The sequence below is a fragment of the Aeromonas sp. SCS5 genome, assembly GCF_001887375.1.
Classification (GTDB): domain Bacteria; phylum Pseudomonadota; class Gammaproteobacteria; order Enterobacterales; family Aeromonadaceae; genus Aeromonas; species Aeromonas jandaei.
On the sequence record NZ_LFCS01000004.1, the window covers coordinates 1 to 115,343 of the forward strand.

General features: G+C 59.8%; 98 protein-coding genes, 3 tRNA genes, 1 pseudogene and 1 riboswitch. Of the genes and pseudogenes, 48 read left to right on the forward strand and 54 right to left on the reverse strand.

Annotation, left to right across the window (positions count from 1 at the left end; genetic code table 11):
* Positions 1–558: 558 nt before the first annotated feature.
* Positions 559–646 (reverse strand) — tRNA-Ser (locus tag BS300_RS05630).
* A 183-nt stretch (positions 647–829) separates the two neighbouring features.
* Positions 830–2,566, reverse strand: coding sequence for a C4-dicarboxylic acid transporter DauA (gene dauA, locus BS300_RS05635; protein WP_071911377.1), 1,737 nt, complete (start codon positions 2,564–2,566; stop codon positions 830–832).
* 485 nt (positions 2,567–3,051) lie between these two features.
* Between dauA and BS300_RS05640 the strand changes: the two genes are divergently transcribed.
* The 10 genes from BS300_RS05640 to BS300_RS05685 all read left to right on the forward strand — a co-directional run bounded on the left by BS300_RS05640 (position 3,052) and on the right by BS300_RS05685 (position 13,146).
* Positions 3,052–3,127 (forward strand) — tRNA-Asn (locus tag BS300_RS05640).
* Between the two features lie 2 nt (positions 3,128–3,129).
* Positions 3,130–3,205 (forward strand) — tRNA-Asn (locus tag BS300_RS05645).
* Between the two features lie 272 nt (positions 3,206–3,477).
* A complete protein-coding gene (locus tag BS300_RS05650) occupies positions 3,478–3,963 on the forward strand; it encodes a YqhA family protein (RefSeq protein WP_033115154.1) in 486 nt (161 codons plus the stop codon).
* 127 nt (positions 3,964–4,090) lie between these two features.
* Complete coding sequence (locus tag BS300_RS05655; protein ID WP_071911379.1) at positions 4,091–4,540, forward strand: hypothetical protein; 450 nt, start codon at positions 4,091–4,093, stop codon at positions 4,538–4,540.
* 4 nt (positions 4,541–4,544) lie between these two features.
* Positions 4,545–7,535, forward strand: coding sequence for a hypothetical protein (locus BS300_RS05660; protein WP_071911381.1), 2,991 nt, complete (start codon positions 4,545–4,547; stop codon positions 7,533–7,535).
* Positions 7,535–8,374: an FTR1 family protein gene (locus BS300_RS05665; RefSeq protein ID WP_071911383.1), complete on the forward strand. Its 840-nt coding sequence runs from the start codon at positions 7,535–7,537 to the stop codon at positions 8,372–8,374. The genes BS300_RS05660 and BS300_RS05665 overlap by 1 nt, the downstream gene beginning before the upstream one ends.
* 102 nt (positions 8,375–8,476) lie before the next feature.
* Positions 8,477–9,901 carry an FAD-dependent oxidoreductase gene (locus tag BS300_RS05670; RefSeq protein ID WP_071911384.1) on the forward strand — a complete coding sequence of 475 codons (1,425 nt, stop codon included), beginning with the start codon at positions 8,477–8,479 and terminating at the stop codon, positions 9,899–9,901.
* 35 nt (positions 9,902–9,936) lie between these two features.
* Positions 9,937–10,497: a hypothetical protein gene (locus BS300_RS05675; RefSeq protein WP_071911386.1), complete on the forward strand. Its 561-nt coding sequence runs from the start codon at positions 9,937–9,939 to the stop codon at positions 10,495–10,497.
* Between the two features lie 106 nt (positions 10,498–10,603).
* A complete protein-coding gene (locus BS300_RS05680; protein WP_071911388.1) occupies positions 10,604–11,884 on the forward strand; it encodes a hypothetical protein in 1,281 nt (426 codons plus the stop codon).
* A 50-nt stretch (positions 11,885–11,934) separates the two neighbouring features.
* The gene (locus BS300_RS05685) at positions 11,935–13,146 is read left to right on the forward strand and encodes a Bcr/CflA family multidrug efflux MFS transporter (protein ID WP_071911389.1); all 1,212 of its coding nucleotides are present in this window, start codon (positions 11,935–11,937) and stop codon (positions 13,144–13,146) included.
* A 106-nt stretch (positions 13,147–13,252) separates the two neighbouring features.
* Here the strand turns inward: BS300_RS05685 and BS300_RS05690 are convergent, their stop codons facing one another.
* The 5 genes and pseudogenes from BS300_RS05690 to BS300_RS05705 all read right to left on the reverse strand — a co-directional run bounded on the left by BS300_RS05690 (position 13,253) and on the right by BS300_RS05705 (position 17,012).
* A complete protein-coding gene (locus tag BS300_RS05690) occupies positions 13,253–13,720 on the reverse strand; it encodes a DUF4357 domain-containing protein (protein WP_071911395.1) in 468 nt (155 codons plus the stop codon).
* A 215-nt stretch (positions 13,721–13,935) separates the two neighbouring features.
* Positions 13,936–14,256 (reverse strand): CZB domain-containing protein, encoded by a 321-nt coding sequence (locus tag BS300_RS21490; RefSeq protein ID WP_239693805.1) that lies wholly within the window; start codon positions 14,254–14,256, stop codon positions 13,936–13,938.
* A gap of 90 nt (positions 14,257–14,346) precedes the next feature.
* A pseudogene (locus BS300_RS21585) lies at positions 14,347–15,411 on the reverse strand (methyl-accepting chemotaxis protein); the annotation flags it as partial.
* 11 nt (positions 15,412–15,422) lie between these two features.
* Entirely contained in the window at positions 15,423–15,947 is a 525-nt protein-coding gene (locus BS300_RS05700) for a PAS domain-containing protein (protein ID WP_071911397.1), read from the reverse strand.
* A gap of 273 nt (positions 15,948–16,220) precedes the next feature.
* Positions 16,221–17,012 (reverse strand): alpha/beta hydrolase, encoded by a 792-nt coding sequence (locus BS300_RS05705; protein ID WP_071911399.1) that lies wholly within the window; start codon positions 17,010–17,012, stop codon positions 16,221–16,223.
* A gap of 112 nt (positions 17,013–17,124) precedes the next feature.
* Here BS300_RS05705 and BS300_RS05710 point away from each other — a divergent pair, with 112 nt between their 5' ends.
* The 3 genes from BS300_RS05710 to BS300_RS05720 are packed head-to-tail and all read left to right on the forward strand — an operon-like array spanning position 17,125 to position 18,377.
* Complete coding sequence (locus BS300_RS05710) at positions 17,125–17,508, forward strand: MmcQ/YjbR family DNA-binding protein (protein WP_071911401.1); 384 nt, start codon at positions 17,125–17,127, stop codon at positions 17,506–17,508.
* Positions 17,505–17,981 carry a GNAT family N-acetyltransferase gene (locus tag BS300_RS05715; RefSeq protein ID WP_071911403.1) on the forward strand — a complete coding sequence of 159 codons (477 nt, stop codon included), beginning with the start codon at positions 17,505–17,507 and terminating at the stop codon, positions 17,979–17,981. The genes BS300_RS05710 and BS300_RS05715 overlap by 4 nt, the downstream gene beginning before the upstream one ends.
* Before the next feature lie 57 nt (positions 17,982–18,038).
* Positions 18,039–18,377, forward strand: coding sequence for a DUF3802 family protein (locus tag BS300_RS05720; protein ID WP_033115949.1), 339 nt, complete (start codon positions 18,039–18,041; stop codon positions 18,375–18,377).
* 245 nt (positions 18,378–18,622) lie between these two features.
* Here the strand turns inward: BS300_RS05720 and msrA are convergent, their stop codons facing one another.
* The gene (msrA, locus tag BS300_RS05725; protein ID WP_041209411.1) at positions 18,623–19,255 is read right to left on the reverse strand and encodes a peptide-methionine (S)-S-oxide reductase MsrA; all 633 of its coding nucleotides are present in this window, start codon (positions 19,253–19,255) and stop codon (positions 18,623–18,625) included.
* 268 nt (positions 19,256–19,523) lie between these two features.
* Here msrA and argA point away from each other — a divergent pair, with 268 nt between their 5' ends.
* Complete coding sequence (argA, locus tag BS300_RS05730) at positions 19,524–20,852, forward strand: amino-acid N-acetyltransferase (RefSeq protein WP_071911405.1); 1,329 nt, start codon at positions 19,524–19,526, stop codon at positions 20,850–20,852.
* Between the two features lie 107 nt (positions 20,853–20,959).
* Positions 20,960–21,184: riboswitch (Lysine riboswitch) on the forward strand.
* A gap of 90 nt (positions 21,185–21,274) precedes the next feature.
* Positions 21,275–22,627 (forward strand): lysine-sensitive aspartokinase 3, encoded by a 1,353-nt coding sequence (gene lysC, locus BS300_RS05735; RefSeq protein WP_071911407.1) that lies wholly within the window; start codon positions 21,275–21,277, stop codon positions 22,625–22,627.
* A gap of 81 nt (positions 22,628–22,708) precedes the next feature.
* Here lysC and BS300_RS05740 read toward each other — a convergent pair whose 3' ends face one another.
* Positions 22,709–23,794, reverse strand: a complete 1,086-nt coding sequence (locus BS300_RS05740; protein WP_043849783.1) for a hypothetical protein — start codon at positions 23,792–23,794, stop codon at positions 22,709–22,711.
* A gap of 255 nt (positions 23,795–24,049) precedes the next feature.
* On the opposite strand from BS300_RS05740, the gene BS300_RS05745 reads away from it, so the two are divergent.
* The gene (locus BS300_RS05745; protein WP_071911409.1) at positions 24,050–26,305 is read left to right on the forward strand and encodes an alkaline phosphatase family protein; all 2,256 of its coding nucleotides are present in this window, start codon (positions 24,050–24,052) and stop codon (positions 26,303–26,305) included.
* Positions 26,306–26,368: 63 nt separating this feature from the next.
* Here BS300_RS05745 and BS300_RS05750 read toward each other — a convergent pair whose 3' ends face one another.
* Positions 26,369–27,385, reverse strand: coding sequence for a S66 peptidase family protein (locus BS300_RS05750; protein WP_071911545.1), 1,017 nt, complete (start codon positions 27,383–27,385; stop codon positions 26,369–26,371).
* A 272-nt stretch (positions 27,386–27,657) separates the two neighbouring features.
* Between BS300_RS05750 and BS300_RS05755 the strand changes: the two genes are divergently transcribed.
* From BS300_RS05755 to cysG, 5 genes are all read left to right on the forward strand, one after another.
* Positions 27,658–28,500, forward strand: a complete 843-nt coding sequence (locus tag BS300_RS05755; RefSeq protein WP_071911411.1) for a patatin family protein — start codon at positions 27,658–27,660, stop codon at positions 28,498–28,500.
* 195 nt (positions 28,501–28,695) lie between these two features.
* Complete coding sequence (gene asrA, locus BS300_RS05760) at positions 28,696–29,754, forward strand: anaerobic sulfite reductase subunit AsrA (RefSeq protein ID WP_071911413.1); 1,059 nt, start codon at positions 28,696–28,698, stop codon at positions 29,752–29,754.
* A gap of 1 nt (position 29,755) precedes the next feature.
* Positions 29,756–30,595, forward strand: coding sequence for an anaerobic sulfite reductase subunit AsrB (gene asrB / locus BS300_RS05765; RefSeq protein ID WP_071911415.1), 840 nt, complete (start codon positions 29,756–29,758; stop codon positions 30,593–30,595).
* Positions 30,596–30,606: 11 nt separating this feature from the next.
* Complete coding sequence (asrC, locus tag BS300_RS05770) at positions 30,607–31,617, forward strand: sulfite reductase subunit C (RefSeq protein WP_043849790.1); 1,011 nt, start codon at positions 30,607–30,609, stop codon at positions 31,615–31,617.
* A gap of 172 nt (positions 31,618–31,789) precedes the next feature.
* On the forward strand, positions 31,790–33,181 hold the full coding sequence (gene cysG / locus BS300_RS05775) for a siroheme synthase CysG (RefSeq protein WP_071911417.1): 1,392 nt from the start codon (positions 31,790–31,792) through the stop codon (positions 33,179–33,181).
* 87 nt (positions 33,182–33,268) lie between these two features.
* Here cysG and BS300_RS05780 read toward each other — a convergent pair whose 3' ends face one another.
* From BS300_RS05780 to BS300_RS05820, 9 genes are all read right to left on the reverse strand, one after another.
* A complete protein-coding gene (locus tag BS300_RS05780; RefSeq protein WP_071911419.1) occupies positions 33,269–33,871 on the reverse strand; it encodes a hypothetical protein in 603 nt (200 codons plus the stop codon).
* Positions 33,872–34,165: 294 nt separating this feature from the next.
* A complete protein-coding gene (locus BS300_RS05785) occupies positions 34,166–34,483 on the reverse strand; it encodes a heavy metal-binding domain-containing protein (protein ID WP_041209401.1) in 318 nt (105 codons plus the stop codon).
* Positions 34,484–34,640: 157 nt separating this feature from the next.
* Positions 34,641–35,441 (reverse strand): cell division protein DedD, encoded by an 801-nt coding sequence (gene dedD / locus BS300_RS05790; RefSeq protein WP_041209400.1) that lies wholly within the window; start codon positions 35,439–35,441, stop codon positions 34,641–34,643.
* A 62-nt stretch (positions 35,442–35,503) separates the two neighbouring features.
* A complete protein-coding gene (folC, locus tag BS300_RS05795) occupies positions 35,504–36,763 on the reverse strand; it encodes a bifunctional tetrahydrofolate synthase/dihydrofolate synthase (RefSeq protein ID WP_071911421.1) in 1,260 nt (419 codons plus the stop codon).
* A 2-nt stretch (positions 36,764–36,765) separates the two neighbouring features.
* The gene (gene accD, locus BS300_RS05800; protein ID WP_041209398.1) at positions 36,766–37,629 is read right to left on the reverse strand and encodes an acetyl-CoA carboxylase, carboxyltransferase subunit beta; all 864 of its coding nucleotides are present in this window, start codon (positions 37,627–37,629) and stop codon (positions 36,766–36,768) included.
* Positions 37,630–37,748: 119 nt separating this feature from the next.
* The gene (gene truA / locus BS300_RS05805) at positions 37,749–38,558 is read right to left on the reverse strand and encodes a tRNA pseudouridine(38-40) synthase TruA (RefSeq protein ID WP_033115966.1); all 810 of its coding nucleotides are present in this window, start codon (positions 38,556–38,558) and stop codon (positions 37,749–37,751) included.
* Between the two features lie 160 nt (positions 38,559–38,718).
* Complete coding sequence (locus BS300_RS05810; protein WP_071911423.1) at positions 38,719–40,914, reverse strand: FimV/HubP family polar landmark protein; 2,196 nt, start codon at positions 40,912–40,914, stop codon at positions 38,719–38,721.
* Between the two features lie 269 nt (positions 40,915–41,183).
* A complete protein-coding gene (locus BS300_RS05815) occupies positions 41,184–42,200 on the reverse strand; it encodes an aspartate-semialdehyde dehydrogenase (RefSeq protein ID WP_071911425.1) in 1,017 nt (338 codons plus the stop codon).
* 170 nt (positions 42,201–42,370) lie between these two features.
* A complete protein-coding gene (locus BS300_RS05820; protein WP_071911426.1) occupies positions 42,371–43,492 on the reverse strand; it encodes a 4-phosphoerythronate dehydrogenase in 1,122 nt (373 codons plus the stop codon).
* A gap of 221 nt (positions 43,493–43,713) precedes the next feature.
* On the opposite strand from BS300_RS05820, the gene BS300_RS05825 reads away from it, so the two are divergent.
* From BS300_RS05825 to BS300_RS05835, 3 genes are all read left to right on the forward strand, one after another.
* A complete protein-coding gene (locus BS300_RS05825) occupies positions 43,714–44,436 on the forward strand; it encodes a phosphatase PAP2 family protein (protein ID WP_071911428.1) in 723 nt (240 codons plus the stop codon).
* Between the two features lie 97 nt (positions 44,437–44,533).
* Positions 44,534–45,202, forward strand: a complete 669-nt coding sequence (gene rnt, locus BS300_RS05830; RefSeq protein WP_041209394.1) for a ribonuclease T — start codon at positions 44,534–44,536, stop codon at positions 45,200–45,202.
* A gap of 282 nt (positions 45,203–45,484) precedes the next feature.
* The gene (locus BS300_RS05835; protein WP_071911429.1) at positions 45,485–46,807 is read left to right on the forward strand and encodes a Na+/H+ antiporter family protein; all 1,323 of its coding nucleotides are present in this window, start codon (positions 45,485–45,487) and stop codon (positions 46,805–46,807) included.
* Positions 46,808–46,886: 79 nt separating this feature from the next.
* On the opposite strand, the gene BS300_RS05840 is transcribed toward BS300_RS05835, so the two are convergent.
* The 6 genes from BS300_RS05840 to BS300_RS05865 all read right to left on the reverse strand — a co-directional run bounded on the left by BS300_RS05840 (position 46,887) and on the right by BS300_RS05865 (position 55,806).
* Positions 46,887–48,803 (reverse strand): bifunctional diguanylate cyclase/phosphodiesterase, encoded by a 1,917-nt coding sequence (locus tag BS300_RS05840; RefSeq protein ID WP_071911431.1) that lies wholly within the window; start codon positions 48,801–48,803, stop codon positions 46,887–46,889.
* Between the two features lies 1 nt (position 48,804).
* On the reverse strand, positions 48,805–49,287 hold the full coding sequence (locus BS300_RS05845) for a molybdopterin-dependent oxidoreductase (RefSeq protein WP_071911433.1): 483 nt from the start codon (positions 49,285–49,287) through the stop codon (positions 48,805–48,807).
* Between the two features lie 327 nt (positions 49,288–49,614).
* Positions 49,615–51,510 carry a DEAD/DEAH box helicase gene (locus tag BS300_RS05850; protein WP_041209390.1) on the reverse strand — a complete coding sequence of 632 codons (1,896 nt, stop codon included), beginning with the start codon at positions 51,508–51,510 and terminating at the stop codon, positions 49,615–49,617.
* A gap of 156 nt (positions 51,511–51,666) precedes the next feature.
* Positions 51,667–52,152 (reverse strand): hotdog fold thioesterase, encoded by a 486-nt coding sequence (locus BS300_RS05855; protein ID WP_071911435.1) that lies wholly within the window; start codon positions 52,150–52,152, stop codon positions 51,667–51,669.
* 109 nt (positions 52,153–52,261) lie between these two features.
* A complete protein-coding gene (locus BS300_RS05860) occupies positions 52,262–52,750 on the reverse strand; it encodes a hypothetical protein (RefSeq protein ID WP_071911437.1) in 489 nt (162 codons plus the stop codon).
* Positions 52,750–55,806 (reverse strand): FAD-binding and (Fe-S)-binding domain-containing protein, encoded by a 3,057-nt coding sequence (locus BS300_RS05865; protein ID WP_071911439.1) that lies wholly within the window; start codon positions 55,804–55,806, stop codon positions 52,750–52,752. Before BS300_RS05865 ends, BS300_RS05860 begins: the two co-directional genes overlap by 1 nt.
* A gap of 166 nt (positions 55,807–55,972) precedes the next feature.
* Here BS300_RS05865 and BS300_RS05870 point away from each other — a divergent pair, with 166 nt between their 5' ends.
* The 4 genes from BS300_RS05870 (at position 55,973) to BS300_RS05885 (ending at position 61,216) form a co-directional block, all read left to right on the forward strand.
* Positions 55,973–56,899 carry a cation diffusion facilitator family transporter gene (locus BS300_RS05870; RefSeq protein ID WP_041209386.1) on the forward strand — a complete coding sequence of 309 codons (927 nt, stop codon included), beginning with the start codon at positions 55,973–55,975 and terminating at the stop codon, positions 56,897–56,899.
* Between the two features lie 284 nt (positions 56,900–57,183).
* Entirely contained in the window at positions 57,184–58,719 is a 1,536-nt protein-coding gene (locus BS300_RS05875) for a TerC family protein (protein WP_071911441.1), read from the forward strand.
* A 241-nt stretch (positions 58,720–58,960) separates the two neighbouring features.
* On the forward strand, positions 58,961–60,070 hold the full coding sequence (locus BS300_RS05880) for an alkene reductase (protein WP_071911443.1): 1,110 nt from the start codon (positions 58,961–58,963) through the stop codon (positions 60,068–60,070).
* A 159-nt stretch (positions 60,071–60,229) separates the two neighbouring features.
* A complete protein-coding gene (locus BS300_RS05885; RefSeq protein WP_071911445.1) occupies positions 60,230–61,216 on the forward strand; it encodes a zinc-binding dehydrogenase in 987 nt (328 codons plus the stop codon).
* A 113-nt stretch (positions 61,217–61,329) separates the two neighbouring features.
* Here BS300_RS05885 and BS300_RS05890 read toward each other — a convergent pair whose 3' ends face one another.
* On the reverse strand, positions 61,330–62,364 hold the full coding sequence (locus tag BS300_RS05890; RefSeq protein WP_071911447.1) for an adenosine deaminase: 1,035 nt from the start codon (positions 62,362–62,364) through the stop codon (positions 61,330–61,332).
* Positions 62,365–62,562: 198 nt separating this feature from the next.
* On the opposite strand from BS300_RS05890, the gene BS300_RS05895 reads away from it, so the two are divergent.
* From BS300_RS05895 to BS300_RS05915, 5 genes are all read left to right on the forward strand, one after another.
* The gene (locus tag BS300_RS05895) at positions 62,563–63,309 is read left to right on the forward strand and encodes an HAD-IIA family hydrolase (protein WP_033115984.1); all 747 of its coding nucleotides are present in this window, start codon (positions 62,563–62,565) and stop codon (positions 63,307–63,309) included.
* Positions 63,310–63,360: 51 nt separating this feature from the next.
* Entirely contained in the window at positions 63,361–64,935 is a 1,575-nt protein-coding gene (locus BS300_RS05900; protein ID WP_041209381.1) for a cation:proton antiporter family protein, read from the forward strand.
* A gap of 129 nt (positions 64,936–65,064) precedes the next feature.
* Positions 65,065–65,433: a cupin domain-containing protein gene (locus tag BS300_RS05905; RefSeq protein ID WP_071911449.1), complete on the forward strand. Its 369-nt coding sequence runs from the start codon at positions 65,065–65,067 to the stop codon at positions 65,431–65,433.
* 192 nt (positions 65,434–65,625) lie between these two features.
* Positions 65,626–67,290 (forward strand): asparagine synthase B, encoded by a 1,665-nt coding sequence (gene asnB / locus BS300_RS05910; RefSeq protein WP_005361356.1) that lies wholly within the window; start codon positions 65,626–65,628, stop codon positions 67,288–67,290.
* Positions 67,291–67,651: 361 nt separating this feature from the next.
* On the forward strand, positions 67,652–68,320 hold the full coding sequence (locus BS300_RS05915) for an ATP-dependent Clp protease proteolytic subunit (protein ID WP_071911451.1): 669 nt from the start codon (positions 67,652–67,654) through the stop codon (positions 68,318–68,320).
* A gap of 175 nt (positions 68,321–68,495) precedes the next feature.
* Here BS300_RS05915 and maiA read toward each other — a convergent pair whose 3' ends face one another.
* From maiA to BS300_RS05965, 10 genes are all read right to left on the reverse strand, one after another.
* On the reverse strand, positions 68,496–69,134 hold the full coding sequence (gene maiA / locus BS300_RS05920; RefSeq protein WP_071911453.1) for a maleylacetoacetate isomerase: 639 nt from the start codon (positions 69,132–69,134) through the stop codon (positions 68,496–68,498).
* Between the two features lie 69 nt (positions 69,135–69,203).
* Positions 69,204–70,199 carry a fumarylacetoacetate hydrolase family protein gene (locus tag BS300_RS05925; protein ID WP_071911454.1) on the reverse strand — a complete coding sequence of 332 codons (996 nt, stop codon included), beginning with the start codon at positions 70,197–70,199 and terminating at the stop codon, positions 69,204–69,206.
* 10 nt (positions 70,200–70,209) lie between these two features.
* Positions 70,210–71,361, reverse strand: coding sequence for a homogentisate 1,2-dioxygenase (locus BS300_RS05930; RefSeq protein WP_071911456.1), 1,152 nt, complete (start codon positions 71,359–71,361; stop codon positions 70,210–70,212).
* Entirely contained in the window at positions 71,354–72,490 is a 1,137-nt protein-coding gene (gene hppD / locus BS300_RS05935) for a 4-hydroxyphenylpyruvate dioxygenase (RefSeq protein WP_071911458.1), read from the reverse strand. The genes BS300_RS05930 and hppD overlap by 8 nt, the downstream gene beginning before the upstream one ends.
* A 223-nt stretch (positions 72,491–72,713) precedes the next feature.
* Positions 72,714–73,412 carry an HAD family hydrolase gene (locus BS300_RS05940; RefSeq protein WP_239693802.1) on the reverse strand — a complete coding sequence of 233 codons (699 nt, stop codon included), beginning with the start codon at positions 73,410–73,412 and terminating at the stop codon, positions 72,714–72,716.
* 7 nt (positions 73,413–73,419) lie between these two features.
* Positions 73,420–74,082 carry a TIGR01621 family pseudouridine synthase gene (locus BS300_RS05945; RefSeq protein ID WP_071911460.1) on the reverse strand — a complete coding sequence of 221 codons (663 nt, stop codon included), beginning with the start codon at positions 74,080–74,082 and terminating at the stop codon, positions 73,420–73,422.
* A gap of 162 nt (positions 74,083–74,244) precedes the next feature.
* A complete protein-coding gene (locus tag BS300_RS05950) occupies positions 74,245–74,937 on the reverse strand; it encodes an ABC transporter permease (RefSeq protein WP_042029963.1) in 693 nt (230 codons plus the stop codon).
* A 3-nt stretch (positions 74,938–74,940) separates the two neighbouring features.
* Positions 74,941–75,681, reverse strand: a complete 741-nt coding sequence (locus tag BS300_RS05955) for an ABC transporter permease (protein WP_041209370.1) — start codon at positions 75,679–75,681, stop codon at positions 74,941–74,943.
* Between the two features lie 215 nt (positions 75,682–75,896).
* The gene (locus BS300_RS05960; protein ID WP_041209369.1) at positions 75,897–76,670 is read right to left on the reverse strand and encodes an ABC transporter substrate-binding protein; all 774 of its coding nucleotides are present in this window, start codon (positions 76,668–76,670) and stop codon (positions 75,897–75,899) included.
* Positions 76,671–76,720: 50 nt separating this feature from the next.
* Positions 76,721–77,491, reverse strand: coding sequence for an ABC transporter ATP-binding protein (locus BS300_RS05965; protein WP_071911462.1), 771 nt, complete (start codon positions 77,489–77,491; stop codon positions 76,721–76,723).
* A gap of 533 nt (positions 77,492–78,024) precedes the next feature.
* On the opposite strand from BS300_RS05965, the gene BS300_RS05970 reads away from it, so the two are divergent.
* Positions 78,025–78,927, forward strand: coding sequence for a lysine exporter LysO family protein (locus tag BS300_RS05970; RefSeq protein ID WP_064340141.1), 903 nt, complete (start codon positions 78,025–78,027; stop codon positions 78,925–78,927).
* Between the two features lie 83 nt (positions 78,928–79,010).
* On the opposite strand, the gene iadA is transcribed toward BS300_RS05970, so the two are convergent.
* Entirely contained in the window at positions 79,011–80,141 is a 1,131-nt protein-coding gene (iadA, locus tag BS300_RS05975) for a beta-aspartyl-peptidase (RefSeq protein WP_071911549.1), read from the reverse strand.
* A gap of 163 nt (positions 80,142–80,304) precedes the next feature.
* Between iadA and BS300_RS05980 the strand changes: the two genes are divergently transcribed.
* The gene (locus BS300_RS05980; RefSeq protein ID WP_071911551.1) at positions 80,305–80,922 is read left to right on the forward strand and encodes an ACP phosphodiesterase; all 618 of its coding nucleotides are present in this window, start codon (positions 80,305–80,307) and stop codon (positions 80,920–80,922) included.
* Positions 80,923–80,977: 55 nt separating this feature from the next.
* On the opposite strand, the gene BS300_RS05985 is transcribed toward BS300_RS05980, so the two are convergent.
* On the reverse strand, positions 80,978–81,361 hold the full coding sequence (locus BS300_RS05985) for a DUF2069 domain-containing protein (RefSeq protein ID WP_041209367.1): 384 nt from the start codon (positions 81,359–81,361) through the stop codon (positions 80,978–80,980).
* Complete coding sequence (gene arsC, locus BS300_RS05990) at positions 81,358–81,708, reverse strand: arsenate reductase (glutaredoxin) (protein WP_071911464.1); 351 nt, start codon at positions 81,706–81,708, stop codon at positions 81,358–81,360. The genes BS300_RS05985 and arsC overlap by 4 nt, the downstream gene beginning before the upstream one ends.
* Positions 81,709–81,768: 60 nt before the next feature.
* Here arsC and BS300_RS05995 point away from each other — a divergent pair, with 60 nt between their 5' ends.
* Positions 81,769–82,251, forward strand: coding sequence for a TlpA disulfide reductase family protein (locus BS300_RS05995; protein WP_071911466.1), 483 nt, complete (start codon positions 81,769–81,771; stop codon positions 82,249–82,251).
* A gap of 84 nt (positions 82,252–82,335) precedes the next feature.
* On the opposite strand, the gene BS300_RS06000 is transcribed toward BS300_RS05995, so the two are convergent.
* On the reverse strand, positions 82,336–83,769 hold the full coding sequence (locus tag BS300_RS06000; protein WP_033116002.1) for a M48 family metalloprotease: 1,434 nt from the start codon (positions 83,767–83,769) through the stop codon (positions 82,336–82,338).
* Positions 83,770–83,911: 142 nt separating this feature from the next.
* On the opposite strand from BS300_RS06000, the gene BS300_RS06005 reads away from it, so the two are divergent.
* From BS300_RS06005 to BS300_RS06015, 3 genes are read left to right on the forward strand one after another with little or no spacing between them, the layout of a single operon-like run.
* Entirely contained in the window at positions 83,912–84,145 is a 234-nt protein-coding gene (locus tag BS300_RS06005) for a sulfurtransferase TusA family protein (protein ID WP_071911468.1), read from the forward strand.
* A 25-nt stretch (positions 84,146–84,170) separates the two neighbouring features.
* A complete protein-coding gene (locus BS300_RS06010; protein WP_042029968.1) occupies positions 84,171–85,241 on the forward strand; it encodes an AI-2E family transporter in 1,071 nt (356 codons plus the stop codon).
* Positions 85,242–85,276: 35 nt separating this feature from the next.
* Positions 85,277–86,083: a MipA/OmpV family protein gene (locus tag BS300_RS06015; RefSeq protein ID WP_071911470.1), complete on the forward strand. Its 807-nt coding sequence runs from the start codon at positions 85,277–85,279 to the stop codon at positions 86,081–86,083.
* Between the two features lie 85 nt (positions 86,084–86,168).
* Here the strand turns inward: BS300_RS06015 and BS300_RS06020 are convergent, their stop codons facing one another.
* Positions 86,169–86,969: an alpha/beta fold hydrolase gene (locus tag BS300_RS06020; RefSeq protein WP_071911472.1), complete on the reverse strand. Its 801-nt coding sequence runs from the start codon at positions 86,967–86,969 to the stop codon at positions 86,169–86,171.
* A gap of 114 nt (positions 86,970–87,083) precedes the next feature.
* Between BS300_RS06020 and ppk2 the strand changes: the two genes are divergently transcribed.
* Complete coding sequence (gene ppk2 / locus BS300_RS06025) at positions 87,084–87,899, forward strand: polyphosphate kinase 2 (RefSeq protein ID WP_043849822.1); 816 nt, start codon at positions 87,084–87,086, stop codon at positions 87,897–87,899.
* A gap of 108 nt (positions 87,900–88,007) precedes the next feature.
* On the opposite strand, the gene ugpC is transcribed toward ppk2, so the two are convergent.
* From ugpC to yejK, 5 genes are all read right to left on the reverse strand, one after another.
* The gene (gene ugpC / locus BS300_RS06030; RefSeq protein WP_042029975.1) at positions 88,008–89,144 is read right to left on the reverse strand and encodes a sn-glycerol-3-phosphate ABC transporter ATP-binding protein UgpC; all 1,137 of its coding nucleotides are present in this window, start codon (positions 89,142–89,144) and stop codon (positions 88,008–88,010) included.
* 68 nt (positions 89,145–89,212) lie between these two features.
* Positions 89,213–90,103 (reverse strand): maltose ABC transporter permease MalG, encoded by an 891-nt coding sequence (gene malG, locus BS300_RS06035; RefSeq protein ID WP_041209357.1) that lies wholly within the window; start codon positions 90,101–90,103, stop codon positions 89,213–89,215.
* Between the two features lie 12 nt (positions 90,104–90,115).
* Complete coding sequence (gene malF / locus BS300_RS06040; RefSeq protein ID WP_071911474.1) at positions 90,116–91,768, reverse strand: maltose ABC transporter permease MalF; 1,653 nt, start codon at positions 91,766–91,768, stop codon at positions 90,116–90,118.
* Between the two features lie 75 nt (positions 91,769–91,843).
* Positions 91,844–93,025 (reverse strand): maltose/maltodextrin ABC transporter substrate-binding protein MalE, encoded by a 1,182-nt coding sequence (gene malE / locus BS300_RS06045; protein ID WP_033116010.1) that lies wholly within the window; start codon positions 93,023–93,025, stop codon positions 91,844–91,846.
* A 395-nt stretch (positions 93,026–93,420) separates the two neighbouring features.
* Positions 93,421–94,482, reverse strand: coding sequence for a nucleoid-associated protein YejK (gene yejK, locus BS300_RS06050; protein WP_071911476.1), 1,062 nt, complete (start codon positions 94,480–94,482; stop codon positions 93,421–93,423).
* Positions 94,483–94,555: 73 nt separating this feature from the next.
* Between yejK and BS300_RS06055 the strand changes: the two genes are divergently transcribed.
* On the forward strand, positions 94,556–94,783 hold the full coding sequence (locus BS300_RS06055) for a YejL family protein (protein WP_005344699.1): 228 nt from the start codon (positions 94,556–94,558) through the stop codon (positions 94,781–94,783).
* Positions 94,784–94,830: 47 nt separating this feature from the next.
* A complete protein-coding gene (locus BS300_RS06060) occupies positions 94,831–96,681 on the forward strand; it encodes a DUF3413 domain-containing protein (protein WP_071911478.1) in 1,851 nt (616 codons plus the stop codon).
* 79 nt (positions 96,682–96,760) lie between these two features.
* Here the strand turns inward: BS300_RS06060 and BS300_RS06065 are convergent, their stop codons facing one another.
* Positions 96,761–97,588 (reverse strand): MetQ/NlpA family ABC transporter substrate-binding protein, encoded by an 828-nt coding sequence (locus tag BS300_RS06065; RefSeq protein ID WP_071911480.1) that lies wholly within the window; start codon positions 97,586–97,588, stop codon positions 96,761–96,763.
* A gap of 461 nt (positions 97,589–98,049) precedes the next feature.
* On the opposite strand from BS300_RS06065, the gene BS300_RS06070 reads away from it, so the two are divergent.
* Together BS300_RS06070 and BS300_RS06075 are read left to right on the forward strand one after the other, a co-directional pair.
* Positions 98,050–99,924 (forward strand): S8 family serine peptidase, encoded by a 1,875-nt coding sequence (locus BS300_RS06070; protein ID WP_071911481.1) that lies wholly within the window; start codon positions 98,050–98,052, stop codon positions 99,922–99,924.
* Between the two features lie 18 nt (positions 99,925–99,942).
* Positions 99,943–100,401 (forward strand): hypothetical protein, encoded by a 459-nt coding sequence (locus BS300_RS06075; RefSeq protein ID WP_071911483.1) that lies wholly within the window; start codon positions 99,943–99,945, stop codon positions 100,399–100,401.
* Positions 100,402–100,470: 69 nt separating this feature from the next.
* On the opposite strand, the gene ppsA is transcribed toward BS300_RS06075, so the two are convergent.
* Positions 100,471–102,849, reverse strand: coding sequence for a phosphoenolpyruvate synthase (ppsA, locus tag BS300_RS06080; protein ID WP_071911485.1), 2,379 nt, complete (start codon positions 102,847–102,849; stop codon positions 100,471–100,473).
* 318 nt (positions 102,850–103,167) lie between these two features.
* On the opposite strand from ppsA, the gene BS300_RS06085 reads away from it, so the two are divergent.
* A complete protein-coding gene (locus BS300_RS06085) occupies positions 103,168–103,980 on the forward strand; it encodes a pyruvate, water dikinase regulatory protein (RefSeq protein ID WP_033116017.1) in 813 nt (270 codons plus the stop codon).
* Positions 103,981–104,100: 120 nt separating this feature from the next.
* Here the strand turns inward: BS300_RS06085 and BS300_RS06090 are convergent, their stop codons facing one another.
* Positions 104,101–104,424, reverse strand: coding sequence for a hypothetical protein (locus BS300_RS06090; protein WP_082044047.1), 324 nt, complete (start codon positions 104,422–104,424; stop codon positions 104,101–104,103).
* A 348-nt stretch (positions 104,425–104,772) separates the two neighbouring features.
* Between BS300_RS06090 and BS300_RS06095 the strand changes: the two genes are divergently transcribed.
* On the forward strand, positions 104,773–106,155 hold the full coding sequence (locus BS300_RS06095) for an amino acid permease (protein WP_041209349.1): 1,383 nt from the start codon (positions 104,773–104,775) through the stop codon (positions 106,153–106,155).
* Positions 106,156–106,222: 67 nt separating this feature from the next.
* Here the strand turns inward: BS300_RS06095 and BS300_RS06100 are convergent, their stop codons facing one another.
* Positions 106,223–106,558, reverse strand: coding sequence for a metalloregulator ArsR/SmtB family transcription factor (locus tag BS300_RS06100; RefSeq protein ID WP_043849830.1), 336 nt, complete (start codon positions 106,556–106,558; stop codon positions 106,223–106,225).
* 108 nt (positions 106,559–106,666) lie between these two features.
* Here BS300_RS06100 and BS300_RS06105 point away from each other — a divergent pair, with 108 nt between their 5' ends.
* Positions 106,667–107,743 carry a permease gene (locus BS300_RS06105; RefSeq protein ID WP_071911487.1) on the forward strand — a complete coding sequence of 359 codons (1,077 nt, stop codon included), beginning with the start codon at positions 106,667–106,669 and terminating at the stop codon, positions 107,741–107,743.
* Between the two features lie 81 nt (positions 107,744–107,824).
* Here the strand turns inward: BS300_RS06105 and BS300_RS06110 are convergent, their stop codons facing one another.
* Positions 107,825–108,535 carry an HAD family hydrolase gene (locus BS300_RS06110; protein ID WP_071911489.1) on the reverse strand — a complete coding sequence of 237 codons (711 nt, stop codon included), beginning with the start codon at positions 108,533–108,535 and terminating at the stop codon, positions 107,825–107,827.
* A gap of 197 nt (positions 108,536–108,732) precedes the next feature.
* On the opposite strand from BS300_RS06110, the gene BS300_RS06115 reads away from it, so the two are divergent.
* Entirely contained in the window at positions 108,733–110,286 is a 1,554-nt protein-coding gene (locus BS300_RS06115; RefSeq protein ID WP_071911491.1) for a PAS domain-containing methyl-accepting chemotaxis protein, read from the forward strand.
* A gap of 77 nt (positions 110,287–110,363) precedes the next feature.
* Here the strand turns inward: BS300_RS06115 and gcvP are convergent, their stop codons facing one another.
* The 3 genes from gcvP to gcvT all read right to left on the reverse strand — a co-directional run bounded on the left by gcvP (position 110,364) and on the right by gcvT (position 115,078).
* Positions 110,364–113,240, reverse strand: a complete 2,877-nt coding sequence (gene gcvP / locus BS300_RS06120; RefSeq protein ID WP_071911493.1) for an aminomethyl-transferring glycine dehydrogenase — start codon at positions 113,238–113,240, stop codon at positions 110,364–110,366.
* Positions 113,241–113,501: 261 nt separating this feature from the next.
* Positions 113,502–113,891 carry a glycine cleavage system protein GcvH gene (gene gcvH / locus BS300_RS06125; protein ID WP_033116021.1) on the reverse strand — a complete coding sequence of 130 codons (390 nt, stop codon included), beginning with the start codon at positions 113,889–113,891 and terminating at the stop codon, positions 113,502–113,504.
* 89 nt (positions 113,892–113,980) lie between these two features.
* Complete coding sequence (gene gcvT / locus BS300_RS06130; protein ID WP_071911495.1) at positions 113,981–115,078, reverse strand: glycine cleavage system aminomethyltransferase GcvT; 1,098 nt, start codon at positions 115,076–115,078, stop codon at positions 113,981–113,983.
* Positions 115,079–115,343: the final 265 nt, after the last annotated feature.

Genomic DNA, 115,343 nt, shown 5'->3' on the forward strand with positions numbered 1-115,343 from the left:
CCAGACTATTAGCAGCGACCATGCCATTTATTTTTTACATAAAAAACAATATGTTACAAGCACCCACTCGTCACACGCCTCCTCACCAACGCAACTAGTTGCTCAGACAACAGATCACACCACACAAACTTGCATGGAAGAGATTTAAAACTGCACGCAAGGCAACATTTTGCCCACAGCAGAACTTATATCTACCAGGTTGCGCTAGATATAGCGCATATCCGCCATCCCTTGATGTGATGTCCATCAGTCTGGGCCTTATGGCTATTTCAACTACGGTCTCAGGCTAACGACTCGCAGCGAGCCACTGTACTGCCCGCCCCTATCAGGGTTTAGATATATGAGATTTTGTCGGCGGGAAGAAAAATAAACAGGGAAGTGCAGAAAAAGATGACGGGAGCCTCTTATACCAGTCCATATGATCTGAGCGGATAGAAATGACCAACACGGCACACAACTGAATAGGCATGAAAAAGAAGCAAAGCAGAACTGTAAAAACCAATCACAGACGCAGTGAAAAGCAAAAAGCCCTGACGTTTCCGTCAGGGCTTTGCAATTTGGCGGTGAGGGAGGGATTCGAACCCTCGATACGTTGCCGTATACACACTTTCCAGGCGTGCTCCTTCAGCCACTCGGACACCTCACCAAATTTTGGTCTGTTGTTTAACGTGTTCAGCCAACACGGTGTTCGCTGCGCCGTTGCGCTGGAACGGGGCGTAATGTACGGGATACGAGGGCATGTGGTCAATGCAATTTTTTACTTTTTGCGTTCGTTTGCTCAATATACGAACCAACTGACCAAAAACATGCCGTTTCGTATCCCTTTTATTCAATTTACCGCCGCTTCGTGCAAATGTTCTCCTTTGAGCGCCTCTTCCAGCGAGCCATAAAACTCCAGCTTGCCGGGTTGCGGGCGAACCTTGGCGCGCGCCAGCGTCTTGAGCGGCTGGAACTGCAACTCGGCGACGCGCAGTTCGATACCGGCCGCGGCCATCTGCTTGCCAAACTGCAAGAAAGCGGAGAGCCCACCGGCATCCAGAATCGAGACAGCCTCCATTTGCAGTACCAGCATGCGGTGCCCTTTCACCTCGGCGGCCAGTTCGGCAAACACCCGCTCCGCAGCAGCAAAGAAGAGCGGCCCATTGATCTTGTAAACCAGCGCATCGGCCGGCACTTCGTGAGCATAGCGTTTGTGCTCGGCCAGATTGTGCAGCCTGGTCATCTTGGCGATCTCGCGCATAAAGAGCAGGGAGGCGAGGATAACCCCGAAGGTGATGGCGATGACCATGTCGAAGATGACGGTCAGCGACAGACAGACCAGCAACACCAGCACATCAGCCTTGGGAGCACGACGGATCAGTTCAACCACCTTATGCGCCTCACTCATGTTCCAGGCGACGATGAGCAGCAGCGCAGCCATGGCCGACAGTGGCAGCCAGGAGAGCCAGGGTGCCAGCACCAGAATGGCAGCGAGTACCACCAGCGCATGGATCACGCCAGAGAGGGGTGAGGTCGCTCCGGCACGCACGTTGGCTGCCGAGCGGGCGATGGCTGCAGTCGCGGTGATGCCGCCAAAGAAGGGAGCAAAAATGTTGCCAAGCCCCTGCCCCAGCAGTTCAGCATTGGAGCTGTGCTTGCGGCCGGTCATGCCGTCCAGCACCACGGCGCAGAGCAGCGACTCGATGGCTCCCAGCATCGCCATGGAGAAAGCGGCGGGCAACAGACGTTCGATGGCAGCCAGATCCCAGGTCACCGGGGCCCCATCCGGCCCGGGCAGTGCCCATGGCATCACCAGGGTCGGCGCAATCGGAGGTATCCCCATCCCTTGCGTGCCATCTGCCAGTGTGTAGCTGAATTTGCTGCCGATGGTGGCAACATCAACCCCAAACTGATGCAGGCCAAAGCCCAGACCAACCCCCACCAACACGGCAGGCAGATGGCCCGGAACCGGCAGCCGGAGCCGAGGCCACAGCAGCAGCACGGCCAGCGTTGCAACCCCCACCAGGGTATCTCCCCACTGCCAGCTGGGCATGGCGCTGGCCAGTGCTTCGACCTTGCCCAGATAGGTTTCCGGCATATGAGGAACGCTCAGACCGAAGAAATCCTTGATCTGCAAGGTGGCGATCACAATAGCGATACCACCGGTAAAACCCAGCGTTACTGAGGGGGGGATGTATTCAATAAGGCGACCGAGGCGGGCCAGACCCATCGCCACCAGAAAGAGGCCGGAGATGAGCGTCGCCATCAACAGGCCACCTACCCCGAACTGCTGGGCAACCGGGTAGAGGATCACCACGAAGGCAGCGGTCGGGCCCGAAATGGAGTAGCGGGAACCGCCGGTCACTGCAATCACGATACCGGCGATGATGGCGGTATAGAGGCCATGCTGCGGAGGAACACCACTGGCAATGGCGAGCGCCATTGCCAGTGGAATGGCGATGATGCCCACCGTCACACCGGCGATCAGGTCACGGCCAAAACGGGCCATGCTATAGGGCTCATCAATACAGGATTGGCGCAAGGCTATGGCGAGCTTCACGCTATTTAAAGAGGCTTGCTTGTGCATGTATACGTAATACCAAGAAGAGGGAGATAAAGGCCGGAGGGATCCGGCGCCCGATCATCATCAAGGGCCGGCAGAGCTGTCGACGCGGCGATGGTATCCTGCGTAACCTTACTCCAGCAGCGCCACTATTTCGATGGGCAGGATCAATGAATACCACAATCCGGCATCATTTGACTCATTTCCAGCCAAATCCCCGAACTTTATCGATTCGACCACCCTTTTTGGCGCCACGTTTGCTACCACAATGGCTTTTCGCCCCCTTGCACGTTGCCGACATGTTCGCCACACGATTGCCACAGAGCCCAAGGCAGCATGTCGATGAATGGCATCAACGGTTATGGGCAAGGGACTGATTGTGCTGAAAATAAACCGCAAAGCGCAACTTTTGGGCAAACGGTCTGAAAATCTGTTTTTCGTCCGGTTCGCGGGTTGACACCCGTCTTTCTGGTCATTAATATTCGCCCCGTCTCAACGAGACAGGCAATTCCTCCTTAGTTCAGTCGGTAGAACGGCGGACTGTTAATCCGTATGTCACTGGTTCAAGTCCAGTAGGAGGAGCCAATTCCCTCGTAGTTCAGTCGGTAGAACGGCGGACTGTTAATCCGTATGTCACAGGTTCAAGTCCTGTCGAGGGAGCCACATTCTAAAGCCCAGCCTTTTGGCTGGGCTTTTTCGTATCTCTCTTGCAGGCTTTAGCATTAATTATCAGCAGAGACGCTTTGTTCCTGGCTGTATGCGCGGAACTCGGAAACACTCTCTACACCCCTATAAAGAGCATGACAGCTGCTCTACCCTCAACACCGCCCTGTCATTCTCGAATCAAGCATAAAAGCAGCCGTCATCAACACAGAGCGCTGTCTTCGGATGCAGTTCACGTCATAATCCCCCTGTTTCCTTACCTTGGAGTTTTTATGCGCCAGTTCAATCTCATGCTCAATGGCAGCAAGATGATGATGTACCCCTTCTACGTCTGCATCCTGCTCTGCGTCGCCCTGCTGATGGTCAAGTTCTTCATGCAGCTCTATGCGCTCTGCGTCAATATCATCGAGATCCCCTACATGGATCTCATCACCGGCGTGCTGACGCTGGTGGACTTTGTGCTGGTGGCCCAGATGCTGATCCTGGTGGCGGTGTGCGGCTACGTGCAGTTCATCCAGACCCAGGAGCAGCGCGAGGCGCTTGGCAACAACTGGCTCAGCAAGATCAACTTTGCCTCCCTCAAGCTCATCGTCATCAACTCGCTGGTCACCATTGCCGGGGTGGAAGTGCTCAAAGCCTTCCTCGAAGATGGCATCACCAACGAAGTGGAGATGAAGTGGTCTGTAGTGGTGTTTCTCGCCTTCTCGATGGCGGCACTGATTTATGCGATCACCGAGCGCATGGCCGAACACAAATAGCGGTGGATCTTCACTGGCGAAATTCAGCTTATATTCATCAACAATACAATTGATAACTCTTTTCATTACTCTTACTGCGTTATAGACTTGCTCCCCCCGGGCCGATTGCCCGGGTGTTGGAGCAGTTATGACAACCCTTTCCCTCGCCCCCCGACAATTCTGGCAGTGGCTGGCCTACCACCATCAGGCCGCCGAGGGCACCCTCTATCTGATGTTCTTCTCCGGTCTGCTGCTGTGGGAGCCGCTGACCCCGCTCTGGTCGCTGGCTCGCTGGAATCTGTTTTTCCATGTGATGCTCTCGCTCACCCTGTTCCCGCTGCTATTTGGCGCCTTCTGGCTCTCCCATCGCAGCTTGTTGAACCGCAGCAACAAACCCTTTTTACGCACCACGGGGCGGATTATTGAAGCCCTCCTGCTGATCTGTCTGGCCAGCGGCCTGCTGCTGGTGCTGCACGGCACTCCGGGCGATGCCATGGGCAACCTCGCCAGCTGGGCCCACTGGTTGAGCGCGTTGGCGTTAACTCCTCTGGTGCTGCGCCACGCCTGGCGCTGGACCATCTTGAAATGGCGCTCCTGATCCCATGTTGAAGTCATCGTTCTCTGCATATTTGTCACCCCTGCTGGCCCTCCTCCTGCTGCTGACCAGCCCCTTTGCCACTGCCCAGCAGATGGGTGCCGGGATGCTTGCCTATGAGGAGGGGCAAAGCCCGCGCCTCGTCACCGCCAACCTGAGCGCAGGTTCCGTCACCCTGCTGGAGCGCGATAGCGGCAAGCGGCTGAAAGAGGTGCAGCTGGGGGGCGATCTGCGCCAGCTGGCCCGCGCCGATGACGGTACCCTGCTGGTCACCGACTACAGCGGCGATCGCCTGCTGCTGCTGGATGATGATCTCGATCTGGAAAAGGCGATCCCCACCGGTCATCGCCCCTATGGGGTCATCTTCGATGCCAAGCGGCAGTGGTTCTGGGTCACGCTGTTCGAATCCGCTCGCCTGCAAGCCTACGACAGCGCCGGCAACCTCCAGCTGGATGCAGAAACCGCCGAGACTCCCCGTGGACTAGCCCTGACCGACGACGATCGCCTGCTGCTCACCCACGCCATGACAGGCCAGCTCGCCATCTATGATCTCGCCAAGCTTGGCCACGGCGCCAAGGGATCTTCGCTTCCCAAGCCCAAGCTCATTACCCTGACCGAGACCCATAGCGATACGCCAAGCGACTCACAGGGCTTGCCGCGCCTGCTCGACGGCATCGCCCTCTCCCCCGATGGCAACGAGGCCTGGTTGCCCCATGTACTGTGGAGCTTCAGCCACCCCTTCCAGTTCCAAAGCACCGTCTTTCCGGCCGTCTCCATCATCGATCTCGATGAGGAGAAAGAGCGGGTCGATGAAAGAAAACAGCTCTTTTTGCAGATCAACCTGCCAAGCGTCGACAACCGCAGCCAGATCGTCTCTAACCCGTTCGCGGCGCGCTTTGCCGCCGATGGCAAGCGGGTCTATCTGACCCTGGCAGGCTCGGAAGATCTGCTGGTGTTTGACCTCTCCCGCAGCGGCAAGTCCAACAACAACCGCCACCGCCGCAAGAAGTTTCAGGGGGGCGCCAAGGCGACCCAGCTATTGCGTCACCTGCCGGGCCAGAATCCGCGGGATCTGCTGATCGACGGTGACCATATTTTGGTGCACAACGCCATGGGGCAGGATCTCACCCGCCTCAATAGCGGCGGCAGCGGCCCGTTTGCCCGGGTCACGGTTGATGCGCCCCACTTCGCCAAGCTGGTGGAGATGGATCCCCGCCCCGAACCACTCAAGCGCGGCGAGCGGCTGTTCAACTTGGGCAACACTGCGGCTAATAGCCGCTTCCCCATGGCGGGGGACAACTGGATGAGCTGCAACTCCTGCCATCTGGACGGGTTCAACTTCACCAACCGCTATCTGATGGCGGCCCATCGCCAGAAGAGCAGCGACAACGCCATCAACGGCCACGCCAACCTTGCCAATATGGTGGCCGGGGACTTTATCGGCGAATACCTGCGCATGACCCAGCAGACCCAAGGCGGCATGGGCCATGACACCCGCGATGGGGCCGAGGCGGTTGACCCCGCGAGGCCCCAACCGGAAGTGAAAGCGATGATGGAGGACTTGCACGCCTTCGTCACCGCCGATGACAACCTCCCCTATCTCGCCAACTGGCTGCGACTCGATGCTCCGCGCACGGATCCCGCCAAGGCGCCAACCACTCATCCGAAGGCGTGGCTCAACTCCGCCTCCTGCCAGAACTGCCACCAACAGGCCTTCAAGGATTGGAGCGAGAGCAACCACCGGCTGATGGGCAACTCCCACCCCTACTACAAGGTGGTGCAGGCATTGGCCCGCGAAACCGAAGGGGAAGCGTTCGCTCAGTGGTGTCAGGGCTGCCACATGCCCCAGCAGGTAATGAACGGCCAGCTGGATCTGCCCAAGGGCTCCCATATGTTCGAGCAGGGTGGCGCCTCGCTGATTGCCGCCCACAAGGCGGGCGAACCTGTGGTTGAGGAAGGGACCGGCTGCGTGCTCTGTCATCGCATCACCAAGGTGGAAGATGCGGGCGGCAACAGCGCCTTTACCGTGAATTTGAAAGACCGTGAGAGCTATGTGTTCGAGGATGCCGCGGGTGGCAGCCTCCAGCACTGGCTGGCCGAGCGGCAGATCAACGCCCGTCCGGCGGCCCACAAAGCCTCCTATCAGAAGGATTTCTACCGCGATGCGGCCCTGTGCAAATCGTGCCACAACGAGTTTGCCCCGGGCACCGGCGCCAATATCGTCAACACCTGGGAGGAGTGGGAAAAATCCAGCTTCGCCAAGGCCGAGGATCCCGCCAAACGGCGCACCTGCATCGACTGCCACATGAACCCGGAGCCGGGCAATGGCGGCGCGCCGGTGGCGGGCCAGTCCACCGAAAACGGCACCATGAAAGCCCGGCTCTATCGCCACAACTTTACCGGCGCCCAGCACCAGCTGGTGGGGCTGCGCAATCCCGACCTTGAACAAGAGAGTCTGGCGCTCTTGCGCTCCAGCGCTACCCTCTCCGCCCGTATCGAACAGGCTGCCGATAGTCAGCAGCTGGTGGTGCGGGTCGCCAATACCGGCGCGGGCCATGCCCTGCCTACCGGAGTGGCCGATTTTCGTGAACTCTGGCTGGAGCTGACCGTCACCGACGCCAGTGGCAAGGTGGTGCTTGCCAGCGGCCAGCCGGTGGATGGCGCCGTCCCTGAGGATGCGCGACTGTTCAGAAAAGTGTTCGGTGATGCCGAGGGCAAGCCGGTGGGGCTCAAGTTCTGGCGCTACGCCAAATTGCTGGAAGATACCCGCATTCCGGCCGATGGCTGGCGGGATGAAGTCTGGCCGCTGCCCGCAAAAGCCCAAGGGCCCGTCAAGGCCGATATCAAACTCAATTTCCGCACCTACCCCAAGTGGGTCAATGATGCGGTGCGCGCCGCCGAGCCAAGCTTGCCGGAGCCACCCATAGTGCAGCTAAATCGGTTGCAACTTACCTTGCAGCCTCTCCCCGTCACGCCCGCTACGGAGCCTCAATCCTGATGTTTGCAAGTTTTCTGATTACCCTGCGCGAGGGGCTGGAAGCCTTCCTGCTGGTCGGCATCTGCCTCTCCTACCTCGCCAAGCTGGGGGCGAGCCGCTACAACAAGTTCATCTATCTGGGGGTGGGGCTTGGCCTTATCGCCTCCCTTGTCGTTGCCTTCCTGTTCCAGGTGGTGGTGAGCCAGTTCGAGAGCGAGCGCTACAACCACCTCTTAATGGCGGGGATCCTCATCTTCGCCACTCTGGTGCTCACCTATATGGCGATCTGGATGCAAAAACAGGCCAAATCCCAGGTGGGGGCCATGACGGCGCGCATCGATGCGGCCATCGATGGCGGCAACCTGTTTGGTCTGGTGCTGCTCGCCTTCCTGGCGGTGATGCGCGAGGGGTTTGAAACCGTGCTCTTCTTCTCCGCCCTGCTCTATTCGGGGCAAGGGGTAGATCTGCAATCCGGCCTGATGGGCGCGCTGGCTGGGCTGCTGGTCTCCATCGCGCTGGTGTGGGGGCTGCTGCGCTCCACCCGCAAGGTGGCGCTGGCCCCCTTCTTCCGCTGGACCGGCCTGCTTATCATCATCATCGCCGCAGGCTTGCTCTCGTCCGCCGTCAACATGTTGCAGGCGGCAGACATCATCACCTTCTGGACCACGCCGGTGTTCGACATCAGCCACATTCTCGACGATCAGGGGGTATTTGGTACCTTCTTGCGCGCCCTGTTTGGCTACAATGCCTCACCCGCTGGCTTGCAGCTGCTGACCTGGGCCCTCTATCTGGCGATCTTCGTTACCCTCTGGCAACGCAGCTACCGCCCGCAGGTGAGTACCGCTACTGGCAAGGGCTGAGCCCGCACGCCCTGTGGCAACAAGGCCACGGGTTAATAACACTATTCGGGGGCTGCGCTTTGGTGCGGTTCCCTTATCTATCAAGCAGTTTCGGAATAGGTCATGAGCGATAACAACAAGAAACACATTGCCGTGCTGGGCGCCGGCCCCGCCGGTTTGATGGCCGCCTGGCGCCTGCGCCGCGCCGGTTTTGCAGTCACCCTGTTCGAGCAGGAGCCGGTGGTCGGCGGCATGTGCGCCACCCAGACTTTCAAGGGGCGCGATGGGGAGTATCGCTTTGACTACGGCGGCCACCGCTTTATCACCAAAAACCCCGAGCTGCTCGCCTTTATCGACGAGCTGATGGGGGACGATCTGCTCCACGCCGAGCGCAAGAGCGTCATCCGCTTTGGCGGGCGCACCTATGACTACCCCTTGAACCTGCCCAACCTGCTAAAAACAGCGCCGCTGGCCCTGATGGCCGGTGCGGTGAAAGACTTGCTGCTGTTGCCTTTTGCCAAGAAGCCCACCGATTTTGCCAAGGCAAGCTTTGCCGAGTGGATCCAGAGCCACTTTGGTCGCACCCTCTACCGCCAGTTCTTCGAGGGCTACACCGGCAAACTGTGGGGCATCAACCCGGACAAGCTCTCCGCCGACTGGGCCGGCCAGCGCATCAGCCTGATCGATCTCAAAGACGTGGCGCGCCGCCTGTTGCCAAGGCGAAACGGCAGTATCTCGGTGCGCACCTATGCCCGCAAATACCGCTACCCCAAATATGGCTTCGGCCAGATCTTCACCACCCTGGGTGAGCGACTTGTGGCAGAGGGCGTTGAGCTGAAAACCGGTGCCACCATCACCCGCCTTGAGCAGGCCGATGGCCACATCGAACGGGTTTATTGGAAACAAGATGACGTTGAGCAGAGCGAGTGCTTTGATCAGGTGATCTCCACCCTGCCGCTGCCGCTCACCTGCCAGCATCTGGGCTTGTCGTGCGATCTGCACTACCGGTCGCTTCGCTTCGTCAATATGCCGCTCAAACAGGAGAACCTGTCGGACAACACCTGGCAGTACCTCTCCGACCCCCATATTCTGGCCACCCGCCTGCAGGAGCCGCGCCGCCGCAGTCCCTTTATGGCGCCCCAGGGCCAGACCTCGGTGATGCTGGAGATCCCCTGCAATCCGGGGGATGCCACCTGGCAGGCTCCGCTCTCTGATCTGCGCGGTCGGGTTACCGCTGATCTGGCGAGCCTCGGCGTCGATACCCAGAAACTTGGCGATGAAACCTTCGAGGCCCGCAGTGAATACGCCTATCCGCTGATGGATCTCGGCTATCAGGCGCGCCGCAACGAAGCCATCAAGGCGCTGATGCCCATTACCAACCTCATCATGACCGGCCGTCAGGGGACATTCCGCTACATCTTCACCGACACCGCCATGGAGATGGGGATGATGGCTGCCGACATGGTGATCGACGGGGTGGACAGACGTCACGCCATCTTTAACCATCGCAACGAAAATACCGTGATTGAAACCCAAAGCGTGGCCTGAGTGCCAACCTCTTGGCATTAAGTAAGGAGAACAAGATGACCATCCGCCCGGGTTTACTCGCCCTCACCCTGCTGCTGGCCCTGAGCGGGCAGGCGCAGGCTTACTCCTACGCCGCCGCCGGCAAGGAGCCACTGATCGATGCACGCGAAGCGCTGCTGGGCGCCGCCACTGACGGCAAGGATGCCAGCGCCACCTTGAGCGAAATTGCCGAGGAGCTGACCTATCTGGAACAGCACCACAAGGTGGAGCTGCAAGCGCCACTGGCCGCCGCCATCAGGGCCAAAGACGCCGCAGCAACCGCCGCCCTGCTCAATCGCGCCTACAAGGCGGAGATCGAGCGCCGCCTCGAAGGGGCCAGCCAGAATCTTGGCGACTACCAGACCGCCAAGGTGCTGGTGGTCAAGAGCAAGCGCTTCCTCGACTTGATCCTCCCCTCCCTCAGTGAAGGAGATCGCAAGGCGGCCGAGCAGGCGCTGGCCAAGGTGCTCGATGCCATCGGTAACCCGGGGGTATTCGGGGTGGGCGCCAAGCCCGCCGACGCCGCCGCCTTTAGCGATGCAGAAAAAGCGCTGATGGCCGTGCTGGCGCCGCTTTGATGGCCTCTCATCGATGACGACGGCCCCCCTCATCCCCAACCCTTCTCCCGCACGGGGAGAAGGGGGGCGTCACCACGTCCGATTACGCTTCGCTAATCGACCCTACTTGCTGATCCTGCTGCAACTGGCCTGGCTTTGCTGGCTGCTGGCCTTTCCGGTGGCCCTCGATTCCGACGATGCCCTCAATTTCGCCCATGGGGTGACGCGCTTTAGCGTGCTGGAGTTCTCACCCCACTTTCCGGGTTACCCCGCCTTTATCTGGCTGGCGCGGCTGATCAATCTGGCGGTAGACGATCCAGCCCGCGCAGTGCAGTGGGCAAGTCTGCTCGGTAGCAGTTTGCTGGCGCCGCTCGCCGCTTTGCTGGCGGTGAGATTGTGGCAACGGCCAAGCCTGCTTGCGCCAGTCTGGCTGCTGGTGCTGGCCCTGCCGCTCACCCCGACCCTGGCGCTCTCCGGCCTCTCGGACGGGCCGGCACTCGCAGCCTGGCTGGGCGCGCTCTTGGCTTTGCAGCAGCGCAAGCTAGCGCAGGCGGGTCTGTTACTGGGCCTTATGCTGGCCCTGCGCCCCTCCTACTTCGTGCTGGTGCTGCTGCCCCTGTGGCTCGTGCTGGCGCAGCAGGGCAACCGCGTCAGGTTCGTGCTTCCCATCGCGCTGGTTGGGCTTATCAGCCTGCTCTTTGTCTGGCAGGCCGATGGCTGGGCCTATTTCAGCGAGGGGCGCCGCTTTACCGACGGCCACTTTACCCTGTGGGGCAACACGGCAGCAGCCCATGGCGATCGGCTACTCAGCTGGGCTAACACCTTCAACGATCAACTCACCCCGCTCTGGCCCCTGTTGATGGGGACTTTGCTGGTGCTACCACTTTGGCAACGCTCAAAAGGCCAAGCTGCAACCCTCCCCCCGCTCTGGACGCTCTACTGGCTCGCCCTGCTGCTCTGGACCCTGTTTGGCCAGAATCCCGACAATCCCCGCCATCTGGCCCCCATCACCCTGCTCGGTATTGTGCTGCTGGCAGGCTGGCTGCCACGTCGTGGCGAGTGGGTGGTCGCGGTCGCCGGATTGCTGCTGCTCGGCGCGACCTTTACCCTGCCCCGTCCGCCCGCCATGGTGCAGGCGGCAAGGCTGGCAGAAACAGCGTGCCCGGCACTGGTGACCCAGTGGGGGGTAAGATTGCTGCGGGAGACCACGGCACTACCGGTGACCGATGGCTGGTACAAGGGGGATGCGGCGCTGGCGCTCTCTCAAGGGGCCTGCCGTTTGAGCCGCCGGGCCATTGAACCTACTGAAATGCGGGCTGGCAGCAGACAGATCTGGTTTGCCCCCCGATTTCACGCCGAACCGGGCCTCTGGCTCGCCATACCGGATCCCCCGCTGGCACAAAACTGATAGACTGCCTTTTCGCCCTTTTTTTCATCCATCCCACAACTGGATACCCTATGCCCCAAACCGCTCCGACCCGGGCCTCCGCCCTCTCCCCCCGTTTTCTCTTTATCCTGCTGGGTGCGCTGGCGGGCCTGACCCCGCTCGCGGTAGATATGTATCTGCCGGCTATTCCGGCCATTGCCCGGGATCTGGCAACCAGCATCGACGGTGCCCAGCTCACTATCAGCGCCTTTCTGGGCGGCTTTGCCATTGGCCAGCTCTTTTACGGCCCGCTCGCCGACAGCTATGGCCGCAAGCCGGTGATCCTGGCGGGGCTGGTGATGTTTGCCATCGCCTCGGTCGGTTGTGCCATGGCGGACTCCCTGCCCGAATTGCTGGCCTATCGGATGCTGCAGGCGGCGGGCGGCGCCGCGGGGTCGGTCGTGGTCAATGCCCTGCTGCGCGATCTGTTCGAGAAGGATGCCTTTTCCCGCGCCATGTCATTCGTCATTCTGGTGATGACGCTGGCTCCGCTGGTGGCACCCGTGGTGGGGGGGTACATCAGTGCCCATGCCAGCTGGCGGGTCATCTTCTGGCTGCTGGTGGGGATCAGCCTGCTGATCTGTCTGGTGATGCAGTGGAAAATCGAGGAGACCCTGAAACCCGAGCACCGTCAGCCGCTCAAGATCGGCCAGATCCTCAAGAACTACTGGGGTGTGCTCTCCCATCGCGGCGCCATGGGCTATGTGCTGTGCGGTTCCCTCTCAAGCTCCGGCATGTTCGCCTTCTTAAGCGGCTCACCCTACGTCTATATCGAGTATTTCAAGGTGCCGACCGAGCATTACGGCTGGCTGTTTGGCCTCAATATCCTGCTGATGATGGTGGTGACCTTCGTCAACAGCCGACTGGTGAAAGGGGTGGGCGCCGAGCGAATGCTGCAATACGGCCTGCTGGTGCTGCCCTGCGCGGGCGCCCTGCTGGTCTACAACGCCTGGAGCCAGACCGGCGGCCTGTGGGGCATCGTCATTCCGGTGGTGCTGTTTGTCGGCCATATCAGTCTGGTGGGTGCCAATGCCATGACCGGCCTGATGGGCCACTTCCCGCAATCTGCGGGCACCGCCTCGGCACTGGCGGGCACCCTGCGCTTTGGTATCGGCGCCCTGGTCGGCATTCTGGTCAACCTCAATCCGCCCCACTCGCCGCTGCCGATGGCCATCGCCATCGCCTGCTGCGGGGTCGGTTCAGCTCTCAGCTACTGGCTGCTCACCGGCCACAAGGCACACTGATCCCTCTGCTGGATATAAAAAAGAGCGCCCCCTCTCTTGCGACAGGGGGCGCTCTTTTTGGGGGGAGATGTCACAACAGGTGCGCCTCAATCCCCTCCGATATGCGTCACTTCTTGCCAAAACCGGACTGTTTCAGGGTATACCCCGCGCTGTTTTGCCAGGCATCCAGACCGCTTCGGTTGTTGCCGGCAACCAGGCTCGCGGCCAGACTCGGGCTGTTGAACAGCTGATCAGCAGTAAAGAGAAAACCCCCTTCGCTGCGGGGCACCAGAATGCCCTTGTTCAGCAGCTCCAGTCGCAGTTCAATCACCGCCTCGCGCAAAGAGGCTGCATCCTCGCCGTTGGCGGTGGAACCGGCCAGCACCATAAAGCCCGGATTTTGCCGCTTGCCCACCGGATAACCGTGGGCCTCGGCACCCTTGCCATTGAAGTGGTAGAGCTCGCGCTCCCCGGGACGATTGTCGGAGAGCGCCTTTTGCAGGGTCATCAGCTCGTTGTAGATCTCGATGGGGACGACGGCCGCCTGCTTGTTCCCCTTGCTATCGATGATAAAACTGACTTGCTTGTGTAACATCCTTGCTCATCCTGTGACCCATGGAAGCCCCTATTCTAACCACCTCGGGCAAGCGGGATCCAGCGAGGATCCTTATCTCTTTTGCTGCACCGATCACTAACTGGCGCTCTCGCCGCTCTGCTGAAAGCCATTGACCATCAACCGGTTACCAGAGTGTGCTTCCTCTCTGCTGGCCATTTTCCCACTGCCAGTTGCAGCTAATGGCACGACATTACTCAAGCCTGAAGCTGCTCCTCGACCATCCTGTTGAGCAACTGCATCACCTGCTTGCTAGCCTGCTCGGCACTCTCCATCTCGGCCAGAATGGTGTGCAGCAACCTGTCATCATGGAGCCAGTCACCCCGTGCGGCAGTCAATGCTCTGCTGACAGCCTCGTGCACCTGTTTGTGGGGCACCTCGATGTGTTTGAAACTCGGCAACTTGCCAAACGACTCGCCGCCTTCACCCTGATAGTACCAACGGCCCAAACGGCAATCGGTATGGCTGGCCACGCTCTCGTTATCCCTAACTTCCAGCCCGTGGTAACCACGCTGCATAAAGATGATGTGATCCAGCTTGACCAGCGAGGCAAACGCCAGCCCTCTGGCGAAGTGGAGATGACCGATGTTGGATTTTGCTCCCTCGGCCACTGCCTCGAAGCTTTGACGAAAACCGTCCACATTGTCACTGATGCGCTGGCTACGCTCCCCAAGCGAGAGCACGCTCCCCACTATCTGTTCGATGCTGGTCGTCAGCCCCTTGACCACATCGCGGATTTCGTTGGTTGACTGACGGGTGCGTTCGGCAAGAGCCCGTACTTCGTCGGCGACCACCGCAAACCCGCGCCCGACTTCACCTGCTCTGGCCGCCTCGATGGCAGCATTCAACGCCAGCAGGTTGGTCTGAGCGGTGATCTCCGTGATGAGATTGACTGTAGCGGTGATGCGGGCACTCTCCCCTGCCAGCGTGGTCGCTGCCCGTCCGGTATCCTGCATCTCACGGTTGATACCTAGCAGCTCCTGGCTGAGATCTTCGACCACCGTCATGCTGTGCAGCGATGCATCCAGCCCGCTCTGGGCATTGCCAAGTACGTCCTCAATCTTGTTGCTGAGGGTCAGCAGATCTTCCTGATTCCCAGCCAGACTGCTGCGCAGGTTCTGGTTGTTGGTCTGGTGGAGTTTGTTGAGCAGATTACCCTGCCGGGAGAGCTCGGTCGCCTCCTGAATGGCGTGCAGGGAGAGATTTATGTTATCGGCTGTCTTGGAAAACTCGCCGGGCAGACCCTGTTTGAACGCATGGCGGTAGTAGCGTCCCTGACCAGCATGTTCAAAGCAGGAGACCATATCCTTGATGTTTGCTTCGACGATGTCGAGAAAACTGTTGAGGTTCCAGGCGATCTTGCCCAGCTCGCCAAGCCCCTTGGTTCTGGTCACCCGGACATGGGTCTCACCGGCACTGGCCTGCACCAGCACTTCGTTGATCTGATCCATGATCGCCACCAGCCTGCGTTGTTCACGCAGTGCAAGCACAATAAAGAGCAACGCCAACCCGGGGATCCCCAGATTGAACCAGGTCGGCCCGACCGAACTAAGAGAAAAGATGGCCAACATCAGTACAGAGAGGCCGAACACGGTACAGATCAGCAAAAATTTCTGACTGATGAAGAGGTGTTTTTTACTGGCACTGCTGGTCTTGGTTAGCACAGTCAACATAGAGTGACTCCTTAATCCTGCTGCACCAGATTGAGAACAAAACGTTCGTAATCAGTCCCCTGAGATGCCAGGTGTTGCTCCAGCCAGGCCCAGGATTGCTTGGGAGCATCTCCGGACATTCCCCGCTCCAGCTCACACATTTTCTGATATACGGGGGCAATGGTCGCAATGGCATGGCGGGATGGACAACGGCGAACCGAGAAGTAGCCGATCGCCTTGCCGTCACGAAAATCGGGACGCACATTTGCCAACACCCAGTAGAAATCACCGTTGGCGGTCATGTTTTTGACAAAGCCAAAGAACTCGCGATTCTCCTTGAGGGTGTGCCACAACCCCCAAAAAACACCGCGGGGCATATCGGGATGGCGCACGATGTTGTGAGGCGTTCCCAGCAGATCCTCCTCCGAATAATCACAGAGTCGCATGAATACTTTGTTGGAGTAGGTGATCCTGCCTGCCAGATCGGTCTTGGAGACGATCAGCTCATCCTGATGAAAGGTGATCTCGCGTTGGGTGGGGGTGATGTTTTGGGCCATGATACAGATTCCCATCCTTGGTTATTGATAAGCACTATATCTCTCAAAAAGGTAGCAATGCACCATAAAAGGTGGGGTTAATCTTTGGTCGAAATCCCGTTGCCAATGCAGCCATAAGCTATCTCCATATGGATAGCGGCAAACAGGGCAACAACATGAGAGATAGTTGGCTGAACGCGTGCAATATCAACGCATTGTGAGCAAATCAGGAAAGATAAAAGCAGGGAGGAACAAGCATTTTGCACAGGCTGGCACGCCAGCCCGTGATCCGGCCTAAAGACGATTGCAGGTGAGGGAGTTTATAAACGCCAGCGTACGGCGATTAAACTGCTCCGGCTGCTCCACATTGCAGACATGGCCACACTGCTGGATCACCGCCAGCGAAGAGCTGGCATCGCGGGCCACCTGTTCGCGCACCGGCGCCAGAAACATATGATCCTCCTCCCCCATCACATAGAGGGTCGGAATGGGCAGGGAGCGTTCGCGAAAATAACGCATCAGCGGGTTAACCTCGGTGGCGAGGCGGAACCAGCGTTTGAACTCTTTCTGGCAGAGCTTGCGGGCCTCGCGCACAAAGAGGTTGCGCGACTCCTGATGGTGCTGGCGCGGCATGATGATGAAGGCAAACAGCCGGTAGAGCCACATATAGGGCAGGAAGTGCTGGCCGAGTCGGCCCAGTTGCACCAGCACCCGCGAGCGGATATCGAGCCGCAAAATGGCGCCGCCCAGCACCATGCTCTTGACCCGCTCCGGGCAGAGCTCGGCCAGATGGCGAATAAGGATGGTGCCAAGGGAGATGCCGACAAAGTGGGCGCAGCGGATATTAAGGTGATCGAGCAGCCGAACGATATCCTCGGTCACGGCCCGAAAGCTGTAGTGGCCCTGGATCACCTGCTGCAGCTTGTTGGACTGGCCATGGCCACGCAAGTCCAGCAGCAACACGTTGAAGTGCTCGCGATAGGCGCGCAACTGCTTGAACCAGATGGAGGAGCTGCCACCGGCGCCGTGGACAAACACCACCCAATCCCGCTCGGGACCCAGTTCGAAAGTCTTGTGATACAACATCAATAGGCTCCCTCGGTGATGGGGGGTATACTCGGCTGCGCATAGTAACAGATGCCTTCCCCTGATTGATATGCAACCGCACTGATCGGATCACCCACAGCGAGACCAGACCATGGAGTTAACCCCTTTACGCCACTTTCTGCTCTCGTTGCCGGGCAGTCAGGAAGATACCCCGTTTGGCCCGGAGATCCTGGTCTACCGCATCGCCGGCAAGATGTTCGCGCTGGTGGATTGGCAAGCTGACCCGCTCACCATCAACCTCAAGTGCGAACCCGAGCTGGCGCTGTTGCTGCGCGAACTCCACCCCGAGGTGAAACCGGGCTGGCATATGAACAAGCAACACTGGAACACAGTGACCCTGAACAGCACCTTGCCCGATGATCTCTGGCAAGGCTGGGTGCACCACTCCTATGAGCGGGTTGTCGCCGGCTTGCCTAAATCCAGACGGCCCATGGCCCCCGCACGCAATGCAGCTGATCAGGGTGCTTCGGCATGACGCCGCTCCTCTTTATCGCCCCCCTTGGCGAGCAGCATATTCCAGCCCTGGTCACCCTGTTCGAGCAGGCAATCCGCCACACCGGCCCCCAGCACTACAGCCCGGAGCAGGTGGAGCAGTGGGCCCTCGGTTCACAACATCCCGGCTTTGTCAGCCAGCTGCGCGAGCATCATGGCTGGGTTGCCATGCTGGGTGAATCGCCTGCCGGTTTTGTCACCCTGAGCGCCGATGGCCACCTCAGCCTGCTCTACGTCGGTGCGGCCCATCAGCGGCAGGGGCTGGGCAATCTGCTGCTTACCACGGCGCTGGCAGGTGCCCGCGCCCTTGGCATCAGCGCCATCACAACCGAGGCCAGCGCCTTCAGTTATGAGCTATTTTTACGGCATGGCTTTACCTTGACCGGCGTGGAAAGCGTGGAGCGCGGCGGAGTCAGTTTTACCCGCCACCGCCTGCACTGCTGCTTGCCAAGCTAGATCAAGCCACTAAAATACGCTTAATTTTCGTATTGTTACTGTATTGAGGCAGCAACCATGGTGGTAGAGAGTGAAGGCTATATCTCGCTGATCGAGTATCTGGTGGAGAGTTTGGGACTGTTTGAGGCCCAGCAGCAGAATGCGGGTGGCGAGCAGACCATCGAGGATCTCGTCAGTAGCCGGGTGGCCAGCAACCTGATGGCCATCTGCGAGCAGAACCCTCAGCTGGCACCCAAGGTGCGTTTTACCATCATGCAGGAGGCGGACGCCGTGGTCGCCGATCTGGAAGAGGTGCTCTCCGCCGTCTGGCTGCGCGAGCCGACCCCGGAGCAGAAAGCCTTCCTCATCGAGTTCATCGATCTTATCAAGAACCTCTTCGACAGCGCGATCGCCTGACCGATCGCCCCTCCCGAGCTAAAACAAGCAGATATGAAAAGGGCCGCCTTGGTGGGCAGCCCTGCTTGCTATCATTTTCAACCCGCCAGTGCGTTCATTCATCAGGCGGTTATCAAGGCAAGAAATGTGTCTGGACTTCGCATCCGATCCCTGGACGCTACCTAGTTAGTCCCGACTGGTCGCAATAAGTTCCCTCCTCCGACCATTTATTTTCACTTTTTTTACGGAATCGACTACAAACCTGTTTAGCGATTCAGGCTAGGCGGCAAACAGACTCCAATGCCACCTAATCCGCAGTAGCCATCCGGGTTCTTCTCCAGATATTGCTGGTGATAGTCCTCGGCGTAATAGAAAGGCGCCAGCGGCAGGATGCGGGTGGTGATGGCCCGGCTGTCGCCGCTCGCCGCCATGGCCTGCTGATAGGCAGCCAGACTCTGCTGGGCGATGACCTGCTGGCTCTCGTCGCCATAGAAGATGACCGAGCGGTACTGGGTACCAATGTCCCCACCCTGCCGCATGCCCTGCGCCGGATCGTGCTGCTCCCAGAACAATTTGAGCAGATCGCCATAGCTGATGACCGCCGGATCAAACACCACCTGCACCGTCTCGGCATGACCGGTCAGCCCGCTGCACACCTCCTTGTAGGTGGGATTGGGGGTGACGCCGCCCTGATAACCGGCGGCGGTAGAGTAAACCCCGGGCTGCTGCCAGAACAGGCGCTCCACACCCCAGAAGCAGCCCATGCCAAACCAGGCGATCGCCATGTTCTCGGGCCAGGGCCCCTGAGTCGGATGGCCGTTTACTGCATGCTGCTGGCCAATCACCATGGCCTCGCTGCGCCCCGGCAACGCCTCTGCCGGCGAAATAATCTGTTCCATCAAGCCACTCCTTGTAAAAACCGGTGCCAATGCACGATGACGAAAAGGAGCATCGAAGATAACAGTTTGTGGCACCGGATCAACCGGCGCCTCCCGCCCCCATCCTCCTCTTCACTCCCCTGCGCCTCTCCTGCCACTTTGGCCAGTTACGTCCGGGCAAGGCATCCGGTTGGCCAACAAACCCAACCAAATCAATATTTAGTCTTGATTTGTGAATTTATTTTCATATATTGAGCCAATCGCTGTTTTTTTATGGAAGAAATATCAAGTGCGTGAACGTGAGCCCAGTCTGGTCAATGCCTTCCGGCAATCTACTCCCTATGTCAATGTCCATCGGGGCGCCACCTTTGTGCTGATGATGGGGGGGGAAGCCGTCTGCCACCCCAACTTTGCCAATATCGTCAGCGATATCGCCCTGCTGCAGACACTGGGCATACGGCTGGTGCTGGTGTTTGGTTCACGTCCACAAAACGATGAAGCGCTGGCCCGCGCCGGCATCGAGGCCCAGTACCACAAGCGGATCCGGGTCACCGATGACGAGAGCTTCGCCATCATCAAACAGGTGTGTGGCGGCCTGCAGTACGACATCACAGCCCAGCTCTCCATGGGGCTCGCCAACACTCCGATGCAGGGTGCGCGGATCAGCGTGGTGAGCGGCAACTTCGTCACCGCCCAGCCGCTGGGGGTGGATGATGGCATCGACTTTTGCCACAGCGGCCGGGTGCGCCGTATCGATGTGGAGGGGATCACCCGCCAGCTCGATCAAAAGAGTCTGGTGCTCATCTCCCCCATCGGCTGCTCGGTCACCGGCGAGAGCTTTAACCTCAGCTCCGAAGAGGTGGCCCGCCGGGTGGCGGTCGATCTCAAGGCGGACAAACTGATCTGTTTCAGCAGCACCCAGGGGGTGATGGACAGACACGGCGAAGCCATCTCCGAGCTCTTCCCCGAGCAGGCCGAAGAGCTGCTGGTGGAGCTGGAGCAGGCGGGCGAAGAGATGTCAGGCACCGCCCGCTACCTGCGCGCGGCCATTGCCTCCTGCCGTGGCGGCGTGCCCCGCTCCCATCTGGTGAGTTATCAGGATGATGGCGCCATGCTGCAGGAGCTGTTCAGCCGCGACGGCCTCGGCACCCAGATCGTGCGGGAGAGCGCCGAGCGGGCCCGCGCCGCCACCATCGAGGACATCGGCGGCATTCTCGACCTCATTCGCCCGCTGGAGGAGGAAGGCATTCTGGTGCGCCGCTCCCGCGAGCAGCTGGAGATGGAGATCGACAAGTTCACCATCATCGAGCGCGATGGCCTGATCATCGGCTGCGCGGCCCTCTACTGCTTTATGGAAGAGGCGATGGCGGAGATGGCCTGCGTCGCCATCCACCCCGACTATCGCAACTCCAACCGGGGTGATCAGCTGGTGGCCAAGGTGGCCGAGCGGGCCAAACGGCTCGGCATCCGCCGCCTGTTCGTGCTCACCACCCGCTCCATCCACTGGTTCCGGGAGCGGGGGTTCGAGCCGCTGGAGGTGGAGGATCTGCCGGTTGAGCGCCAGCGCCTCTACAACTGGCAGCGTCGCTCCAAGGTTTTGTCAAAAACCATTGTGTAACTCATTGATTCTGCGTTGAGTTAGCTGACATTTTGAACTTTTTTACAAACTCGATTGACAGTCCAATCCAACGCAAGGTATTTCTAAATGCACTCCACCGCCATGGTGGAGCCAGAAGAGGAGCGCTGCCCAGGCAGCCCGAGAGAGGACGCCAGAGTCCGGTGAACTTGGGTCAGGGGGAGCAGCGCCGAGACATCTGAGGAGACTGGAAACCTCAGTGTCGGCTGCGGGGGCTGAATCCCCCGGGTTGTCATCGGTAGTGGTCATCCCCCACCGCGCCCTGTCAGGGGCGGGTACGGGATGGGCTCTGCGGGTGGAGTGCTTCTGGCCGGGATCGCTTCGCACATTCCTGCCATTTTCAGCCTCCTCCTCTCTTTTTTGCCCGATGGATCCGGATTTTTAAATTAAGACAGGAGTAAGCAATGAGCCCGATCAATGTCGCCAAGTTTGGCGGAACCAGTGTCGCCAACGCCGCGGCCATGAACAACTGCGCCGATATCGTGCTGGCCAATCCCGCCACCCGCATCGTGGTGCTGAGCGCCAGCGCCGGCGTCACCAATCTGCTGGTGGCACTGGCTCAGGGTGAGCTGGACGACGCGGGCCGCGAAGCCCAGCTGGCCAGGCTGGCCGACATTCAGCAGGCCATTCTGGCCGACCTTGGCCACCCCGCCGAGGTGACGGCCCTGATCCACGATCAGCTCGGCGAGATCCGCACCATGGCGCAGCAGGCCAGCCAGCAGACCGATGCCGAACTGGCTGATCGCCTCATCGCCTGCGGCGAACTGATGTCGACCCGCCTCTTTACCGAGTTGCTGCGCCAGCGCGGCGTCAATGCCCACTGGCAGGATGTACGCCAGCTGATGCGCACCGACAGCCGCTTTGGCAAGGCCACCGTCGACCTGAACGCGACTCGCGATCTCTGCCAGCAGACGCTGGGCCCGGTGCTCGGGGACACCCTCGTCATCACCCAGGGCTTTATCGGTTCCGATGGCGATGGCCGCACGACGACGCTTGGCCGTGGCGGCTCCGACTACAGCGCGGCCCTACTCGCCGAGGCGCTCGATGCCACCAGTATCGAGATCTGGACCGATGTACCCGGCATCTACACCACGGATCCGCGCCTCGTCACCCGGGCCCGCCCCATTCCCGAAATCAGCTTTGTCGAGGCGGCAGAGATGGCCACCTTCGGCGCCAAGGTGCTCCACCCGGCCACATTGCAACCGGCGGTGCGCCAGAACATTCCGGTCTTTGTCGGCTCAAGCAGGGAGCCGCAGGCAGGGGGAACCTGGATCCGCTCCACCACGGACACCAGCCCGCTGTTTCGCGCCGTGGCCCTGCGTCGCCAGCAGGTGTTGGTCACCCTGCACAGCCTCAACATGTTCCATGCCTATGGCTTTCTGGCCGAGGTGTTCGGCATTCTGGCCCGTCATCGCATCTCGGTAGACCTCATCACCACCTCGGAGGTGAGCGTGTCGCTCACCCTGGATCACACCGGCAGCCAGAGCAATGGCGAACCTGTGCTCAGCGACAAGGTGCTGGCTGAACTCAGCCAGCTCTGCAAAGTCGAGGTGGAGAACGAGCTGGCTCTGGTGGCCTTGATCGGCAACCGGATGAGCGAGGTCAACGGGGTGGGTAGCCGGGTATTCGATGCCCTGCGCGATCACAACATCCGGATGATCTGCTATGGCGCCAGCGCTCACAACCTCTGCTTCCTGGTCAAAGAGGGCGAAGCGGGCCAGATCGTCAACCGCCTCCATCAGGAGTTGCTGGACTAACCCTCACGGCTGGCAAATCCGACCATGCAAAAGGGCACCCGCAAGGTGCCCTTTTCATTTCTGTTTCGCTGAGGTGTTGGCTCAGGCACAGGTGGTCACCGGCAACTGGCACGCCATCACTTCGCGGCGCTGGCGCTGCAATCTGGCCAGCAGCTCGCTCTGGCCCAGCCCTAGCTCTTCGCTGGAGAGATTGTCGACCAGCTGCTCGTAGTGGTCGGTCACCGCCTGCTCCAGCCAGTCGAGACGACGCAGGGTGAGCGGGCTGCAGCTGCGGCCACTGAGATCGTCGGCCACATCGAGCCGGTGGCTGCGATACATATCCCGCCACCAGTTGGCAGCGAGCGCCTCGTCGCTTGCCAGCGCGGCACTCCACTCCCCTTGCAGGCTCTGCAACCGGGCCAGCACGGGTGCGCTGGCGCCTTCCCGTATCAGGTGGTGGATCTCCCGTTTCACCCATTTCAGACAGAGCTCGCGCCAGTAGCGGAACTGCGGCAAGGGATCGGCCTCATCGAGCCAGAGCCCGGAGAGGGTGCGGGTCTCCAGCCGCTCCGGCACATGAAATTGCGGGTCGACCAGCCCGTTGGAGTTGTATTCGAAGCGAGGATCGAAGGGCCACATGTAACCAAAGTCGAACACGCTGATATGTTCGCCGTCATCGAGCAGGTTGCCCGGGCTAGGGTCCCAGTCGAACCAGCCCCAGCGGGCCAGCTCCCCCTGCACCTCCAGCATCTGCGCCAGATTGCGCTCGTTGAGCTGATGCACCGGCACACCCCGCAGCCAGGGCGAGACCAGAATGCCGGCGCGGGCCGAACCAAAGCTGGTACAGACCACGTGGGAGAGCACGGTGGGATGCAACTCGCGCAGCGCTTCGATTTCGCGCCGCCGCTCCAGTTCGGTGAGGAAAGCGGTCTTGCCATCGAGGTTGGCGACCAGCGAATCGTTGCGGCGCCGCTTCAGGCACCAGTGATGGCCATCGATCTTGAGATGAAACACCTCGGCGGTAAGACCGTGACGATAGACCTTGATCACCGACGGATGGGAATCCTTGAGTTTGACCAGCTGCGCCACGGGAAGCGGACAGTCACGTTCGCGCCCGATCCGGATCTCCTCCTTGCTCTCGAGCATACGCAGCAATCTGGCTTGCCGTGCCATCACCTTGGGATTCATACATGTACCTCCTGTCGCTACTGAGAGACTAAACAGCACCTCTCTCGCAGACCAGCAGCAAACGTTCATGATGACGCTTTCATCACATATTCCGGACAACCTCTCGATCGGGATCACAATATGCAGGGCCGAAGTGCAACCAAAAATTCATCAGGTGGTCATTAAATTGACATCCATGAACCGGCCACGCACCATCGGGTCAAATAGTATGCAGATGATCTGCATCTCTCTCACTTGCTCAAAGGATGAGCTGATATGAATCGTCCCTTCTCAGGCCGTCGCCGCGCCCTGAGCCTCTCCCGCCTGCTGCTGACCCTGCTCGGTGGCCTGCTCATCGTCACCCTGCTGCTGCCCCTCATCAATCCCGGCAGCTGGCTTGGCCGTGCCCAACCGCTGGTGCTGGGGCCCGCCGACAACCCGCTGGCCACCCTCACCCGCCACGCCCTGCTCTACAAGAGCGACAGCCGTGGCCTCTATCTGGTGGTGCGCAGCCAGTGGCAACTGCGAGGGCCGCTCCAGCCGGGAGACAAGGTGCGAGTGGAGCTGCTCAACGACAAGGGGGAGCGGATCGACGAGCTGAGCCAGCCGGTGGAGAAGCTTCAAGTATGTCGCCAACGCCGCTGCACCCTGGATCTCAACAGCACCTTGCGCGCCCCCGACGATGCGCTGTCCAGCCGTTACCAGCTGCGGATCGGCCTGCTGCTGGCCGACCGCCCCGAGAGCGGCGACTTCAGCCAGATCCTGCAGACCCTGCCGGAGCAGGGCTTCAACCTCACCTATCTGATGGTGAGCCTGACGCTGGTACTGGCGCTGAGCGCCGCTGTGCTGAAGGCGGTGCTGCCAAGGCTGCGCCGCAGTCTGCGCTGGCGCATCATCGGCAGCCTGCTGCTCGGCAACCTCACCTTCGTGCTGCTGCACGGCTTCGTGGTGTTCAAACTGGGGGAATTTCTGCTCTGGTCAGGCTTTCGCCCGGAGCACTACTACCTCGCCTGGGGCAGCATGGTGCTGGGCTGGAGCCTCTGCGCGCTGGCCGGATTCAACCTCTACATGGGGCTGGTCTTTACCGCGCTCTCCGGCATAGGGCTGCTGGCCAACTTCATGAAGATCGCCATCTATGGCGTGCCGCTCGGCGGCGATGATCTCGGCAACCTGATGGCGCTGCTGCGGATCCTGCAGGATCAGCACCCCGTCGTGCCGCTGCTCGGTGGCGCTATGGTGCTCTTCCTCTGCTGGCGCTTTGCCCTCTCCCGCTGGATCCTGCGCACCGCCGCCGCCACCGTGGCCTTCTTTGCCCTTTGCGTCTTTGCCACCCAGACCAGCAACAAGCTGCTGGGGGCCAACGTGCGCTACGTGGATCGGGCGGTCAACTACCACAGGGACATCATCCGCTCCGGCCCCGGCCTCTATCTGTTCAATCTGGTGGACGAGATGCTGGAGCAGGGCAGCGTGTTTCGCTACCCGCTGCAGATCAACGAATTCACCCCCCAGCTGAGCCAATCGCCGCAGGGGGCTGCGCCGCGCTGGGATCTGGTGATCGTGCTGCAATATGAGTCGCTGATGCTCGACTGGCAGGGGCGGCTCTGCGCCCCCGCGCCCACCCTGAACCTGCCCACCACCATCCAGCAGTGGCACAAGACCATCCACTCCCCCACTACCGGCGGCATGACGGTACTGGCGGAGTTCGAGATGAACACCGGCCTGCCGGTGGGGCTGCTCAAGCAGGGTGTGGTGCCTTACTACTACCTTTCTGATCAGGTGCCGGGGCTGGCCCAGAGTGCCAACCAGAGTGGCTACCAGACCCTCTTCGTCCACCCCTATGTGGAGAAGTTCTGGGGCCGCGCCAAGGCGATCCCGGCGCTTGGCTATCAGGAGCGCTGGTTCGACAGCCGTTTTTCCACCCTCGAGCACAAGGGGCTCTATATCTCGGACGATGCCCTCGTCGATCACCTGCTCAAACGCAGCGAACAGGATGACAAACCGCTGTTTGCCTATGCGGTCACCATGCAGGGCCATGGCCCCTTCGATGGCCCCCGCTATCAGGCACAGGAGCGCAGCGGCGCCTGCCCGAACGAGAGCGAGAGTGACAGACAGCTGCTCAACACCTACTACACCGGGGTGGTGGATGCCATGGCCTCGCTGGAGCGGCTGCTCAAGAGTCTCGATCAGTCGGGCAAGCGCTATCTGGTCATCGCCTTTGGCGATCACCAGCCCTTCCTGATGTCGGCCGGCAAAGGCATTCACGGCGACAAACCGGCGCGCGATGCCACCTACCAGATCCCCATGATGGCCTTCACCCGAGCCGATGACCCCCTCAATCTGGCGACCCAGTTTGCGCCGGTGCGTCAGCTCTACCAGATGGGGCAAGCTACTCGCCAGCTGCTGGCCGGCAACCTCACCCCCATCAGCGACGGCCCCCTGCTCCATCCGGTGCTGGGCGAGGAGAAGGGATTCGACGTCTCGCCACTGGTGCCGCAGATCCGTGCCAGCTTCCGGGCCGATGCCCTGCCCTGACAATCCCATCCCCCAACAACAGACAAGGCCGCATCAGCGGCCTTGTCTGCTTCCTTCGCTACGTCAGATGCTCTGCCACCAAGGCTCCAGCAAGGTAAGCTGCTGGCGGTCGAGATCCAGCTCCGCCTCGACGCCCAGCGGCAACGTCAGCATGGGGTGGGTATGGGCGCAGTCAAACTCCGCCAGAATGGGGAAGTGCGGCTCCCCCACCACCTCCAGCAGGATATCGAGCGGGCGCTTGCCGCTGCCCTGATCGTTGAACAGCTCGTGCTTGCCGAGGATAAGGGCCCCGATCCGCTCAAACACCCCGCACAGCTTGAGATGGGCAAAAGAGCGCTCCAGCGTCTCGGCAGATTTCAGGCTGTCCTCCAGCAGCAGAATGTCGCCGCGATCGATGGCCGGCATATAGGGGGAGCCCCAGATCCTCGCCATGGTATTGAGGTTGCCGCCCATCAGCCGCCCCGCTACCCGCCCTGTCCCCACCGAGATCAGCCGGTTGGGTTGGCACTGCTTGGCCCGGGTCTGATTTTCCCAATCGAGCCGTTCATCGCTCCACTTTGCCGGAGTGGACAACGTGCAGGGGACGCTAGCCTCATCGGCCAGCACAATCTGTAAAAAACTGGCCAGCGTCTCCTCCACCAGCGGCGGCAACTCGCCGAACGAGGCCACCAGCGCCGGGCCATAAAAGGTGACCAAACCAGTCTGGGCATGGATGCCGAGCAGCAGCGCCGTCACATCGGAGTAGCCGACGATGATCTTGGGATCCCGTTTCAGCGCAGCAAAATCGAGATAAGGGAGCAGGGAGTTGGAGTTGCTGCCGCCAATCACCGACATGATGCAGCGCACCTCGGGGTCACGGATAAGGGCGTTGAGCTCCTCGGCCCGCGCGGCGATGGAGCCGGAGCGCCAGTGATCCTGCTGACCGGTGAGGCAGCCCGCCTTGAGCCGGAAGCCCTGCCCTTCGAGAAAGGCCTTTGCACGGGCAAAACGGGTGGGCGCCCAGGCGGTTGCCGCGCTGGAGGGGGAGAAAAAAGCGATGGTGTCGCCGCGCTGGATTGGCGGGGCAAGGAGTCTTGTCATCAGGCACATCTCCCGGGGCTCATCAAACCGTGAAATCAGAGGCTCTGACTATCTCTGATAGCCCCTGTTGGCACAACGGTTGGCTCGCCAGCGTTTAGAAATACAAAACGCTTAATTCATTATTAACAGATATTCTAAACAAAACCGCGCTCCTAGAATGACCTCATTGCGATAGCCAGCCCCGGCTGGCAGCCAGAATGGTCGCCCGGGCAAGCCTGAAGCTTGCCGCCGACCGACACTCTTGCGACGCCGATTTCAATGAGGACCTCGTCATGAACAGAACCGCATCCCCCACAGCTCTGGTTGTTGAAGGTGGCGCCATGCGCGGCATATTTGCCAGCGGCGTGCTGGATGCGTTTATCGAACGTGACTACCGCCCCTTCGACTTCGCCATCGGCGTCTCTGCCGGCGCGACCAACCTGTTGGCCTATCTCGCCAGCCAGCATGGCCGCAGCCACGACATCCTGACCGAGCTGGCCTGCACCCCGGAGTTTCTCGACCCGCTGCGCTTTGCCAAAGGGGGCAATCTGGTGGATATCCACTGGCTCTGGCATACCAGCTGCCGCAAATACCCCCTCGATATCCATCGCTATCGGGAGAGCGGCATCCCCTTCTATGCGGTGGTGACCAATGCCCTGACCGGCAAGGCGGAGTACATCCGGGTCAAGCCGGAGAACATGGATGAGGTGCTGCCCGCCAGCTGCGCCATTCCCCTAGCCTCTCGCGAATATCCCGAGGTGCACGGGGTGCCGATGACCGATGGCGGCGTCGCCGACTCCATCCCGGTGATCGAGGCCTACCGCCGCGGCGCCCGCCAGATGACGGTGATCCTCTCCGAGCCGCTGGGCTACCGGCTCAAGCCGATGCCCTTCCCCTGGATGATCCGCACCCTGCTCAAGACTCACCCCGCGCTGGCACAGGCGCTGGAGCAGCGAGATCGCAGCTACAACGAGGCGCTCGATTTCATCGCCAATCCGCCCGCTGATTGCCAGATCGAGGTGATCGCCCCGGCCGACTACTTCCCGGTGTCCCGTTTTACCCGCGATATCAACAAGCTGGAGATGGGATACGTGATGGGCAAGTGCGCCGGCTATCAGGCCGCCCTGCTCAATTGATAACAGCTTTACAGGCATGACCCGACCTGCCGCGACGCACGCGCCGCCAACACAATAACCATCGGGTCAGTTGAACAAGATGAGTCATAAACCGGACCGCGGCGAGAGCAGCCCAGCTCTCCCGGCTAGTCAATACCGGGACAGACAGCCCCTTGCAATGCCAAGGCATGTCACCCCAAGACAAGGTGTTTATTTATGTCGTTTCTTCTCACCCAGCCCGCGCTGGCGCAGCTGTTCGAGCGGCTGTTACCCGATTACCGGATCATGGCCCCTGCGGCCGAATATCGGGGCGGTCGCTTCTCCGACACCGACAACGTCACCTACCACAGCATCCGCCATCCGGCCGAACTGGTGTGGCAGGAGAAGTCCCACTTCTCCCCGAAAGAGGTGGTGCTCCCCATCACCCAGACCCTGTTCCACTTCGACAATCTGGAGCTGCGCGAATCGAAGGTGGAGGCCAAGCCCACCCTGCTGTTCTTGCGCAGCTGCGATATCCACGCCCTGCGCAGGCTGGATCAGGTCTATCTCAAGAACGGCCAGAACAGCGACGTCTACTACGCCCGGCTGCGCAGCAAGCTCAAGCTGGTGCTGCTGGAGTGCCGCGAGAGCTTCGAGAACTGCTTCTGCGTCTCCATGGGCAGCAATGAGACCCGGGACTACGCCGCCGCCATTCGTCTGAGCGATGAGAGTGCCCGAATCGAGGTGAAGGATCCCGATCTGCTCGGCTACTTTACCGAACTGGGTGAATCCGACGACTTCACCCCGGAATTTGTCCAGAGCAACCCGATCAAGGTGCGCACCCCGGACAGCGTCTGTGACAACCCCCAGCGGATCCGCCAGATCCTCACCGCCCATCCGGTCTGGGCCGAGTATGACAGCCGCTGCATCGGCTGCGGCCGCTGCACCACCTCCTGCCCGACCTGCAGCTGCTACAGCGTGCACGACCTCACCTATGCGGAAAACCCCAAGCAGGGTGAACGCCGTCGCCAGTGGGCCAGCTGCATGGTGGATGGCTTCAGCGACATGGCCGGTGGCCACGGTTTTCGCGCCAAGCATGGCGAACGCCTGCGTTATCGCGCCCTGCACAAGGTCAACGACTACAAGGCTCGTCAGGGGGAGGAGCACATGTGCGTCGGCTGCGGCCGCTGCGACGATCGCTGCCCTCACTACATCTCCTTTAGCAACATCATCAACAAGATGACCGATGTGGTCGAACAGACCATCGCGGCCGACCACGCGCAGGGGGCGAACTGATATGTGCCAGTGCCAGCAAACCGCAACAGCAGAACAGCAGCAGGAGGTGGTCGAAAACCGCCTGCGGCCCAGGGCCTACACCATTCTGGCCATCGAGCGTCACACCGAGCTGGAGTGGAACTTTCGGGTCTCCCGCGACTTTGATGTCCACTACGGTCAGTTTGTCGAAATCTCCCTGCCCACCGTCGGCGAGGCGCCCATCTCGGTCTCCGACTATGGCGATGGCTATGTGGATCTGCTGATCCGCAAGGTCGGCAAGGTCACCGATGCCCTGTTTGCCCTCGATGTGGGCGACAAGGTGTGGATGCGCGGCGTCCACGGCAACGGCTATCCGCTGGAGGCCTATCGCAACCAGCACCTCATCGTGGTGGCGGGCGGCACCGGCGTCGCCCCGGTCAAGGGGCTGCTGCGCCGCTTTAGCAAACACCCGGAACAGGTGAAATCCCTCGACATGATCCTCGGCTTCAAGAACGAGCAGGCGGTGCTCTATCGCCACGAGATGCCGCTCTGGGCCGAGCGCCAGAATCTCATCGTCACGCTGGATGAGGGTGAGGAGAGCGAGCAGTTTCGCATCGGCCGAGTCACCGACTACATCGACCAGCTGGACCTCTCGGATAGCGAGGATATCCAGGCCATCGTGGTCGGCCCTCCCGTCATGATCCGCTTCGTGGTGCTCGCCCTGCTTGAGCGCGGCATCCCCAAGGATCGCATCTGGGTCGATTACGAACGCCGCATGGCCTGCGCCGTGGGCAAGTGTGGCCACTGCCGGATGGGCGACACCTATATCTGCGTGGATGGACCGGTCTTTCGTTTTGACCAGGCCCAGCATCTGATCGACTAAGGGAGAACACCATGAGTCTCGATATCGACATCATCAAGGCCCGCGCCAAGAACGAATACCGCCTCTCCAAGGTACGCGGCGAAGCGATGATCAGCGTGCGCATTCCCGGCGGGATCATGCCCGCTCACCTGTTGGCGGTGGCCCAGCAGATTGCCGAACAGTATGGCAACGGCCTGATCCACCTCACCACCCGCCAGAAGCTGGCGATGCCCGGCATCAAGTATCAGGACATGGACAAGGTCAATGCCGCCCTCGAGCCCTTTATCAGGGAGATTGAGGTGGAGACCTGCGGCATCGAGGTAGAGGACACCCGCGCCGGTTACCAGAGCATCGGCGGACGCAACATCGTCGCCTGTCAGGGCAACACCATCTGCCAGAAGGGCAATATCGACTGCACCGGGCTGGCCCAGCGGATGGAGAAGCACCTCTACCCCAACCCCTATCACCTCAAAATGGTGATCGCCGGCTGCCCCAACGACTGCGCCAAGGCCAACATGGCCGACTTCGGCATCCTCGGCATCGCCAAGATCCACTTCAATGCCGAGCGCTGCATCGGCTGCGGTGCCTGCGTCAAGGCGTGCAGCCACCACGCTGTCGATTGCCTCGCCATCAAGCATGGCAAGGCGGTGAAGGAGGAGAGCAAGTGCATCGGCTGTGGCGAATGCGTGCTGGCCTGCCCGACCCTCGCCTGGCAGCGGGATCCCAAGCAGCTCTACATGGTCAAGCTGGGGGGGCGCACCAGCAAGAAGACCCCCCGTACCGGCAAGCTGTTTCTCAACTGGGTGACCGAAGAGGTGCTGCACGCGGTGATCAAGAACCTGTTCGAGTTCGAGGCCGAGATGCTGGATGGCAAGCCCATCTACCTGCACATGGGTCACCTTATCGATCGGGCCGGTTATCACAAGTTCAAGGAGCGGGTGCTGCGCGGCGTCACCCTCAATCCGGAAGCCATGGTCGCTGACCGCATCTTCTGGGCCGAAGATCAGTACGTCGCCAACATGCATGTCAAAGCGGTGCAATAGGAAAAACCTCGTTTGGGGAAGCTGATCATAGTGGCCGACAACCGGTGGGGATCTGTCGTTGGCCCGGGCGTGGATCACGCTTCCCCCTTTTTCCTTTCACTGTGTTTCTACTCCTTCTCCTCTTTTCGTCCTGCGCAGCCCGTTGCTGCCGGACCCGTATCCGGAGCCCGTTATGGACTTTCTCCCTCTCTTCTGTCAGCTGCAACACAAGCCGGTACTTATCGTCGGTGGCGGTGAGGTGGCGGTGCGCAAGGCGCGCCTGCTAATCGATGCCAAGGCGAAGATCACCATCAATGCCCCGCATCTCGAGCCCCAGCTGATGAGCTGGGCCGAGCAGGGGTTGCTCACGGTCTGCGCCGCCGACTTTCACCCCGAGCTGCTCGATGGCAAATGGCTGGTGATCGCAGCCACCAACCAGCCCGGGGTCAACCAGCAGGTTTTCAACGAAGCGAATCAGCGCCAGATCTTCTGCAACGTGGTGGACTCTCCGGCCCACTGCAGCGCCATCATGCCCGCCATCATCGACCGCTCGCCGCTGATGGTGGCCATCTCCAGCGCAGGTTCGGCGCCGGTGCTGAGCCGCCAGCTACGGGAAAAGTTCGAAGCCATGTTGCCGCAGCACATCGGCCAGCTCGCGGCGCTGGCGGGCAAACTGCGCGAGCGAGTCAAGGCCATACCGGACAAGCTGGCTCGCCGCCGCTTCTGGGAGCGGCTCTTTAGCCATGAGCGACTGGCATGCCAGCTGGCGCGCGGCCAGCAGCAGGCTGCCGAGCAGAGCGTCGCCGAGCTGCTCGATGAGCCGCTGCAGAGCAAGGGGAGCGTCATCCTGGTGGGCGCCGGCCCCGGCGATGCGGGGCTGCTTACCCTGAGCGGTCTGCAACAGCTGCAACAGGCGGATGTGGTGGTCTATGACCGGCTGGTCTCGCAGGAGGTGCTGGCACTTGTGCGCCGGGATGCCGAGCGGATCTTTGTCGGCAAGGAGGCGGGTCGCCACTGTGTGCCCCAGCAGGCGATCAACCAGCTGTTGCTGGAGCAGGCTCGCCTGGGCAAACAGGTGGTCAGGCTCAAGGGGGGCGATCCCTTTATCTTTGGCCGAGGCGGCGAGGAGCTGGAGACTCTGGCCGAGGCGGGCATCCCCTTCTCGGTGGTGCCGGGCATCACGGCCGCATCGGGCTGCGCCGCCTACAGCGGCATTCCCCTCACCCACCGAGATCACGCCCAGCGGGTGCAGTTCATCACCGGCCACGACAAGGAGGGCAATATCGCGCAGGAGTGGTCGGCGCTGGCGGCCCCCCGCCAGACCCTGGTCTTCTACATGGGGCTGGCCCATGCCGGCCGCATTCAGGACGAGCTGCAGACTCACGGCCTGCCCGGTCACACCCCGGTGGCGCTGGTGGAACAGGGCACCAGCCTGCAACAGCGGGTGGTGCGCGGCGAGCTGCAACAGCTGGCGCTGCTGGCCACTCAGGTGGAGAGCCCGAGCCTGATCATCATCGGCTCGGTGGTGACCCTGGCTGACAAACTGGACTGGTACGGCGAAGCTAATACCCTGGCCGGGGTGTAACCGCTCATAGCGCCCCCTTCCGTAGACCAGTAAAAAAGCGACGCAGGCCATGGCCTGCGTCGCTTTTATCGGAATGGGGAAACGGATTTATTCGAAAGAGATAGGACCGGTCGAACCTGCATCACTGTCCTGCCACTCGCTTTCACCGCGCACCCGCGGGTCGCCCTGCAGGGTATAGAGGATCATCCCCTGCCGGATCTGCAGCGCCCCATCGGCACGCTTGGCCTTGACCTTGACGTCGTTGACCCACACCTGCTCCTTGCCATCGACCCGGATGACGGCCACTGTCTGGCCAGTCCCGCTGTTTTTGGCGACCCACTTGCCCTGATAAGGGGAATCTCCCTTGGCCATCGGCAATGTGGCGGCCTTGCCTGCCGACCAGGATTGCACGGTGCAGATGCCGTTGGCACGGTTATCGTGCTTGATGGCGTAATCAATGCTCGGCTCGCTGGTGGCGGAGTCGGCGCTAATACCGATCATGATCTTGCCGCTCTGGGCAGAGTAGGCATTGGGTGCATTGGTCTTCAGCGAGGCCTTTTTGCCGTTGATATAGACGTTGCCATCCTGCGACTTGACCTTGATATTCATCGGGCAGTCAGCGGTAAAGTTCGGAACCGTTGCCGCCGCGCTACCAGCATAAGCAGCGATGGCCAGAGTGATAACAGTCAGCAGAGCAGATTTTTTGTGCATCTTGATACGCCTTCAAGAAAATATGGTGTTCGTCCATGAGGAGTCGTTGTCCTGATGGCAACAACTCTAGTCCAGCCGATACAGCTGGCCCAGTTAAAAAAAATAAAACCCGCACCAGCCAGTTATGAAAAATTATAAATAAACAAAATCAATATGTTAATTTCAAAACTAGCTTCATCATCCCCCGATCTGGCATCTCCGTTATCAAGCGCCGCGCACAAAAAAGCCGATAACCCGGTTATCGGCTTGTCATGTCAACACGCGGGTTCAGCGCACGGGGGAGAGCTTGCTATCTCAAACCACCACGGCGGTGCCGCTGATGCTGACCATCAGCATGCTGCCGTTCTGCCCCACCACCTCGTAGTCGATATCGATGCCGACCACCGCATTGGCCCCCAGCGCAGAGGCGCGCTCCTTGAGCTCATCAAAGGCAATCTCGCGGGCACGGGCCAGCTCTTTTTCGTAGGCGCCGGAGCGGCCGCCGATAATGTCGCGGATCCCGGCAAAGAGATCCTTGAAAATATTGGCGCCAAGGATGGCTTCGCCCACCACGATGCCGCGGTATTCACGAATGCTCTTGCCTTCCAGAGTGGGGGTTGTCGAGAGGATCATCTTGAACTCCTATGGGTGACAGAGGGCTCAGACTAACCCAACTCCCCGCAAATCCCAACCGGGTGGTGGCCTTTGCGACGCGGGACTTAAAAATAGCGACAGCCAGATAAAACAACACCGCGACGGGCGCGGTGTTGTGATGCGAGTGCAATGAAAATCAGGGATTGTAAGCGACGACCGAGCCGCTCAGCCCCGTCATCTGGGAGATCTGTCCCTGGATACCCTGCAGCTTGGCCTTGGAGACATCAGGCCCGATAAAGACCCGGTTGATCTGTCCCTGCACCGGCGTGCGCGGCGAGGTGTGGGCCGAGTAACCGGCAGCCCGCAGCTTGCTCACCAGTGCGTTGACGCTGTCGACGTTCTTGAACGCGCCGAGCTGGAGGATCCAGCTCCCCTGCGCCGGTGCCGCGGCGGGCGCTGGCGTGGTCGGCTGGCTCATCTTGCTCTCGATAAGGTCATCGAGGGACTTGATCTGGCCTGCCTGCTGTTTGGCTGGCGCAGGAGTCGGCGCCTTGGCTACCTCGACCGGCTTGGTCGGAACCGGTTTTGGTGCCGGCTTGGGTTGTTCAACCGGCGCCTTGGCGACCACTTCCGGCTTGGGTTGCGGCTTGGCAGGCGCGGCTTGCTGCACCGGCTGCTGGGCAACCTGCGCACCGGCCTGCTGGGCGGCACTCCCCTGATTGCCGAGGGTCATGGGGTCAGCGACCTCTTCCACCTGCCACTGCTGGGCGGCCGAGGCTTGCTGCTGACTGGCCAGATGCTCGGCCGGCAGCGTGCTTGCCGCCGATACCTGCAACGCGGGCTTGGCTGGCTCAAGATCGGGACGCAGCGGAATTTTGGCAAACGCCTCCTCCTTTTGCGCCAGCTTGTGACCATCCAGCAGGTCCGGCAGGAAAATAACGACCAGGGCCACCAGAATAACGGTGCCCACCAGACGGTTTTGAAACTTCGAGGCCAAGTTGACTCCTACTTCCTTTACTTGATCCAATTCATGGCACGCCCCCGACAAAGAGGGGCTGGCTAGCTGGCGAACCCCGCCAGCACATCGGCGACAGTGTAAAACGAACCAAACACAATGACCATATCGTCAGGACTCGATACGGCCAAGGCAGCCTGATAGGCAGCCTCGACGCTGTCAAAGGTCGTCGCCGCCCCCTGTCCGGAGCCAAGCGCCTGTGCCAACTGGGCCGCACTTGCCGCACGCGGGCCGGTCAGGCTTGCCAGATACCACTCGCCGATCAGACCGTCGAGCTCGGCAAGCGACCCCGCCATATCCTTGTCCTTGAGCATGCCGACCACGGCGCGACGCACACCCGCACAGGGCATCTTGTGCAGCTGGGCGGCCAGATAGGCGGCCGAATGGGGATTGTGAGCCACATCGACGATGACCAGCGGCGCACTTTGCAGCTGCTGCATCCGGCCAGCCAACTGGGCATTGGCAAGCCCGTCGCGGATGGCAGACTCTGGCAACGGCAAGCCGAGGGATTCCAGCGCCGCCAGCACGGTGACCGCATTCATCAGCGGCAGCGCCGGTTTGGGCAGGTCGCACCACTGGTGAAGACCGTGGTAATCCCAGCTGCTCTCGTGCTCATCGCCACGAAAATCGATACCAACCTGACGCAGGTTGGCGCCGATACGCGCCGCCTCGCTGGCGATAGTCGCCGGGGGATTGGGCTCGCCGCTGATGGCGGGTTTGCCGGCGCGATACACCCCGGCTTTCTCCACCGCCACCGCCTCGCGGGTATCACCCAGCCAGTCGCAGTGATCGAGGGCAATGGAGGTGATCATGGCCACATCGGACTCCACCACATTGGTGGCATCGAGCCGACCACCCAAGCCCACTTCCAGCAGCAGCACGTCCGGCGCGGCGCGGCAGAAGAGCCATAAACCTGCCAGGGTCGCAAACTCGAAGAAGGTGAGCGCTATCTCGCCGCGCGCCGCTTCCACTTCGGCAAAGGCGGCGCAGTGATCGCTATCGGCCAGCTCCTGACCGTTGACCCGCACCCGCTCGGTAAAGCGCAGCAGATGGGGCGAAGAGTAGACGCCAACCTGGTAGCCGGCGGCCATCAGAATGCTGGCCGCCATGGCGCAGCTGGAGCCCTTGCCATTGGTACCCGCCACCGTGATCACCTTGAACGGCAATCGGGTGAGCCCCATGCGGCGGGCAACCCTGCCGACCCGCTCCAGCCCCATGTCGATAGAGACCGGATGGATCTGCTCCAAATAAGAAAGCCAGTCGACAAGCGACCGGCTTTGGGATTGATGCATGTTTGAACTCATCTTCACTCTGCGATGACGTGAGTATTCATCAGTTTGGCAAGCAGGCTGGCCAGACGGTTACGCATTTCGCGGCGGTCGATGATGAGATCGATGGCGCCCTTCTCCAGCAGGAATTCGGAGCGCTGGAACCCTTCCGGCAGCTTCTCGCGCACGGTCTGCTCGATAACACGCGGGCCGGCAAAACCGATCAGCGCCTTGGGCTCGCCCACGTTGATGTCGCCCAGCATGGCCAGACTGGCGGAGACGCCACCCATGGTGGGGTCGGTCAGCACGGAGATATAGGGCAGGCCGGCTTTGGACAGACGATCCAGCGCGGCACTGGTCTTGGCCATCTGCATCAGGGAGAACAGCGCTTCCTGCATGCGGGCACCGCCGGAAGCGGAGAAGCAGACCAGACCACGACCTTCCTTGATGCTCTCCTCAACGGCGCGCACGAAACGGGCACCGACCACGGAGGACATGGAGCCACCGATAAAGGAGAACTCGAACGAACAAGCGACAACCGGTACCCCTTTGAGGGTCCCTTTCATCACCACCAGCGCATCTTTCTCCCCCGTCTCTTTCTGAGCGGCAGACAAACGATCCTTGTAGCGCTTAGAATCCTTGAATTTCAAAACATCATGAGGCTCCAGCTCGGCACCGACTTCGGTGCGGCCCTGCTCGTCGAGAAAACTCTCGAGACGGGCACGAGCGCTGATGCGCATATGATGATCACACTTGGGGCACACTTCGAGATTGCGCTCCAACTCTGCCCGGTAGAGCACCTGTTCACAAGCACTGCACTTGGTCCACACCCCTTCCGGAATGTTGTGACGACGAGGGGCAGTGATCTTGCTCTTGGGAAGAATCTTCTCAAGCCAGCTCATGGAATTCCTTAATGCTTTTGTGCCTGACAAAACGCATCGAGCCTTGTCTGTTCAATGACTTAATAGCTCGATGGCAACAAATGACGGGTCATTAAACCACAATTTTTCGGGCGCAGTTACTAAAAACTGGTCGTACCCGGTGCCGAGTCCGGCAGCCACAACGGGCCAAGCGGTACCCGGGGCAGAGCCAGTTCAGCCGGGTAATCTACATCGACCAGATAGAGGCCACCCGCTTTGGCGGTTGGCCCGGCCAGATTGCGATCCCGGGCAGCCAGCACCTCGGCTACCCACTCCACCGGTTTGAGCCCCTGCCCCACCAGCAGCAGCGAGCCGGTGATGTTGCGCACCATGTGGTGCAAAAAGGCATTGGCCCGGATATCGAGCACGATATAGGGCCCCTGACGGCTGACGCAGAGGTGCGTCACATTGCGCCACGGCGTCTTGGACTGGCAACCGACGGCCCGGAACGAGCTGAAATCCTGCTCACCCAGCAGGCACTGCCCGGCCTGATGCATCAGCTCGGCATCAATCGCCTCGTGATAATGGCTGACGCCGCTGCCGAGAATGGCTGGCCGGTAGTTGTGGTTGTAGATGACATAGCGGTAGCGACGGGCGGTAGCGCTGAAACGGGCGTGGAACTCCTCGTCCACCTCCTTGACCCAGCGCACGGCGATGTCGGGCGGCAGGTTGGAGTTGAGACCCAGAGTCCAGGCCCCTTCGGCACGCTTGGCATCGGTATCGAAGTGGATCACCTGACCGGTGGCATGGACACCGGCATCGGTGCGTCCTGCGCACTGGATGGAGACCGGATGATTGGCGATCCGGCTGAGGGCTTTCTCCAGCTCCTCCTGCACACTGATCACTTCTCGCTGACGCTGCCAGCCGAAATACCGGCTGCCGTCATATTCAATACCTAGGGCAATTCGCATGGATAAGGGTGTCTTTTGGTAAAGCAGTGAAAGAAACGGGGCGGATTATACGCATCTCGCGGCAAAAATCCCAAAATCCGCGCAAGCTCCGGCCACGGCAACAAGTAAAAAGGGCAGCCGCTGGCTGCCCTTGTCGTTCAAGTTCATCGGGATGATGTGATTATCCCAGTCGCTTGAGCAGTTTTTCCGCTTCGGCGCGCTGATGGTCACTCCCCTGCTCTGCCGCCTCTTGCAGCAGCTCGCGGGCACTGTCCTTGTCGTCGATTTCAAGGTAGGCACGTGCCAGATCCAGCTTGGCACCAACGCCGCCATCATCGGCATCCACATCAAATCCGGTAGACTCCGGCAGCACTTCGGGGAAACCGTCAAGCCCCACATCCAGCGAGAAGCCCTGATAGGGTTCCGGCTCCGATGTGGTGGCATCCGCTTCGGCCAGCAGCTTGTCGATCTCGACGTAACCGCTCTCCTGTGCCTGCTCGCGGGGTTGCAGATCGGCAGGGTGCGACTCGACCTCGGTAAAGGCATCTTCGAAATCGGAGAGCGCCATTTCGTTGGGATCCCACTCCAGATCCGCTTCAGCCTCTTTCCTGGCCTTGACCGGTTCAGGCTCCAGACCCAGCTCGGCCAGCATCTCGTCAGCACTGGCGTCCCCATCCAGGCTCAGGTCGATGGCATGTTCATCCTCAATCTCGACAGCCGGCTCCTCAAAGGCGCCTTCGAAATCGCTGAGATCGAAACTGGCGAGATCATCATCGGCAGGCTCGGCGTTAGCCGGCGCACTCAATTCCGGTTCGATATCGGCAGAAAGATCAGCGTCCAGCTCGGCGAAGAGCGCAGCCTGCAGCTCCTCTTCACTCATGATCTCGTTGGCGCCTTTGGGCTTGGGATTGAACTCGCTGGCCAGATCCATGGCTGGCTCATTGGCAAGCGCTATCGGCTCGTCATGGGCAAGATCAAGATCCGGCACCAGATCGGGGTCACGGCTGGTAGCAGCAGGCATCCGCTCGGGTTCGAAGCCCTGCAAATCCATCTCGCCTTCGTCGCTGAACACCAGCTCGACATCCGGCTTCGGCGCCGGCTCAACCGGCATGAAGCCATCCGGGGTGTTGAGGTCAGGCAGCGGACGCTCCGGCTCGTTGTCGGTGATATCGACGCTGAGCAGATCATCAAACTCGCTGTGATCCTGATCCATCATCATTGCGGTGGATTCAGAGAGGCTCTTCTCCTGCTCTTCCAGCTCACGACGGGCCCGGGCACGCAGCCAGAGGGTCACCAGCGCCAGCACCAGCAACACCGGCAGCAAAATGATCATCGCCAGATTGAGCGGTGAGGAGAGCAAGTCCATCAGCCAGTTCTGCTTGTGCTCGGGCTCTGCCACCACGGGCGGCACCGGCTTGGCCTTGAGCTCGGCAATCTCTTTCTCCAGCGCAGTCTGATCCTGCAGCTGAGCCTTGAGGGTCTCCACCTCTTCGGTCAGGGATTGCAGGCGCAGCTTGAGCCTGTGGTTCATCTCGGTCACCTGGGCGAGCTGGGCATTGGCATCTTCCAGCGCCAGGGTCATCTCGGTAGCAGGTTTGCCAACCGGTTTGTCCAGATCGGAGGGCAGCGGAGCAGGCGCGGTACCGCTTGCCGCACTCGGGGCCGGTGCAACGGCCTCTTTCGCCGGCGCCTCGTTGACCTTGGCCACTTCCTTGGCGTCAGCCACCTTGGTCTCGACAGCCGGTTTCGGCTCGGTCACAGGTGCAGGAATGGGTGCCGCCTTGACGGCAGGCAGCGGAGCAGGCGCTGCCTTGGCCACTTCAGGCTTGGCTGGCGCAGCTTTTGCTGCGACCGGTTTAGCCGTGTGAGCCTGTTTGTTAGCCAGATATTTGGGGCTCAGCCCTTTCCAGCTGGCGTTGTCGCTGCGGAACTTGGCGCGAGCCTCGGCATCGGTGATGACGCTCGCCTCGGCGGCGGTGGGCAGCAGAATGCGCGAGCCCACCAGAATATGGTTGATATTGCCATCGGCAAAACTGCGGGGGTTTTTCTCGTAGATCGCGACCATGGTCTGGTAGACGCTGACGCGGCTGGAGGGACGATACTTGCTTGCCAGACTCCAGAGGGTATCGGTAGGACGAATCGGGCCATAGCTGGCGGGATTGGCGGTTGCCACCTGACGGACGATGGGCTGGGCGGTTGCCCGAACCGGCTGCGCGACGGGCTGGGCCAGCGGCTGGCTGTTGACAGCGGGTGGTGCGGGCTCGTCAGGGCCTTTCAGTTCGACAAAAAACGGCTCCCGTGAGGAATCTGCAGCCTGAACGGTGCCCAGCAGACCCAATGCGAGTAGCGTTGCCAATGTTATGCGGGAATGTCCCATATTCGTTCCTTCGTATGACGGCCCTATCACATTGAAAAATCTGGATAGTTACCCCAAAACAGTCGGTTCAATATAAATCAGGCTCGCCTTGCAAGCCAGCAGTCCGACACATTTAGCACCCAACTTGCCTCTGAGTGTAGAAAAAAACTTAATCAGTTGATATCGCAAAAGAATCTTGCAACACCGCAGTGCGGTGCCGGTCACACACCACGCTATTTGCTCAGAGGGAGCGCCGCCGTCCTGCGGTGCTCCCTCTTGGCCATACGGCCTTACAGGTAGTCGCGAACCAGCAGTTCGGCAATCTGGACGCTGTTGGTGGCAGCGCCCTTACGAACGTTATCGGCCACGATCCACATATTTACACCATTGGGGTGAGAAATATCCTGACGAATGCGGCCAACCAGCACTTCATCCTTGCCGGTTGCATCACGCACCGGTGTCGGATAGTCCCCTTCCTCTTCAAACAGTGTCACGCCCGGTGCCGCGCGCAGCAGATCCTTTACCTGCTCGGCATCGAGCGGCTGGTGCAGCTCGACATGCACTGCTTCGGAGTGGCCGTAGAAGACCGGCACCCGCACGCAAGTCGGGTTCACGGCAATGCTGGCATCGCCCAGGATCTTCTGAGTCTCCCACACCATCTTCATCTCTTCCCGGGTGTAGCCGTTGTCGGTGAAGCTGTCGATCTGCGGGATCAGGTTGAACGCGATCTGCTGGGGGTAGAGAGTCGGCTCGACCGGGCGACCATTGAGCAGCTGGGCGGTCTGGCCTGCCAGTTCACTCACCCCCTCCTTGCCGGAGCCTGAGACGGACTGATAGGTGGCGACGTTGATACGGGCGATGCCCACCTCGTCGTGCAGCGGCTTCAGGGCCACCAGCATCTGGATAGTGGAGCAGTTGGGATTGGCGATGATGTTGCGATTGCGAAAATCGGCCAGCGCATCCGGGTTGACTTCCGGGATCACCAGCGGAATATCTTCGTCGTAACGGAAGCAGGAGGTGTTGTCGATGACTATACAGCCATGCTCGGCAGCAATCGGCGCCCACTTGGCAGAGACCTCGGCCCCGGCAGAGAACAGGGCAATCTGCACCTCGCTCCAGTCAAACTCCTCGACATCGAGGATCTCGAGATTCTTGCCATCAAAGCGCACGGTTTCACCGGCGCTGCGGCTGGAAGCCAGCGGATAGAGCGTAGCGACCGGAAACTCGCGCTCTTCCAGGATCTCGATCATGGCCTGGCCCACGGCGCCACTTGCGCCCAATACCGCGACATTAAACTGCTGGCTCATTCTGTTCTCCTCTAATAAAACGGCTATGGCGCCTGCAGGCGCCATGGTCGGCGGGGCTCCGATATGCGGGGCATCCTCGCCTGATATGGCCAATCCGAGGCAGAGCAAACCTGCCTCGGATTGGTAAAAACGGGGCCAATAAGTAGTGCGGACGTAACAGTCCACCCACCTTATGAGTGTGAAATATCAAATCCGGCAGCGCCGAGCATGTCACAGGCAAACTCACCCTGGATCTGCAGGGAGGATAGCTCGCGGCGCTCCGGATAATGTTTGCGCTGCTCATCGAAGCTACCCGGGATACCCAGCCGGGCGCGAAAACGGGCATCGTCGCGGCGCACATCGTAGATAAGGTGAACCAGCTGCTTGATCAATGCCTGATCCGGCGCCCGTCCGGGCACCACCGCCTGCACATCGGCAGCCGGCAGCAGTGTACGCAGATCCTGACGGGGCTCGCGCCCCAACTGGCGGCAGAGCGCCTCATAGAGCATCCAGGTACCACGCGCCTTCCCCTCCAGGCTGTAGCCGGCAATGTGAGGGGTGGCAATTTCGGTATGGGGCACCAGCTCTGCCAATGGCTCCGGCTCGTTCTCCCAGACATCCATCACCAGTCGCAATGGCTTGTCGCTCAACTGACGCGCCAACAGGGCCCGGTTATCCCACACCTCGCCACGGGATGCGTTGATAAGGATCTGCCCGGCGGGGCGCGCAGCAATATGCTCGGCATCCAGCAGATGGTAGGTCGCATCCGGCCCGTCACGGGTAATGGGCACATGGAAGCTGACGATATCGGCGCCAAGAGCAGTCTGATAGTCGACGAAATCCGCATCAGGGGCATTGCGCGCCTTGGGAGGATCACAACGCAGCACCCGCATGCCGAGCGCTTGGGCCTTGCCGGCCACGCACTCGCCGGTGTTGCCAGCCCCAATCACCGCCAGCGTCATGGTTGCGAGCTCAAGCTCGTAGCGCTCGGCAAGCACCAGCAGGGCGGAAAGCACATAGTCCCCCACCGAATATTTGTTGCAGCCGGGGGCGCTATAAAAGGGGATATTGCGGCTAGCCAGCAAAGTCTTGTCGACATGATCAGTGCCGATGGTCGCGGTACCGACAAAAGCCAGTTTGGGGCTGGTTGCCAGCAGGTCGGCATTCACCCTGGTCACTGAACGCACTAGCAGCACATCGGCGTCCTGCAGATCGTTGGCCTGCATCTGACGCCCGGGCAGGGCAACCACTTCACCAAACTCGGCAAACAGCTCCACGGCGTGGGGCATATTCTCATCTACGACTATTTTCATCGGGCTCTCTTTGCAGGCAACCGCCATGGACGCGCCATTCTAGCCCAAAGCCCGCCAATATTTCAGCCTGACATGCACTTGGTTACCGCAGACCAAGGGTAATTGATGAACGAACAGCCAAATGTGTAAGCAGAGGTAAACAGAAGGGCAGGTCTGCTTTGTCGTCAAACCATGCAGTGGCACAATGGCGCTCTTTTTCCAGACCCTTGCCGATAGAGATCATGCCGCCCCATAGCCCTTCCCTCTCCCGCAGTCAGGTGCTCGCGTTCACCACCCTCTTGATCCTGCCCCTGCTGCTGCTTGCCATCCTCCCCTGGCAACCCTTTCTGACCGGCTCGCTGCAATCGGGCTGGCTCTGGTGGCCTTATGCCCTCACCCGCATGGTCGATATTCCCGGAATTGGGATCAGCGCCGCGCTGCTGTTGCTGCTGACCAGGCAGAAACTGCAGCTCGATCGCTCATCCCTGCTTGCTCTGGCCGGCGCGCTGCTGGTGCTGCTCGCCGGAGACTGGCTCATCAAAAGCATCATCAAGCATCTGACCGAGGAGCCCAGACCTTATCTGCTCTGGCTGGAGAGCCAATCGCTGATCCCCGCCATAAAAATCTTCTACGCAGCTAGTACCGACGTGCGCAGCGAACAGGTACACGCAGCCAGCCAGCTGCTGGCGCTGCCCCAGTGGCTTGGCAATCACTGGCAAAAGGAGGTGAACTACGCCTTCCCCTCCGGCCACAGCATCGCCGCCATGAGCCTTGCCCAGTTCTTTGGCCTCATCTGGCTGGCTCGCGCACCGGCAGGGGTCTGGCTACTGCCGCTCTGGGCTCTCGGAATAGGGCTGTCACGCATGGTGATCGGCATGCACTGGCCAACCGATGTGCTGGCCAGCGCCATTCTCGGCAGCATCACGGCGCTGCTGGCCGCTCGCTGGTGGCTGCACAGATATTGAGCCATCGCTTGTCCCGCAAGGCTCCCTCTTGCGGGATGGGGACAAGCCTGCGCTTTTTTGCCATAATGCCGCCTCATTTTATGCTGACCGAGATCCCATGACCGACGCAGTTCATACCCTCAAGGGCCGTTTTCGTGGTTTTTACCCCGTCGTCATCGATGTTGAAACAGCCGGCTTCAACGCCAAAACCGATGCCCTGCTCGAAATCGCGGCTTATACCCTGAAAATGGATGAGCAAGGATGGCTCCTGCCCGATCAGATTTTCCATTTTCATGTGGAGCCTTTCGAAGGTGCCAATCTGGAGCGTGCCGCTCTGGAGTTCACCGGTATCGATCCCTTCAACCCGCTGCGCGGAGCTGTCTCTGAAAAAGAGGCGCTGACCGAGATCTTCAAGGGGATCCGCAAGGGGATGAAGGAGAGCGACTGCAGCCGCGCCATTATCGTGGCCCACAACGCCACCTTCGATCACGGCTTCGTGATGGCGGCAGCCGAGCGGGCTGGCCTCAAGCGCAATCCGTTCCATCCGTTCGCCACCTTCGATACCGCCGCCCTCTCCGGGCTGGCGCTCGGCCAGACCGTGCTGGCCAAGGCGTGCCAGAGCGCCCGCATTCCGTTTGACAACAAAGAGGCTCACTCTGCTCTCTATGATACCGAGCGGACCACCGACCTCTTCTGCCATATCGTCAACCGTTGGAAGAGCATGGGCGGCTGGCCGCCAGTCGGGCCGGATAGCGACTCAGCCTCCGGAGATGAGGATCTGGAATAAGTTGCAAAGGCTGCCGCAGGCAGCCTTTCTTTATGGTGCTTTGACTCTCTTTTCCTCTATTACCCCTTCCCCGCCTGCTTTCTCCCCCAGGCGATTCCCGCACGATTGCAAGATGGGGGTCATAATGCACGAAGGGCAAATACCATCCCCGATCAACTTTGTTGCAGATGACCTTGGTCAGAAGCCAGTTTTGACCGATTTTTTTCTCGACATTTGTCACATTTTTCGCAAACTAACTCCCCTTCACATGACAGACAGCAATAACAAACATAAGGAAATCAAATGAATCCAGTTGTTATCGCAGTCGGGCTGATGCTGGTACTCAGTCTGCTGCGGATCAATGTGGTGGTCTCACTTGCGCTGGGCGCCATTGCCGGCGGTCTGGTCGGCGGGCTCTCCCTGACCGATACCCTGACTACCTTCAGCGGCGGTCTGGGTGGCGGCGCCGAGATCGCGCTCTCCTACGCCATGCTCGGGGCCTTTGCGGTCGCCATCTCCCGCTCCGGGATCACCGACCTGCTGGCCAGCAAGGTGATCAGCCAGCTGGGCAAGGATGCCAGCAGCAGCCGTATTTTGTGGGTCAAGACCCTGCTGCTCTCATCCGTTCTGGCAGTATCCATCTCCTCGCAAAACATCATCCCGGTGCATATCGCCTTTATTCCGATCCTGATCCCACCTCTCCTCCACGTGATGGCGCAGATGCAGATCGACCGTCGTCAGGTGGCCTGTGTCATCACCTTCGGCCTGACAGCCACCTATATGGTGCTGCCGATCGGCTTTGGCGGCATCTTCCTGAACAATATTCTGGCCAAAAACCTCATCGATAACGGTGTGCCGATCACCTCCAGCCAGATCCCGCTGGCCATGGCCATCCCGGGCTGTGGCATGGTACTGGGCCTGTTGATTGCAGTGTTCTTCAGTTACCGCAAACCCCGCCAGTATGACCTGGCCAAGATCCTGGAAGCCGAGCCGGAAACCGTTGAGCTCAATCTCAACCATATCTGGGTTGCCCTGCTGGCTATCGGTGTCGCACTTGGTCTCCAGCTGACGACCAACAGCATAGTGCTGGGTGCGCTGGCCGGTTTCGTCATCTTCACCTGCGGTGGCGTCATCAAGTTTCGCGAGAGCCAGGATGCTTTCACCCAGGGGGTACGCATGATGTCGCTGATCGGCTTCATCATGATCTCCGCCGCCGGCTTTGCCGCCGTCATGAAGGCGACTCACGGCGTCGAAAGTCTGGTTCAGGTCGTTTCCAGCTCCATCGGTCAGCACAAAGGCATTGCCGCCTTCCTGATGCTGCTGGTGGGTCTGCTCATCACCATGGGGATCGGTTCCTCCTTCTCCACCGTGCCCATTATCGCCACCATCTATGTGCCGCTCTGCCTGCAGCTGGGTTTCTCTCCCATGGCAATCATCGCGCTGGTCGGTACCGCCGGTGCGCTGGGGGATGCAGGCTCGCCTGCTTCGGACTCAACCCTCGGCCCCACATCGGGCCTTAACGCTGATGGTCAGCACGACCATATCTGGGACAGCGTGGTGCCCACCTTCATCCACTACAATATCCCGCTGGTTATCTTCGGCTGGATTGCCGCCATGGTGCTCTGATCTGAAAATGGCACTGTCTAGATAGCAAAGGCGGCCTGTTGGCCGCCTTTTTGTTGCTGATGGCAAGCTGTTTGCTGCTCTACCCGAGCGCCACTTCCTGCATGATGGCGCGATTTACAAAGTAGCGGTGGCAGAACTGGAGAAAGTCCTGCAAGGTCAACGGCCTTGAGTAGAAGTACCCTTGGATCTCGTCTACCCCTATGCTCAGCACCGCCTTGAGTTCGTCGTTGTTTTCCACCCCTTCGGCCACGACGCGCACCCCCAGCTGATGAGAGAGCGAGGTGATAGCCTCAACAAAGAGTGCTTGCCGGGTATCGTTGTCGATGGCGGTGATAAAGGAGCGGTCAATCTTCAGCTTGTCGAAATAGAGCTCACGCAGATATGAGAATGAGGACCAGCCGGTTCCAAAATCATCGAGCGCCACCCGCACCCCGATGTGGCGCAATGAGGCGATGATCTGCTTGCTCAGCTCGATATCATCCAGCGCTATGGTCTCGGTCAGTTCCACGATCAACTGCTGTAACCCGAGCGGACCGACACTCATCCTCTCCTCTACATTGGCGGCCAGCCCCATATTGAACATGGAGCTGGAGAGGTTGACCGAGATCTCCAGCAACTCCACCAGATCTTGCGGGAAGATGGAAAGATCACGCTGCAAACGGTGGAAAATCCAGAGCCCCAGCGCCTCTCCCAGACCGTTTTCCTCTGCCAGCGCGATGATATCGAGCGGCGGAATAAAGCCATATTCCGGATGATTCCAGCGGATCAGCACCTCGGCCCCCAGCCGGACAGCACTCTGACCACGCACTATCGGCTGATAGTAGAGGCAGAGCTGCTGGCACTCGGGGCTCTGGATCAATTCACGCAACTCGGTCGAGAGGCGGCGGTTGCGCAGGTAGTGTTGATGCATGGCTCGGGAGAAGACCACTGAACGATGAAGCCGCTGGCGCTTGGCACTATCGAGGGCGATATCGGCAAACAGCAGCATCTCTTCCGGAGTATGTACCGGACGAGCGTATTGGCTCACCCCCATAAAGACCCTGACCCGGTGCGCCGGATCTGCCGCAAAGGCCAGATCGGCCAACTCGGTGCGCAACTGCTCCAGAAAGGGGAAACGCAGATAGGTCGGCATGGCGCCGGAGATAATGATGGCAAACTCGTCGCTGCCGGTGCGGGCCACAAAAATACCTGGTGCCGCCACGCTATGAATCCGTTCGGCTAGCTGTTTCAGCAGCCCATCCCCTATCTCATATCCCAGGCTGTCGTTCACTTCACGAAAGTGGCCCAGATCCACCAGGCAGACAGTGATACTGCTGCCGCCGCCACGATAGGCTGCCCGCAACTTCAGGTGCTTGATAAGCGCCGCCCGATTGGGGAGACGGGTCAGGGGATCGTTCCACGCAAGAAACTGCTGGTGACGCACTTCGCGAAACAGCATCACCAGCATCACCATAGTTGCCGACATCAGAAAGGCGAGAATGGCAAAATTCTGGGTACGCGACTCATTGAGCAGTTCGCGCTGAGCAATGGCAGAGGGGCCGGTAAAGTTCTTCACCATGACATCACGAATAGCCGCCAGATCGCGATCGAGTTCTATCGAGAAACGAGCTAACCGGGTCGAATCGCGCGTTCCGCTCACCACATCCTGTTCGTACTCTTCAAACAGCGACATCAGCTGCCCCGCGGCTTGGGCAGCACCAAAGCGAGACCTGACCGGCTTTGCCTCTTCACCATGCAGGAAAACATCAAGTCGGTTCCAGGCGATGTCAAACCGCTTGTTCATCTCCTCCTGACTCACCGAGCTGGCGCGATAAAGCTGGAGTGATTCGCCAAAACCGTGAACTTCCAACTCCAACTGTGCCAACGCCCAGGCTGACAACTGGGTATAGCGAGTCACTGCATTGAATGCGCGGTCATAGTTCCAGACCGACCAGATGGCGACCCCCAAAAAGGCAGTCACCATCAGGATCAGGCTGACAAACTTGCCGCGCAGCATGTTACTTGCTCTCTAGCCCAATCAGCTGCCACACCATGCGGCTGTGATAGAGCTCCTTGTTCAGGTCGGGGTAATCAGAGAGCGGGTAGATAATCCAGAGAGGTCCTTTGTTGCGCAGGGTCAGCGGCTTGCCATCCTGCTTCTCGGCAACCAGCACAGGATACTTGCCACCATCCTCGACAGGCACGGCAGCCCAGTAATCATTGACGGCTATCGCCTTCACTTCGCTGCTCTTTAGGCCGTATTTCTTCACCAGCTCCCGCAGCAGCACCCCGCGGTAAGTGTGACTGCCTTCGGTCCAGGGCGTTTTGGTGGTCACTTCGCTTTGCGGCAGTGCCTCAAACTCGGCCCGGGTCAGACTAATCTGCCCCTTGCCATTGCAACACCCATCACCCTTAATCGTCAGAAACGCATCGTCTGCCAGCACCACGCTTGATACGAGACACCCAGACAACAACAGCACTCTGCCAAACCATCCGGTCATGATGAACCTCCATGTCATTGTGTTCAGTTTATTAATCGTACTCTCTTCTGCCATATGCAAACGAAAGAGAGGGGATACCGACTAAAGTCGCAGCCACACAACACAAGCAGAGGCACACCTTATTGACTACGACCTCAATGTCCTGAGACAGGATGACACCACTCCCCTATCACTCACAACCGTTTAACAAAAAAATAATGCCCTTTTGGCTCTCGTTTCTATCACCGAAGTGAGTTGTGCACCCTCGATTCGCTATGGCGAAGCACCATCAGGAAAACATAAAAAAGGCCGCTCAATGAGCGGCCTTCTGGCATTACCAATCAGGGATTAGCTATCGCGGCGCTTGCCACCGAACTTGCGACCCTTGTCGAAACCGCCTTCACGGCGATCCTTGTTGAAGGGACGGTCACCCTGCGGACGGCGATCCTTGTTGAAAGGACGGTCGCCACGGAACGGACGATCACCGCGCGGCGGACGGCTGCTGGTGTTGCCACCGGCCGGCACTTCGGTGTAGCGAGTGATCTGCAGCGGACGCTGGCAAACACGGGCTTTCTTGATCACTTCCAGCACATCGGCGCTCATGCCCTTGGGCAGATCGACGGTGGAGAAGTCGTCAGCGATGTCGATGTTGCCGATGAAGCGGCTCTCGATGTTCGCTTCGTTGGCGATGGCGCCCACGATCTGGCCCGGCTTGACGCCGTGATGGGCACCCACGTCTACGCGGTAGCGCTCCATCTCCACATCCGGGTTGTCTTTGAGCGGACGCGGCTCCAGGGAAGGCATACGACGGGCCGGACGATCGCCACGGTCACCGAAGTCACGACCGCCACGGTCATTGAAGTCACGACGCTCGAAGCCACCGCGATCGTTGCTGTTGTTGAACAGCGGATCCGGGATGGAGTCATCCAGCAGCAGCGGTTGGTCGCCCTGTACCAGCTTGGCCAGTGCGGCAGCCAGCTCCAGCGGATCGGCAGAATCTTCTTCGATCAGCTCGTTTACCAGGTTGTGGTAGATCTCGAGCTCTTCGCCCATCATGGTTTCGCGGATACGCTCTTTGAACTTGGCCAGACGGTGCTGGTTGATGTCCTCGGTGCTCGGCATCTTCATCGGCTCGATGGCCTGACGGGTTGCGTGCTCGATGGCGCGCAGCATGCGGCGCTCGCGCGGAGCCACGAACAGGATGGCCTCGCCCTTGCGACCGGCACGACCAGTACGGCCGATACGGTGAACGTAGGATTCGGTGTCGTACGGAATGTCGTAGTTCACTACGTGAGTGATGCGCTCAACGTCCAGACCACGGGCAACCACATCGGTGGCGATCAGGATGTCCAGCTGGCCCTGACGCAGCTTGTCAACGGTACGCTCACGCAGCTTCTGCGGGATGTCGCCGTGCAGCGCTTCACAGGCGTGGCCACGAGCGGCCAGCTTGCCAGCCAGCTCTTCAGCGGCGTTCTTGGTACGCACAAACACCAGCAGAGCTTCGTAAGGCTCGACTTCCAGCAGACGGGTCATGGCGTCCAGCTTGTGCAGACCGGTCACCTGCCAGTAACGCTGGCGGATGGTGGTGGCGGTAGCAGTCTTGGAGGCGATCTTGATCTCTTTGGGCTGCTTCAGGTGCTTCTGGGCCACACGACGGATCTGCTCCGGCATGGTGGCGGAGAAGAGCGCAACCTGACGACCGGCCGGGCACTGATCCATGATCCAGTCCACGTCGTCGATGAAGCCCATGCGCAGCATTTCGTCCGCTTCGTCCAGCACCAGAGCTTTCAGACCGGAGAGATCCAGGTTCTTGCGACGGATCAGATCCATCACGCGGCCCGGAGTACCGACGACAACCTGAGCACCGCGACGCAGAGCGCGGGTCTGGGTTTCGTAGGAGGCGCCACCGTAGATGGGCAGCACGTGGAAATCAGGCATGTGGTGGGCATAGCGTTGGCACGCTTCAGCCACCTGCAGAGCCAGTTCGCGAGTCGGCGCCAGCACCAGGATCTGGGTGTTGCGGTTACCAGCTTCCAGACGAGACAACAGAGGCAAGGCAAAAGCAGCGGTCTTCCCTGTACCGGTTTGCGCCTGCCCCAGCAGATCGTGGCCCGCCATCAGGTGGGGAATTGCTGCGGCCTGGATGGGGGACGGGCGCTCATAGCCCACGTCCTGCAGCGCTTTCAATACAGGCGCGGCCAGTCCAAGCTCACTAAAAAGGGGCAGTTGTTCGGTATCAGACATAGATTCTTCCAGATTAAGGCAGGCGGCTAACACCGCGGAATAGCAAAAAGGCGGCGATTATAGCGCCACTTTGTTCTGCTGTCTTGAAAAATGTGATAAGCCTCTCAAGACGTTGGCAATTATAGAGGGATCTTGCGAGTTAAGCTTGCTTATTTTTCACTCATGATGCGTTATTGCAGATCGTTCCTCTCCGGAGTCCTTGCCCCGCTTGTGCTTGAGCACCGCCATGGTCAACCGGCTGGTGCACAATAAACGACCACGTTCATCGCGAATTTCTATCTGCCACACCTGAGTCGTCGCCCCCAGATGCAGTGGCGAGCAGCGCCCCGTTACCACCCCCTCCCGCTTGGCTCGCAGATGGTTGGCGTTCACCTCCAGACCCACACAATAGCTGTCAGGCCCGACCGCCATATTGGCCGCGAGCGATCCCAGCGTCTCTGCCAGCACCACAGAGGCACCACCGTGCAACATACCGAGCGGCTGGTGGGTGCGGTGATCCACCGGCATGGTGGCCTCCAGCCAGTCGGAGCCAAAGGCGGTATAGATGATATCGAGGTGGGCCATCAGGGTATTACGGGAGCTAGCGTTGAGCCCTTCAAGGCTCATGGGTCTGCGCCAGATGGGGGATGATTCCTGACTCATGAAAAGAGAACTCCTTCAATTGCATGGGGAAAATGGAGCATCACTGCATTGCACAACAAGCCTGCCCCGGCCAGCAGCCGGGGCAGGAAAAAACCTGAAACCGGCCCCCTTACCAGGGGTAGGTGACGCCGGGCCACTCGGCCCAGGGCATCTCCCGACCCGGCAAGCGGGGCTCTGACCACTGCCACACGTTGGCGAGCCAGTCGCGCAGCAGTCCTTCCAACTCTTCATCACTGATGGGAGCCTCGGCCACCTTCCAGAAAAAGAGCTCCGCCTCCACTTCCGGCAGTACCGAAGGGTAGAGATAAACCCCGCCCCAGAATTGCGGCTCCCGATCCGGACTCCAGAGGCCATAGGCGAACGAGCGCTTGGCCAGAAACTCCGACTGCTGCCACTCCAGATCCCCTTCGTGCTGACTCAGGCTGAAATTGGCGGAGGGCCAGAGATCGTTTGGCCGAAACAGCTGATGGAGTTGCTCGCGCTCGCGCAGGATGGCGACAAACTCCACCACCGCCTGAGCGGGGGTGGCGGGCAACAACAAGAAACGCGGGTGCCGATAGGCTTTCGGCACCCGAAACCGCTTGGGAAATCGCAGCATCAGAGCAGCTCCAGCAGGGCTTGCAGCGGATGTTTGATCTTCTCTCCCTCCATCCGTTTGACCTGACTGCGGCAGGAATAACCGGTAGCCAGACAGCGATCCTGTGGCAAACGGGCCAGCGGTTCGGCCCAGCTCAACCCATAAATTCCCTTGGAGTTCTCCACCTGTTTGACATCGTGGCCATAAGTGCCCGCCATGCCGCAGCAACCGACCGAGACCGGTTGCAGTTTGGCGCCAAAGCGGCCAAACAGGGTACCCCAGTCGCCGTGGGTCGAGGGCTTGGCAGTCTTCTCGGTGCAGTGGGCAAAGAGATACCAGGGCTCTGCAGTCTGATCTTCACGTTTCGGCAGCACGTCGGCCGGAAGCGAGAGCAGCCACTCCTGCGGCAACATCACCTGAAAATCACCGCGCGCCGGCCCCAGCGCCTTGGCGTACTCGTCGCGATAGCAGAGCACCATGGCCGGATCCACCCCCACCATGGGAATGCCGAGCGCCGCAATCTTGTTGAGGAACTGGGCGCTGCTCGCCGCGGTGCGGGCAAAGGCGCGCAGGAACCCCTTGATATGCTGGGGCTTGCCGTTGGGCTTGAAGGGCAGCAGGTAGGGCTGGAACCCGAGCTTGCTGGCGAGTTTCACCAGATCCCGCACCACGGGGGCATCGTAATAACTGGTGAAGGGGTCCTGCACGATCAGCACCACCTTCTGGCGCTGCTCGGGAGTCATGGCCTCCAGACCCGGCAGGTCGAAGTAACGGGCGCGGTTATCACGCAGTTCCTCTGCCAGAGTCGGCACGCTCAAGAGCGGCACATCGACCATGCCGATGCCCTTTTCAGCCGCCTTCTGGGCCCACTCTTTTTCCAGGAAGAAGTTGACCAGCTTCGGCGCTTTGGCGAGCAGCGGCGCATAGCTTTCAACGGTGCCGACGAAATAATCCTTGGGCGCGCGCAGGTAGCGACCGTGGTAGAGCTGCATAAAGCGGGCGCGAAAATCGGGCACATCCACCTTGATCGGGCACTGGCTGGTGCACGCCTTGCAGGCAAGGCAGCCAGCCATCGCCTCCATCACCTCGTGGGAGAAGTCATACTCGCCGCGCTGTTTGGCCCAGCTGTTGCGCACCTTGTCCACCAGCTGTTTGAAGCGCACGCCGCCGGAGTGAAGTGCCACCTCTTCCGCCAACGGATCGAACCCCTGCTCCGCCAACTGACGCAGCCACTCGCGCATCAGGCCGGCCCGCCCCTTGGGTGAGTGACGGCGGTCGCGGCTTATTTTAACCGAGGGACACATGGGGGAGTCGGTTTCGAAGGTGAAGCAGAGACCGTTGCCGTTGCAATCGAGGGCCCGGGTATAACTCTCGCGCACCGCCACCGGGATCTGGCGATCATACTTGCCGCGCTTGGGCCCATCCACCGACACCAGCTCGGCATCGCAGCCATAGGGGACGCAGATCTTGCCCGGGTTGATGCGGTTGGCCGGGTCGAACGCCCCCTTGACCCGCTGCAGCTCTTCCCACAGCTCGCCAAAGAAGGCGGGGCTGTATTCGGAGCGAAAGCCCTTACCGTGCTCACCCCACATCAGGCCGCCATATTTGGCGGTAAGGGCCACCACCTGATCGGAGATGCGCCGCAGCAGCACCTCCTGTTCGGGATCGCACAAATCGAGCGCCGGTCGCACATGCAGCACACCGGCATCGACGTGGCCAAACATGCCGTAGTCAAGGCCGTGGGCGTCCAGCAAAGCACGAAACTCCATGATGAAATCGGCCAGCGACTCTGGCGGCACCGCGGTATCTTCAGTGAACGCCACCGGCTTCTTGCGCCCTTCGGCGTTGCCGAGCAGCCCCACCGACTTCTTGCGCATGGCGTAGATGGTCTCTATGCTCGGCAGGTGGTCACACACCTGATAGCCGATGATCCCGGCTTCACCGTTGGCCAGCAGCGCGTCGATACGGCGGCAGAGCTCCGCCACCTTGGCCTTGTGCGCAGCCTCGTCGGTATCGGCAAATTCGACGATGTTGAGCCCCTGCAGATCCTTGCCGGGCACATCCTGAATAAGTTCTTTCACCGAATGCCAGATGATGTCGGCGCGGGCCAGCCCGAGCACCCGGGAGTCCACAGTCTCCACCGACAGCGCTTGGGCCTCAACCATAAAGGGGGCGTTGCGCAGGGCGGAGGGGAAGCTGTCGTATTTGACGTTGACCAGGGTGCGGTAGCGCGGGATGGGTGTGATGTTGAGTCTGGCTTCGGTGATAAAGCCGAGAGACCCTTCAGATCCGCACAGCACCCGGCTGACATCCAGCGTATCGGTATCAGGTTGATAGAGGTGCTTCAGATCGTAACCGGTCAAAAAGCGGTTGAGCTTGGGGAAGGTCGCCTCGATGTCGGCGCGGCGCTCCTTGCCGATACGATAGAGGGTGCGATAGATCTCCCCTTCCCGATTCTCCAGCGCCAGCTTGTCGGCAAGTCGCTCACCGGTCAGCGGCTCGGTCGCCATCAGGTCACCATTCTCCAGCACGGCTTTGAGGCCAAGCACGTGATCCGAGGTTTTGCCGTAAACCAGCGAGCCCTGCCCCGAGGCGTCGGTGTTGATCATGCCACCCAGGGTAGCGCGGTTGGAGGTGGAAAGATCCGGCGAGAAGAAGTAGCCGTGGGGTTTCAAATAGGCGTTGAGCTGGTCTTTCACCACCCCGGCCTGGGCACGCACCCACCCCTCTTCCAGATTAATTTCCATGATCTGGTTCATATGACGGGAGAGATCGACGATAATGCCGCCGCCCAATGACTGACCGTTGGTGCCGGTACCGCCACCGCGAGGGAAAAAACTCAGAGTGTGGTACGCCGGCTCCGCCGCCAGCTTGAGCATCACTGCTATGTCGTCCGCACTGCGCGGATAGAGAACCGCCTGAGGTACTACCTGATAGACGCTGTTGTCCGTCGCCATCGCCAACCGGCTTGCATAAGACTTTTCGATATCACCACGAAAGGCGCTGCGCCCTAGCAACTCTAGGAACGACAGGGTTGTGGGTGACAAACTGTCCTGGTAATCGAGTCTCGGGATCATGAATCCTTGTTCCCTTATTTGCTTGATGCCGGCACCCCGGCGACTACGACTGACCCATCGCCCGTCAATGGTAATCAGGCCAGTCCGCTCACATGTGAGCGGGCAGTATATCAGCTCGAAAACCGCTTGCGCGTAGCAATATTAACCATTTGAAAGGAGGACTCTTATGGCTCACCACAGCCATGTTATCAGTACGCTGGTCACCACAGAGAAGCAGGCGCTCACCCTGTCGCTGTTTGGCTGCATCACTTTCGCCATCTTCGGCATCGGCTACGGCCTGTTCGTTGGCTCCAACGCCATCATGCTCGATGGTATCTTTACCCTGTTCAGCATGGGCATGACGGGCCTCGGTCTGGTCACCGCCTACCTCGTCACCCGCCCCTCCGATGACCGTTTCCAGTATGGCTATGCGCACTTCGAGCCTATCGCCAACGTCATCAATGGCTCCATTATTCTGCTGCTCTGTCTGGCGGCACTCTACAACGGCCTCACCACCCTGTTTGAAGGGGGACGGGAGATCGATCTCGGTCATGCCCTCATCTATGCCGTTGTCTCCACCTTCTTCTGCGCCATCCTCTACCGGATTGAAGCCCAGGTCGCCGAGCAGGTTGACTCCGAACTGGTGCGGGTAGACTCCAAGGAGTGGCTGGTGGATACCCTGCTCAGTGCCACCCTGCTTATCGGTTTCGTGGTTGCCATCGGCCTCGATGCCATCGGCTACGGCCAATACAACCGCTATATCGACCCGGTGCTGGTTTCACTGCTGGCCCTCTGCGCCACCCTCATTCCCATCAAGGTGCTCGGTCGCAACCTGCGGGAAGTGCTGAAAATCGCCCCCAGAGGGGATGTTTCCCAGCTGGTCGAGAACGAAGTCGAGGCGCTGCGCCAGCGTCACGGCGTCGAGTGCTACAGCCATCTGGCGAAAAGTGGTCGCCGCTTCGATCTCGAACTCAACATTCTGGTCGCCCCGGGTCAGGAGTGGCCCGTCGAGCGGCAGGATGCCCTGCGTCAGGAGCTCTGGTCCCGCCTCGGCGACACCCTGGGCGATGCCTGGCTCTCGGTCTGTTTCACCCGCGAAAAGCGCTGGTTGTAACCCGATAACCGGTGGAGGCTGCCTGCCAGCCTCCACCGGCTGCGTCACATCCCGACACCGCCCACTTGCCAAATTGGCGCCAGCCGCTATCATCAGGGCTCATTTTTAACCCGAGGTTTTATTGCCCATCATGGACAATCCCCGAAGTTGCCCTTCGTTTCTTCCCGTCAAAAGCTATCTGTTTCTGCTTAACCAGCGCCTCTGAATAACGCCATTGCCTTGCTGCTGCGGCTTTCGCTAGCCCTGTTCACTGTTCGCTCTGTCTGTTTTTTTGAGGTCACATAATGGAATTGCTGCTGGATCCCCACATCTGGATCGGTCTTTTTACCCTGATCATTCTCGAGATCGTGCTCGGGATCGACAACCTGGTCTTCATCGCCATTCTGGTGAAAAAGCTGCCCCCCGCCCAGCGGGACAAGGCGCGCGTACTCGGCCTTGGCCTCGCCCTGCTGATGCGGCTGGTGCTCTTGAGCGTGATGTCGTGGCTGGTCACCCTCACCACCCCCATTTTGCATATCTGGGATCACCCCTTCTCCGGTCGCGATCTGATCCTGATGGGGGGCGGTATCTTCCTGCTGTTCAAGGCAACCTCCGAGCTGCACGAGCGGTTGGAGGCCAAACCTCACGATGATGGCCCGGTCGGCGCCTACGCCAGCTTCGGCGTGGTGATCGCCCAAATTCTGGTGCTGGACGCGGTCTTCTCGCTGGACTCCATCATCACCGCCGTCGGCATGGTGGAACACCTCGGTGTGATGATGGCCGCCGTGACCATCGCCATGGTGGTGATGGTGCTCGCCTCCAAGCCGCTGACCCGCTTCGTCAACGCCCACCCGACCGTGGTGGTGCTCTGCCTGAGCTTCCTGCTGATGATCGGTTTCAGCCTAGTGGCGGAGGGCTTCGGCTTCCATATTCCGAAGGGCTACCTCTACGCGGCCATCGGCTTCTCGGTGCTGATTGAGTTTTTCAACCAGCTGGCCCAGCACAGCGCCATGCGCCACGAAGCCAAACAGCCGCTGCGCGAGCGCACCACCGCAGCCATCTTCAAGCTGATGGGGAGCAAGGCGTATCAGGACCGACCGGATGACGATCTGGATGCCCCGGCCGCCGCACCGGTGAGCTTTGGCGAGGAGGAGCGCTACATGGTGACCGGCGTGCTGTCGCTGGCCGAGCGCTCCATCCGCACCATCATGACGCCGCGCTCCGAGATGGCCTGGATCGATATCAACGACTCCAGCGAGGATATCCGCATCCTGCTGCAACGCGAACCCCACAGCCTGTTCCCGGTCTGTGACGGGGATCTGGACGAGGTGATCGGCGTGGTCAAGGCGCGCGACCTGCTGTTTGCCCTCAACGAAGGGCAATCCTTAAGCGCGCTGGCCAAGCAGAACGACCCCATTATCGTGCCGCAGACCATCAACGTGATTAAGCTGCTGGCGGAGCTGCGCAAGGCGAAGGGGAGCCTCATTCTGGTGGCCGACGAGTTCGGCGTGATCCAGGGTCTGGTCACCACCCACGACCTGCTGGAGGCGATTGTCGGCGAACTGCCGGATGAAGATGAAACCCCAGACATGATCCGCGATGGCGAAGGGTGGCTCATCAATGGCAGCACCAACATCCACCATGTGGAGCAGGTGCTGGAGCACGAGGGGCTGGTGAGCGAGAGCGACGAGTACGTGACCCTGGCCGGCATGCTGCTCTCCCACTTCGGCACCCTGCCCACCCCGGGCCAGCAGCTGCAACTGCAGGCGCTCAACTTCGAGGTGCTGGAGGTGAGCGAGCGGCGCATCGAGCGGGTGCGGGTGATGCCGGTCGCTGGCTAATCCTGCGTAAAACCACCATGACAAGAGGGCCTGTGAGCCCTCTTTTTTTATTCGCCTTTCCTTTGCATATGATGCACCGATTGCGGCGCCCGCTTGGCCCCGCCAGCCATCCGCCGCGACGTTCATTCCCTTCCAATCGCGATTGCTGCATGCAGTGCAATTCAATGGTGCAATTACCCCTCTTTGTTGCAACGCTATTGGCGGCTAGAGTCACCCTCAATCCCACCATGAGGAACTCAAGATGAGCCACGATCACCTGTTTTGCCCGCAGCGACTGGGTCAGCTGCACCTTGCCAACCGCATCGTCATGCCCCCCATGACCCGCTCCCGTGCCAGTCAGCCCGGTGATGTGGCCAACGCCATGATGGCCACCTACTACGCCCAGCGTGCCGGTGCCGGCCTTATCATCAGCGAGGGCACCCAGATCGATCCCATGGGCAAGGGCTACGCCTGGACGCCGGGTATCTACAGCGCCGATCAGATCGCCGGCTGGAAGGGGGTGACCGACGCCGTTCACGCCAAACATGGCACCATCTTCGCCCAGCTCTGGCACGTCGGTCGGGTCACCCATCCGGACAACATCGGCGGCGCCCAGCCCATCTCGGCCTCGGCCCTGCCCGCGGTCGGCGTCAAGGTGTTTGTCGATAACGGCAGCGATGCCCCCGGTTTTGTCGAGACCGTCACCCCGCGCGCCATGACCCAGGCCGATATCGATGCGGTAGTGGGCCAGTTCCGTCAGGCGGCTCGCAACGCCATCAGCGCCGGTTTTGACGGCATCGAGCTGCACGCCGCCAACGGCTACCTCATCAACCAGTTCCTCGACTCCGAGTCCAACGCCCGCACCGACGGCTACGGCGGTTCGCTGGAGAACCGGCTGCGTTTTCTCAAAGAGGTGACCGAAGCGGTCTGCAGCGAGATCGGGGCTGACCGGGTCGGGGTGCGTCTTGCGCCGCTCACCACCCTCAACGGCACCGTGGATGCCAACCCGCAGGAGACCTATCTGGCGGCCGCCCGCCTGCTGGGCCAGCTCAACGTGGTCTACCTGCACATCGCCGAAGCGGACTGGGACGATGCCCCCCTGATGCCGGAGAACTTCAAGCAGGGTCTGCGCGATGCCTTCCCCAACACCCTGATCTATGCCGGCAAATATGACGGCGAGCGGGCGCGCGCCGCCCTCAAGGCGGGCTGGGCCGACATGATTGGCTTTGGCCGCCCCTTCGTCGCCAACCCGGACCTGCCGGAGCGGCTGCGCCACGGCTATCCGCTGGCCCCCCACGATCCGGCCACCCTGTTTGGCGGTGGCGAGAAGGGGCTGACTGACTACCCGACCTATCAGGCCGATGACGCATAAAACCGGCCGTTGCTTGCCAATGGCCAGCAAACCACGTTAAGCAGGCCCCACAGGTTGGGGCCTGCCGTATTGTTGCGCAATTGCAACAGTGGAATTTTTACTGTCTTGCTGTTGCAATAATCTCATCAAGCTCTCCCCACTGTTTCGCAAGGAGTCATCATGAATCACACCCAAGCCTGGTGCTGGCATGCCCCGGGTGAACCGGAGCAGCTCACCCTCGCCGACCTCCCGCTCTCCCCCCTTGGCCCCGATGAGGTAGTGGTGGCCAACCGGGTCATCGCCTTCAATCCGGTGGACTGGAAGCTGATCGAATATGGCCACTCCAACTGGCAGGACGGTCAGGTGCCCGGCGTCGATGGCATGGGCACGATCGTGGCGCTCGGCGCCAACGTCAGCCATCTGCGTCTCGGCGCCCGGGTCGCCTACCACACCGATCTGCGCCACCACGGCAGCTTTGCCCGCCACACCAAAGTGCCGGCACGCGCCCTGCTGCCGGTACCCGATGCCCTGAGCGACGAGGCGGCCGCCGCCCTGCCCTGTCCCGGTCTCACCGCCTGGCAGGCACTGGCCAAGCTGCCGCGCCTGCACGGGGAAGCGCTGCTCATCACCGGCGCCGGCAGCAGCGTCGGCCGCTTTGCGGTGCAGCTCGCCCTCCAGCAGGGGGCGCGGGTATTTGCCAGCGCCAGTCCACGCCACCATCAGTGGCTCAAACAGATCGGGGTGCAGGGGGTGGCCGATTATCGGGATCCCGACTGGCTGGCCACCTTGCAGGCCGCCAACGGCAGCGAGCCGTTCGAGGGGATCATCGATCTGGTCTCGAGCCAACAGGCAGAGAGCCTGCTGCCTACCCTTGGCTACTACGGCCATATGGTGACTGTGCTCGGGCGCATCCCGCACAATCCGCTACCCGCTTTTGCCCATTGCCACTCGTTGCACGAGATTGCACTGGGTGCCCAGCACGCCTTTGGCTCGGACAAACAGTGGAGCCGACTGGTCGCCGCCGGTGTCGCCATGATGGAGCAGATGGCGAGCGGCGAGCTGACCCTGCCGCCGCTGATGGTCGGCGACTTTGAGTCACTGCCGACCCTGCTCGAGCGCTTCAAGCGCGAAGGACAGGGCGAGAAGTTTCTGGTGCGGGTGGCATAGCGCTGACCTTCCTCGATAATCACACCGACCATTGAAACGAAAGAGGCCCGCCAGTGATGGCGAGCCTCTTTTTAAATCAACTGCATTTCATATCGACGGCATTGATGCCTGACTCAGTGCAGCTGCACCCCGTGGCGGGCGGCATGCGTGCGAATATCACGGGTCAGCCGCGCCTTGTCGGCCAAGCTCAGCCAGCTCGCCTCCACCGCATTGAGCGAGAGACGGCAGAGCTGATCCGCAGTGGCACCGAGATCGTCCGCCAGCGCCGCAAAGTTGGCCCCCATGTAACCACCGAAGTAGGCGGGATCGTCGGAGTTGATGGTGACGCAGATCCCCTGCTCCAGCAGCCGCAGCACATTGTGGTGGGCCATCTGGTCAAACACCTTGAGCCGGGTGTTGGAGAGGGGGCAGACGGTGAGCGGCAACCGGGTATCGGCCAGATAGCGCAGCAGCTCGGGATCGTCGGCCGAGCGCACCCCGTGATCAATGCGACACACCTGCAGCTCGTTGATCGCCTGCCAGATGTAGTCGGCAGGCCCCTCTTCGCCCGCATGGGCCACCACCGGCAGCCCCAGTTCGCGGCATTTGGCAAAAATCCGGGCAAACTTGCTGGGCGGATTGCCCTTCTCACCCGAGTCGAGGCCGATGCCGTGGATCCGTGACAGGAAGGGCATAGCCTCTACCAGCGTAGCGAACGCCTCCTCCTCACTCAGGTGGCGCAAAAAACTCATGATAAGGCGCCAGCTGATGCCAAACTCCTGCTCCCCGCGCTGCAGCGCCCGCTCGATACCGCCGAGCACGGTAGCAAAGGGGATGCCGCGGGCAGTGTGGGTCTGCGGGTCGAAGAAGATCTCCACATGCACCACCTTGTCGGCGGCGCACCGCTCAAGATAGGCCCAGGTGAGGTCGAAGAAGTCCTGCTCGGTCACCAGCACACTGGCACCGCGATAGTAGAGGTCGAGAAAGGATTGCAGGCAGTCAAAGTCATAGGCGGCGCGCACGCTGGCCACGTCGGGCCAGGGCAGCGGCACATTGTTGCGTTTGCCAAGCTCGAACATCAGCTCGGGTTCGAGGGTGCCCTCAATGTGAAGGTGCAGCTCCAGCTTGGGCAATTCGGCTATAAAGTGTTCGGCAATAGGGTTATCCATGGCGACGGCTCCATCAGCGACCAGATCCCGAGGGCAACCCCTCCACACGATTGCCCCGACTTCATGCTTATTGTGCGCTCAAGTTGCAAGACAGGGGAGACTTGTCATCAAACAGATTTATAATGGCGTCACAAAAATCATAAATGATTGAACGTCTTACCGATTGGCAGCTCGTCTGCGCCCTGACAAGGAGTTTTCATGAAGAACGTCATCTGTGACATCGACGGTGTCATCCTGCACAACAACGATCTCATTCCCGGCGCCGACCGCTTCGTCCATCGCCTGCTGGAGCAGGGCAGCAAGCTGCTGTTTCTGACCAACTACCCGGCCCAGACCCAGAAAGATCTGCAAAACCGCTTCCGCTCCGCCGGAATCGAGGTGCCGGAGGAGTGCTTCTACACCTCCGCCATGGGCACCGCCGACTTTCTCAAGCGTCAGGATGGCAAGAAGGCCTATGTGATCGGCGAAGGGGCGCTGACCCACGAGCTCTACAAGGCCGGCTTTACCATCACCGATATCGACCCCGACTTCGTGGTGGTGGGCGAGACCCGCAACTACAACTGGACCATGATCCAGCAGGGGGCCAAGTTCGTCGATCAGGGGGCCCGCTTTATCGCCACCAACCCGGATACCCACGGCCCCATGATGCACCCGGCCTGCGGCGCCCTGTGCGCCCCCATCGAGCGGATGACCGGCAAGAAGCCGTTCTACGTCGGCAAGCCGAGCGCCTGGATCATCCGCGCGGCGCTCAACCGGATGGAGGCCCACTCCGACGACACCATCATCATCGGCGACAACCTGCGCACCGACATTCTGGCGGGCTTTCAGGCAGGCCTCGAGACGGTGCTGGTGCTCTCCGGGGTGAGCAAGGTCGCCGATATCGACCGCATGCCGTTTCGGCCGAACCACATCTTCGACTCCGTGGTCGACATCGATATCGTCTGATACCCAAGGATTTAAACCGGGCAGGTCTCCCCTGCCCCAGCTGGACCTGTTATGGAACCCATTCTCATCGCCGTGGCCTTTGGCTGCGGCATGCTGGTCAATCTGATTGGCCTGCCCCCTCTGCTCGGCTTTCTGGCCGCCGGTTTTATCCTCAATGGCATGGGCTATCACAATACCCCGGCCCTCAACGAGATCGCCGATCTCGGCGTCACCCTGCTGCTGTTCACCATCGGTCTCAAGCTCAATATCAAGACCCTGATGCGGCGCGATGTGTGGGGCACCACCAGCCTGCACCTGCTGCTCTCCACCCTGCTCTTTACCGTGGTACTGCTGGTTTGCAAGGGGCTCGGGCTGGTGCTGGCCCTGTCGCTGGACTGGAAGCTGGCACTGCTGCTGGGCTTTGCCCTCTCCTTCTCCAGCACCGTCTTTGCGGTCAAGGTGCTGGAAGATCGCAGTGACATGAATGCCCTCTACGCCCGCATCGCCATCGGCGTGCTGGTGATGCAGGATGTGTTCGCGGTGGCGTTTCTGGCCTTTTCCAGCGGCAAGTGGCCCAGCATCTGGGCGCTCTGGGTGCTGGGACTGCCGCTGCTGCGCCCGCTGCTGTTCAAGCTCTTGGAGCGGGCCGGTCACGGCGAGCTGCAGGTGCTGTTCGGGGTCTTTCTGGCGCTGGTGGTGGGGGCAGCCGGGTTTGAAGTGGTCGGCCTCAAGCCGGATCTCGGAGCCCTCATCATCGGTATGATGCTCGCCTCTCATCCGGCAGCGGCGGGCCTTGCCAAGGCGCTCTTCAACCTCAAAGACCTGTTTCTTATCTGCTTCTTCCTCACCATCGGTCTCAACGGTCTGCCGACCCACGACACCATGTTGCTGGCACTGGCGCTGGTACTGGCCCTGCCGCTCAAAAGCGCCCTCTACTATCTGGTCTACAGCGGCGCTCACCTGCGGGTACGCACCGCCCTGCTCTCCACCCTGGCGCTCACCAACTTCTCGGAATTTGGCCTGATCGTCGCGGCCATCGCCGCCAAGGCGGGCTGGCTCTCCTACGAGTGGCTGGTGGCGGTTTCGCTGGCGCTGGCGGCGAGCTTTATGATCTCCGCTCCGCTCAATGCCCAGAGCGAGCGGATCTACCATCGCATCGGTCACTGGCTCAAGGGGTTGCAGGCGAGCAACCTTCATCCGGAAGACAGACCCATCGAGCTGGGCGATGCGGAGGTGATCATCCTCGGCATGGGGCGGATCGGTCAGGGGGCCTACTTCGAGCTGGAGAACAAGTACGGCAACGTCATCCTCGGGGTGGAGAACGACAGCGAGAAGCTGCCCACCCTGCGCGCCCAGGGGATGAACGTCATCGAGGGGGATGCCACCGATACCGACTTCTGGGACAAGGTACTGCTCTCCAATCAGGTCAATCTGGTGCTACTGGCGATGCCCCACCACTCGGGGAATCTCTATGCCATCGAGAAGCTGCGCAGCCACGGCTTTGCCGGCAAGATCGCCGCCATCGTTCGCTTCGAGGATGATATCGCCTCCCTCAAGGAGCAGGGGGTGGATGCGGTGTTCAACGTCTACAACGAAGCGGGCAGCGGCTTTGCCCGCCATGTGATCCGCCGTTTGCAGCCGCTCTGATCCTGCAGCCAGCGGCCCTTGGCAAGGGAATGTGCATCGTTTAAGTTATGCACAACCTCGTTTAATAAAACGAACAAACGCGGGACCGGATGGCCCCGCGTTCCTATCTGCCGAAGCCAAGGAGGCACCATGAAGACCCTCAACGACTGGATTTTGCTCGACCGCCACGAGGCGGCCCCTACCCCGCTGATGCCCGCCCCCGAGCGCATTAAAGCGGGCCACCCGAGCCAGACGGTGTGGAACCACTACTCAGATCCCAGCCAGCAGTTTCACGTGGGCTTCTGGGCTTGCGAGCCGGGCCGCTGGGCCATCCACTACACAGAGCACGAGTATTGCCAGCTGCTGGAGGGGGATGTGGTGATCCACGACAGTCAGGGCGGCCAGCTGGCCCTCAAACCCGGCGATCAATTCGTGATTCCGGCCGGCTTTGTCGGCGAGTGGGAGACCCTTACCCCCTGTCGCAAGGTCTACGTCATCTTCGAACCCGCCTCGGCTTGACGTTCACGTCACCCAGCCCCGTTGCAGCAGCCCTTATCCTGTTGATCCGCTTGACGCTTACGGCATGATTTTCTGCGGTTTTCCCGCTTGCAAAAGGTTTTTCCGCTAGGCATTGTGTCTGACGAGGAATGTAAATGGAATTTCGAGCCCAAACGTGGGGGGCTCATATAAAAATCAAGAGGATTACCGCCAATGTGTTCAATTTTCGGCATTCTGGATATCAAGTCCGATGCAGTAGCCCTGCGCAAATCGGCGCTGGAGATGTCCAAGCGACTTCGTCACCGCGGGCCTGACTGGTCCGGCGTCTACAGCTCCGACAAAGCCATTCTGGTGCACGAGCGTCTGGCTATCGTCGACCCGGGCAATGGCGCCCAGCCGCTCTACAACCCCGAGCGCACCCATGTGCTGGCGGTCAACGGCGAGATCTACAACCACAAAGAGCTGGAGAAGACCCTCAAGGTCGACTTCCAGTTCCAGACCAAATCTGACTGTGAAGTGCTGCTCGCCCTCTACAAGGAGAAGGGCCCGGCGTTTCTCGATGATCTCAACGGCATCTTTGCCTTTATCCTTTATGACGCCGAACAGGATGCCTACCTGATTGGTCGCGACCACATGGGGATCATCCCCCTCTATACCGGTCGCGACGAGCACGGCAACTTCTATGTCGCCTCCGAGATGAAGGCGCTGGTGCCGGTCTGCAAAAGCGTCGAAACCTTCCCACCGGGACACTACCTGTGGAGCAAGGATGGCGAGCTCAAACAGTGGTACAAGCGTGACTGGATGGAATACAGCGCGGTCGAGCACAACGTCAGCGACAAGGCCGAGCTGAAAGCGGCGCTGGAAGCAGCGGTCAAACGCCAGCTGATGTGCGACGTGCCCTATGGCGTGCTGCTCTCCGGTGGGCTGGACTCCTCCGTTATCTCCGCCATCACCAAGCTCTATGCGGCGCGCCGCATCGAGGACGATGGCAAGAGCGAAGCCTGGTGGCCGCAACTGCACTCCTTCGCCGTGGGGCTCGAAGGGTCGCCGGATCTCGCCGCCGCCCGTAAAGTGGCTGACCATCTGGGCACCATCCACCACCAGATCCACTTCACCGTGCAGGAGGGTCTGGATGCCCTGCGCGACGTCATCTATCACCTAGAGACCTATGACGTCACCACCATCCGCGCCTCCACGCCCATGTATCTGATGGCCCGCTACATCAAGGCGATGGGGATCAAGATGGTGCTCTCCGGCGAAGGCTCCGACGAGCTGTTCGGTGGCTACCTCTACTTCCACAAGGCGCCCAACGCCCGCGAGTTCCACGAAGAGAACGTGCGCAAGCTCGCCTCCTTGCACCTCTATGACTGCCTGCGCGCCAACAAGTCGATGGCCGCCTGGGGTGTGGAAGGTCGTGTGCCCTTCCTCGACAAGGAGTTCATGGACGTGGCGATGCGCCTGCAGCCCGCCGACAAGATGTGCGGCAAGGGCAAGATCGAGAAACATATCCTGCGCGAAGCGTTCGAGGATCTGCTGCCCCACGAAGTGGCGTGGCGCCAGAAGGAGCAGTTCTCCGACGGTGTAGGTTATTCGTGGATCGACAGCCTGAAAGCCATGGTGGAACAGGAAGTGACGGATCAGATGTTCGAGGCGGCCGCATTCCGCTTCCCCATCAACACCCCGCTCACCAAGGAGGCCTACTTCTACCGTGCCATCTTCGACGAGCACTTCCCGCTGGAAGCTGCCGCCCGTACCGTGCCCTACGGCAAGTCGGTCGCCTGCTCCACCCCCACCGCGCTGGAGTGGGATGCCAAGTTCAAGGAGATGGCCGACCCGTCTGGCCGCGCCGTAATGGACGTGCACCAGCAGGGCTACTAAGCCAGAGCGGGGCGACCCCAGCGGCTAACGCCAGATAGCAAAAAGCCCTTCACCACGGTGAAGGGCTTTTTCTTATGGCAAATAGAGTAAACCGACGATCAGAACATGGCCCATAAAACCAACGTTGAAAGTGTGAGCATAGGCTCGGACAGAGCACCACGTATCGAAGAATGGGATGGTGTATTCCCCTGCTACATAACTGGCACTATGGCATTCGTCATGTGGAGGTGAAATCAGGGTAGCTGACACTGAATTAATGTAAGTATCAATTAACAGCAATCCTTTTTTCAGATGCCGATATTTGAAATAGTGATATTGTCAGCAACCATGTGTCCCTGAATATATTATCGATGAGGTATCTATGTTGAGAAAAAAACTAATTTTGCTTGCTCTGGCATTACCGCTACATGTGCACGCCAACATTTTTTTCATCAAGGGAAATACGGTCAATGACACAGATGTAGATAAGGCAGCCATCTACTTCAATGCAGGCATAGATCCGCAGACAGTGGCCTGGCTGTTATCCTCTGTTGATGAAATTAACGGCAATTATCGCAACATTAAAAATATAGACATATACCTCAATAGCGGAGGCGGCGATATGGACTCCGGGTATATGGCCTACGAGGCGTTGCGTAAAAATCCAACGAAGCTGAATATGATTAACGCATCAAATGTCGCCTCTTCTGCAACTATAATTTACTGTGCATCGAATGAGCGTTATGCCATGCCAATGGCATCTTTCTTACTTCATCCTGCTGCCGCGGCAAATGAAATCAATGATTACCTGAAGCCGGATCAGGCACAGCGTATTTTGGACGACGCTGAAAAATACAACTCGCTCTTTCGCACCATTTACTCCTCCTGCACCAAAATTCCGGCAGAGGAGCTAAAGGCCATCACCTCGTCTGAGAGTCGACGTGCAACCTACAACATTGAAAATGCCAAAAAAGTAGGTCTCGTGAATCAGGACATGAAAAAACCGATAACATATCCCGTGACCTATTACATCACGGATATGCAGAACTAATTGATGCCAATCCCACCATGGCAGCCATTCCAACACACAGGAAGGGCTGCCATGGCAGTTCACAAAACAAGCTGAGTTTTGGCAACAGCGCGAACATATTTCGTGAGTGAGCCAGTCATCTCACTGGCTCAACGAGTATTTGCTGCTTTAACCATCAAAATGCAGCATCGCGCGCTCAGGGCTGCGCATCCGGCTGGTTGGCAGGGGCTGCCTTGATAAAGGCCTGCAACTGTTCGCAGTTGGCGACGATGCGGCGGATAGTGGGGTAATCGTCCAGCGTCATCTCGTAGCGGCGGGCGTTGTAGACCTGGGGCACCAGCATGCAATCCGCCAGAGTGACCTCGTTGCCGACGCAGTAGATACCGGCGGTGGTCATCAACAGCTGTTCAAGGGCGGTAAAGGTTTCGTCAATCCAGTGGCGATACCAAACCGCCTCCTGCTCCTTGCCCACCCTGAAGTGCTCTTCCAGATAGTTGAGCACCCGCAGGTTGTTGAGCGGGTGGATATCACAGGCGATCATGTTGACTATCTGGCGTACCTTGGCGCGTGCCTCGGGGGCCGAGGGCATCAGGGGGTGGGCGGGATAGGTCTCGTCAAGGTACTCCATGATGGCGACCGACTGACCGATCTGCACATCGCCATCCACCAGAAAGGGCACCAGCCCCTGCGGGTTGATCCGTTTGTAACTCTTCTCGCGCTGCTCCCCCTGCCGCAAATTGATCGGGTGCTGCTCATAATCCAGTCCCTTGAGCTGCAACACGATCCGCACCCGAAAACTGGCTGACGAGCGCCAGTAGCCAAACAACTGCAACATACTTCGTCCTTCTTTTGTCAACCGACAGGCAGCCTCGCCCCCTGTCGGCCCCCCATCTCTCGGGGATCATCACTCTGTCTGGCTGCCACCCTGCACCACTTGCTGGGAGAGTGTGCCAAACAGACTCTTGCCATTGCGATCCAGCATGGTGATGGCCACTCTATCACCAAATTTCATATAGGGGGTTATAGCTTGATCACAATCAAGAATTTCCAGCATGCGCCGCTCGGCGATGCAGGATGAACCGGCGCTGCGATCGTAGTTGGAGACGGTGCCGGAGCCGATGATGCAGCCCGCACCAAGGGGCCGGGTCTTGGCCGCATGGGCAATCAGCTCGAAGAAGTTGAAGGTCATGTCCACCCCGGCTTCTGGCGCACCGAACAGCGCACCGTTGAGGTGGGTCAGAAGCGGCAGATGCACTTTGCCATCACGCCAGTCATCGCCGAGCTCGTCCGGAGTGATGGCCACCGGCGAGAAGGCGCTGGACGGTTTGGACTGGAAGAAGCCAAAGCCCTTGGCCAGCTCCCCCGGGATCAGGTTGCGCAGGCTTACATCGTTGACCAGCATCAGCAGCTTGATGTGGCTGGCAGCCCCCTGCGGGCTTACCCCCATCGGCACATCATCGGTGATGATGGCCACTTCCGACTCGAAATCGATCCCCCACTCCTCGGAGCCCATGACAATCGGCCCACGGGGGGCGAGAAAACTGTCGGAGCCCCCCTGATACATCAGCGGATCGTGCCAGAAGCTCTCCGGCATCTCGGCGCCGCGGGCCTTGCGCACCAGCTCCACATGGTTGACGTAGGCGCTGCCATCGGCCCACTGGTAGGCACGCGGCAGCGGAGATAGGCAAGACGCTTCGTCAAAGGGGAATGCCTCGGTCACACGGCCCTCGTTAAGCTGCTGATAGACAGCCTCCAGCTTGGGGGCAACCTCGGCCCACTCATCGAGGGCGGCCTGCAGGGTGGAAGCAATCTCGCTCACCCGCACCGCCCGGGTCAGATCCCGGCTCACTACCACCAAAGCGCCATCGCGCTTGCCATTATTCAATGTTGCCAATTTCATAAGCGATTCCTTATTTGCCAGCAGCCGCGTCCGGGCGCTGCCAGCTGGAGACATACCGGGTGTTCTCGATCCGTTCGCACAGACTGCCGACGTTCAGCGCATCGCGGGTATCTAGCATCACCGCCACCTCGTCGGTGAACTTCTTGGCATAGGCCTGCCCTGCCGCAAACGCCTTGGGATGGGGGCCGTGGGTGAATCCGGCAGGATGGAAGGTGACCATTCCCCGCTCGATATTGTCCCGGCTGAAGAAGTCCCCGGCGTGGTAAAAGAGCACTTCGTCGTAATCGTCGTTGCTGTGATAGAAGGGCACCTTGAGGGCGCCGGGGTCGCTCTCGATGGGGCGCGGCACGAAGGTACAAATCACGAAGCGGCTCGCCACAAAGGTCGAATGAGCCGACGGCGGCAGATGGTAGCGGTGGCTCATCAGCGGGCGGATATCCCGCCAGTTGAGGCGCACCACGCACAAATCCCCGTGCCACCCTTGTGCATCCAACGGGTTGAACGGCCAGGTGATGACCGACACCTGATCGTGGCGTTTGACCTGCAGCGACCAGGGATTCTCATCCTGCTGGGCCAAAAAGCGTTCGTTGATGGCGGGCACATCCAGCGCCGCCGGGTCGAAGATGGCGTGATTGCCCACCAGCCCCTTCTCCGGTAGCTGATAGCTGTCGTTGGTCGCCTCGATCATCAGGATGAACAGGGGCGCCGTCGGCTCAATGCGCCACATGGTACCGCGGGGGATCACCACATAGTCGCCATCGCGAAGAGTCAGGTGGCCGTAGTCGCAGAAGAACTCGCCGCTCCCTTCGTGGATAAAGAGCAGCTCGTCGCCGTCGGCATTGCGCACCAGAAACGGCATCGCCTCGGATAGCCGCCAGACTCGGTAGCGGCAGTGGGGGTTGCTGAGAATGTCGGGGGCCACCCAGGGGGAGTGTGAACTCACCTCCTCCTGGAGGGCATTCAAGTCAAACAGCCGTGGCCGCAGCGGCCCCTCCCAACTGCTCCAGTCGGTAGGGGCATGCTTGTGGTGCATGTGGGTGGCGGGGCCGAAAAAGCCACTACGCCCCAGCTCGCGCTCATAGATGGCCTGTTCAGGCAGGTCGGCATGAGCCTGTCGGGAGTGGGTTCCCTCCCGGTGGGGAAAGTTAATCCAGTTACGCATTGCTCGCTCCCTCTTTGCGGGCACCCTTCTCATCCTCGCAGCCATCCAGCACGCCGCGGCGGATCTGGTCCAGCTCGATCGATTCAAAGAGCGCCTTGAAATTGCCCTCGCCAAACCCTTCGTTGCCCTTGCGCTGAATGATCTCGAAGAAGACCGGGCCTATCACGGTATCGGTAAAGATCTGCAGCAGGATGCCATCCTTGGTGGGGGAGCCGTCGATGAGGATGCGTAGCTCTTTGAGGGCAGACAGATCCTCCTGATGCCCCTCGACCCGGCTGTTCACCTTCTCGTAGTAGGTATCCGGCGTCGGCATAAAACCGGTGCCGCGGCTGCGCAGGGTGCGGATGGTGTGGTAGATGTCGGCCGAGGAGAGTGCGATATGCTGGATCCCCTCCCCCTTGTACTGGCGCAGGTACTCCTCAATCTGGGACTTGTCATCCGCCGACTCGTTGATGGGGATGCGGATCTTGCCGCAGGGAGCCGTCATAGCGCGTGAATGCAACCCGGTCAGCTTGCCCTCGATATCGAAGTAACGAATTTCACGGAAGTTGCCGATCCGCTCGTAGAAGTTGGACCAGACATCCATATTGCCGCGATGGACGTTGTGGGTCAGGTGATCGATCTCGATGAGACCGGCATCCACCTCCGCCATCCGGGCCTGCCAGTCGGGGTAGAAGACAAAATCCACGTCATAGATGGAGCCCTTGTCGCCGTAGCGGTCGACAAAGGAGAGGGTGCTCTCGCCGATACCGTAGATGGCGGGAATGTTGAGCTCCATGGGGCCAATCTTGCCGACAAAGGGCTTGGCCCCCTTGGCGATGGCGAACTGCTGTGCCTTGCCCGCATCGCTCACCCGAAATGCCATGCCGCAGACGCTAGGCCCGTGCAGGCTGGCAAACTGCTCCGCCTGGGAGTGGGGCTCGGCGTTGACCACGAAGTTGATATCCCCCTGCCGGTAGAGCCAGCACTGCTTGTGTTTGTGCTTGGCGACCTCGGCAAACCCGAGCGACACAAACAGGCTCTTGAGGGCGGCAATCCCCTTGGCATCGGGGGCCGTGTACTCGACGAACTCGAAACCGTCAGTGCCTAACGGATTGATGGTATGGGTGGCGGAAGAGGTGGCATTCATCGGGCGCTCCTTGCTCTTGATTCGGTTAAAACGGATTGCGGCACGCAGCGCGCAGCAAGTGTTAACAACTTGTTTCATTAGAGGCAGGGCGTAGCAGGAAGAGAAGAGGCAGGTTGCAGATAGTTTTTCGTAGCTGGCAGCAAAAGATGTAAATTGATTGTGACATTCAAGCCGCAGCCCTGCGGATCAAAGTGTGACGACCCGCATGGCTGTCAGCTTTGCCTTACAGTTGCCAGTTTTTGACCATCAGATGGGGCAAGCGGGCACGGGCTTTTTGCAGTCGCGTGGGCGTCGGATTGATCAACCACGCCTCTTTCCCCAACCCCAGCAGCGGCAGATCGTGCAGGCTGTCGCTCAAGGCCAGCTCGGTATCAAGGGCGCAGATCTCTGGCAGCAGCTTGTGCTGACCGTGGCAGTAGAAGCGCGGCATCAGGCCGCCAAGCCGGTAGTGCATTTGCGAGCCAATAATCCGGTGGGGCAACTGGCCGGGCAGTTGCTGATAGAGCTGGGCTCGCACCAGTGCGCAGGGGCTGGCGGAGATCACCCAGCAGCGATGCCCTTCTTCTTCAAGCAGCCGATGCGCCTCGCGAAAGAGCCCCGGACGAGTGTGGCAGTAGGCGCGCACCAGCTTGCGCCAGCCGAGGGGAGAGAGCCAAAGCGTGATGGCCCACCAGATAAGGGAGATGCCGCGCCGCCGCTGGCTGGGAACCAGATAGACCAACCCACCCAGCGCAATCACCGGCAACAGCAATAGCGGCCAGAGCCTGCGGCGCAGAATGTAGCGCAGTAAGCCGGCATGGCTGTCGCCGGGGGCCAGGGTGTCGTCAAAGTCGGCCAGGATCCAGCGCGCAGCACTCCCGCACTCTCGATTCCCCCCACCCTCTTTCGGCACCACTGGTTCAGCTGGCGAGCGGCTTGTCATGGGAGCCTCAAGGGGCAAGAGCGGCAATCGCCGCGGTCAGCTCGGGGGTGACAAACTCGGCTCCCTGTGTGGGCGGGCAGACAAAATCGAACGGCTCGCCGGCCAGGGTGAAACTCAGCCGCCAGGCATGCAGATAACCGCGATCGGCTGACGTACCGCCATAGCGCTCATCCCCGAGAATGGGGGCGCCGATGCTTTTGAGGGCAACCCGGATCTGGTGGGTCTTGCCAGTCTGCGGTTTGATGCGATAGAGCCGCAGCCCCTCGCGCACCGACACCGAATCAAACCAGCTGATGGCAGGATTATCCAGCGTGCGCGCCAGCATCCAGCTGCCGCCGCGCCCCTTTTGCATATCCCCCTTCACCCAGCCCTGCTTCTTCTTGGGTTTGCGATCGGAGAGCGCCAGATACTGTTTGCTCACCTCGCGGGCCGCAAAGGCCATGCTCAGTTCGCGGTTCGCCTCCGTGGTGCGGGCCAGCAGCACCAAGCCGGAAGTCATCTTGTCGAGCCGGTGTACCGGATAGAGGGTCAGACCCGTATCGGCCTTCACCCGATTGACCAGCCCGGGCTCAGTCTCTCCTCCCTCTTCTCCCTTCTCGTCATGCATGCCGATGCCGGCCTGCTTGTCGATAACCAGAAAATCGGCGTGTTGAAACAGGATCCGGTACATAACACCTCGGCGAACAGGAAAAAGGCCAGCAACCGGCACGCCGGCTGCTCTCGGGCAGGCATTGTCCCTGCTCGGCCACCATTTGGCAAACGGCCGATGGCAATTGCCGGGCGAAAAAAAGCCCCGTCGACGTGGCGGGGCTTTTCATCTGGCGTTAACCGGTCACACACTGCGCGGCCGCAGATGGGCGTGCCAGCGTGTCTCCCACTTCTTGAACAGCCAGACGATGACAAAGGTGAGCAGCATATAGAGCAGACCGGCTGTCAAAAACGCCTCGAACGGACTGTAGTAGCGGGAGTTGATGATCCGCGCAGCGCCGGTCAGATCGACGATGGTGATGATGCCCGCCACCGCCGAGCCTTGCAGCATGAAGATCACCTCGTTGCTGTAGGCAGGCAGCGCTCGGCGAAACGAGTTGGGCAGAATGATCCGGGTCAGGGTCTGCCAGCGGGTCATGCCAAAGGCGTTGGCCGCCTCAATCTGGCCACGCGGCATGTTGTGTACCGCCCCGCGCACGATTTCTGCGGTATAGGCGCCGGTGTTGAGGGTAAATGCAAGCAGCGCGCAGAACCAGGCCTCGGAGAAGAGCGACCAGGCTGCACTGTTCTTCAGCCACTCCCACTGGGCAGCGCCGTAGTAGATGATAAAGAGCTGCACCAGCAGCGGAGTGCCGCGAAAGAAGTAGATGTAGGCCCAGATCGGCCCCTTGATCAGCCAATTGCGGCTATTGCGCAAAATGCCCAGGGGGATGGCGATCATCAGGCCAAGCAGCAGGGAGAGTGCCACCAGCCAGACCGTGGTGTAGAGGCCCTCCCAGTAGGTGGGCCACTCTTTGAGAATGATTGAAAAATCCATGGCTTACCTCGTTTTGATGGCGTAGTGACGCTCGGCCCACTTGAGCGCCGAGGTAGAGACGGCAGTGAAGATCAGGAAGATGAGCGCCACGGCCATGTAGAAGGTAAAGGGTTGCTGGGTCGAACCCGCCGCCAGCGACGCTTTGCGCACCATGTCATCGAGCCCGATGATGGAGACCAGCGCGGTGGTTTTGAGCAGCACCAGCCAGTTGTTGCCAAAGCCAGGCAGGGCGTGGCGCATCATCTGGGGGAAGAGGATCCGCACAAAGAGTTGACTCGAACGCATGCCAAAAGCACGGGCGGCCTCCAGCTCCCCCTTGTCCACCGCCAGAATGGCGCCGCGGAAGGTCTCGGTCATATAGGCGCCGAAGATAAAGCCGATGGTCGCCACACCGGCGGCAAACGGGCTGATATCCACATAATCGGGCAGCAGGGAGACCCACTCCTGAGACGGGTTGCTCTGCAGCAACCAGTTATTGTAGGTCTCGTTGACCCAGGAACAGACAGCGTTGATGAACACCTGGCCGCCAAAGAAGAGCAGCATCATCAGCACCAGATCGGGAATGCCGCGGATCAGGGTGGTATAGCTGCTGGCAATGGCGCGGGCCCACTTGTAAGGGGAGAGCTTGGCGAGCGCCCCCAGCATGCCGAGCAGCAGCGCCAGCAGCAGGGAGGCGAGCGCCACCTCCAGGGTGACCCAGGCGCCCTCCAGCAACGAGGCTTCGTATCCTTTCAAATCAAACATATGCAGCTCCATTGCAACTTCTTGAGTGGGCTGATGCCTCTGAACAACAAGAGAACCCACATCCTTAACACGGTCAGATGCAGCTCCATTGCAATTAATAGGGCCCATCGCTCCACACGGAGAGAACGGGCCCGATGACGACTGACGAGGTGAGCCGGTCGGCCTGTTATTCGCTATCTATGTGGCGAATGACTCAGCGTGCACGGCTCCAGTTTTTACTCGCCGTATACGTCGAACTCAAAGTACTTGTCGTTGATCGCCTTGTACTTGCCATTGGCACGCAGCGCCAGAATGGCGGCGTTGAATTTCTCTTTCAGATCCTTGTCAGCCTTGCGCACTGCAATACCGGCACCCTCGCCAAACCACTTGGGATCGGTCAGTTTCGGGCCGACGAATTCAAAGGCATCGCCCCCCTCTTTCTTGAACAGACCGTCGGTGATGGCAGCGGAGTCGGCCAGCACATAGTCGACACGGCCGGATTTCAGATCGAGATAGGCTTCATCGGCAGTGCCGTAACGCTTGATGGTGGCGTTCGGGAAGTTGTCGGTAATGAAGGTATCCATGGAGGTAGCACGCTGCACCGCCACGGTTTTCCCTTCCATGAAGGCCTTGTCGAGCTTGACGTCAGTCCCTTTCTTGGCGGCAAAGCGAGCCGGAATGTGCTGGTACTTCTGGGTGAAGTCCACCTTCTTCTTGCGCTCTTCAGTGATGTCCATGGTGGCGATGATGGCGTCAAACTTGCGCGACAGCAGCGCCGGAATGATACCGTCCCAATCCTGCTTGACCAGGGTGCACTTCACTTTCATCTCTTCGCACAGGGCATTGGCGATGTCGATATCAAACCCTTTTACCTCGCCATTGGGCTCGGTCCAGGAGAAGGGGGGATAAGCACCCTCCACCCCGATACGCACCTCTTTCCACTCCTTGGCCATCAGGCTGCCGGAAGAGAGGGCAGCAATCACGGTAGTCGCCAGCATCAGCTTGTTCATGTATCTCTCCTTGATAAAACAGTCGATCGTGTAAATCCGGGCTCCGGCCATCAATAGATGGAGGAGATGAATTGTTTGAACCGCTCGGATTTGGGATGGGCAAAAATCTCTTTGGGGTTGCCCTCCTCCTCCACTCTTCCCTGATGCAGGAACATCACCTTGTTCGATACATCGCGGGCAAATGACATCTCGTGGGTCACCACCAGCATGGTACGCCCCTCTTCGGCCAGCTCGCGCATCAGGCCGAGAACTTCTCCCACCAGCTCGGGATCGAGCGCCGAAGTGGGTTCATCAAAGAGCATCACCTCGGGCTCCACCGCCAGCGCACGGGCGATGGCGGCACGCTGCTGCTGACCGCCGGAGAGGTGACCCGGGTAGTAGTCACGCCGCTCCCAGAGTCCAACCCTGTTGAGCAGCAGCTCCGCCTTGGCGATTGCCTCGGCACGGGGCACCTTGAGCACCTGGATCGGCACTTCGATGATGTTCTGCATGATGGTCATGTGCGACCAGAGATTGAAGCTTTGGAAAACCATCGCCAGCCGGCTGCGAATGCGCTCAACCTGACGCATATCCTCCGGCAACCGTTCGCCGGAACGGCTGGTTTTCATCCGGATCAATTCGCCATGGAGGGAGACGCTGCCGGATGAGGGGGTTTCCAACAGATTGATACAGCGCAGAAAAGTCGACTTCCCCGAGCCCGAGGAGCCGATAAGAGAGATGACATCCCCCTTGTGGGCAGTCATGTCGATGCCCTTGAGCACTTCGTGGGTGCCAAAATACTTGTGCAGATCACGTACTTCCAGTGCGGCAACGTCGCTCATCCATTACAACCTTGTCTGTCCCTAGACGCCGCAGGGGCGTGACTCCACCATCGCCAACTTAACAAAAATTTAACCGATGGTAACCTTCAGCGAAAATATCACCCGGATAGTGAAAAAACAATATGGAACGCGGGGATCCTGGTTAATCGCTCTATTTTTATTCGACCATCACGTATTTTTCAGCACTTTGTTTGCATAAACAGCCGTTTCATCGGCGTTTGGAATACCGCCTTTTTATACCCCAATCATGGCTGTGGCAAGAGAAAAACCACATTCAGTCCGCAACGACTCCAAAATGGCTTTATGCAGCCACTCCCCATGCAGATTCTGGCTGGAACGAATGGATCAAACTGATTTTATTGGCCCCTTGTCAGGAAGCTGCATTCCCCTTCGCACACCCCACCTCAAGCTGAAAAGTAACAACTCCCTAATAAATGGCCCCGAAACCCCATGGAAAGCGAGAGAAATGTGACACAGAGCCAATAAGTAATGATAAGGTGGGATTTTTATCAGTTTTTGTGATCGAGGCCCCGATGTTGCTCAATGTCTTGCTGATCCTGTTGCCACTGGTGATCGGCTATCTGGTTCCCCTCTCCTCCGCCCGATTGATCAAGCTGGTCAATCAGGGGCTGGGCAAGATGGTCTACCTCATTCTCTTTCTGATGGGGCTGGGGCTTGCCTATGTGGAGAACCTTGGCAGCAACCTCGCCGTCATCTTCAAAGTGGCCGGGATCATGCTCGGCGCCATTACCCTCTGCAACCTGCTAGCCCTCTGGTGGCTCGACAAGCGCTCGCCGCCGACCCATGCCGCCAGCGATGCCAAAATGCCGGGCAAGCTCCACCTCCTGTGGGAGTCGCTGCAGCTCTGCTTTGTGGTACTGGGCGGTGTGCTGCTGGGTCTGCTGGTAGATCTGCGCGCCCTGCCCATCGACAAGTGGAGCGAGTGGGCGCTGATGCTGCTGCTCTTTCTGGTCGGGGTACAGATGCGCAACTCCGGCATGCGGCTGCGCCAGATCCTGCTCAACCCCTGGGGAATGAAGATCGCCGCTACCGTCATTGTCAGCAGCTGGCTCGGCAGCCTGCTGGCGGCCCAGTTGCTGGGCATGCCCCTGGCTCATGGGCTGGCGCTGGGATCGAGTTTCGGCTGGTACTCGCTCTCCGGTATTCTGGTGGCCGACAAGCTGGGACCTGTGCTGGGCTCAGCCGCCTTTATCAACGATCTGGGACGCGAGCTTATCGCCATCCTGATCATTCCGATCCTGATGCGGCGTCACCCCTCGGCGGCTATCGGTTATGGTGGCGCCACCGCCCTCGACTTCACCCTGCCGGTTATCCAGAAGTCGGGGGGCATCACCGTCGTGCCAGTGGCTATCGTCTCCGGCTTTATCCTGAGCCTGCTCGGCCCCATCCTGATCCTCGGCTTTCTGGCTATCTAGGCTGTCTCTCGCCAGCAAAAAGCCCGACACAGTTGTCGGGCTTTTTGTTTGGAAATCGATACGCGCAATAAAACGCCAAAAGCTTAGCTACGCCACTGACCGCCACTCATCACCTTCGTGATGGCGAGCGAAGCTGATTTGATCAGCAGCAAGTCAGCATCCTGACCGACCCCGATCCGCCCCTTGCTGCCGAGCCCCAGCGCCTGCGCCGGGTTGGCGCTCACGACCGCCAGCGCTACCTCGAGCGGCACCCCGAGCTGGCAGGCACGAACGCACTCCTGCCACAGGCTGGCGATCTGGCCGCAGCGCATCTCGATAAGGCGCCCCTCGCCATCAAAGCGCGGCAGACTGGCGTTGGCATCCGAGCTGAAGCTGATGCGATCGGCTGGTACGTTGGCGGCCAACAGCTCCACCAGCGCATCGGCCGCCAGCCGCTCGCCATCCTCGACCAGATCGGGAAAGCTGGAGGTGGTGAGATCAACCCAGCCTCCCGCCTTGCCCCACTCGATCGCCTCGGCGAAGAGCCAGGGGTTGCGGTTGCAGTGGGTCGGATAGAGCTGGCGCAGCGGAATATCGGTTTTGTCACGCAGGGCCCGCAGTGGCGCCAGTGCGCCCTGACCATCCCCCAGATGAAAGAAGCTGACCCCGCTCTTGCCCGCGAGCAACCCGGCCACCCGTGCCTCGCTCACCAGACGGGCCAGCTCGTCGTGGGTTGGTGCGCTGGATCTGTGGTCGCTGATAGCCACCTCTCCCACCCCCAGCACTTCGGGGATCAGGATGATGTCGGACTCCACCGTGCCGGTGATGCTCTTGACCGGCAGATGGTAGGAGCCGGTATACATGAAGGCGCTCACGCCGGCGGCGCGAAACTCACGCACCTTGCCGAGCACCTGAGCCGGCGAGCGGGTCAGACTGTCGGTGCCAAGCGCCGCCACCAGCGTGGTCACTCCGGCCTTGAGCGCCTCGCTCGCCGCCAGTTCCGGGGTGCGAAAGGCAAAGCCCCCCTCACCGCCACCTCCCGTGATATGGGCCAGCGGATCCACCATGCCGGGTACCAGATAGTGACCCCGTCCATCGACACGCATCAGTGGCCAGTCGGCGGGCACGCTCATTCCCTTGCCCATCCAGGCGATGCGGCCATCCGCCACCAGCAGATCCTGCTGGCCAAGGTAGGCGGGGCTGAAAATTTCGGCCCCCTCGATCAGGGTCAACATCATGGTTACTCCTCGCTCAATACCGTGACATGCCATCAGGCAGATGAACTATTTACCCACTATTGGCGCGCCGGTGAAAGCACTTCCTGAACAAGACTTTCATGAGAGATGGAAGATCCGCTACTCTCAGCGGCACTATCCGTTCGCAGGCCCCGCTTTCATCATGAACTTTCTGGCTCACCTTCATCTGGCCGCCCACACCGGAAGCTCCCTCACCGGCAACCTGCTCGGTGATTTTGTCAAAGGCTCGCTGCCAACGGGCCTTGCCGCACCGTTTGACGAAGGGATCTGGCTGCACCGCAAAATTGATGCCTTCACCGATGGCCATCCCGAGCACAAGGCGGCCGTCGCCTGTTTCGAGGCCCCCTGGCGCCGTTTTGGCGGCATAGTGGTGGATATGCTCTACGACCACTGGCTGAGCCAGCACTGGCAAGCGTTCAGCGCAGCTCCCCTGCCCCGCTTTCTCGCGCAGAGCTATGGCCAGCTGCTGGCTGACCACCACGTCTTGCCAGAGGGGTTGCCGCTTCCCCTCAAGCGGATGGCCGAGCAGAACTGGATCGCCTCCTATCAGCGCAAAGAGGGGCTGGCGCAGGCCCTCAATGGTATTGGCCGCCGGCTACGCCGCCCGATGCCGCTCGGCGATGCGCTGCTCACCCTTGATGAAGCGCAATGGCAAGGGTGCGAAGCAGGATTTCTGCGCTTCTACCCGCAACTGATGGGTCACAGCGTGCAGCAGCTGGCCCTGCTCCGGGCAGATTCGGGTCTGGTATCACCGCCATAAAAAAACGCCCCTTGCGGGGCGTTCTTCATCACATTGCTGCACGTTACTTCCTGCATTACCTGGCTTCGTCTTTCTTCTTGCGAATGCTGAGGCCCAGTTCGCGGCCACGCAGACGGGCGTAGTAGATGGTGCCGACAAACGCGAGGGTGGTGAACAGCAGCTCCACCACCGCCAGCCAACGCTCCCCCTCATCCGTGGTGATCAGGGTCAGGGCGTGGAGGAAGTAGGGCATCAGCACGAAGTTGCCCCAGGCGTGGGTATAGGGGTTGCCCTGCACTATCCCCTTGAGGGGGAAGAGCAGCGGCACCGTCCAGATCACCGGCAGCAGCCAGGGGTTGAGGTCGGGATGGGGCGAGAGCCACAGATGCCAGAGGATGACCCAGCCCAGCAGACCAAAGAAGCCGACCAGGGTCAGCAGACGAGCAAAGCGGGTGCTCACTTGAGGATCTCCAGCACCTGCTCCGGCGGGCGACCAATGCGGGCCTGACCGTTCTTGATGACGATGGGGCGCTCGATCAGCTTGGGATGCTGGTGCATGGCACGAATAAGGTCGTCGCCATCCACTTCGCCGAGGCCCAGCTCCTTGTAGAGATCTTCCTTGGTGCGCATCAGCTGGCGCGGGTCGCTAAAGCCAAGCAGGGTCAGCAGCTTGCGGATCTCCTCTTCACTCGGGGCCTGCTCCAGATAGAGCACCACATCAGGGGCGATCCCGTGCTGTTCCAGCAGCGCCAGGGTTTCACGGCTCTTCGAGCAGCGCGGATTGTGGTAGATTTGGGTCTCGCTCATGGTAACTCCCTGATTAATCGCAAGATGGGACAAGAAACGGCGCTATTGTAGGGGAAAGTGATGGTCAGGGTAAGCGGCAGTGGAAAGGAATTGAAACGAATTTGTTGGCTGATTGTGGCTGGCCTGCTGGGCGCCTGCACGCCCGCCCCCGAATTTACCGACGCGATGGGGCAAAGGGTGGCCCTTGACCACTTTGCCGGCAAGCCGCTCTTGGTCAACTACTTCGCCCCCTGGTGTGCCCCCTGCCTGCGAGAGATGCCGCACCTCAACGCGCTGGCTACCGAAGGAGAGATCGCCGTGGTGGCGATCAACTACGACCCGACCACCCCGGCAGAGCTGGACAAGCTGGCCGCCCAGTACCACATCAAGGTGCCGCTCCTTATTGCCAATGAGGATGCCAGGCTCCCCTTCCCTCGCCCAAGCGGGCTGCCTACCAGCTACCTGCTCGATAGTGAGGGCAAGCTCAAACAGACGCTGGTTGGTGAACTGGGTCAATCGCAGATCGACGCCCTCAAGGCATCCATCAGGCATCCGGGCAACTGAGCGGCCCACAGCGCTCAAAGCTGTTTCTCTGACTCACCATAAACAACAAGGGCGCACTCTGGTGCGCCCTTGAATAACCTCTCGTCACCCCTTGAGGCTGTCGAGATCCTTCTTGGCTCGCTCCAGCTCGGTGATACGCGCCTCCAGTCGAGCCAGAGTCATCCGGTCACTGGTGGTGCCGCGCGCCACGATCAGCTCGTCGATAGCCGCCTGATAATCACCGCGCAGAGAGAGGATTTCAGCCCGCGCCATGTGCAGCTCGGTCATTCTACCCGCCTTGCGATAGGCGTCAGAGAGCAGGTTCCAGGCCAGATTGTTCTCCTCATGCGCACGGGCATAGGGGTCGAGGATGGCGATGGACTTCTTGTAGTTGCCGCTTTCGAGATAGGCGTTGCCAAGGTTGACCACCACCACCTCGTTGTCCGGCATCTGGCTGCGGAACTTCTCGAGGCGCGCGATGGCCTGGGCACTGCGCCCCTTGGCCAGATCGATGTCGGTCTGGGCATCGACGATAAAGAGATCTTCCGGATGACGGGTGGCCAGCTCTTTCATCAGCGTGTCCGCTTCGTCGGTGCGTTTGAGCTGGATCAGCGCCAACGCCTTGCCATAGATGGCGGCATCCTTGAGCGGATAATCCCCTTTCTGGATCCGGCTATCGAAGTAACTCAGCATCCCCTGCGGAGTATCGGTGCCATAGCGCACCTGAATGCGCACCTTGGCCAGCCAGAAGTCGAGGCTCGGCGGCAGATCGCGGCGGCCATAGCTGCTCGCCCGAGCACGAGCCTCGCTGATCCGGGTCTCCGGAAGCGGGTGAGTCAGCAGCATCTCGGGCGGCTTGCTGGCATAGCGATACTCGGCAGCCAGTTTCTGGAAGAAGTTGGCCATCCCCATGGGATCGAAACCGGCATCGTAGAGGGTCTTCATGCCGATCCGGTCCGCTTCGTATTCGTTGTCGCGGGTGTAGTTGATGGCAGACTGCATGGAGAGACCCAGCGTGGTCTGCAACGCCGCAATACCGGCGGTCGGGTTGATCACCGCCAGCGCAATGGAGCCCACCAGACCGGCCAGGGTCACCGCCGAGCTGCTTGCCTGCGCTTCCATATAGCGGGCGATGTGGCGCTGGGTCACGTGGGTGATTTCGTGGGCCAGTACCGAGGCGAGCTCGCTCTCGCTGTCGGCGTAGAGAAACAGGCCGGTGTGCACCTTGACCCGCCCGCCAAGGAAGGCAGCCGCGTTGATGCTAGGATCGTTAATCAGGAAGAAGGTAAACGGGAAACGCACCCCATCGGCGTTGGAGAGCAGGCGCTGCCCCAGATCGTCGATATATTGGCTCAACACGGGATCATCGATGATCGGCAAACCGGCACGGGCAAAGCGCATGAAGGCGTTGCCGTAGCGTACCTCCTGCTCGATGGGCAGGGCCGAGACCCCGGCGGTGCCTATGTCGGGAAGCTGATTGTTCGCCTCGGCATGAAACGTGGCGCCCATCAGGGAAGCCAGCAGGGGAAGTGATGCCATCAGGGGGGAAAAGCGTGCCACGTTATCTCTATCTCCATCAGAAAGGGCCTCGGCAGAATACCCTTGCCCATCAAGGGCTACAAGCGTTGTTTCATGCTCTTATCACGGCCATAATAGCGGCCATCTGCGTGATGGAGCCCCCATGGAATATCTCGACCTGACCCCCTGGCGCTGTCCCGAGCCGCTGATCCGGCTCAAGCTCTGGTTGCGGGAGGCCAAAACCGGTCAAACCGTGACCATACGGCTGGCCGATGCGGGCTCACGGCAGGATATTCCGGCCTATCTGCAGCGTCTCGGCCACAGGGTCATTCTCACCCCGGGACCGGACAATACCCTCTCTTTGCAGCTGGTTGTCGGGGCGATGCAGCCATCTTGAGCCCCTGTCGTGTAAGGATGCAGTCATGTTAGAAGTCTTGAAGCGCTGGTATCAGACCCGGTTCTCCGATCCCGATGCCGTTACCCTCTTCCTGTTGCTGGTCTTCTGCTTTGCCATTATCTGGCTGTTTGGCGATCTGCTGGCCCCCCTGCTGGTGGCGCTGGTGATGGCCTATCTGCTGGAGTGGCCGGTGGCCCGGCTGCAAAAGGCGGGGTTGTCGCGCACCCTGGCTACCAGCGTCATTCTGATCCTCTTTATTACGGTGGCGGTCGCCGCCCTCTTGGGCCTTATCCCGACCCTGGTCAGTCAGGGGATCAATCTGGCCAAAGAGGCGCCGGCCATGCTGACTCACGCTCAGGATTATGTCCGCACCCTGCCTGACCGCTATCCCGAACTCATCGACGTCAGTCTGGTGGAGACCGTCATCGACAATATCCGCCAGCGCATTCTCAGTGGCGGCGAGCATCTGGTGAGTGCCTCGCTCAGCTCGCTGGTGAACGTGGTCGCCATCATGATCTACCTGATCCTGGTGCCACTGATGGTCTTCTTCATGCTCAAGGACAAGCGGGTCTTGATGGGCAGCCTGCGCCGCTTCCTGCCGCGCAACCGCACCCTGGTCAACCGGGTGTGGGTCGAGATGAACAACCAGATCATCAACTACATCCGCGGCAAGGTGATCGAGATCCTGATCGTCGGCATTGCCACCTATGTCCCCTTCGCCCTGATGGGACTGCGCTACTCGGTGCTGCTGGCGGTCGCGGTCGGCTTCTCGGTGCTGATCCCCTACATAGGCGCTGCCGTGGTGACTGTGCCGGTGGCCATGGTCGCCCTGTTCCAGTGGGGCCTAACCCCGGAGTTCGCATGGCTGATGGTGGCCTATCTGGTCATTCAGGCCCTCGATGGCAACCTGCTGGTACCGGTGCTCTTCTCGGAGGCGGTCAACCTCCATCCGGTCGCCATCATCATCGCCGTGCTGGTCTTTGGCGGACTATGGGGATTCTGGGGGGTCTTCTTCGCCATTCCCCTCGCCACCCTGGTCAAGGCGGTGATCAATGCCTGGCCAAAACGCGAAGATCTGCCGAGCGCCGCGAAATAACCGACTTCCCATGCAATCGTGACAACGGAGTGTCCATGACCTTTTTTCGTCAAATCAGAGCGGCAGGGCTGACGGCCCTGCTCCTCGCTGCCGCCCTGCCCGCCCGCGCCGATATCGACCTTGGCTCCATGGATCTGCTCACCAGCGACAGCCCCACCAGTCCGGTGCCACAAGGCTTTGTCGCCGGTGCCGCGCTCATCGGGGGACAAGCCCGCTATGAGGCGCAGGATAATGCCACCTACGCAATCCCGGGCTTTATCTACTTCGGCAAGCAGTTCATGTTTCTCGGCGATCGGGCGCGCTACTACTTCCACAAGGATGAACATGTCGCCCTGTATGGCTATGGCCGAGTGCGTTTTGGCAATCTGGATCCCGAGGATTCGCCCGTCTTCAGCGGCATGGAACAGCGCAAATGGCAGCTGGAAGGCGGGATCGGTGGCAACATCATCACCCCCTACGCCCTGCTGACCGTGCGCGCCAACAGCGATATCACCGGCCGCAGCAAGGGTCAGGAGCTGCTGCTGTGGGCCGACTTCCCCATCCAGCGCGACAACCTGCTTATCATGCCGGGGATGGGGGTGATGCTGCGCAGCGACAAGATGGCCAACTACTACTTCGGCGGCATCTCCGAAAGCGAGGCCACCGCCCAGCGGCCCGCCTGGGATACGGGCTCAACCCTCTCCCCCATGGCGGCGCTCATCACCAGCTACCGCTTCAGTCCCAACTGGATTGGCATGTTTGCCATGAACTACGAATTGTATGATCGGGACATTAAAAACAGCCCCATCGTCCAACACGACGGCGAGCTCTATGCAGGATTTGCCTTGGGCTATATCTGGTAACGGTGATGAGCCGTGAGATACGAACAAACAAAAGGGAGCCCTCGGCTCCCTTTTTCACGACCATCTTCAGGCTACCCATTCAGGCTTACAGCGCCGCCAGAAACCCGGTCAGCTGCTGATTGACGAAGGCCGGATTTTCCAGCGATGAGATGTGGCCAGCTGCCGGGATCTCCCTGAACGGGCAACCCAGTACCTCGGCCATCAGATAGCCCTCCAGCACCGGGCGCGCCTTGTCCTCGCAGCCGGTCATCACCAAGGCAGGAGTGGTGATCTCCTCCAGCCACTCGATGCGATCTTCACGGGTCACAAAGCTGCGGCCCACCGCCACCATGGCTGCAATCTTATCCTTTGGCCAGGCGGCAAGACGCGCCTTGAAACCACTCATCAACGCTTCATCAGGCTGATTGGCAAAAAAGAGCGGCGCCACCTGTTCGACGATAGGCGCCGGCACGGTGCCAAGCTGCTCGATCATCGCCAGCATGCCAAGGTAGCGCTCGCAGGTGATCTGCGGCTCGAGGCCAACGAAGCTGTCCATCAGCACCAGTCCCTTGAGGCGAGCTGGGGCCATGCGCTCCAGTTCCACACCCCACATGCCACCGATGGAGAGGCCCACCAGCACGAACTCATCGACGCCGAGGGCATCGAGCAGCGCCAGATGATCGCGCGCCAGGGTTGCCAGCGTGCAGGCGCCTTCCGGAAGCAGATCGGAATCGCCGTGGCCCCACAGATCGGGAACGATGCAGCGATAGCTGCCCTTGAGCGCCTCTATTTGCGGCGCCCACATGGCGCTATCCCACAGGTAGCTATGACCAAACAGCAGCACCGGCCCTTGCCCTTCATCCAGATAGGCCATCCGGCGGCCCGCTATCTCCATAAAATGCTTCATGCTATCTCCTGTTGCCAGCGATGGGCGGGCAGTGTATCACGTCCCCCTTGGCAGTCGACTCTCCCTGGTGCAAGCTGAAGTGACGGCAAGAAGGGACTCAAAGAGGAGAAGAAGATGCCGAAGGACAAGAGCAAGAAGCGGCCACGTCTGGACAAGAAATGTTATGAACACCACCTCGCCCACCTGCAGGAGGAGCTGGTCAAGCTGCAGGAGTGGGTCAAGCAGGAGGGGCTCAAGGTGGTGGTACTGTTCGAGGGACGGGACGCTGCCGGCAAGGGGGGCGTCATCAAGGCGATCACCGAGCCCCTGAATCCTCGGGTCTGCCGTGTGACGGCGCTGCCCGCCCCCTCGGACCGCGAGCGCTCCCAGTGGTACTTTCAGCGCTATGTCGCCCACCTGCCCGCTGCTGGCGAGATGGTGCTGTTTGATCGCTCCTGGTACAACCGCGCCGGGGTAGAGCGGGTGATGGGCTTTTGCAGCGACGCCGAGTATCGCGAGTTTCTGCGCGCCTGCCCCGAGTTCGAGCGGATGCTGATCCGCTCCGGCATCACCCTGATCAAATACTGGTTCTCGGTCTCCGATGAGGAGCAGGAGAAGCGCTTCAAGGAGCGGATCAACACCCCTATCAAGCGCTGGAAGTTCAGCCCGATGGACTTGCAGTCCCGCTCGCGCTGGGTCGAATACTCCCGCGCCAAAGATGACATGTTCACCTACACCGACACCCAGGACAGCCCCTGGTTTGTGGTGGAGGCCGACGACAAGCGCCGCGCCCGCCTCAACTGCATCGCCCATCTGCTAGGCAAGGTGCCCTACGAGGCGATCCACTACGAGCCCATCAAGCTCCCCCCCATCAAGACCGAAGGGTACGAACGCCCGCCCCTGACCAGCCAGACCTTTGTGCCCGATATTACTGCCGATCTCGAGGGCTAAGCGCAGCTACCGCGCCTGCCGGTTTAGCCAAACGGCAGGCAATAAAAAGCCGGTCGCAAGACCGGCAAAAAGGCATTGAAGATACGGAAAACTTGCACCAAACCGCGATCAGGTACGGATGTACTTGGCAGTGCGGGGGAACGCCTGCTCCTTGGCATCGAACAGATAGCAGGCTTCAGCCGGGATCCCCACGCTGTAGCTCTGGCCGGTCGCCACATCCACGTCGGAGGTGGTCTTGACGGTAAAGTCGTGACCATCCACATCCATATAGACGAATGATTCGGCCCCCAGATGCTCGGCAACCTGCACTACGCCGCTCAGCTTGCTGTCGGCATGGGCGTGGCTCAGCGGCACCAGATGCTCCGGGCGGATACCCAGCTCAACCTTGTCACCCACCGCGCCACGACGGGCATCGACCCGCACCCGCACGCTGTCGCCGGTAGAGAGCTTGACCACGCACTCCTGCTCGCCAATCTCCATCAGCTCGGCAGCCAGGAAGTTCATCTTGGGCGAACCGATAAAACCGGCCACAAACTTGTTGTCCGGGTTGTGGTAGAGGTCGAGCGGTGAACCGAACTGCTCCAGGTTGCTGGCGGCATCGGCCTTGAGCGGACTCAGCACCACAATCTTGTCAGCCAGGGTCATCGCTTCCACCTGATCGTGGGTCACGTAGATGATGGTGGAGTTGAGCTCCTTGTGCAGCTTGGCGATCTCGATCCGCATCTTGACCCGCAACGCGGCGTCGAGGTTGGAGAGCGGCTCGTCAAACAGGAACACCTGCGGCTGCTGCACGATGGAGCGACCGATGGCAACCCGCTGGCGCTGACCGCCGGAGAGTGCCTTGGGCTTGCGCTCCAGCAGCGGCTCCAGACCCAGAATTTCAGCGGCACGCATCACCCGCTTGTGGATGTTCTCCTTGTCCATCTTCTTGAGCTTCAGACCAAAGGCCATGTTCTCGTAGATGTTCATGTGCGGATAGAGGGCGTAGGACTGGAACACCATGCCGACGTTGCGCTCTACCGGCGGCACGTCGTTCATGTAGCGACCGCCGATGGTCAGCTCACCGCTGGTGATGTCTTCCAGACCCGCGATCATCCGCAGCAGGGTGGATTTGCCGCAGCCGGACGGACCGACGAAGACGATGAACTCGCCCTCCTTGATGGAGAGGTTGATATTGCGCAGGGTGTCCTTGTGAACAGCCGGGTCGTAATTTTTGCGAACGTTGTTGAGTACTACTTCAGCCATGACGAGCTCCGCTCTTGAATCTTTGCAAATCGTGATAGCGGGGGGAGTCAGCTCCCCCGGCCATAAACTTAACCTTTCACACCACCGGCAGTCAGACCGCCAACCAGCCAGCGCTGTGCCAGCAGGAACACCACTGTGATGGGGAAGCCGGAGAGCACAGCGGCTGCGGCAAAGTCACCCCACAGGTAGTTCTGCGGATAGAGGTACTGCTGGGCTCCGACCGCCAGGGTCAGATTGTTCACATCCTGCAGCAGGATGGAGGCCATGGGCACCTCGGTAATGGAACCGATAAAGGCCAGAATGAACACCACCGCCAGAATGGGCACCGACAGGGGCAACAGGATCAGGCGGAATGCCTGCCACGGAGTCGCACCGTCGATGGCCGCAGCCTCCTCCAAAGAGGAGTCGATGGTCTCGAAGTAGCCCTTGATGGTCCAGACGTGCAGGGCGATACCGCCCATGTAGGCGAGGATCAGGCCACCGTGGGTGTTGAGACCCAGCCAGGGGATGTAGTCACCAATCTTGTTAAAGAGCGCGTAGATGGCCACCAGTGCCAGCACTGCCGGGAACATCTGGAAAATCAGCATGCCCTGCAGGATGGTGGACTTGCCACGAAAACGCAGACGGGCAAAGGCGTAGGCACAGGTGGTGGAGAGCGTCACGATCATCAGGGCAGTGATGCCGGCGATCTTGATGGAGTTCCACAACCAGGTCAGCACCGGGAACGGCGGCGGTGTGATGCTGCCGTCGGCGTTGGTGATGGAGATGCCCAGCGCCAGTTTCCAGTGATCCAGGGTCGGATTGGAGGGGATGATCTCCCCTACCGCAAAGTTACCGTTACGGAACGAGATGGCGATAACCATGATCAACGGGAAGATGATCAGTGCCAGGAAGCCCCACATGACCAGGTGGGTTGCCCACACCCGGTATTTGACTGATTTGGGTTGTACGATTGCCATGTTGAAGCCTCCTTACAGCTGTTTGTCGGCTTTGGACAATTTCAGGTTGAGCAGCGCCAGCGCACCTACGATGAGGAAGATGGCGGTGGCGATGGCACTGGCCAGACCGTAGTCCTGACCACCCGATCCCTGGAATGCAATCCGGTAGGTGTAGCTCACCAGCAGGTCGGTAGTACCGGCCGGAGTGCTGGCACCGATGATGTCCGGAGCACCGTTGGTCAACAACTGGATAAGTACGAAGTTGTTGAAGTTGAATGCGAACGAGGCAATCAACAGCGGGGTCAGCGGCTTCATCAGCAGCGGCACGGTGATCTTGAAGAAGTTCTGCACCGGACCGGCACCGTCCATGGCGGACGCTTCATAGAGATCTTCCGGGATAGCTTTGAGCAGGCCCATGCAGAGGATCATCATGTAGGGGTAGCCCAGCCAGGTGTTGACGATCAGGATCATCACCTTGGCCAGCATGGGATTGGTATACCAGTCCGGCTTGATGCCAAAGGCCGCTTCCAGGAACATGTTGATCTCACCGAAGTTCTGGTTGAACAACCCCTTGAACACCAGGATGGAGATAAACGCTGGGATCGCGTAGGGCAGGATCAGCATGACCCGATAGAAGCCGCGCCCCTTGAGCGATTCCCATTGCACCAGACAGGCCAGCACCATACCGATGGCCAGAGTGAACGCCACGGAACAGGCAGAGAAGATCACGGTCCAGACGAAGATCTGCAGGAACGGCGCCTGAATACCCGGGTCAGTCACGATGCGGGCGAAGTTCTTCCAACCCACGCTGACCACAAAGCCCGGAGCAATGCCCTTGCCGACAAACTGGCCCTGATCGTCGATGTACTGGTAGAAACCGGTCTCGCCGTTGGGCAGCATCAGCTCGCCGCTCTGGTTGTCGCGCAGCAGGTTGCTGTCTTTGATCACCACGCCGGATTTGAGCACGGCGCCATCCATCAGACGGGTGTACTGGGACTTCTGGGCGGCAAACTTGCGCAGGCTGCTCAGGGTCAGATGGGTGGAACCATCGGGCAGCACCAGATCCAGCGCGCTCAGGTGGGTGCGATGATCCACGATGGCACGAATGGGGGCCGGTTTGCTGGCGATCTCGCCAGTGACCGGAATCAGCTCGATGACCTGAGGAGTTGCCTGTGCCCGACCTTCACTCACGGCCAGCTCGCGGGCCTTGTTGTTCATCAGGGTAACGGGTTGGCTGATATAGGCGTGATCATCCTGGTTCAGCTGCAGCTGGAACTGGCCGTTGTCGCCACCCAGCAGCGTAAAATCGAATTCACCGCCCGCCACCTTGTAGGTTTTCTTCAGATGATAATCACGAGCCTGCTCCACGGAGAGCAAGTTGGTGCCTGAATAGTTGGTGAAGGCGATGCCAATCGTGTAGGCAAGAGGGAAGATGATAAATACAACCATGCCAGCCACACCCGGAAAGATGTAGCGATGGGCATAGGTCTTCTTGTTCATGAAGACATACAGACCGACGGATACCACCACCAGATCCAGCAGCGCGAATACCCACTCGCCACTGGCGTACATCATCACGGCTGCGTAGCCGTTGAGGATGGCGACCAGGGCCGCGATAGTCCACTTAAGCCAGGTGTGCTTATCCTTCGGACCGGCATAGGACTCAACAGAAGGTACTACTTCCATGCCAATTAACCTTTATAACGCCAAGAGATATTTGAGAGAGAGGGAGGCCATTGCGGCCTCCCGGGTAGTGCGTGCTTACTGAACGATACGCTTGGCAGCGGTATCCAGCGCTTCGTCAACACCTTGACGACCGGAGGTCACGTTCTTGAGGGCAGTTTCGAAGGAGGACCAGAAACGGCTCATCTCGGGCACGGACGGCATCGGCTCGCCAGCCTGGGCGTTCAGCATGGTGGCCTTGATGTGCGGATCGGATTCCAGAGTCTTCTGGAAGGATTTCAGCGCAACGGCACCCAGCGGCTTGTCGGCGTTGACCGGAGCCAGACCGGCATCGGTCAGCAGGTAGTTTTCCAGGAACTCGATGGCCAGATCCTTGTTCGGGCTGGCGGCGTTGATGGTGGCACCCAGTACGCCAACGAAGGCTTTAGCCGGTTTGCCCTTCAGGGTCGGCAGCGGCGCTACGCCGTACTTGATACCGCTCTTGTCCAGGTTGCTCCAGGCCCAGGGACCGTTGATCATCATGGCCACTTCGCCCTTGTTGAACTTGGCATCCATTACGCCGTAGTCGATACCCTTCTCCAGGTGACCGGATTTGATCATCTCGGAGATGTAGCCTACGCCGATCTTGGCGCCAGCGTTGTTCACGCCGGTGTCTTTCACGTCATAACCGGTAGCGGTTTTCTTGAAGGCGTAGCCACCGTTTGCAGCCACCAGCGGGTAGCTGAAGTAGGGGGTGTCATACGCCCACATGATGGCGCGCTTGCCGTTCTTCTTCAGAGTCTCGTCAATCTTGGCGATCTCTTCGAAGGTCTTCGGCGGCTCAGGCAGCAGATCCTTGTTGTAGATCAGGCTGACTGCTTCCATGGCAACCGGGTAGCCATAGGTTTTACCGTCAACAGTCATGGCATCCCATGCCAGCTGTTCGAATTTGGCTTTGGTGGCAGCGCTCGGCGTTACCGGAACCAGCAGACCGGCCTTGACCCACTCACCGTAACGGTCGTGAGCCCAGAAGAAGATGTCCGGGCCGTTGCCAGTGGCGGCGGCTTGCTGGAATTTCACTTCAACCTGATCCGGGTGAGCAACAGTAACCTTGATGCCGGTTTCTGCTTCAAACTTCTTACCCACTTCAGCCAGACCGTTGTATCCCTTGTCACCGTTGATCCAGATGGTCAGCTGGCCTTCATCGATGGCAGCAGTAGCAGTGCAAGCGACGCCAAGAGTGGCCAGACCGATCAGGGATGACAGCAATTTCTTTTTCATGAGCCTTTCCTTGTAGTAGTTCCGCGCTGTAAGAGCATTGTGTGCGAAGTGAATATTATCCCAAGCGTCATTCGCCTCACATGACGCAACTCGCATTTTTGAAATGCAATTACGTATTTCCTTCCAGAAAGTTTTGAAAACATTTTCTTAAATCGGGGAAATAACCCTGTTTATCGGCTTATTTCAAAACAACAACCGAAATATAATTACCAAACTGAAATATAATTACCTCAATGAAAGGGTTTTCACTTGAATGAAAACCCTTTCAGGTGGTTTATTTTGTTTGATCTGTTAACAAAGCACCGGCCCGGTTTCGCCCAGCCCCTTTCGCCCAATAAAAAAGAGACTCTGCCAAGGCAGAGTCTTTTTTTGCCGGAAATGACGGCTTGATCACATTACGACTGGCGCAGCAGCTGATCCTTGAGGTTGGGCGGTACCCCCTTGATGGTCAGGGTGTCGGTCTGCGGGTCATAAAACACGCGGCTGTTCAACAACTTCTGCTCAAAACTCAGGGTCAGACCGCCGCCGGAACCAACAAACTTGGTCAGCCCGCGCAGGGTAGAACGGTCGGCCGGGAAGCGCTCTTCCAGTTCGTACTCCTGACCAATGAAGCTGTAAAAATCGAGGTCCCCCTCGCCGGCATCTTTTGCGGAGAGTTCCGCCGACAGCTCCTTGATCTCGATCTCTTCACCGGCACTCGCCTGTTCGGTGCAATATTTGAAAACCTGCTTTTTATAGTCATTGCGCTCTGCCGGTTCGAGCTGACGACTCTCGCAATAATCTTCAACCGCCTGCAGCAGCCCTTTATTCTGGATCTTGGCATCCATTCCTTCACGGGCACCCAGCAGATCCATAAAGAAGTCGCCCAGCTTGCGACCAATGCGTCCCTTGCTGAAGGTAATATAACGGCGTGACTCGGGTTGGGTTTTCCACTCGGTCAAATCGATGCGGGCCACCAGATTGAGTTTGCCAATATCGAGATACTGGATATGACGCAACTCCAGCGCTTCGCTGACGGTGACGCTCTCCTTGCCCTCCAGCAGGGCGATCATCAGATAATCGACACCGACATAGTTGTATTTGGCAATCAGCAATACCCCCTGCTCATCGAGGGCGTGCTCCACCAGCTGTTTGACCAGCATCTGGGTCACATTGACCGAGAAGGGCACGAATTCGGTCTGCTCGCCGAGCAGCTGTTCGAGAGCAATGCGAAACGCGGGAGAGGGCTGCTTGGGGGCCTCTTCCCCCTCCGCCAGCTCGGCGACGGCAGGCTCGGGGTCGGCGAAGAAGCCAAAGCCCTTGCCTCCCTTGCCGTTATAGATGCGATGCAGTTCCGCCATCAGCCCCTGTACCGCCTCGTCGGGAGGCAGGGTCTGGCTGCGGGTATCGGCGTGTGGTTGACCATCGCCGCCCTGGCGCAGGGAGTGAAGTATGATCTTGTCGATATCGAGACTCATGTCACAAAGCCATAGTGTTAGCCGAAAGGGTGAAGTATTATAAGGCGCTTTGAACCGAGATGAACTGAAGATTATGCCCATCGTATCAAAGTACAATAACGAGCAGTTTGACGCCCTGATGAACGACCTGATCACCGCCCTGGAGAAGCACAAGGCGCCGGTGGATCTCAGTCTGATGGTGCTCGGCAACCTGACTACCAATATCATCAACGGTATGGCTCCGGCCCAGCGTCAGGCCATCACCGAAAAGTTTGTCCAGGCCCTGACCGCATCGGTCGATAACCGCCACGACACGCACTGAGTCCCCGACTCTGTTGATTTGACGTTTCTCAACGCAGATGGATCACTATGGTCGAAACCGGTAACCCCTATCGTGATAATGTCTCTCGCCTGATCACCTGGGGGCATTGGTTCTCCTTCTTCAACATCATTCTCGCCATGCTGATTGCCACCCGTTATCTGGGCGCCATCAGCTGGCCGTCGACCACCCTTGGCGTGGTCTACCTCGTTGTAAGCTGGATTGGCCACTTCTCGTTCTTAAGTTTCGTCACCTACCTGCTGACGATCTTCCCTTTGAGCTTCGTATTGCCCAAAGAGAAGCCCCTACGCTTCATCTCCACCGTCGTGGCGACGCTGGCGCTTGTGCTGCTGCTCATCGACACCCAGGTATTCCGGCTCTTCAAGTTCCACCTCAATGCCCAGGTGTGGCAGTTGTTGCTGGATCAGGCCCAGACCGAGGAGGGCTCGATCTGGAGCATCATCTTCGTCGCCGTGCCGACCATCTTCCTGCTGCAACTGCTGCTGTCTGCCTATGTCTGGCGCAAGATCAACAAGCGCAAGCGCCGTCAGTACGGCAATCAGGTAGGGCTGGCGCTGCTGGTCTGCTTTATCCTGACCCACGTGGTCAACAGCTGGGCGGATGCCACCCTGTATCAGCCCATCACCATGCAGCGCGCCAACTTCCCGCTCTCCTACCCCATGACGGCCCGCTCCTTCCTGGCCAAACATGGCTGGCTGGATCTGGATCAGTACGAGAAGCAGGCAGCCAGCCAGAGCGATGACAGTGACAGCCGGATCCGCTATCCGTTGCGGCCGCTCAACGTCAATGCGCCCCTCACCCACAGCAACCTGCTGATTGTGGTGGTCGATTCGCTGCGCTTTGACATGCTCAACAACATCAACATGCCCAATCTGCAGCGCTATGCGGATCAGCATCTCAGCTTCCGCAATCACCTGAGCGGCGGCAACGATGACTTGATGGGGATGTTCAGCCTCTTTTATGGCCTGCCCGGTCACTACTACAAAGAGATCAGCAGCGACAAACGCCCGCCGGTGCTGTTTGACGAACTGCTGCGTCAGGATTACCAGTTCGGCCTGTTCGGGGCGATAGAAGATGGTCAGAAGTATCGCAAGAGCATCCTCGCCGGTCTGCGCAAACAGGTGTTTGTCTCCGAGCAGACCAACGACGGCAAGCTGCTGACCGACTGGCTGCAGTGGCTGGAGAAACGCACGCTGGAGCGCCCCTGGTTCTCGCTGGTCTATCTCTCAAGTCCTGGCGACTACCAGCTGCCCGCGACTATGAAGGGTCCTTTCCAGCCGGAGCTGACCAACTTCAATCCGGCCACCGCCTATCGGGCGGAAAACCTGGTGAAGCTGGAGAATCGCTACAAGAACTCGGTCTTCTATACCGACCAGTTGCTGGAAGAGATGCTGACCAAACTGCAGTTGCAGGGCATGGACAGCAATACGGTGGTGGTCATTACCTCCAACCATGGCCAGGAGTTCAACGACACCCAGAGCAACAGCTGGGGCGCTGGCAGCAACTACTCCCTCTATCAGGTACAGGTGCCCATGGTGGTGGCCTGGCCTGGCCGCAGCAGCCAGGTGATCGAGCAGCCGAGCAGCCATTTCGACCTGGCGCCGACCCTGATGCAGGGAATGCTGGGGGTGCGCAACCCGCCGCGTGATTACAGCATTGGTCGCTCGCTGTTCGACTTCAGCCCGCGCAACTGGCTGCTGGCCGGGGATCTGAACGACTTTGCCATCTACCAGAGCGGAACCATCACCCACTTCAACAAACAGGGTGACTTCGAGCTGCTGGATCGCAACAGCTATCAACCCATCAAGCGGGCCACCCCCGACATGGGCGCCATGATCCAGGTAATGAACGAGCTCAACCGCTTCTACCGTCACCCCTGACAGCCATCTCTCTCAAACAAAACGCCCCGGCATTCGGGGGCGTTTTTTTGGAGTGGCGCCAAGCAATTGTTGGTGTGGATTATTGAACCGGCCCGGTCGACCATGCCTGCGGCAATTTGTAGCCGGCAAACCGCTTGGCGGCATATGCCTTGAACTCCGCCGAGTTGTAGGCGGCCGCCACATCCCTGACAAATGGCTTCTCGCTGTCGGCCTGCTTCACAACCACCCAGTTGATAAAGTCGTAGCTGCGTTCAAGAAAGAGCCCCTGGCTAAACGGGATGCCGCTTGAGGCGGCAAAATTGCCGTTGATCACCGCAAAATCCACATCCTCCCGCGAACGGGGCAATTGCGCAGCCTCGAGCAGTACCAGCTTGAGATTGTGCGGGTTGTTCACCACATCAAACTCGCTCGCCTTGAGCGGGTTAATCCCCTTCTTGAGAGTGAGCCAGCCCAGATCCTGCAGCATCAGCAGGGCTCGCGCCTGATTGGTGGGATCGTTGGGGATAGCCACCGTACTCCCCTCTTTCAGCTGATCGAGTGTGGCCAACTTGCCTGAATAGAGCCCCATCGGCCCGGTGGGCACCTGCACAACGGGTGTCAGTGACAAACCGCGGTCTTTGCTAAAGCTCTCGAGATAAGGCTTGTGCTGGAAACAGTTCACATCGAGCGAGCCATCCGCCAGCGCAATGTTGGGGGAAACATAGTCGGTAAATTCCACCAGCCTGACCTTGTACCCTTTGGCCTCCAGCTGCGGCTTGATGGAGTCGGTCACCATGTCGGCAAAATCCCCCACCGTAGTGCCGATCACAATCTCTTGGCGATCCTGCTCACCCGCCCGGGCAGTGCCAGCCAGAGTGCCGCTCAGCAAGAGCAATAGAGAATAAAACCAGAAGGTGCGACGCAACATACAAGACTCCCTGTCACAAGACTCATCAAGGTGATAGCGGACGACTGATTTCAAATTGGAAATCTGGACGTCCAAATGGCTAATGAAGAACAACCTATCAGAGTCGGCCACCAATACCAAGCGACAAAAATGAGAAAGCTGATGAGCCGGACGACGCAGAGATGGGGAATGAAGAGAACGAAGTGCAAACAAACAGCGCCAGTGTGGCAGTGCTCAGCGGGCATCAGTTAACAAAGACAGCTAACCACCTGAGCTAACAACAAAAAGATCAATAGTGAGCGCTGATAAATGCTCTCAATAAAACACACGATCAGCTCCAATGGAATATCTAACATAAAAAAGATCAGATTTCTTTGAGGCCGATCTAACTTATGAAAACAGGTTCTTTTGGCTCTTAATCATCCATGTGTAGATTCCATTCGCACCCAGGAAGGTGCTCTATAAGATGGAGTTTAAAAATAATGAAGCAAACATCGTTAGCACTGGCGATCACAGCACTGCTGTCGGCGCTGCCAGTTGCATCTGTTCAGGCAAATGAAAGTTGTGCCCCCCTGACCGGCAAGGAAGCCGGACTGGATACCGGCCGCAGCAGCAGCGAACGCTGTCTGCCCGGCATCAACCCGCTGCAGGATCAGCAGTGGTATCTGCTCAACAGTGGCCAGGATGCCTTCAGCGCCCGTGGTGGCGTAGCAGGCAACGACCTCAACCTCTGGTGGGCACATCGCACCGGCGTGCTGGGACAGGGGGTCAATGTGGCCGTAGTGGATGATGGCCTGGCTATCGCTCACCCGGATCTGGCGGACAACATCCGTCCGGGCTCAAAAAACGTGGTGACCGGCAGCGATGACCCGACCCCGACGGATGCGGATACGGCGCACGGTACCTCGGTCTCCGGCATTATTGCGGCGGTAGACAACGCCATCGGCACCAAGGGGATCGCCCCGCGGGCCCAGTTGCAGGGGTTCAACCTGCTGGACGACAACAGCCAGCAGTTGCAGAAAGACTGGCTCTACGCCCTTGGCGACAGCGATGCCAGCCGCGATAACCGGGTGTTCAACCAGAGCTATGGCATGAGCCTGGTCGATCCCCGTCCGGCCAACGATCTGGATCAGGCCCAGCTCGACCGTCTGTTCGAACAGCAAACCCTCAAGGCGCAAAGCGCCGCCTATATCAAGGCTGCCGGCAACGGCTTCAACAAGATAGCGGCGGGCGGCTATGTGCTCAATCGCACTGGCAACGGCCCCAAATTGCCGTTTGAGAACAGCAACATCGACCCCTCAAACAGCAACTTCTGGAACCTGGTGGTGAGCGCGCTCAACGCAGATGGCGTCAGATCCTCCTACTCCAGCGTCGGCAGCAACGTCTTCCTGAGCGCCACCGGTGGCGAGTACGGTACCGACTCCCCCGCCATGGTGACCACGGATCTGCCCGGCTGCGATATGGGTTACAACCGCACCGACGATCCCCGCACCAACCGGCTGCACGGCAACCCGCAGCTGGATGCCAGTTGCGACTACAACGGCGTGATGAACGGCACCTCCTCCGCCACCCCCAGCACCTCCGGCGCCATGGCACTGCTGATGTCCGCCTACCCGGATCTGTCAGTACGCGATTTTCGGGATCTGCTGGCGCGCAGCGCTACCCGGGTCGATGCCAAACATCAGCCCGTGATGGTCAGCTACACCAGCAGCACCGGCAAGGTGCGCGACGTGAAAGGGCTGGAAGGGTGGGAGCGCAATGCCGCCGGCATGTGGTTCAGCCCGACTTACGGTTTCGGTCTGATCGACGTCAACAAGGCACTTGAGCTGGCAGCCAATCACCAGCCCCTCCCTCCGCTGGTGCAGCTGCCGTGGCAGAAGATCAATGTCACCGGCAGTGCCGCTGCCATCCCGGATGTGGGCAACAGCCCGACCAGCTCGACGACCCGCATTGCCACACCGTTGACGGTCGAAGCGGTTCAGGTGATGGTGAGCCTGGATCACCAGCGTCTGCCTGATCTTCTGATCGAACTGGTCTCCCCCGCCGGCACTCGCAGCATCCTGCTGAGCCCCTTCAACAGCCTGGTCGGCCAATCTCTCGACCAGCAGCAGCTGGGCTTTGTGCGCACCAAGGGATTGCGTGACATGCGCCTGCTCTCCCACAAGTTCTACGGTGAATCGGCGCAAGGCACATGGCGACTGGAGGTAACCGACGTTGCCAACGGTACCCGTCAGGTCTCTCTGCTCAATCGCAAGACCAAGGAGCGCACCACCCTGACCGAGCGCAACAACCGTCAACCGGGCAAACTGATCTCATGGTCCCTGCGGGTCCTGGGTCACGATGCCAATCGCAGCTAACACGCTAGGAGTATTACCATGAACAAACCTGTTACCTTGCTTCTGGCAACCCTGCTGGCCCCCCTCTCGGGACAGCTCTGCGCCGAGGAGTCCGTCACCATGGATGGCAAGCAGTACAGCACCATAGAGGTGAACGGCCAGACCTACCTCATTCCCGACAATGGCAGCAAGAAGCGGGTCACCCGCAGTCTGGATGACAAAGTGCCGCAGCAAAGCCTGCGCCGCGGCGACGTGTTGATGCAGGGGGCGGCCAGCCCCGAGCTCACCGTCAGCGGTACCCTGCTGGTGGAAGCTGACGATGCCACCGCCAAAGCGCTGGCAACGCGCCACGGCTTGAACTTCAAGCAGAGCAGCGGTGGTATCGCCCTGCTGGAGGCCAAATCGGGCTCCGATCTCAATGCCATCGCCACCAAGCTGCAGAGCGAGGGGGTGAAGGTACAGATCGAGCTGTCGGGGGCCGAGCGGCAACCAAAATAGGTCTCGTCAGCGGGATAACAAAGGGGGCCATCATGGCCCCCTTTCTATTCTGCTTGCCAAGACAGCGGCTTACTTGCGGCCATGCTGCTCCGCCAGATAAAGCCAGGTGTCGACCACGGTATCCGGGTTGAGCGACACCGAATCGATCCCCTGCTCCACCAGCCAGGCGGCGAAGTCCGGGTGATCGGACGGCCCCTGGCCGCAGATCCCCACGTACTTGCCCGCCTTGCGGGCGGCGGTAATGGCCATTGCCAACAGCGCCTTGACCGCCTCGTTGCGCTCGTCGAACAGGTGGGCGATAAGCCCCGAGTCCCTATCCAGTCCAAGCGTGAGCTGGGTCATGTCGTTGGAGCCGATGGAGAAGCCGTCCACGTGCTCGAGGAACTTGTCTGCCAAGAGGGCGTTGCTCGGGATCTCGCACATCATGATCACCTTGAGCCCCCGCTCGCCACGGCGCAGACCGTTTTCGGCAAGGATGGCGATCACCTGCTCCGCCTCGCCTACCGTGCGCACGAAGGGGATCATCACCTCGACGTTGGTCAGCCCCATGACATCGCGCACCCGCTTGATCGCCTCGCATTCAAGGGCAAAACAGGGGCGGAAGCTGTCGGCGATGTAGCGCGACGCACCACGGAAACCGATCATCGGGTTTTCTTCGTGAGGCTCGTAGCCACGACCGCCCACCAAGTTGGCGTACTCGTTGGACTTGAAGTCCGACATCCGCACGATCACCCGCTCCGGCCAGAAGGCGGCGGCCAGGGTGGCGATGCCCTCGGTCAGCTTGGCGACGTAGAACTCACGCGGGCTCTCGTAGCCGGCGATCATCTTGCCAATGGTGGCCTTGAGTTCGGGGCTCTGGCTGTCGAACTCCAGCAGCGCCTTGGGGTGTACCCCGATCATCCGGTTGATGATGAACTCGAGACGGGCCAGCCCGACACCGGCATTGGGCAGCTGGGCAAAATCGAAGGCCCGATCCGGGTTGCCGACGTTCATCATGATCTTGATGGGCAGGCGCGGCATGTTGCCCACCTCGGTCACTGCCACGTCGAAGTCCAGCTCGCCGTCGTAGATGAAACCGGTATCCCCTTCCGCACAGGAGACGGTGATAAGCTGGCCAGCCTCGATGCTATCGGTGGCATTGCCGCAGCCCACCACCGCCGGAATGCCCAGCTCGCGGGCGATAATGGCAGCGTGACAGGTGCGGCCGCCCCGGTTGGTCACGATGGCGGAGGCTCGCTTCATGATGGGCTCCCAGTCAGGGTCGGTCATGTCGGTCACCAGCACGTCACCGGGCTGCACTTCGTCCATCTGGCTGATGGAGGAGATGACCCGCGCCGGGCCCGCGCCAATCTTGTGGCCGATGGCCCGCCCCTCGATCAGCACCTTGCCCGCTTGCTTGAGGGCAAAACGCTCGAGGGTGTTGGCCTCCTGGCGGCTGCGCACGGTTTCCGGGCGCGCCTGCACGATGTAGAGCTTGCCATCCTGCCCATCCTTGGCCCACTCGATGTCCATCGGGCGGCCATAATGCTGCTCGATGATGAGGGCCTGCCTGGCCAGCTCCATCACCTCGGCATCCGTGATGCAGAAGCGGCCGCGCTCGGCTTCATTGGTGTCGATGATCTGCACCTGACGGCCATGGCTGGCATCGCCGGAATAGGTCATCTTGATAAGCTTGGAGCCGAGGGTCTTGCGCACCACCGCCAGGCGTCCAGCCTTGAGGGTCGGTTTGTGCACGTAGAACTCGTCCGGGTTGACCGCACCCTGTACCACCATCTCGCCAAGACCGTGGGCACCGGTGATGAACACCACGTCGTTGAAGCCCGACTCAGTATCCAGGGTGAACATGACGCCGGAGGCGGCAAGATCCGAACGCACCATCCGCTGCACCCCGGCCGACAGGGCGACGCCCTTGTGGTCATAACCCTGATGCACCCGATAGGAGATGGCGCGATCATTGAACAGGGAGGCAAAGACATGCTTGATGGCCACCATGACCGCATCGATGCCGCGCACGTTGAGGAAAGTCTCCTGCTGGCCGGCAAACGAGGCATCCGGCATATCCTCGGCGGTGGCAGAGGATCGCACCGCAAAGGAGGCATCCAAACCTGCACTCAGCCTGGCGTAAGCCTCCCGGATCGCCTGCTCCAGCGCGCTCTGGAACGGGGCTTCGATCACCCAGTCACGGATCTGCTGACCGGCCCGATTGAGGGCGGCAATGTCATCCACATCCAGATTGTCGAGCAGATGGTGGATCTTGCCGTTGAGGCCGCTTGACTCCAGAAACTCGTTAAACGCAAAGGCGGTGGTGGCAAAGCCCCCCGGCACCGATACACCGGCGCCAGAGAGGTTGCTGATCATCTCGCCAAGGGATGCGTTCTTGCCGCCAACTCGTTCTACGTCCTGCATTCCGAGTTGCTCGTACCAGAGTACGTACTGTTGCACTTGCATGTCTCCAGGTTGGTGGGCAAGGTGCCATGGCACCTTTTTTGTGCCCGATTTTTATAGGTGAGTAAGGTGCGTTATTGTCTCTTTCTTCTATTGCCAACGACCATGAAAACGTTTTCTATTTATTGTCAAAAAAATCCCCGAGCAAGATAGGGGATGGTCGAATGACCCGAACATTCTACAATGCCGACACAAAAAGATAACGACTCAGGTTTGCTAGCCACTTCACAACTTGGGCATGGCAGACCGGTTGACAACAGGGGGATGGTTTCGACAGATACTTCCTGGCCAGCCCCTTGGTCGATGTAACAGGAGCTCAACGTGCACACCGTATTTTATGTTTCCGATGGGACCGCCATCACCGCCGAAGTGTTCGGCCACGCGGTACTGAGCCAGTTTCCACTGGCCTTCGAGCAGATCACCATCCCCTTCGTTGAGAGCCGTGAAAAGGCGCGGCAGGTGCGGATGCGAATCGATGAACAGTTTCGCCAGACCGGGGTGCGCCCCATCCTGTTTCACACCATCATCGATCCCCAGGTGCGCGAGGAGGTACTGAAAGCCGAAGCGAGCAGTCACGACTTTCTCAACACCTTCGTCAGCCCGCTGGAGCAAGAGCTGGGGGTGAAGGCCGAGCCCCGCCCCCATCGCACCCACGGCATGGAGAACCGCAAGCTCTATGACGATCGCATCGAGGCGGTAAACTTCGCACTGGCCAACGACGATGGCATCACCACCAAAGAGTACGACGAGGCAGACATCATCCTGATCGGGGTCTCCCGCTGCGGCAAAACCCCCACCAGCCTCTATCTGGCGCTCCAGTTCGGCATTCGCGCCGCCAACTACCCCTTTATCGAACAGGACATGGGTGGGCTGGAACTGCCGACGCCCCTCAAGGCCAACCGTCACAAACTGTTTGGCCTCACCATAGCGCCACAGCGGCTGCACGAGATCCGCAACCAGCGCCGCGCCAATAGCCGCTACGCCTCGCTGGAGCAGTGCGAGCAGGAGTTGGCCAGCGTGGAGCGGCTGTTTCGTCAGGAGGCGATCCGTTTTCTCGATACCAGCTCCCACTCGGTGGAGGAGATCAGCGCCAAAATCCTCGAGGCAACCGGCCTGCGTCGCCAGCTCTGTTAAGCCAGCTTGACAGCAGATAAGCCACGCCAGATGCAAAGAGGGGAGAAGCCATCAAGCTTCTCCCCTCTTTTTCTGGTTATTACCCCATGGCCGCCGGGATGAAAAGCCAACCGGAATTACCTAGCGATTGAGTTCGGGATTGTTCAGCAGACGGGCATAAAAGGGCAGCAGGCCGTGGCGCCTGCGGATCCGCTCGGCCAGCAAACAACCTGCCAGCGCCCCCACCACACCTCCAGCCAGCAGAAGCAACGGCCAGTGGTGCAACAACCCCTCATCACCCAGTACAAACCAGCCCCCCATCATGGCCGTCATCGCGACCAGCAGCAGCGGACTGGCGGCAATCAGCAGCCAGATCGTCACCAGCAATCCGCTGGCAACCCAGCGCTGCAGCAGTGTTACCTCGTCACGGGTATGCCGTAGCTCATCCTGTTGCCTCTCCATCATCAGCCCTCTCCTCCCAGTCAAAAACCAAGAAATAAAAACCACTCAACAAATGTCAACAAAAGACAATTCGATTGCTTGAATTCCAAGCAAAACCTGTCTCGTCACCTGAAAATATAATGAAAAAGCTGGATTTTGACCAAAAAACCACCACTTGGCGCGGAAAACAGGTGCATTTATGGCGAATTATCACTATTCTGCTTCCGTTGCCAGTCCAGATTAAAAATTGAAAATGACATGGCGTAACGAAATAAATACAGATTTCGTCAGGTTTTGGCTACGCATCGCGATGCTGCTCAGGAAGAGCCCAACACCGGCAAGAGACAACAGAGATAGGTAAAGGACAGATCCATGGATTTGAAACAAGACGGTGAAGAGCTGAAACGCGGCCTCAAAAACCGCCACATTCAGTTAATTGCGTTGGGCGGTGCCATCGGTACCGGCCTCTTTCTGGGGATTGCCCAGACCATCAAGATGGCAGGCCCCTCCGTACTACTGGGTTATGCCATCGGCGGCTTTATCGCCTTCCTGATCATGCGCCAGCTCGGTGAAATGGTGGTGGAAGAGCCGGTAGCCGGCTCCTTCAGCCACTTTGCCTACAAATACTGGGGTGAGTTTGCCGGTTTCGCATCCGGCTGGAACTACTGGGTGCTCTACGTGCTGGTGAGCATGGCCGAGCTGACTGCGGTGGGTATCTACGTCCAATACTGGTGGCCCGAGATCCCGACCTGGATGTCGGCAGCCTTCTTCTTCGTGCTGATCAACACCATCAACCTCTCCAACGTCAAAGCGTTTGGCGAGATGGAGTTCTGGTTCGCCATCATCAAGGTGGTCGCCATCATCGGCATGATCGGCTTTGGCGGCTATCTGCTCATCTCCGGTGCCGGCGGCCCCGAGGCGAGCGTCACCAACCTGTGGGCTCAGGGCGGCTTTTTCCCCAACGGCATCAGCGGTCTGGTGATGGCGATGGCGGTGATCATGTTCTCCTTCGGTGGTCTGGAGCTGGTCGGTATTACCGCAGCCGAAGCTGACAACCCCGAGAAGAGCATCCCCAAGGCCACCAATCAGGTGATCTACCGGATCCTGATCTTCTACATCGGCGCCCTGGCCATCCTGATGTCCCTCTACCCCTGGGGTAAAGTGGTCGAAGGCGGCAGCCCGTTCGTGATGATCTTCCACGCACTGGACAGCGATCTGGTCGCCACCGTGCTCAACATCGTGGTGCTGACAGCGGCGCTGTCGGTCTACAACAGCTGCGTCTACTGCAACAGCCGCATGCTGTTCGGTCTGGCCAAACAGGGCAACGGCCCGAAAGTGCTGCTCAAGACCAACAAGAGCGGTGTACCGCTGGTTGCCCTCTCGGTCTCTGCCATCGCTACCCTGCTCTGCGTGCTGATCAACTACCTGATGCCGGGCAAGGCCTTCGGTCTGCTGATGGCGCTGGTGGTCTCCGCGCTGGTGATCAACTGGGCGATGATCAGCCTCGCGCATCTGAAGTTCCGCAAGGCCAAGGTCGCGGAAGGTGTCCAGCCCAAGTTCAAGGCGTTCTGGTATCCCTTCGGCAACTACCTCTGCCTCGCGTTCATGGCCGGTATTCTGGTGATCATGTATATGACCCCCGATTTCCGCATCTCGGTCGAACTGATCCCGGCCTGGCTGGTCGTGCTGGGCATCGGCTTCATCATCAAGCGCAAGGGACAGGCCCAGACCAAGGCAGCCGTCAATCTGGGTTGATAACCTGGCTTCTCAATAGCAAAAACGCCGATCAGATGATCGGCGTTTTTTTATGCAAGCGAATCGCTCACTGTTCGCCAGCCGGAGCCTTGGCGGATAACGGCTCTGTACGGGTAGGGCTGTTGACGCAGCACTCCTCCTGAAAAAAGGCGATGATCTCTTCCAGTACCGCATATTGGGAGACGCAAAGCAGGGTGCGGCTCTCGCGGTTCTGCTTCACCAGCCCGACCGAGACCAGTGCCGCAATATGATGGCTGAGGGTTGATCCCGGGATCTCCAGCTGCTTTTGCAGCTCACCCACCGGCAGCCCCTGCTCCCCCGCCTTGACCAGATGTTTGAAGATAAACAGACGGGTTGGATGACCCAGCTCCTTCAACGCCTTGGCAACCTCTTCCAGCTCCATTCTCATTCCCCTGCGACGCTATGACATTTCGATAATACCAGAAATATCTTGACCACCACATCATTTCGAATATTTTAGAAATATAGTTTTCACCAAGCGAGTATGATGATGAACCACTGGTTACCGATGCTGACTGATGCATCCCATATGTTTTTATTCCTGGCTTTTGAGCTTTCCATCCTGTTTCTGGTCATCAGTGCAGGGGTCAGCTTGCTACGGCAAAAGATCCCCGATGAGAAGATCCAGCGCCTGCTGGGGGCACGTAAAGGCAGAGGCTACTTGCTCTCTGCGTTGCTCGGTGCCGTCACCCCTTTTTGCAGTTGCTCCACCATCCCCATGCTGAGAGGATTGCTCTCCGCCAAAGCCGGTTTTGGCCCGACCATCACCTTTCTTTTCATCTCCCCGCTCTTGAATCCCATCATCGTCGGCTTGATGTGGGCCACATTCGGCTGGAAAGTGACACTGCTCTACGCAGTGATTGCCGCCAGCGTCTCCATGCTGGCCAGCCTGCTGTTCGACAAAATGGGGTTCGAACGGCATGTCATTGATGCCAAAGAGGCCATCTCCGGTAGTTGCACCACCGGTTGCAAACCCGGCACCAAGAGATCCTCTCCGGCGCAAACCGCCTGCTGCATAACCAACGCAAGTCCCATCAAGGCCATGCGGCCGATGGCAAGCGCCGCCTGCTGTAGTACCTCAGCCCTGAGTGCAGAGGTCCCCCCCCTCTCGTGCTGCCCGGATATAGCTACGACCCCGGTTGCTACAGAAATGCTGCCTGCCCAGTTGCGCAAGGCAGGTGCCGATGCCTGGCAGCAGTTTCGCGATGTAATGCCTTTCCTGCTGCTTGGCGTACTCATCGGCTCTTTCATCTATGGCTTTATTCCAGCAGAGTGGATCGCCGCCCATGCCAGCGCCGACAACCCGCTGGCCATCCCCTTCAGCGCCATCGTCGGGATCCCGCTCTATATTCGTGCCGAGGCAGTGATCCCGCTGGCGTCGGTACTGCTGGGCAAAGGGATGGGAATGGGCGCCGTGATGGCCCTTATCATCGGCAGCGCCGGCGCCAGCCTGACCGAAGTGATCTTGCTCAGATCGATGTTCAAAGCCCCTATGATAGTGGCCTTCCTGACCGTGATCCTCGGCATGGCTGTCCTGATGGGCTACCTCACGCAGTTGCTGTTCTAACAACCCTCCCCCCAGATATGAAAAACGCCGATCGGATGATCGGCGTCTTATTTATTACGGACAAAAATCCGTGGCTCACCGTTACAGATGCTGCTGGATGATGGGGTACAACTCCTCAACTTTACGGGCAATATGATCGGGTTTGTGCTCCCACAGCTCCGGGGTTGAGTGGCTATAGGCGACAGCAACAGAGATCACCCGGGCGGTGCCGCCAAGCTCGGCTTGCAGATTGCGGGCAAACTGCACATCCGCCTCATGATCGCCGATATAGAGCAGTGATGCGCTGCGTACCGTGCCCAAAATGGACTCCAGGCATTTGATGCCGCCCAAGGGGTGCGGTTTTTGCTGCTGCGCGGGGAGATCATCGTAACCTACCACAGCCTTGAACTGTCCGTTTACGCCATGCTGCTCCAGCACCCGGCGGATATTTTTTTGGGAGTTTTGCGAACAGATCCCGTGGGGAATGGCTGAGAAATGGCCTATCACCGCCTCCAGCCCGGCAAAGAAATGCACGTCTGTTTGGTTCATCTCCTGATGCTTTGCCCAGAGCGAACCGGCCAGCAGCATCTCGGCCTGTGACATGCCGTAGTAGTCGACATAGAGGGCCTGCCAATTTTTGGCAGCATGGTTGGCATAGTGATAGTCGGCTTCACTGCGCAAATAGCGGGGTAGATTGTCGCCGGTCAGATGAGGCGCCACCTCGGCCAGAATATTTTTAGTGATGTCGATATTCTTGGGCACCGAATTGACCAGGGTGCCATCGTAATCCCACAAAATTGCGTCCAACTTCATTCTCTTGCCCTTTTACTGCGTTACATCACGTGATGCCATGTTACTTGGCCAAAGCGTTCATACCAAACAGTGGCGCCAATAGCAGAGAGGCCAGTGCTGCTGCAGTAGCACAATTTTTTAATGTGTAAAGACACAATAATAAGGCTCTCTGTCATACTCAGATGAAGCATTCCGTTACTCAACACCGGAGCCTGATCATGGCCAGCAGCGCGCTTCACACCATAGATACCGAAGTAGAGTTGACCGACAACATCCAGCTGGTATCGACCACGGACCTCAAAGGGGACATCACCTACGCCAACCCGGCGTTTTGCCAGGTGGCAGGGTACCGCCTCGAAGAGATGATCGGCCAGCACCACAATCTGGTCCGCCACCCGGACATGCCCAAAGCGGCATTTGCCGATCTCTGGGCCCATCTGCAAGCTGGGAAACCATGGCGCGGGCTGGTCAAGAATCGCTGCAAGGATGGCCGCTACTACTGGGTTGACGCCTATGTCACCCCTATCTATGAGGGGGGTAAGATCTCGGGTTACCAGTCGGTACGCTGTCGCCCCGCCCAGGAGCACAAGGCTCGGGCCGATAAAATGTACAAGGTGCTCAGAGCCCGAGAAAGCGGCTCAGCCATCCGCTTTGGCCAGAACCTGCTGACGCCGACCATGTTCAGCATTCCGCTGCTGCTGGTTTGCGCCGCCATGGCTCTCTGGCTACTCCCCCCCATCCAGGCCTTGCTGATCATCGCTCCCCTGCTGGCCGTGCTCTGGCTAAACCGCCACCCGCTCTTTTTGACACCAAGATACCTGCAGCGGCTCGAGCAGGATTACGACAGCATCAGCCGCCTCATCTTCTCGGGGGATGCCCCCCACAGCATCGCCGATTTCCATATCAAACTCGGGCAAGCGAGGATCCGTACCGTGCTCGGCCGGGTTGACGATGCAACGGGCTCGCTCAACAGCATGGCCAACGATCTGCAAGGTTCAGCCTCGCTGGCCAGTAAGGATATCTCCTCGCAGGATACCCAGATCCAGCAGATAGCCACGGCCGTGACCCAGATGGCCTCAGCGGCAGAGGAGATCAATCGCAATATTCAGGACAGCAACCAGCAGATTGAAGAGGCTCGCCATCACTGCACCACCACCAACAAGCAGCTCTGCGAGGCAGGAGAGGAGATCGCGACACTGGCAACCCAGGCTGAGCAGGCATTCCAGTCAGCCGTCGAGCTGGCCAGCGAATCGGAGCGGATCGGCAGCATCATGACTGAAATTCGCGGCATTGCGGATCAGACCAACCTGCTGGCACTCAATGCTTCCATTGAAGCGGCACGAGCGGGCGAACAGGGGCGCGGTTTTGCCGTGGTCGCCGATGAGGTGCGCAACCTCTCTACCCGTACCCACAAGGCGACAGAGCAGATCCAGAGCAGCATCGGCCATATCCAGCACACGCTGGGGGGATGGAAAGAGATGATGCACCTCAATGTGACTCGCACCAACGCCTGTCTTGCCACTACCCGGGCGAGTACCGGCAACCTGAATCAGGTCGTGGTCGAGATCGACAAGGTCTCGGATTTTTCCAACCAGATTTCCGCCGCGGCCACCCAACAGCAAGCGGTCATCGAAGAGATCAGCCGCAATATCAACCTGATCTCCTCGCTCTCCCACGACAACAGCCTCAAGATCGACAAGGTGAGCGAGACCAGCGCCAGCCTGCTGAACAAGGCAAGCCAGCTCAAAGATTTGAGTCGCACTTTCGGCTAGCGGCCAGCCCTCCCATAGCAAACAGGGCCACCCGTTTGGGTGGCCCTGTTGTTTATTGGTTTACTCCGGGCACGCCCTTATTTGGCGTAATCCTCGGTCGGAATGCAGGCGCAGAACAGGTTTCGATCACCATACACATCGTCGATACGGTTGACCGACGGCCACAGCTTGCTGGCGCGCACTGCGTCCGACGGGAACACCGCCTCGGCACGGCTGTAGCCACGGGGCCACTCTGCATCCATCACGTCATCCTGGGTGTGCGGCGCATGGACCAGCGGGTTGTCGGCGAGGCTCCACTGCCCCTCCTGCACCTTGGCAATCTCGGCGCGGATGGACGTCATCGCCTCGACGAAGCGATCCAGCTCGCGCTTGGATTCCGACTCGGTCGGCTCGACCATCAGGGTGCCCGCTACCGGGAAGCTCATGGTCGGTGCGTGGAAGCCGTAGTCCATCAGCCGCTTGGCCACGTCCATCTCGCTGATGCCGGAGGCCTCCTTGAGCGGGCGGATATCCAAAATGCACTCGTGGGCCACCCGACCGTTGCGGCCAGAATAGAGCACCGGGAAGGATTCACCCAGCTTCTTGGCCAGATAGTTGGCGTTTAGGATGGCCACCTGAGTGGATTTCTTCAGCCCCTCGTCACCCAGCATGGCGATATACATCCAGCTGATGGGCAGGATGCTGGCCGAGCCGAACGGTGCCGCCGACACTGCGCCGTTGTCACGGCTCTCCTTGTCAGTCTTGACCACGGCGTGACCGGCCACGAACGGTGCCAGATGTTTCTTCACGCCAATGGGGCCCATGCCCGGGCCGCCACCGCCATGAGGAATGGCGAAGGTCTTGTGCAGGTTGAGGTGAGAGACGTCCGCCCCGATAAAGCCCGGCGCCGTCAACCCGACTTGCGCGTTCATGTTGGCGCCGTCGAGGTAGACCTGACCACCGTGCTGGTGAACGATGTCGCACACCTCCTTGATGGTCTCCTCATACACCCCATGGGTGGAGGGGTAGGTCACCATCAAACAGGAGAGTTGATCCCCCGCCTCGGCCGCCTTGGCGTGCAGATCGTCCAGATCCACGTTGCCCGACTTGTCACAGGCGGTGACGATCACCTTGAGCCCCGCCATCTGGGCAGAGGCCGGGTTGGTACCATGGGCAGAAGCCGGAATGAGGCAGATGTCACGATGCCCCTCGCCGCGGGATTCGTGGTACTTCTTGATGGCCAAGAGACCAGCGTACTCACCCTGCGCCCCGGAGTTGGGCTGCATGCAGACCGCATCGTAACCGGTCACCTTCACCAGCCAGTTTTCGAGGTCGGCCAGCAACAGCTGATAGCCCTTGGCCTGCGCCAGCGGAGCGAACGGGTGCAACTTGCCAAACTCGGGCCAGGTCACCGGGATCATCTCGGCGGTAGCATTGAGCTTCATGGTGCAGGAGCCCAAGGAGATCATGGCGTAGTTGAGCGCCAGATCCTTGGCTTCGAGACGGTGGATATAACGCAGCATCTCGGTTTCGGAGTGGTACTTGTTGAACACCTCGTGGGTCAGCACGGCGTCAGTGCGCAGCAGATCCTGCGGGATGGCGTGATGGGCCTGGGCCGCCTTGTCGAGAGCCTCGATATCAAGCCCGTGACCTTGACCGAGGAAGAGCTCAAACAGCTCGGCCACATCAGCGCGGGTGGTGGTTTCAGAGAGGGACACCCCTACCGCGCCATCCAGATCGGCGCGCAGGTTGATGCCCAGCCCCTCGGCTTTGGCAATCAGCGCCGCCTTGTCAGCAGTTTGCACGGTCAGGGTATCGAACCAGCTGGCGTGCTTGAGGGCCACGCCCTTGGCCTTGAGGCCGAGCGCCAGAATGGTGGTCAGACGGTGCACGCGAGAAGCGATGGTTTTCAGCCCCACCGGGCCGTGGTAGACGGCGTAGAAGCTCGCCATGTTGGCCAGCAGCACCTGAGCGGTACAGATGTTGGAGTTGGCCTTCTCGCGGCGGATATGCTGCTCGCGGGTCTGCATCGCCATGCGCAGCGCGGCCTTGCCGCGGGCATCCTTGGAAACGCCGATAATACGGCCCGGCATGGAGCGCTTGTAGGCATCGCGGGTGGCGAAGAAGGCGGCGTGGGGGCCACCGTAGCCCATGGGCACGCCAAAGCGCTGGGCGGAGCCCAACACCACGTCGGCACCCAGCTCACCCGGGGATTTGAGCAGCAGCAGGGAGAGCAAGTCGGCGCTGACGCAGGCCAGCCCTTTCTGGGCCTGTACGGCGGCAATCAGGGCGCGCAGATCTTTCACCTCACCTGTGGTGGTGGGGTACTGGAACAGGGCACCAAACACCTCTTCGCTCACTGCATCGCTCGCGGCGCCGACCGCCACGTCGAAACCGAAGTGAACCGCGCGCTCCTTGACCACATCGATCACCTGCGGGTGCACATCATCGGCCACGAAGAAGAGGTTGGATTTGGACTTGGCCATCCGCTTGGCCAACGCCATCGCCTCGGCGGCGGCGGTCGCTTCATCCAGCAGGGAGGCACTCGCCAGATCCATGCCGGTGAGATCCAGCGTCAGCTGCTGGAAGTTGAGCAGGGCTTCGAGACGGCCCTGCGCCAGCTCGGGCTGGTAGGGGGTGTAGGCGGTATACCAGCCCGGGTTTTCCAGCACGTTGCGCAAAATGACGTGGGGCACATGGGTATCGTGATAACCCATGCCGATATAGCTCTTGGCAATCTTGTTCTGGGCGGCATAGCCCCTGAGCTTGGCCAGCGCCTCCACTTCGGTCATGCCGGCACCGATGCCGAGCGGGCCCGGCAGGCGAATGGCGGCGGGCACGGTCTGGGCAATCAGATCGTCCAGACTCTCGGCCCCGACGGTCGCCAGCAGCTGGCGCAGCTCTTCCTCGCCCGGGCCGATATGGCGGCGGACAAAATCGTGTTTTTGTTCGAGTTCAAACAGTGACTGGGTCATTTCCCTGATTCCTGATAAATAGGTCCTGCTAATAAATCCTGTATAGACAGTGCTGATAGCCGGCACGTGCCAACTTCACTCATGTTCGCTATGCCGCTGTCAGAGCAGAGCGGCACCGGATGCTCGCGGGCATCCCGGGGGTCACCCTGTAAACAGACCTCAAGCCGTGCCTGAGGGTCGAATATGGGCCACTTCACCCGCCTGCAGACCCGAGGCCTGCAGCCATACAAATGGGCCCCGCACTCGCAGGGCCCAAGGGCATTACTCTTCGTCTACCACGTTCTGGTAGCCTTCGGCATCCAGCAGGTTGGCCAGCTCGCCTGCGTCGTCCAGCTTGATGCGATAGAGCCAGCCCGCGCCGTAGGGGTCGGAGTTGACCAGCTCGGGGCTCCCTTCCAGCTCTTCGTTGACGGCAATGATCTCGCCGCTCACCGGGCTGTAGATGTCGGAGGCAGCCTTGACCGACTCGGCCACGGCGCAGTCATCACCGGCGCTCACCTGCTTGCCTACTTCCGGCAGCTCGACAAACACCATGTCACCCAGCAGCTCCTGGGCGTGCTCGGTGATGCCGACCACGGCCTCACCGTTGCCTTCGACACGGATCCACTCGTGGGAAGTGGCATATTTCAGTTCGCTCGGGATATGGCTCATCTCTGTTTCCTTTGATCTTTGAGTCGGGTTGAAACGCTCATTGCTAAATCGGGCAGGCGGACGCCTGCCCACCTGCAAATGTAAGAGGGTTATGCCAGCTTCTGGCCGTTGCGGACGAAAGCAGGCTTGGTGACATTCACGGTGACCAGCTTTTTGCGGATCTCTACCTCGGCCTGCTCGCCGATATCGCGGGGCACCCGCGCCAGCGCGATGCTGTAGCCGAGGGTGGGCGAGAAGGAGCCGGAGGTGATCACACCTTCCCGCTTCTCACCGTTTGCCGCAGTGAAGGTGACCGGCATGCCGGCACGCAGCACCCCTTTCTCCTCCATCACCAGGCCCACCAGCTTGGGCTGGTTGCCCGCCGCTTTCTGGGCTTCCAGCGCAGCGCGGCCGATAAAGTTGCGATCGCTCGGCTCCCAGGCGATGGTCCAGGCCATGTTGGCGGCCAGCGGAGAGATTGACTCGTCCATATCCTGACCATAGAGGTTCATGCCCGCTTCGAGGCGCAGGGTATCGCGGGCACCGAGACCACAGGGGGCGACGCCGTTATCCAACAGTGCCTGCCACAGCTCGCAGGCTTTCTCTTGCGGCACCACGATTTCATAACCATCCTCGCCGGTGTAACCGGTGGTGGCGATAAAGAGATCGCCAGCCTGCACGCCGAAGAAGGGTTTCATCCCCACCACGGCGGTGCGCTGGGCGGCGCTCAGCACGGTCGCTACCTTGAGCTTGGCGTTGGGCCCCTGCACCGCGATCATTGCAAGCTCGGGACGCTCGGTCACAGTGACATCGAAATCGATGGCGTGATGGCGGATCCAGGCCAGGTCCTTCTCGCGGGTGGCCGAGTTGACTACCAGTCGGTAGAAGGTATCGGTCAGGTAATAGGTGATGAGGTCATCGATGACCCCGCCTTCCGGGTTGAGCATGCCGCTGTAGAGGGCCTTGCCGGAGACGGTGAGTTTGGCCACGTCGTTGGCCAGCAGGTGTTGCAGAAAGGCTTTGACCCGTTCGCCGGTCAAATCGACGATGGTCATGTGGGAGACATCGAACATGCCGGCATCGCTGCGCACCGCATGGTGCTCTTCCAGCTGGGAGCCGTAGTTGATGGGCATCTCCCAACCGTGGAAGTCCACCATCTTGGCGCCGGCTTCCAGGTGTTTGGGATGCAGTACTGTAGTCTGGATCATCGCATTCTTTCCTTAGCAAAAAGCCTTTTCGCTTCAGCGACAGCCCTTGCGATCCGCATCTTCACCCCGGCAGCGCTGCGCCGCAGCGGGAACACTATCGGATCACAGGGTGTGGCTCGCTCCTGCCCTTGCCAGGCAAGAGGGATTCCTTGAACGGAGCGGATTATATGACAAGCCGTCGAGCGTGCCGCTCAAAAAAAACTAATCCCGTCCCCGTAAACTGACTCAAGACACTAAGATAAATGGCGCGATAAAAACAGCCTCA

Coding starts and splice junctions, on each gene's coding strand:
- BS300_RS05715 (WP_071911403.1), top strand. CDS start 17,505: ATGACGCCGCTCCTCTTTATCGCCCCCCTTGGCGAGCAGCATATTCCA.
- BS300_RS21490 (WP_239693805.1), bottom strand. CDS start 14,256: ATGCAGCGTGGTTACCACGGGCTGGAAGTTAGGGATAACGAGAGCGTG.
- BS300_RS05870 (WP_041209386.1), top strand. CDS start 55,973: ATGGCTCACCACAGCCATGTTATCAGTACGCTGGTCACCACAGAGAAG.
- BS300_RS06060 (WP_071911478.1), top strand. CDS start 94,831: ATGGTCGAAACCGGTAACCCCTATCGTGATAATGTCTCTCGCCTGATC.
- yejK (WP_071911476.1), bottom strand. CDS start 94,482: ATGAGTCTCGATATCGACAAGATCATACTTCACTCCCTGCGCCAGGGC.
- BS300_RS06100 (WP_043849830.1), bottom strand. CDS start 106,558: ATGGAGCTGGAAGAGGTTGCCAAGGCGTTGAAGGAGCTGGGTCATCCA.
- BS300_RS05950 (WP_042029963.1), bottom strand. CDS start 74,937: ATGGATTTTTCAATCATTCTCAAAGAGTGGCCCACCTACTGGGAGGGC.
- BS300_RS06075 (WP_071911483.1), top strand. CDS start 99,943: ATGAACAAACCTGTTACCTTGCTTCTGGCAACCCTGCTGGCCCCCCTC.
- BS300_RS06000 (WP_033116002.1), bottom strand. CDS start 83,769: ATGGCATCACTTCCCCTGCTGGCTTCCCTGATGGGCGCCACGTTTCAT.
- BS300_RS05915 (WP_071911451.1), top strand. CDS start 67,652: ATGTTGAGAAAAAAACTAATTTTGCTTGCTCTGGCATTACCGCTACAT.
- BS300_RS05650 (WP_033115154.1), top strand. CDS start 3,478: ATGCGCCAGTTCAATCTCATGCTCAATGGCAGCAAGATGATGATGTAC.
- BS300_RS05815 (WP_071911425.1), bottom strand. CDS start 42,200: ATGAGCCAGCAGTTTAATGTCGCGGTATTGGGCGCAAGTGGCGCCGTG.
- msrA (WP_041209411.1), bottom strand. CDS start 19,255: ATGGAACAGATTATTTCGCCGGCAGAGGCGTTGCCGGGGCGCAGCGAG.
- iadA (WP_071911549.1), bottom strand. CDS start 80,141: ATGTTGACCCTGATCGAGGGGGCCGAAATTTTCAGCCCCGCCTACCTT.
- BS300_RS06055 (WP_005344699.1), top strand. CDS start 94,556: ATGCCCATCGTATCAAAGTACAATAACGAGCAGTTTGACGCCCTGATG.
- BS300_RS05940 (WP_239693802.1), bottom strand. CDS start 73,412: ATGACAAGCCGCTCGCCAGCTGAACCAGTGGTGCCGAAAGAGGGTGGG.
- BS300_RS06095 (WP_041209349.1), top strand. CDS start 104,773: ATGGATTTGAAACAAGACGGTGAAGAGCTGAAACGCGGCCTCAAAAAC.
- BS300_RS05675 (WP_071911386.1), top strand. CDS start 9,937: ATGACCATCCGCCCGGGTTTACTCGCCCTCACCCTGCTGCTGGCCCTG.
- BS300_RS05780 (WP_071911419.1), bottom strand. CDS start 33,871: ATGCACAAAAAATCTGCTCTGCTGACTGTTATCACTCTGGCCATCGCT.
- dauA (WP_071911377.1), bottom strand. CDS start 2,566: ATGCACAAGCAAGCCTCTTTAAATAGCGTGAAGCTCGCCATAGCCTTG.
- asrB (WP_071911415.1), top strand. CDS start 29,756: ATGTGCCAGTGCCAGCAAACCGCAACAGCAGAACAGCAGCAGGAGGTG.
- BS300_RS05710 (WP_071911401.1), top strand. CDS start 17,125: ATGGAGTTAACCCCTTTACGCCACTTTCTGCTCTCGTTGCCGGGCAGT.
- BS300_RS05685 (WP_071911389.1), top strand. CDS start 11,935: ATGCCCCAAACCGCTCCGACCCGGGCCTCCGCCCTCTCCCCCCGTTTT.
- malF (WP_071911474.1), bottom strand. CDS start 91,768: ATGGAAGTAGTACCTTCTGTTGAGTCCTATGCCGGTCCGAAGGATAAG.
- BS300_RS05965 (WP_071911462.1), bottom strand. CDS start 77,491: ATGAGCGACGTTGCCGCACTGGAAGTACGTGATCTGCACAAGTATTTT.
- lysC (WP_071911407.1), top strand. CDS start 21,275: ATGAGCCCGATCAATGTCGCCAAGTTTGGCGGAACCAGTGTCGCCAAC.
- BS300_RS05705 (WP_071911399.1), bottom strand. CDS start 17,012: ATGTTGTATCACAAGACTTTCGAACTGGGTCCCGAGCGGGATTGGGTG.
- folC (WP_071911421.1), bottom strand. CDS start 36,763: ATGAGTTCAAACATGCATCAATCCCAAAGCCGGTCGCTTGTCGACTGG.
- BS300_RS05740 (WP_043849783.1), bottom strand. CDS start 23,794: ATGAATCCCAAGGTGATGGCACGGCAAGCCAGATTGCTGCGTATGCTC.
- maiA (WP_071911453.1), bottom strand. CDS start 69,134: ATGTTGCAGTTGTTTGGCTACTGGCGCTCGTCAGCCAGTTTTCGGGTG.
- BS300_RS05835 (WP_071911429.1), top strand. CDS start 45,485: ATGAATCCAGTTGTTATCGCAGTCGGGCTGATGCTGGTACTCAGTCTG.
- BS300_RS05895 (WP_033115984.1), top strand. CDS start 62,563: ATGAAGAACGTCATCTGTGACATCGACGGTGTCATCCTGCACAACAAC.
- BS300_RS05670 (WP_071911384.1), top strand. CDS start 8,477: ATGAGCGATAACAACAAGAAACACATTGCCGTGCTGGGCGCCGGCCCC.
- BS300_RS06090 (WP_082044047.1), bottom strand. CDS start 104,424: ATGATGGAGAGGCAACAGGATGAGCTACGGCATACCCGTGACGAGGTA.
- ppk2 (WP_043849822.1), top strand. CDS start 87,084: ATGCCGAAGGACAAGAGCAAGAAGCGGCCACGTCTGGACAAGAAATGT.
- accD (WP_041209398.1), bottom strand. CDS start 37,629: ATGAGCTGGCTTGAGAAGATTCTTCCCAAGAGCAAGATCACTGCCCCT.
- BS300_RS05850 (WP_041209390.1), bottom strand. CDS start 51,510: ATGTCTGATACCGAACAACTGCCCCTTTTTAGTGAGCTTGGACTGGCC.
- gcvT (WP_071911495.1), bottom strand. CDS start 115,078: ATGATCCAGACTACAGTACTGCATCCCAAACACCTGGAAGCCGGCGCC.
- gcvP (WP_071911493.1), bottom strand. CDS start 113,240: ATGACCCAGTCACTGTTTGAACTCGAACAAAAACACGATTTTGTCCGC.
- BS300_RS05925 (WP_071911454.1), bottom strand. CDS start 70,199: ATGAAATTGGCAACATTGAATAATGGCAAGCGCGATGGCGCTTTGGTG.
- BS300_RS05855 (WP_071911435.1), bottom strand. CDS start 52,152: ATGAGTCAGGAATCATCCCCCATCTGGCGCAGACCCATGAGCCTTGAA.
- BS300_RS05970 (WP_064340141.1), top strand. CDS start 78,025: ATGTTGCTCAATGTCTTGCTGATCCTGTTGCCACTGGTGATCGGCTAT.
- BS300_RS06020 (WP_071911472.1), bottom strand. CDS start 86,969: ATGAAGCATTTTATGGAGATAGCGGGCCGCCGGATGGCCTATCTGGAT.
- BS300_RS05995 (WP_071911466.1), top strand. CDS start 81,769: ATGGTCAGGGTAAGCGGCAGTGGAAAGGAATTGAAACGAATTTGTTGG.
- malG (WP_041209357.1), bottom strand. CDS start 90,103: ATGGCAATCGTACAACCCAAATCAGTCAAATACCGGGTGTGGGCAACC.
- BS300_RS05960 (WP_041209369.1), bottom strand. CDS start 76,670: ATGAACAAGCTGATGCTGGCGACTACCGTGATTGCTGCCCTCTCTTCC.
- gcvH (WP_033116021.1), bottom strand. CDS start 113,891: ATGAGCCATATCCCGAGCGAACTGAAATATGCCACTTCCCACGAGTGG.
- BS300_RS05690 (WP_071911395.1), bottom strand. CDS start 13,720: ATGTTACACAAGCAAGTCAGTTTTATCATCGATAGCAAGGGGAACAAG.
- BS300_RS05745 (WP_071911409.1), top strand. CDS start 24,050: ATGAATCGTCCCTTCTCAGGCCGTCGCCGCGCCCTGAGCCTCTCCCGC.
- BS300_RS05980 (WP_071911551.1), top strand. CDS start 80,305: ATGAACTTTCTGGCTCACCTTCATCTGGCCGCCCACACCGGAAGCTCC.
- BS300_RS05845 (WP_071911433.1), bottom strand. CDS start 49,287: ATGACCGGATGGTTTGGCAGAGTGCTGTTGTTGTCTGGGTGTCTCGTA.
- BS300_RS05785 (WP_041209401.1), bottom strand. CDS start 34,483: ATGATCCTCTCGACAACCCCCACTCTGGAAGGCAAGAGCATTCGTGAA.
- BS300_RS05655 (WP_071911379.1), top strand. CDS start 4,091: ATGACAACCCTTTCCCTCGCCCCCCGACAATTCTGGCAGTGGCTGGCC.
- hppD (WP_071911458.1), bottom strand. CDS start 72,490: ATGAATGCCACCTCTTCCGCCACCCATACCATCAATCCGTTAGGCACT.
- BS300_RS05810 (WP_071911423.1), bottom strand. CDS start 40,914: ATGGGACATTCCCGCATAACATTGGCAACGCTACTCGCATTGGGTCTG.
- BS300_RS05820 (WP_071911426.1), bottom strand. CDS start 43,492: ATGAAAATAGTCGTAGATGAGAATATGCCCCACGCCGTGGAGCTGTTT.
- BS300_RS05860 (WP_071911437.1), bottom strand. CDS start 52,750: ATGCTGCGATTTCCCAAGCGGTTTCGGGTGCCGAAAGCCTATCGGCAC.
- BS300_RS05945 (WP_071911460.1), bottom strand. CDS start 74,082: ATGTACCGGATCCTGTTTCAACACGCCGATTTTCTGGTTATCGACAAG.
- BS300_RS05840 (WP_071911431.1), bottom strand. CDS start 48,803: ATGCTGCGCGGCAAGTTTGTCAGCCTGATCCTGATGGTGACTGCCTTT.
- BS300_RS05755 (WP_071911411.1), top strand. CDS start 27,658: ATGAACAGAACCGCATCCCCCACAGCTCTGGTTGTTGAAGGTGGCGCC.
- BS300_RS05825 (WP_071911428.1), top strand. CDS start 43,714: ATGCCGCCCCATAGCCCTTCCCTCTCCCGCAGTCAGGTGCTCGCGTTC.
- cysG (WP_071911417.1), top strand. CDS start 31,790: ATGGACTTTCTCCCTCTCTTCTGTCAGCTGCAACACAAGCCGGTACTT.
- BS300_RS05955 (WP_041209370.1), bottom strand. CDS start 75,681: ATGTTTGATTTGAAAGGATACGAAGCCTCGTTGCTGGAGGGCGCCTGG.
- rnt (WP_041209394.1), top strand. CDS start 44,534: ATGACCGACGCAGTTCATACCCTCAAGGGCCGTTTTCGTGGTTTTTAC.
- BS300_RS05875 (WP_071911441.1), top strand. CDS start 57,184: ATGGAATTGCTGCTGGATCCCCACATCTGGATCGGTCTTTTTACCCTG.
- BS300_RS06065 (WP_071911480.1), bottom strand. CDS start 97,588: ATGTTGCGTCGCACCTTCTGGTTTTATTCTCTATTGCTCTTGCTGAGC.
- ppsA (WP_071911485.1), bottom strand. CDS start 102,849: ATGCAAGTGCAACAGTACGTACTCTGGTACGAGCAACTCGGAATGCAG.
- BS300_RS06110 (WP_071911489.1), bottom strand. CDS start 108,535: ATGAAGTTGGACGCAATTTTGTGGGATTACGATGGCACCCTGGTCAAT.
- truA (WP_033115966.1), bottom strand. CDS start 38,558: ATGCGAATTGCCCTAGGTATTGAATATGACGGCAGCCGGTATTTCGGC.
- malE (WP_033116010.1), bottom strand. CDS start 93,025: ATGAAAAAGAAATTGCTGTCATCCCTGATCGGTCTGGCCACTCTTGGC.
- arsC (WP_071911464.1), bottom strand. CDS start 81,708: ATGAGCGAGACCCAAATCTACCACAATCCGCGCTGCTCGAAGAGCCGT.
- BS300_RS05700 (WP_071911397.1), bottom strand. CDS start 15,947: ATGGCCCAAAACATCACCCCCACCCAACGCGAGATCACCTTTCATCAG.
- asnB (WP_005361356.1), top strand. CDS start 65,626: ATGTGTTCAATTTTCGGCATTCTGGATATCAAGTCCGATGCAGTAGCC.
- BS300_RS05885 (WP_071911445.1), top strand. CDS start 60,230: ATGAATCACACCCAAGCCTGGTGCTGGCATGCCCCGGGTGAACCGGAG.
- BS300_RS05720 (WP_033115949.1), top strand. CDS start 18,039: ATGGTGGTAGAGAGTGAAGGCTATATCTCGCTGATCGAGTATCTGGTG.
- asrA (WP_071911413.1), top strand. CDS start 28,696: ATGTCGTTTCTTCTCACCCAGCCCGCGCTGGCGCAGCTGTTCGAGCGG.
- BS300_RS06070 (WP_071911481.1), top strand. CDS start 98,050: ATGAAGCAAACATCGTTAGCACTGGCGATCACAGCACTGCTGTCGGCG.
- ugpC (WP_042029975.1), bottom strand. CDS start 89,144: ATGGCTGAAGTAGTACTCAACAACGTTCGCAAAAATTACGACCCGGCT.
- BS300_RS05930 (WP_071911456.1), bottom strand. CDS start 71,361: ATGCGTAACTGGATTAACTTTCCCCACCGGGAGGGAACCCACTCCCGA.
- BS300_RS05750 (WP_071911545.1), bottom strand. CDS start 27,385: ATGACAAGACTCCTTGCCCCGCCAATCCAGCGCGGCGACACCATCGCT.
- BS300_RS05865 (WP_071911439.1), bottom strand. CDS start 55,806: ATGATCCCGAGACTCGATTACCAGGACAGTTTGTCACCCACAACCCTG.
- BS300_RS06005 (WP_071911468.1), top strand. CDS start 83,912: ATGGAATATCTCGACCTGACCCCCTGGCGCTGTCCCGAGCCGCTGATC.
- asrC (WP_043849790.1), top strand. CDS start 30,607: ATGAGTCTCGATATCGACATCATCAAGGCCCGCGCCAAGAACGAATAC.
- BS300_RS05665 (WP_071911383.1), top strand. CDS start 7,535: ATGTTTGCAAGTTTTCTGATTACCCTGCGCGAGGGGCTGGAAGCCTTC.
- BS300_RS06105 (WP_071911487.1), top strand. CDS start 106,667: ATGAACCACTGGTTACCGATGCTGACTGATGCATCCCATATGTTTTTA.
- BS300_RS05900 (WP_041209381.1), top strand. CDS start 63,361: ATGGAACCCATTCTCATCGCCGTGGCCTTTGGCTGCGGCATGCTGGTC.
- BS300_RS05660 (WP_071911381.1), top strand. CDS start 4,545: ATGTTGAAGTCATCGTTCTCTGCATATTTGTCACCCCTGCTGGCCCTC.
- BS300_RS05905 (WP_071911449.1), top strand. CDS start 65,065: ATGAAGACCCTCAACGACTGGATTTTGCTCGACCGCCACGAGGCGGCC.
- BS300_RS05880 (WP_071911443.1), top strand. CDS start 58,961: ATGAGCCACGATCACCTGTTTTGCCCGCAGCGACTGGGTCAGCTGCAC.
- BS300_RS05890 (WP_071911447.1), bottom strand. CDS start 62,364: ATGGATAACCCTATTGCCGAACACTTTATAGCCGAATTGCCCAAGCTG.
- BS300_RS06115 (WP_071911491.1), top strand. CDS start 108,733: ATGGCCAGCAGCGCGCTTCACACCATAGATACCGAAGTAGAGTTGACC.
- BS300_RS06015 (WP_071911470.1), top strand. CDS start 85,277: ATGACCTTTTTTCGTCAAATCAGAGCGGCAGGGCTGACGGCCCTGCTC.
- BS300_RS06010 (WP_042029968.1), top strand. CDS start 84,171: ATGTTAGAAGTCTTGAAGCGCTGGTATCAGACCCGGTTCTCCGATCCC.